The organism is Blastococcus sp. URHD0036 (assembly GCF_000701365.1).
Lineage (GTDB): Bacteria > Actinomycetota > Actinomycetes > Mycobacteriales > Geodermatophilaceae > Trujillonella.
This window is the reverse complement of sequence record NZ_JNIK01000011.1, coordinates 283,354-394,025: the sequence shown is the minus strand read 5'-3', so window position 1 is coordinate 394,025 and position 110,672 is coordinate 283,354. Positions and strand designations below refer to the sequence as shown.

Genomic DNA, 110,672 nt, shown 5'->3' with positions numbered 1-110,672 from the left:
CCGCGGACGACGCCGCGCGGGGTCTCCAGCTGCTCCAGCGCCCCCGTGGCGAGGTCGTAGCGGTAGACGTCGCTGCGGGCGGCGTGGTCGTGGCCGACCAGCAGCGCCGAGCCGTCGGGGTACCAGCCCGCGGTCACGTCGCCGGGCAGGTCCAGCACGATCTCGGTCTCAGTGTCGGCCTCGACGTCCCAGACCAGCAGCTCCTCGCGGCCGCGCCGTTCGTGCCCCACCAGCAGGCGGCGGTCGCCGGTCAGCGGCGCGAACTCCAGGGCGTGCAGCCCGCGGCCGTCGCCGTCCCACTTCTCCGCGACGACCGCGGGGGTCTCGAGCGTGGTGTCCCCGGTCCGCAGCACGCGCAGCGCCGGGTACCGCGGGTCGCCGTGCTCGGAGTGCGAGATCACCAGCAGGTCCTCGTCGTACGTCAGCGCGTCGACCGAGGCGGGGTCGGCGTGCCGGTAGACCACCCGCGGGGAGCCACCGACCGGGGCCAGCCACAGCTCGCTGCCGTCGTCGGTGGAGCGGCCCACCGCCACCACGGTGTCGCCGATCTCGAGCCCGGCGGGATAGGCCGGGCCGACCTCCGGGACCGCCACGCGGTCCTCGCCACCGGTGAAGGGCTGCACCATCCAGACGCCGAACTCGTCGCCGTCGGTGTCGGCGAACCACCAGATGGTCTCGCCGTCGGGGGAGAGGGTGCCGATCAGCGTGCCGTTGGGCCGGTCGGTGGCCTGCCGGTGGACGTCGGTCGTGCGGTCCCAGGCGTACTGCTCGACGACGCCGCTGACGTCGGAGGAGTAGAGGTTGCGGTGCGGGGCCTCCAGCGCCCAGTCGGGCAGGCTGACCCGCGGGGCGCGGAACCGGGCCTGCCAGCGGGCGGTGACCTCCGGGGAGAGGGCGGACGACGGAGCAGAGGCGGTCACCCGCTCATCTTCCCCCGGCACCGGCTCCCGTCTCCGCGCCGGTCCCGGAGGCCGCGAGGTCGGCGGCGGCGTCCCGGACGTCGCCGATGAGCAGCTCCAGCACGTCCTCCAGGGCCACGACGCCGGCCGGGCCGTCCAGGGGGCCCACCACGCCCAGGTGCGCGCCCTGGGTCCGCATCTCGGCGAGGACGTCGGGCAGCGGGGTCCCCGGCGCCAGCGGCACCAGGGGGACGACGGCGTCGTCGGGCATCGGCCGGTCGCGCGCCTCGCCCTCGACGCCGAGGGCGTCCTTGACGTGCACGAAGCCGGCCAGGGCGCCGTCCTCGCTCCGCACCGGGTAGCGGCTGAAGCCGTGTTCGGCGACGGTCGCCTCGAGCTGCCGGGGCGTCGTCGTCCGCGGCACGGTCACCACCGACGGCATCGGCATCAGCACGTCCTCGACCGCGTGCTGCTCGAAGGTGAGCGCGCCGGTGGCCAGCTCGCCCACCTCGTCGCCGAGCCGGCCCTCCCGCCGCGACTGGGCGATCATCGAGCGGATCTCGGTCTCGTCGAAGCTGGCCGCGACCTCGTCGGTGGGTTGCACGCCGAACAGCCGCACGAAGCCGTTCGCCGTCGTGTTGAAGAACCAGATGACCGGCGTGAGCAGCCGGGCGAACGCGGCCAGCGGCGGTCCGAGCGCCAGGGCGGCGCGGTCGGGCCCGGCGATGGTGATGTTCTTGGGCACCATCTCGCCGAGCACCATGTGCAGGACCGTGACCAGCGACAGTGCGATGACCAGCGCGATCGGGTGCAGCAGCTGCTCCGGCACGCCGAGCGCCTCCATCGGCGCCTCGATCAGGTGCGCGACCGCGGGCTCGCCGACGGCGCCCAGCCCCAGCGAGCAGAGCGTGATGCCGAGCTGGGCGGCGGCCATCATCTTCGAGACGTTGCGCAGCGCGGCCAGCGCCTTCACCGCTCGTGCCGAACCCGCCTCCGCGCGGGGCTCCAGCTGGTCGGCCCGCACCGAGACCAGCGCGAACTCGGCGGCCACGAAGAAGGCGTTGCCCAGCAGGAGGGCGACCAGGACCAGCAGGGCGACGGCGTCGCTCATGCCGCCACCTCCTGCCCGGCCGGCTGTGCCGATGGCTCGGACGGGGGCTCGGGAAGCCGTTCGGCGCGCACCCGGGCCACCCGCCGTCCGTCCAGCGTCTCGACGGTCAGGCAGGCGCCGGGCACGCTCACCTGGTCGCCGACCTCCGGGAGGTGCTGGAGGCGCTCGGTGAGGAAGCCGGCCAGGGTCTCGTACCGGCCTTCGGGGACGGCGATGCCGGTCCGGTCCAGCACCTCGTCCGGTCGTAGCAGGCCCGAGAGCAGCCAGGAGTCGCCGTCGACGCGGCGGGCGGTGCGCAGCGGCTGGTCGGTCTCGTCGGTGATCTCCCCGACGAGCTCCTCCACGATGTCCTCCAGGGTCACCAGACCGTGCGTGGCGCCCCACTCGTCGACGACCAGGGCGACCTGCAGCCCCTGCTCGCGGAGGAGGTCCAGGAGCCGCTCCAGCTGCAGCGACGAGGGGACCGCCAGCAGCGGGGCGGCCAGCTCGCCCGCCGTCCGCCGGTCCCGCTCGGCCTCGGGGACGGCGACGGCGTGCTTCACGTGCACGATGCCCGTCACCTCGTCCAGGTCGGAGCCGTACACCGGGAAGCGCGAGTTCCCGGACTCGGTCGCGGCGCGGATGACGTCGGCGGCGGTCGCGGCGGAGCCGACGGTCCACAGCCGGGTCCGGGGGGTCATCACGTCGGTCGCGTACTTCTGCCGCAGCTCCAGCGACCGGGTGAGCAGGCGGGCGGCGACGGGGGAGAGGTCGCCCTCCGCCGCCGACCGGCGGGCCACCGCGGCCAGCTCGTCGGCGCCGCGGGCGGAGTCGAGCTCCTCCTTGGGCTCGAAGCCCAGCCGCCGGACGACGGCGTTGGCCAGCCGCTGCAGCGCGGTGACGATCCACCCGGTCGCCCGGGTGAACATCCGCATCCCCGGGGCGACGAACGAGGCCACCGCCAGCGGGTTGGCGATCGCGAGGTTCTTCGGGCCGAGCTCCCCGAGCCACATCTGCAGGGCGGTCGCCAGCGCGATGGCGATCCCGTAGGACACCCCGGCCACCGCGCCCTCGGGGAGTCCGATCGCCTCCAGGGGGCCGTGCAGCAGCTCGCCGAGGGCCGGCTCGGCCAGGAAACCGACCACCAGCGTGGTGATCGTGATGCCGAGCTGGGCGGCCGACAGCTGGGTGGAGAGGCTCCGCAGCGCCGTCGCCACGCCGCGGGCGCCGGGGTCGCCGGCCTCGGCTGCCTCCTCCACCCGGCCGCGGTCGACCGTGGTGAGGGAGAACTCGGCGGCGACGAAGAACCCGGTGAGCACGGTCAACAGCACCGCGGCGAGGAGGAGCAACAACTCGGTCATCAGGTGCTCCCGTGCCCGATCGCGCGGGCCGCCAACCCGAGGCCGGTCCGAGAACGAGTCAGGGGCCGCCTTCCGGCGGCCCCTGAGCTGGTCGGGGTGACAGGATTTGAACCTGCGGCCTCGTCGTCCCGAACGACGCGCGCTACCAAGCTGCGCCACACCCCGGCCGTGCGTCGACCACTCTACCGCCCCGCCGGGCGCGGTCCGGCGGCGGGCTCAGGCCGGTCGGGCGGTGAGCGTCAGCAGGGTCGCCTCCGGCGGGCAGGCGAACCGGACGGGCGCGTACGGGCTGGTGCCCAGGCCCGCGGAGACGTGCAGGTACGTGCCGGTGGGCCGGTCCGCGGTCGGCTCGGTCCAGCGGCTCACCCAGCGCACCCGGCCGCGGTCCAGGCCGCAGTTGGTCACCAGCGCGCCGTAGCCCGGGACGCGCAGCTGCCCGCCGTGGGTGTGGCCGGAGAGCAGCAGGTCGTAGCCGTCGGCGGCGAACCGGTCGAGCACCCGCGGCTCGGGGGCGTGGACCACCCCGATGCGCAGGTCGGCCGTGGGGTCGGCCGGCCCGGACACCGCCTCGTAGCGGTCCCGCTTCAGGTGTGGGTCGTCGAGCCCGGCGAACACGATGCGCCGTCCGTCGACGGTCAGCTCGCCGCGGGAGTTGGTCAGGTCCAGCCAGCCGCGGCCGGTGAACGCGTCGCGCATGTCCCGCCAGGGCAGCGGGTCGCCGTGCACCCGCTTGTGCTTCTTCTTGAAGTACTTGAGGGGGTTCTTGGGCCTGGGCGCGTAGTAGTCGTTGGACGACGTCACGAACGCGCCGGGGACGTCGAGCAGCCCGTCGAGCGCGCGCAGCGTGGGCGGGACGGCGTCCTGCCCCGCGAGGTTGTCGCCGGTGTCGACGACCAGGTGCGGCCGCAGCCCGGTCAGCCCGGCCAGCCACGCCTGCTTCGAGTGCTGGCCGGCCGTCATGTGGATGTCGGAGACGTGCAGCAGCCGCAGGGGCGCCGAGCCGGGGGCGAGCACCGGGACGTCGAAGCGCCGCAGCGTCCAGCGGGTCCGCTCGTAGAGGCCGGCGTAGCCGAGCGTGGCCGCTCCGGAGGCGAGCGCCAGGGCGGGGGCGGCGGTGTACCAGCGCATGTCCAGCCAGGGTACGGGCCCGCCGGACCCGGGCGGAGTGCGCGGAGCCGGGGCGGGCCGTGTCACGCTGGACACGTGTCCGACCTGAAGCCCCGCCTCCGTGCCGACCTGACGACCGCCATGAAGGCCCGCGACGAGCTGCGCACGGCCACGCTGCGGATGGTGCTCGCCGCCATCAGCGCCGAGGAGGTCTCCGGCAAGGAGGCCCGGGAGCTCTCCGACGACGAGGTGCAGGCCGTGCTCCGCCGCGAGGCGAAGAAGCGGCGGGAGGCGGCCGAGGCCTTCGGCGGCGCCGGGCGCACCCAGCAGGCGGAGCGGGAGCGGGCCGAGGAGGGCGTGCTGGCCGACTACCTGCCCGCGCAGCTGGAGGACGCCGACCTGGCGGCGATCGTCGCGGACGTCGTCACCTCGACCGGTGCCTCCGGGATGAAGGACATGGGCCGGGTCATGGGCGCCGCGACGGCCGCCGTCGCCGGCCGGGCCGAGGGCTCACGCGTGGCCGCGGAGGTCCGCCGCCAGCTCGGTTGAGCCGGCCGGCTCAGCCGCCGGGGGTGGGTGGGACGGTGCCGGGGTCGGTGGCGCCGGGCGCGGTGGCACCGGGCGCGGTGGCACCGGGCGCGGTGGTGCCCGGTGCTGGACCGGGGCCGGGACCGCCGCCGCCGCCGTTCCCCCCGCCGCCGTTGCCGTTGCCGCCACCGCCCGGTCCAGGCGGCGACGGTGACGCCGGCGGGGCGGTCTGCGGCGCGGGTGCGGGTTCCGGGGCGGGCGCGACGTAGTCCGAGCCGTTGCTGACCTGGATGGTCACGACCTGGTCCTGGATCGCACGGCCGCCGGCCGGCGGGTTGGTGCCGACGACGGTGCCCTCGGGCCGGTTGCTGTCGACCGACGCCGTCTCGAACCGCAGCCCGGCCGCGCTCATGGCCTGCTGGCAGCCGCTCACCGTCGAGCAGCCCGGCACCGCACGCGTGTTGCCGTTCTGCACCACCGGGTCCGCCGGCGGGAAGGGGACCATCTGCTGGCCGGTGAGGATGGGCGCCATCGCGTCGTGCCAGATCGTGGCGCCCTTGCCGCCACCGAACCCGCCGACGTTCTGGTTCTGCTTCGGGTTGAGCACCATGACGCTCGCCGTGTACTGGGGCGTGTAGCCGACGAACGCCACCGAGAAGTTGCTCTGCGAGGTGCCGGTCTTGCCGGCGATCTGGTGCCCGGGGATGAACGCGCGGGAGGCGGTCTGACCCGGGTTCCCGGGCTCGACGTCCCGGCGCAGCATCTGGTTGAGCGTGGTGGCCACGCCCGGCGGGATGGCCTGGGCGGCGCAGGTGTCGCCCTTGACCACCGGCTCGCCGTCGTCACCGAGCAGCGGGTCCCCGTTGCGGTCGAGGATGGCGGTGACCGGGGTGGGGTCGCACCGGGTGCCGTTCGCGGCGAGGGTGGAGTACGCCGACGCCAGGTCCAGCGGGCTGGTGGCCTCGGCGCCGAGGGTGAACGACCCGCGGTTCTCCGCGATGATGTCGTCACCCGACGTCGTGGTGAAGTGCATGCCCATCCGCTCGGCCATCCGGACCGGGCCCTCGACGTTGCCCAGCGCGTCCTCGAGCGCGAGGAAGTAGGTGTTGGAGGACATGTAGAGCGCCTGCTCCATGTCCAGCGTCGCCGGGTAGTTGCCCGCGTTGCGCACGCAGTACATCCCGTTGGTGTTCCGGCCCTCGCACGGTCCGCGGTACACCCGGGAGACGTAGGGGTCGCCGGTCGTCTGCGTGAAGAACTGCGAGAACCCGCGCTCCAGGGCGGCGGCGGCGGTGAAGACCTTGTACGTCGATCCGGCGCCCTGGCTGGCGGCGGTGTTCAGCACGACCGACTCGCACTCGGGCCGGTTGGCGTCGCAGCCGAACACGCGGTTCACGCTCATCGCGAGGACGTGCCCGGTGCCGGGCTCGACGTTGGTGTACATCGCGGCCAGCGGGTCGCCCATCGGCAGGGTGTTGAGCACCGCCTGGTCGCCGGCGGCCTGCATGTCCGGCCGCAGGGTCGTCTGGATGGTCAGCCCACCGCTGCGGATCTGCTGGTCGGTGAGCCCCAGCGTGCCGCTCAGGTACTGCTCGAGGTAGGCGCAGAAGAAGCCGCCGATCGCGGCGTCGACGCAGTTGTTGGGCGGGGACTGGCCCTGCACCACCTCCACCGGGGTGCCGACGATCGCGTCGTGGTCGGCCTGCTCGATGTACTCCTGGTCGAGCATCCGGCTGAGGACCTCGTCCCGGCGCTCCACCGCGGCCTCGGGGTGGTTGACCGGGTCGTCGTTCGTGGGGCTCTGCACCAGTCCGGCCAGCATCGCGGCCTGGGGCAGCGTCAGGTCGATCGCGTTGACGCTGAAGTACCTCTGGGCGGCGGCCTGGATGCCGTAGGCGCCCTCCCCGAAGTACACGATGTTCAGGTAGCGGGTGAGGATCTCGTCCTTGCTGTAGGTCTCCTCGAGAGCCAGCGCCAGCCGCGCCTCGCGGAGCTTGCGCGACACACCGGCCGCGCCGTCCTGCTCGCGGGCCGCCTCGATCTCCTCCGTGCTGTCGGCGGTCTCGATCAGCGTCTGCTTGACCAGCTGCTGGGTGATCGTCGAGCCACCCTCTTCGACCTCACCGGCGGCGACGTTCGTGACCAGCGCGCGCAGGGTGCCCTGCACGTCGAGGCCGTTGTGCCGGTAGAAGCGCGAGTCCTCGATGGCGACCAGTGCGTCCTTCATGACCGGCGCGATCTGGTCCCCGGTCACCACGGTGCGGTTGTTGTCGTAGAACATCGTGATGAGGGAGCCGTCGGCGGCCAGCACCCGGCTGTTGCCCGCGGGCGTGGCGTCGGTGAGCTCCACGGGGAGGGCGTCCAGCAGGGACGCGGAGTTCCGCGCCACCAGGCCGGTGCCGCCCACGAAGGGCAGCATCACGCCGGCGACCAGGGCGCCGGCCAGGACGATGGTCCCCGCGAGCTTCGCCAGGGTGGCGGAGCGGGAGGGGGCAGCTGTAGTCGACATCGCCGACGAATGTACGGTGCCGCGCCGCCCCGGCGGCCGGTTCAGGCGCGGCGCGCTGGCAGCACCCGGGTCCGCGGCACCCCGGTCGGCGTGTCGCCGTCGGGGCCGGTCAGCTCCTCGGCCATGACCCGCAGCCCGTCGAGGTCGTGCACGTCCCCGGCGGCCGCGGGGACGGCCCGGACGGCCACCTCCGGGTGGGCGCTGGTGAACCGGTCGGCCAGCCGCTGCTCGCGGGTCGCCAGCTGCATCCGCTCGGCGTGCACCCGTAGCGCCCCGGCGGCCAGCTCCGCGCCGTCGCCACCGGCCTCGGCGACCTCCTCGGCCGCGGCCTCGGCACGGGTCGCGCTCAGCACCGTGCTCGCCGGCGGGTGGGTGCGGTTGAGCACGAGCCCGGCCAGCGGCATGCCCTCGGCCGACAGCCGGTCGACGAAGTAGGAGGCCTCCCGCAGCGCGTCGGGCTCCGGGGTGGCGACGACGACGAAGTACGTGCCCGGCCGGCGCAGCAGCTCGTAGGTGGCGGTGGCGCGCTCGCGGAAGCCCCCGAACATCGTGTCCAGCGCCGAGACGAACGCGGAGATGTCGCGCAGCAGCTGCCCGCCGAGGATCTTGCTGATGATCCGGCTGAACACCATGAAGCCCGCGCCGACGATCCGGATCCCCGCCCGGCCGCCGGCCCGCGCTGGGGCGGTGAGCAGCCGGATCATCGTGCCGTCGAGGAAGCGGCCCATCCGGTTGGGGGCGTCGAGGAAGTCCAGCGCCGACCGCGACGGCGGGGTGTCGACGACGATGAGGTCCCACCGGTCGGTGGCCCGCAGCTGGCCGAGCTTCTCCATCGCCATGTACTCCTGCGTCCCGGCGAAGGACGACGACAGTGACTGGTAGAAGGGGTTGGCCAGGATCTGCTCGGCCCGCTCGGGCGTCGAGTGCGCGGCGACGACGTCGTCGAACGTCCGCTTCATGTCCAGCATCATCGCGTGGAGCTCGCCGTCGGCCCCCGGGACCTCGACCTCCCGCGGCTCGTTGTCCAGCTCCTCCAGACCGAGGGACTGGGCCAGCCGCCGCGCCGGGTCGATGGTGAGGACGACGACGGTGCGGCCGGCCTCCGCGGCGGCCAGCGCGAGCGCCGCCGACGTCGTCGTCTTGCCCACACCGCCGGCGCCGCAGCAGACGAGGATCCGGGTCTCCCGGTCCTCGATCAGCCCGGCGAGGTCCAGCGGCAGCGCCGAACGGAGCGGCCCGGTCACGCCGCCACCCCGGCCGTCAGGTGCTCCTCGAGCCGGTCGGCCAGCTCGTACAAGCACGACAGGTCGATCGGCCCGGTCAGCATCGGCAGCTCCACGGTCGGGCGCCCCATCTCCGCGACCTGACTGCGCAGCGCGTCCTGGGCGGCCCACCGGCGGGCGTGCTCCACGGCCTCGGCGGCCAGGGCGTCGGCCAGGGTGGCGCCGTCGGGCAGGTGCGCGGCGGCCAGCGCCGGGGCGAGGTCGGCTCCGGTGAGGCGGCCGGCCGCGGCGGCGGCGAGGTCCGCGGCGGGGAGCACGGGCTCGGTGGCCATGTTCACGACCACCGAGCCGACCGGCAGTCCCGCCGCGCTGAGGTCGGTGATCGCGTCCGCGGTCTCCTGCACGGGCATGTCCTCGAGCAGCGTCACCAGGTGTACGGCGGTCTGCGGGGACTTCAGCACGGCCATGACGCCGTCGCTCTGCGTCTTGATCGGCCCGGAACGGGCCAGCCCGGCCATCTCGCCGGTGACGCCGAGGAACCGGGTGATCCGGCCGGTGGGCGGGGCGTCGACGACGACGGCGTCGTAGACCAGGTGCCCCTCCTTACGGCGGGTCACGGCCTCCTTGATCTTCCCGGTGAGCAGCACGTCGCGCAGGCCCGGCGCGATGGTCGTCGCGAAGTCGATCGCGCCCATCTTGCGCAGCGCCCGGCCGGCCCGCCGGAGGTTGTAGAACAGCTCGAGGTACTCGAGCAGGGCCTCCTCGACGTCGATCGCCAGCGCCTTGACCTCGCCGCCGCCCCGGGCCACGGCCACCCGGCGCTCCTCGTAGGGCAGGGGCGGGGTGTCGAACAGCTGGGCGATGCCCTGCCGGCCCTCGGTCTCGATCAGCAGCACGTGACCGCCGTCGGCGGCCAGCGCCAGGGCCAGCGCGGCGGCCACGGTCGTCTTCCCGGTCCCGCCCTTGCCGGACACCACGTGGCAGCGCACGGGGGAGGGAAGGGTGCTCACCGTCGCCAGCGTAGGAGCAGGACGCCGTCCCGGCCCGTGCAGGCGGTCGGCCGTCCGGGCCTGCGCTAGCGTCGCTCCCCATGAGCGAAGCGGCCCGGCAGCGGTGGGAGTACGCCACGATCCCCCTGCTGATCCACAACACCAAGGCGATCCTCGACTCCTGGGGGGTCGACGGCTGGGAGCTGGTCACCGTGCTCCCCGGGCCCGGCGGCGCCGAACAGCTCGTCGCGTACCTCAAGCGCCCGGCGAGCTGACGCCGCCGTGACCGCACCCGCGACCCAGAGCTGGACCGCACGCCTGGCGGAGCTGGGCATCCGGCTGCCGCCGGTCGCCGCGCCCGTCGCCTCCTACGTGCCGGCCGTCCGCACCGGCCAGCTGGTGTTCACCTCCGGCCAGCTGCCGTTCGTCGACGGCGGACTGCGGCGCACCGGCAAGGTCGGCGGGTCGGTCGACGTCGAGGACGCCGCGCACGACGCCAAGGTGTGCGCCCTCAACGCGCTGGCCGCCATCGACGACCTCGTCGGCCTGGACTCGATCGCGCGGATCGTGCGGATCGTGGGCTACGTGGCCAGCGCCGAGGGGTTCACCGGCCAGCCGCGGGTCGTGAACGGCGCCAGCGAGCTGCTCGGCAAGGTGTTCGGGCCGGCCGGGCAGCACGCCCGCAGCGCCGTCGGCGTCGCCGAGCTGCCCCTCGGGGCACCGGTCGAGGTCGAGCTGATGGTCGAACTGCGGTGACCGGGGGGGCGGGGGAGGACCTGCCGCCCGCGACGCCGAAGGCGGCCGCCACGGTCCTCCTCGTGCGCGACGGCGCCGCCGGCCTCGAGGTCTACCTCCTCCGCCGCACCAGGGGGATGCCCTTCGCCGGGGGGATGACCGCCTATCCCGGCGGCGGCGTCGACCCCCGCGACGGCGACACCGCGGTCGCCTGGGCCGGTCCGTCACCGGCCGAGTGGGGAGCCGCCTTCGGCTGCGACGAGCGGGTGGCGCGGGAACTGGTCTGCGCCGCCGTCCGGGAGACCTTCGAGGAGTCCGGCGTCCTCCTGGCCGGGCCGGCGGGCACGGACGCCGTCGTCCCGGACGTCACCGGGGACGACTGGGAGGAGGCCCGGCAGGCCCTGCTGCGCCGCGACCTCTCCCTCGCCGAGATGCTCACCGCCCGCGGGCTGGAGCTGCGCTCGGACCTGCTGCGCCCCTACGCGCACTGGATCGCACCGGAGTCCGAGCCGCGTCGCTACGACACGAGGTTCTTCGTGGCCGCCGTCCCGGTCGGGCAGGAGGCACGGCACGTCTCCGGCGAGGCCGACCAGGCCGGCTGGATGACACCGGCCGCCGCGCTGGCCGAGGCGTCGTCGGGACTGCGGCCGATGCTGCCGCCCACCCTGCACACGCTGGGGCAGCTCGGCCGCTACACCGACGTGGCCGACGTGCTCGCGCACACGCCGCCCGAGCCGATCCACCCGATCACGCCGCGGTTCGAGAAGGACGCCGAAGCCCGCTGGGCCGTGCTCCCCGACGGCACCCGCCTGCGATTGGCCATGCCGCTTCCTTCGTGATCCTCCGGATCACACGGCGGCCAGGAGCCGTCCCCGACCTGCGCTGAGCCCCACGCGGCGTCCCGATCGGGAACCCTCCGGGCCCCGCGATCGGTCCGCCGAGAAGAGACTGCTCTACCGCGCGCGGCGGCGCAGGCGGTCCTCGTCGAGGACGACGACCGACTTGCCCTGCAGCTGGATCCAGCCGCGGTGCACGAAGTCGGCCAGGGCCTTGTTCACGGTCTCGCGGGAGGCGCCGACCAGCTGGGCCAGCTCCTCCTGCGTGAGGTCGTGCTTGACCCGGAGGCCGTCGCTCTCGCGGCTGCCGAACCGGTCGGCCATCTGCAGCAGTGCCTTGGCCACGCGGCCGGGGACGTCGGTGAAGATCAGGTCCGCGACGGAGTCGTTGGTGCGGCGCAGCCGGCGGGCCAGCACCTGGAGCAGCTTCTCGCCGATCTCCGGGTGGCTCTCGATCCACGGGCGCAGCACGGCCTGGGGCATCCGGGCCAGCTTCACGTCGGTGACGGCCGTGGCCGTCGCCGTCCGCGGGCCCGGGTCGAAGACCGACAGCTCGCCGAACTGGTCCGACGGACCCATGACGGCGAGCACGTTCTCCCGGCCGTCGGGCGACCGGCGGGACAGCTTGATCTTGCCCGTCATGACGATGTACAGGCTGTCACCGGGCTCGCCCTCGTTGAAGACGACCCGGCCACGCGGCAGCGTGATCGTCTCCAGCCGGCTGATGACCGGGGTGACGGCCTCCTCCGACAGGCCCTGGAAGAGCCCGGACTGGGCCAGCACCTCGTCCACTACGCGTCCTCTCGACCGATCCCTCGGCACACACGGTGTTCCGCATCGGCGACGGCCGGGATTGCCGGTGGTCGTCGATCTCGGGTCGAGTCTAGGGGAGCTGTGCCGGTGGTCACCCGATCGGTGGGGAGGCCCCCACCCCGGACGGGGGAGGAACGGGTCGGTCAGACGAGTGGTGGAGTGGCGCGCTTCACGCGCCGGCGCTGCCGCCAGCGGCCCATGGCCCGCCCGACACCGGAGTTGGTGAGCGTCTCGACCTCGCCGACCGAGGCCGTGTCGACGAAGTCGGCGACCTCGCGCTGGCTGGTCGGCCGGCGCAGCGGCTCCTCCACGCGCTCCATCACCAGCAGGAAGGCGATCAGCAGCGGGGGGAACAGGATGACGACGAGGGCGACCACCCGTACCTCCTCCTCCGGTTGCTGGGACGGCGGCGTGGATCCTGCCTGCGCGTTCCCGGTCACCCCCGTGTCGGGCCTCCGTGCCCGGGGCGGTGCCACCCGCGATGGTCTCACGACGAACCCGTCGGTGACGCCGCCTACCCTCGATCGCGTGTCCACGCCGGCCTACGCGCGCCCCGTCCCACCCCGTTCCGCGCCGGCGCGGCGCACGGCCGCCCGCGGGGGTGTGCCGTTCGACCCGGAGGAGTCCCCGCTCGCCCGCACCCGCCGGGCCCGGCGGATGGCCCGGGAGCTCGCCGTCATCCATCCCGACGCGCACTGCGAGCTGGACTTCACCAACGCCTTCGAGCTGCTGGTGGCCACCGTCCTGTCGGCGCAGACCACCGACAAGATGGTCAACAAGGTGACCCCGCGGCTGTTCGCGCGCTACCCCGACGCCGTGGCCCTGGCCGGCGCCGACCGCGCCGAGGTCGAGGAGATCCTCAAGCCGACCGGCTTCTTCCGGGCCAAGACGAACTCGGCCATCGGGCTGGCGCAGGCGCTGGTCGAGCGGTTCGACGGCGAGGCGCCCGGCCGGATGCGCGACCTGGTCACCCTCCCCGGGGTGGGCCGCAAGACCGCCAACGTCGTCCTCGGCAACGCCTTCGACGTGCCCGGCCTGACCGTCGACACCCACTTCGGCCGGCTGGTGCGCCGCTTCGGCTGGACCGCGGAGGAGGACCCGGTCAAGGTCGAGGCCGAGATCGCCGAGCTGATCCCCAAGCGCGAGTGGACGATGTTCAGCCACCGCGTGATCTTCCACGGCCGGCGGGTCTGCCACGCCAAGAAGGCCGCCTGCGGCGCCTGCGGGCTTGCGCAGTGGTGCCCCTCGTTCGGGATCGGCCCCACCGACCCCGAGGTGGCCGCGAAGCTGGTCAAGACCCCGGCCGCCTCGGACACCGAGTGAGGCGGGCTCTCGCGGCGGCCGGTCTGCTCCTGGTCGCCGTCCTCTCCGGCTGCACCGCGGACGCCGACGACGACGGCGACCCCGCGCCGTCGTCCGGGTTCAGTGCCGACACCACGCTCGACCCCTGCCCCGAGCAGCCCGATCGGCCGGCCGAGGGCGCGGAGACCCTGCCGGACGTCGCGTTCGACTGTCCGGGCGGCGGCACCCTCGACCTGGGCCGCGCCCCCGGCGTCCCGACCGTCGTCAACCTGTGGGGCAGCTGGTGCGGCCCCTGCCGCGAGGAGCTCCCGCTGGTCCAGGAGCTCTCGGACCTGGCCGGGGACCAGGTGCACGTGATCGGGCTGATCAGCCGCGACACCCCGTCGCGGGCCGAGTCGTTCGCCGAGGACGCCGGGGCGACCTTCCCGACCGCCTTCGACGGCGACGGCGAACTGCTGGCCCAGCTCGGCCTCGCGGCGCTGCCGTTCACCTACTTCCTCGACGCCGACGGTGGCGTCGCCTACGTCGAGGTGGGGCAGGTGCAGTCCCTCGAGGAGCTCACCGGGCTGGTCGCCGAGCACCTCGGGGTGCAGCTGTGAGCGGCACCGACGACCTGCCCGAGTTCCTCCGGCGGCTGATGGCCTCGGCCGCCGAGCTGCCGCTGCGGCACCGGATGCAGGAGCGGACCGAGACGGCGCGCCGGTCCGCCGTCCTCGTCCTGTTCGGCGAGGGTCCGGACGGCCCCGACGTGCTGCTCATCGAGAAGTCCGCGCACCTGCGCACGCACGCCGGCCAGCCGGCGTTCCCCGGCGGCGGTGCGGATCCGGGCGACGACTACCCGGTCGGGACGGCGCTGCGGGAGGCGCAGGAGGAGGCGGGGGTCGACCCGGCCGGCGTGCGGGTGCTCGGCACGCTGCCGGAGCTGTTCCTCGGCCCCTCGGACAACCTCGTCGTCCCGGTCGTGGCCTGGTGGGAGAAGCCGTCGGAGGTGATCGTGGCCGACCCGCAGGAGGTCGCCCGGGTGGCGCGCGTCCCGCTGGCCGAGCTCACCGATCCCGCCAACCGCTACCGGCTCAAGCACCCGGCCGGCTTCCTCGGCCCGGCGTTCGCGGTCGCGGACATGGAGGTCTGGGGCTTCACCGCCGGCGTGCTCGAAGCGGTGCTGGAGGCGGCCGGCCTCGCCCGGCCGTGGGACACCTCCGACGTCCGCCCGATCGACCCCGAGAAGATCCGGCCCGGCCGGGTGCCCGGCTCGGTCGACCAGGGGGGCACCGAGGACGCCGCCGCGCCGACGGTCGCCGATCCCGGGCAGGCGGGCGGTCCGGCGCGTACGGTTCCCGGGCGATGAGCGGGACGAGGACCTCCGTACCCCCCACCACTCGTAGGTTCGCGGCGGGGCCCGGCACGAGGGTCGCCGCGGTCGCTGCCGCAGTGGTGCTGCTGGCCGGCTGCGGGAGCGACGACGGCGGCGGGGGAGACGCGTCGGAGTCGGCCGACCCCTCCCTCGGCACGGTGACCCTGGGGGCCGACGGCGTCCAGGAGGTCACCATCCAGACGCCGGACGACTACGTCTTCGTGCCCGACACCTTCACGGTGGCGCCGGGCCGGGTGCGGCTCACCGTCGACAGCACCGCCGACCAGATGGTGCACAACTTCCGCTTCACACCCGGCGACGGGCCCGCGGAGATCGACGAGGAGATCCCCGTGCTCCAGCCGGGGGAGAGCGAGACCATCGAGTTCGAGGTGACGGCGGTCGGCGACTACGGCTTCGACTGCAGCTTCCACCTCCAGCTCGGGCAGGTCGGCACCATGACGGTCGCGGGGTGACCTGAGGCCGTGTCCCTCGTCGACGTCGTCGTCATCGTCCTCGCGCTGGCCTTCGCCTTCTCCGGCTTCCGGCAGGGGCTGCTGGTGTCGGCGGCGTCGTTCCTGGGCTTCTTCGGCGGCGCGGTCGTCGGGGCGCAGCTGTCCGGTGCCGTGGCCGACAGCGTCGACGCCTCACCGGTCGCGCGGGTGTTCGCCGCGCTCGTCGTCGTCCTCGCCGGTGCGCTGCTCGGGCAGCTGCTGGCCGGGGCGATCGGGCGGGCCGTGCGCAGCCGCGTGACCTGGGAGCCGGCCAAGGTCGTCGACTCGGTGGCGGGTGCGGCGCTGTCGGCGGTCGCGGTGCTGCTCGTGGCCTGGATGGTGGCGACCCCCCTGGCGACCGCCCCGTTCCCCGAGGTGGCCAGCCAGGTGCGGCAGTCGGCCCTCGTGCGCGCGGTCGACGCGAGCGTCCCGGACGGCGTGCGGTCGGTCTACGACCAGCTGCGGGAGGCCATCGAGCGGCGCGGGCTGCCCGACGTCCTGGATCCGCTGACCCCCACCGAGGTCCGCGACGTCCCGGCGCCGGACCCGGCCCTGCGGGACAGCCCGGTGGTCGCCAGCGTCCAGGGATCGGTCGTGCAGATCCGCGGGGTGGCGCCCTCCTGCTCCCGCCAGATCGACGGCTCCGGCTTCGTCTACGCCCCGGAACGCGTGATGACCAACGCCCACGTGCTCGCCGGGGTGAGCGACCCCGTGGTGACCGCCGAGGGCGAGGAGTACGAGGCCGTGCCGGTGTACGTGGACCCGGAGGTCGATGTCGCCGTGCTCTACGTGCCCGACCTGCCGCAGGTGCCGCTGGTCTTCACCGCCGAGCCGGTCGACTTCGGCGCCGACGCGATCATCATGGGCTACCCCGGCGGCGGTGGGCTGTTCGTCGGCCCGGCGCGGGTGCGCGACCGCGGGGACATCAGCGGCCCCGACTTCCGGGACCAGCAGACCGTGACCCGCGACGTCTACGCCCTGTTCGGCGAGGTCCGCGCGGGCAACTCCGGCGGGCCGCTGTTCGACAGCAACGGCCAGGTGCTCGGCGTGGTGTTCGCCTCGGCCATCACCGACCCGACGACCGGCTACGCGCTGACGGCGCCGCAGGTGTCGCAGGCCGCGACCACCGGCCAGACCGCCACCGCGTCCGTGGACACCGGCCCCTGCGAATGACGGGCAGAACTGCACTTCTGCACCGTGCAGAAGTGCAGTTCCGCACGGAGGTGGTTCAGTTCCTGGCCCACCGGGTGATCGCGTCGGTCACCGCGCCGGGCGCCTCCTCCTGCGGGAAGTGGCCGACCCCGGGCAGCGTGGCGAACTCGTAGGCGCCGGCCACGTAGCGCCCCGAGCCGGCCGCGGTGGTGGGCAGGACGCACGCGTCGGCGCCACCGTGCAGCTGGAGGGTGGGCGCGGTGATCGGCGCCGCCATCCGCCGCGCGTACCGCAACCCGTCGGGGCGCAGCTGGGAGCGGCCGGCCCACCGGAAGTACTCCATCGAGCCGTAGGCGGCCTGCGGGATGCGGGCGGCCGAGCGGTACCGGTCGACGGCCTCGGCGAAGTCGGGGGTCTGCGCCCACTCCGTCCCCGACCAGGCGCGCATCAGGTCCGCCACCGGGTCGTCGTCGGCGCGGGTGAGCCGTCGCTCCGGCAGCCGCGGGAGCTGGGCGCCCAGGAAGTAGCGGAACGCCCGGCGCTGCGCGGGATCGGCCATCCCGGCGCGCAGCCGCCGGGGATGGGCCATGGAGAGGACGACGAGACGGCGGACGCTGCGCGGGTGCAGCGCCGCGACGGTCCAGGCGACGAGCGCGCCCCAGTCGTGACCGACGAGGACGGCGTCCTTCTCCCCGAGGGCGCGGATCAGCGCGGCCACGTCGGCGGCGGCGGTCGGCAGGTCGTAACCGCGGGGCGGCTTGTCGCTGGCCCCGTATCCCCGCAGGTCCGGGGCGACGGCGTGCAGCCCGGCGCCGGCCAGCGCGGGCAGCTGGGCCCGCCAGGTCCACCAGAACTGCGGGAAGCCGTGCAGGAGCACCACCAGCGGCCCCTCGCCGGCCTCGGCGACGTGGAGCTGCAGACCGTTGGCCGACAGCGCCCGGTGCGACCAGGGGCCAGGGAGCAGGACGCTGGTGGCGTCGGGCGCCTCGGCTGCCGGAGACGTCACCGGGGAGGCGTCAGACCAGGTAGGTGTCGGGGTCGCGGCGGGTGACCTGGCCGCCGGGGGCCACGACCGGGAGGTCGCGGCGGCGCTGGCCGGGCGCCTCGCGGTGCATGACGTCGGGGAGCTCGCGCAGCGACTCCAGGGTCCGCTCGGGCTTCTCGATCTTCTTGATGAAGCGCCGGCCCAGCAGCGCGGCGACGCCCGCGACGACCAGCAGGAACACCCACACGATGAGGTAGGAGAGCCACCGCGGCAGGCCGAGTGCGGTGAGCGCCTCGGCGATCGCGATGAAGAGGAAGAAGAAGGAGAACCCCGCGACGACGCCGGCGGCACCGAAGGCCCCCGCGCCGATGCCGGCCTTCTTCGCCGACTTCCCGACCTCGGCCTTGGCGAGCTCGATCTCGTTGCGGATGAGCGTCGAGACGTCGGCCATCGCGCTCTGGACCAGGGTCCCGATCGACGGGTCGACGGTGCCGGTGGGCCGACTCGGGGGCGGGGTCGTGGATGCGCTGTGGGCCACGAGTGGCTCCTCCTCGGTCGGGCGGCGGCCCGCTGGCCACCACGTCTGTCATCGGTGATCGTGCCGGATCGCCGTCCCGTCCGCGTCCCGGTGTCCCCCGGACGGAGTGTGGGAGCGCAGGTTTCCTGCGCTCCCACACTCCGGACTAGTCCTCGGAGGGGGCCGCCGGGAGCTTGTCCTTGATCAGGTTCATGACCGACGAGTCGGTGAGCGTGGTGACGTCGCCCAGCTCCCGGTTCTCGGCCACGTCGCGCAGCAGGCGGCGCATGATCTTCCCCGACCGGGTCTTGGGCAGCTCCTGCACGACCATGATCTGCCGGGGCTTGGCGATCGGGCCGATGTCGCGGCCGACGTGGGTACGCAGCGTCTGCACCAGCTCGTCGCCGGAGTCGGTGCCGCTCTCGCGGAGGATCACGAACGCGACGATGCCCTGGCCGGTGGTCGGGTCGCTGGCGCCCACCACCGCTGCCTCGGCGACGGCGGGGTGGCCGACCAGCGAGGACTCCACCTCGGTCGTGGAGATGCGGTGGCCGGAGACGTTCATGACGTCGTCCACGCGGCCGAGTAACCAGATGTCGCCGTCGGCGTCCTTCTTGGCGCCGTCGCCGGCGAAGTAGACCTCCTTGCCGAACCGCGACCAGTAGGTGTCGACGTAGCGGTCGTCGTCGCCCCAGATGGTGCGCAGCATCGACGGCCAGGGCGCGGTGAGTACGAGCAGGCCGGTGGTGTCGTCGCCGAGCTCGTTGCCCTCGTCGTCGACGATCTTCGCGCTGATGCCGGGGAACGGCGTCTGCGCCGAGCCGGGCTTGAGGTCGGTGACCCCGGGCAGCGGCGTGATCATGTGCGCGCCGGTCTCGGTCTGCCACCAGGTGTCCACGATCGGGCAGCGGCCGCCGCCGATGTGCTCGTGGTACCAGAGCCAGGCCTCGGGGTTGATCGGCTCGCCCACCGAGCCGAGGACGCGCAGCGAGGAGAGGTCGAAGCCGGCCGGGATGTCCTCGCCCCACTTCATGAACGTCCGGATCACCGTCGGCGCGGTGTAGAGGATGGTCACGCCGTACTTGGCGATCAGCTCGAACCAGCGGCCGCGGTGCGGGGTCTCCGGCGTCCCCTCGTACATGACGCTCGTGGCCCGGTTGGCCAGCGGCCCGTAGACGATGTAGCTGTGGCCGGTCACCCAGCCGACGTCGGCCGCCGTCCAGTAGACGTCGTCGTCGGGCTTGAGGTCGAAGGTCGCCCAGTGCGTGTAGGCGACCTGGGTGAGGTAGCCGCCGCTGGTGTGCAGGATCCCCTTGGGCTTCGCCGTCGTCCCCGACGTGTACATGATGTAGAGCGGGTGCTCGGCGTCGAAGGACTCGCAGCTGTGCTCGGTGGACTGGCGCTCGACGACGTCGTCCCACCAGAGGTCGCGGCCCTCGGTCCACTCGACGTCCTGGCCGGTGCGCTTCACCACGAGGACGTTGCGGACGCCGGGGCTGCGGCCCACCGCGTCGTCGACGGCCGGCTTGAGCGCGCTGGGCGCCCCCCGGCGGTAGCCGCCGTCGGCGGTGATCACGAGGACGGCGCCGGCGTCGTCGAGCCGGCTGGCGAGGGCGTCGGCGGAGAAGCCGCCGAACACCACCATGTGCACGGCGCCGATGCGGGCGCAGGCCAGCATCGCGATGACCGTCTCCGGGATCATCGGCATGTAGATCGCGACCCGGTCGCCGGCGGCCACCCCGAGCTCCAGCAGGGCGTTGGCGGCCTTGCACACCTCGTCCTGCAGCTGGGCGTAGGTGATCGTGCGGGTGTCGCCCGGCTCGCCCTCCCAGTGGTAGGCGACCTGGTCGCCGTGCCCGTCCTCGACGTGCCGGTCGACGCAGTTGTAGGCGACGTTGAGCGTGCCGCCGACGAACCACTTCGCGAAGGGCGGGTTGCTCCAGTCGAGCACCTCGTCCCACTCCCGGGTCCAGGTCAGCCGGCGCGCCTGGGTCTCCCAGAACGCCAGCCGGTCGCGCTCGGCCTCGGCGTGGACGTCCGGCCCCACGTTGGCGTGCGCGGCCAGCTCCGCCGGGACCGGGAAGCGACGGCCCTCCACCTCGGTCGACTCGGTCATCGATCCCTCCAGCTCTGCGCGGCTCGACGTGCTCTGGAGCACACCGTATGGCTCCGCGCCGCCCGCTGCGACGGTGCTGCCCCGGGCCCGGTCAGACTGGGCGCGTGACGGACGGCGGGCAGGCGGCGGTGGCCGCGCGGGTGCCCGGCGCCGGTGCTCTCGGCCTGGTCGCGCCGCCGGTCGGCAGCGTCGTCCCCGGGCCGCTGCTGGCCGACCCGGGGTGGACGGCGGAGCGGGTCGCCGAGCTCGGGCAGCGGTACCGCAGCGACGACCGGCGGGTGCTCGCGACGGTGTGGTGGTACTCCCTGTCGTCCGTCCTCGTGACGCCGCCGCTGGCGGGCCTCGCCACCGGCGTCCCCCTGTCGCCCCGGCTGCCGGACCTGTCGCTGACCCTGCTGGCCGGCGGCACCCCGGTCGCCGCGGTGTCGGGTGCGCCGTGGGGCGACGTCGCGGCGGAGCTGCGCGAGACGCTCGAGGCCGTGATCGGGGCGGTCGCCGAAGCGGGGGCGGTGCGGCCGGCGCCGCTGTGGGCGATCGCCACCGACTCGATCGCCAACCGGCTGCTGGCGCTGGGGCGGGCGCTGGGGGACGTCGGGGCCGTGACCGCCCTGGCCGGCCCGCTCGCGGCGGCGGTCGGTGCACCGCTGCCCGCACCCCGCTACGTCGACGTCGGCCCGCGGGCGGTGCGGTTCACCCAGCGCGCCTCGTGCTGCCTGCTGTACCGGCTGCCGCACGAGCCGACCTGCACCTCCTGCCCCCGCCGGACGCCCTTCGAGCGCCAGGTCCTCCTCGAGGACACCGCCGAGCGCATCGGGTGATGTGGAGTGCCAGAGCGCAGGAAACCTGCGCTCGCGCACTCCACATCAGGGCAGGAAGAGCATCGAGTCGCCGTACTCGTGCCACAGGTAGCGCTCGGCGACGGCCTCCTCGTACGCCTGCCGCACGAGGTCCCCGCCGGCGACCGCCTCGAGCAGCTGCAGGTGCGAGGCCTCGGGCGCGTGCAGACCCGTCACCAGGCCGGTCACCACCCGGGCGGGCCGCTCCGGACCCAGCACGAGGCGCGTCCACCCGACCACCGGCCGGGTGACGCCGTCCTCCCCGGTCGCCGACTCCAGCGCCCGGGTGACCGTGGTGCCGACGGCGACCACCCGCCCGCCGGCCCGCGCGGTGGCGGTGACCAGCCGCGCGGTGACCTCCGGGACGGCGAACCGCTCGGGCGCGGGCGGCTCGTGCAGCTCCGGGCTGGACACCCCGGCGTGCAGGACGACGGGCACGACCGGCACCCCGCGCGCCATGAGCCGCACCAGCAGCCGGTCGGTGAACGGCCTCCCGGCGCTGGCGTTCTCCGCGCTGCCCGGCTCGGTGGCGTACACGTTCTGGGTGTCGGCGAGCCGGACCGGCCCGCGGAGGTATCCGTAGGTGATCGGCCGGCCGTGCAGGGCGAGGACCGTGCGGGCCGACACCGGGGGCTCGGGCCGGGCCCGCCACAGCCGCGAACCGCGACCGGCGTCCGGGTGTCCGGAGACCAGCCGCAGGGCCCGCCCGTCGGGGAGTTGCACGGTGCTGTCCGGTTCGGCGCCGAGGTCCGGGCCGTCGTTGTCCGGACGGCGCAGCTCCACGACCCAGTCGCCGTCGTCCAGCGTGGTCGAGACGTGCAGCGGCACGAGCACGCCGTCCCGCCGCCGGACGTCGAGCCGGGCCGGCAGCGTCGCCGAGGTGTTGACGACGACCAGGTCGCCCGGGGAGAGCAGGTCGGGCAGGTCGCGGAACGCGGAGTGCGTGATGCCGGCGGGCCGCACGGTCATCAGCCGGACGCCGTCGCGGGTCAGACCGCGGCGCTCCGGCGGTGCGGTCGCCTCGCTCCCGGGCGGGAGGGTGAACGTCGCGGTCATCGGGCCACCGCCACGAGGTCGGCGGCGCGGTACCGGCCGGACGGGAGGTCGTCGTCCAGCAGGCGGAGCAGGGCCGGGACCACGGTCTCCGGCCCCGGCAGCCCGTCGTCCTCCGGCGCGGCGGCACGGTGCATGTCGGTGGCCATGTCGCCCGGGTCGACGGCGTACACGCGCAGCGCCGGCTCCTCCACCGCCAGGACGGCGGAGAGGTGGTCCAGCGCGGCCTTGCTGGCGCCGTAGCCGCCCCAGCCGGGGTAGGGCTCGACCGCGGCGTCGCTGCTCACGTCCAGCACCCGGCCGCGGGCGGTGCGGAGTGCCGGCAGCACCGCCTGGACCAGTGCCAGCGGCGCGACGGTGTTGACCGCGAGCACCCGCTCCAGCGCGGCCGGGGGCAGGTCGGCGAGGCGGGGGAGCGGGGTGGGCCCGAGGTCGGAGGCGTTGTTGACCACGGCGTCGAGCCGGGAGGGGACGGCGGCGGCGAGGGCGGCGCGGTGGTCCGGGTCGGCGACGTTCCCGGGCACGGCGGTGACCAGGTCGGGACGGGGCAGCGCGGCGACGGCGGCGGCCAGCCGGTCGGGGTCCCGGCCGTCGAGGACGAGGTGCCATCCCCGGGCGTTCAGGGCGGTGGCGAGGGCGGCACCGAGGCCGCGCGAGGCGCCGGTGACGAGAGCGGTGCGGATCTCCATGCCGCGTACCGTCTTGCCTCAAGTCCACTCGAGGTCAAGAGGATGGCGCCGTGGAGCTCATGGCGATCGGCGAGGTCGCGGCACGGTCGGGGGTCGCGGTGTCCGCGCTGCGCTACTACGAGGCGGAGGGACTGGTCAGCTGCGAGCGGACGGCCGGGGGTGCGCGCCGGTTCCCGCGGTCGGTGCTGCGCCGGCTGGCGTTCATCCGGGCGGCGCAGAACGTGGGGCTCTCGCTCCCGGAGATCCGCGAGGCGCTGGCGACCCTGCCGGAGGGCCGCACCCCGACGGCGCGGGACTGGGCCCGGCTGTCGCACACCTGGCGGGCCCGCCTCGACGAGCAGATCGCCGCGCTCACCCAGCTGCGCGACGGGCTGGCGGCGTGCATCGGCTGCGGCTGCCTGTCGTTGTCCCGGTGCGCGCTGTCGAACGCGGGGGACGTCGCCGCCGCGTACGGGCCGGGCGCCCGCTGGCTCTCCCCGGCGCTGCGCCGCATACCGCCCACCTCGAACGCGGGGGACGCGGCCGGGCGCGCGGGGTAGGAGGATCCCCTCGGACGGGGAGGGGAGACCTGATGGCACTGATGCCCGCGGCCTTCATCGGGCACGGCAACCCGATGAACGCCCTGGAGAGCAACCGGTACACCGAGGCCTGGCGAGCCTTCGGCGCATCGGTGCCCCGCCCCCGGGCGGTCCTCGTGGTCTCCGCGCACTGGTACGTGCACGCCACGGCCGTGACCGCGATGCCCCGGCCGCGCACGATCCACGACTTCTTCGGCTTCCCCCGTGAGCTGTTCCAGGTCGACTACCCGGCTCCCGGCCTGCCCGGGCTGGTCGAGGAGATCGCCGACGTCGTCCGGCCGACCTGGGTGGGGGCCGACCTCGACAGCTGGGGCATCGACCACGGCGCCTGGTCGGTGCTGCGGCACGCCTTCCCCGACGCCGACGTGCCGGTCGTCCAGCTGTCGATCAACGCGCTCAAGCCGGCCGACTACCACCTCCAGCTCGGGGCGGCCCTGGCGCCGTTGCGCGAGGACGGCGTGCTCGTGCTGGGCAGCGGCAACGTGGTGCACAACCTCGGCGGGGTGAGCCGGGCGATGCCCGACGCCGGCTTCGACTGGGCGCAGCGCTTCGACGAGGCGGCGCGCGAGCTCATGCTCACCGACCCGGCGGCCGTGGGCCGGCTCGACGGGCACCGCGACCACTCCCTCGCCGTCCCGACGCCGGACCACTTCCTGCCGCTGCTGTACGTGGCCGGGGTGGCGGGGGCGACGGGGGCGAAGGCCGAGGTGCTGGTCGACGGCTACGCCTACGGCTCGCTGTCGATGACCTCGTTCACGGTCGGCGCTACCGTCCCCGACGCCGGCGGGACCGGGGTCGCGGCCAGACTGCCGGAGGACCCGCCGCCCGACGGCGCCAACATCTGACGACCCGGAGGCCGGCATGGCGGACGACGAGCTGCAGCTGCGCGACCCGCGCCCCGGCTCCCCGGAGCTGTCGAACTGGGGCGTCTTCGGCGACGACGACCAGATCGGCACGCTGAACTTCCTGACCCGCGCGGCGGTGCTCCGGGGCGTGGCCGCGGTGCGGCTCGGGGACCGCTACCCGCTGTCGCTACCGGTCGACCAGCCCCGGCTACCCGGGAGCGGGGCCTGGGCGTTCAAGCCGGAGGCGCCGCCGTACCGGAAGCCGGCCCACCGCATCAACGACGCCCGGTACGGCCTCGTCGGCAACGACGACTCCCTCACCATCGCCACGCAGGGCTCCTCGCAGTGGGACGCGCTGATCCACAGCGGCGCCGACGAGGACGGCGTCGACGGCGTCTTCTACAACGGCGTGCCGCGCTCGGCGGTCGACGCGGACGGGTTCGCCCACCGCAACGGCATCGACCAGGTCGCCCGCGTCGGCATCGTCGGCCGCGGGGTGCTCCTCGACGTCGCCCGCATGGTGGCCGGCGGGGCGGCCGACCCGCTGCCACCCGGGTACGTGATCACGCCGGAGGAGACCGAGGCCTGCGCCCGGCACCAGGGCGTGGTCGTCGAGAGCGGGGAGGTCGTCTGCTTCCGCACCGGCTGGGCGGAGGCCTACCTGGCCGCCGACGACGCCCGCCGCGGCGCGCTGCTCGCCGGCCGGGACGCGGCCGGCAACCCGGGACAGGCCGGTATCAGCCCCGACCACGCGGCGATGGCACACGCCCAGCGCTGGGCCGCGGTCGTCGCCGACAACGCCGCGGTCGAGGCGGTGCCGCTGGCCCAGCCGCCGGCGCACGTGCGGATGATGCGCGACCTCGGTCTCACGTTCGGCGAGCTGTTCCAGCTCGGGGACCTGGCCACCGCCTGCGCGGCCGACCGGCGGTGGGAGTTCCTCTTCGTGGCGGCGCCGCTGTGGATCCCCGGCGGGATGGGCTCCCCGGCGAACGCCGTCGCGATCCGCTGAGTCAGCCGAACTTCTCCCCGAGCTCCTCGAGGAAGGCGTCGGCCAGCCGCGAGAACCGGTCGGCGGTCATCTCGATCCGCTCCCCGGGCTGCAGGCCCAGCACCGACCGCTCCGGCGCGTAGCGGATGACCTTGGTCGTGGTGAACCGGCCGTCGCCCTCGACCAGGGCGGCGACGATGAGCTCGACCTCGTTGAGGGGCGTGCCGTCCTTGCCCGCCACCGCGCGGATCCGGTGCACGAAGCGCCGGTCCAGGGCGAGCAGGGCGTCGGTGAAGACGACGTCCTCCAGCCCGGCCGGCGACCCGGCGTCGGCGAAGTCCCGCAGGACGCGGTCCGCGGCCTCGCGGGCACGGCGGATCTCGTCGGGGGCGAAGTCCTTGCGTCCCAGCACGGCGTTCCTCCTGCTCTCGGCGGCGGGGGCACCGTAGCGCCGGGCTCCGCCGTCAACCGGCGCGCACGGCCCGGACCAGGAGACTCAGGCCCTCGCGGCGCAGCTCGAAGCGGCCGGTCGCCTGGACGAGTTCGCTGAGCCGGCGGTGGCCGTGTGCCCGCGGGTCGAGACCGCCGGAGGCGCGGAGCCGGTGACCCACGGTGCTGAGCGGGGCCCAGCCGTCGTCCCGGCGGGTCGCCTCGACCGCGGCCAGCACCCGGGTCACCAGCCGCGCGTGCCCGCGCGCGCCCTGCACCACGGTGAAGCGGGTGCACGCCGCGACGAACGGAGCGGGCGCCTTGGCCTCCCCGAAACCGTGCACCCGGGCGCCGCCGGCGACGAGTCGCAGCACGAGCGGGGTGAAGTCCGCGTCGCTGGAGACGAGCGCGAAGGCGTCGACGGCGCGGGCGTGGAAGAGGTCCATCGCGTCGACGACGATGGCCATGTCCACTGCGTTCTTGCCGCTGCTGCAGGGGGACTGCTGCACCGCCTGCACCCCGAGCGGACGCATCGCCGCCGTCCACGGGGCCAGCTGTGGCGTCGTCCAGTCGCCGTAGGCCCGGCGCACGACCAGCGAGCCGTGCACCGACGCCTCGGGAACGATCCGGCCGAGCGCGGCAGCGGGCGCGTTCTCGGCGTCCACGAGCAGCGCGATCCGCGTCCCACCGGTGCCCATCGGGCGACCGTCGCGGGCGTCCGTCCCGGGCGCAACGGTGCGGACGCCCGGACGGGTGGGTGTCCCGCCCGAGGTCACGAGGTCGGGTGCCGTGCGGTCGAGCCGGTCACCGCGGGTGACGGCAGGTGTCAGCCGGAGGCGCCCAGCGCGACGACCTCGCCGACCACCCAGACCGCCGGCGGCATGATCGCCTCGTCGGCCAGCGTCCGCCCCAGCCCGGCGAGGGTGGTGCGGACGACCCGCTGCCCGGGGGTGGAGCCGTCGGCGACGACGGCGACCGGGGTCTCCGGCGACCGGCCGTGCTCGACCAGGGCGGCGGCGATCTGCGGCGCGGTGTCGACGCCCATGAGGACGACGAGCGTGCCGCGCAGTCGGCCGAGCGCGGCCCAGTCGACCAGCGAGGCGGGGTGCCCCGGCGGGACGTGCCCGGAGACGACGACGAACTCGTGGGTCAGCCCGCGATGGGTGACCGGGATGCCGGCGAGCGCCGGGACGCCGATCGCCGAGGTGACGCCGGGCACGACCTCGACCGGGACGCCGGCGGCGACGCAGGCCTCGACCTCCTCCATGCCGCGGCCGAAGACGAACGGGTCGCCGCCCTTGAGCCGCACCACCCGCTTGCCGGCCAGCGCCCGGTCCACGAGCAGCTGGTTGATCTGCTCCTGCGCCATGTACCGGCCGCGGGGGAGCTTGGAGGCGTCGATGACCTCCACGTCGGGCGGGAGCGAGGCCAGCAGTGACTGCGGGGCCAGGTGGTCGGCGACCACGACGTCGGCCTGGGCCACCGCGTGCTGGCCGCGGACGGTGATCAGCTCCGGGTCGCCGGGGCCGCCGCCGACGAGGACGACGGTGCCGGCCGGGCTCGCGTCCGTGGCGCGGCCGGCGGTGTCGCGGATGCTCCCGTCGGCCAGGCCGGCGAGGACCGAGTCCCGGACGCCGACGGCCCGCTGCGGGTCGCCACCGCCGTGCACGCCGATGACCAGGTCGCCGTGGCGGCCGACGGCCGGTGTCCACACGCTCGAGGCCGCGCGGTCGTCGGCCCGGGCGCAGAAGACCCGCGCCGCCTCCGCCTCGGCCGCCACCGCCGCGTTGACCTCGCGGTCGTCGGTGGCCGCCACGGCGTACCAGGCGCCGGCCAGGTCACCGGGCTCGTACCGGCGCGGCAGCCAGGTGACCGAGCCGGGGGCCACCAGTGCCTCCAGCGCCGGCGTCACCTCCGGGCTGACGAGGGTGACCTCCGCGCGGGCCTCCAGCAGGCCGGCCACCCGGCGGTGGGCGACCTGGCCGCCGCCGACGACGACGACCTTGCGGCCGAGCAGCCGCAGGCCGATGGGATAGACGACCCCGGTGCTGGGGTCGACGGGTGTCTCGGGCATCAGCTCTTCTCCGTGACCCCGGCGGAGTCGAACGTCGCGACGTCCTGGAGCGCCCGCGCGGCGCTGGCGACCAGCGGCAGCGACAGCAGCGCGCCGGTGCCCTCGCCCAGCCGCAGGTCCAGTCCCAGCAGGGGCCGCATGCCGAGCGCCTGCAGCGCCAGGGCGTGCCCGGGCTCGGCGGAGCTGTGTCCGGCGAGCGCGTACTCCAGGGCGGTGGGGCACAGGGCGGCGGCGACGAGGGCCGCGGCGCCGGCGATGACGCCGTCGAGCAGCACGGGCAGCCGGGCGGCGGCGGCGCCGATCACGAAGCCGGCGATCGCGGCGTGCTCGAGCCCGCCGACCTCGGCGAGGGTGGCCAGCGCCTGCTCGGGGGTCGCCGGGCGGCCGGGCAGCCGGCCGACCGCGCGCTCGACGACGGCGACCTTGCGGGCCAGCGTGGGGTCGTCCACGCCGGTGCCCCGCCCGGTCGCCGCGGCCGCCGGGGCGCCGGTGAACGCGCAGACCAGGGCCGCCGACGCGGTGGTGTTCGCGATGCCCATGTCGCCGGTGACCAGGCAGGCGTGGTCGGCGGCCAGCGCGGTGGCGACCTCGATGCCGGCCTCGACCGCGCGGCGGGCCTCGTCGAGCGACATGGCCGGGCCGACGGCGAGGTCGGCGGTGCCGGAGCGGATCGCGGAGCGGATGAGGCGGTCGGTCTGCTCGACGGCGTAGGGCGTCGCCACCCCGACGTCCACCACGACGACGTCGGCACCGAGCTGCGCGGCGAAGGCGTTCACCACCGCACCGCCTGCCAGGAAGTTCGCGACCATCTGCGCCGTGACCTCCTGCGGCCAGGGGGTGACCCCCTGGGCGTGCACGCCGTGGTCGGCGGCGAAGACGGCGACGGCGGCCGGCACCGGCAGGGGCGCGGGGCAGGCGCCCGCGATGCCGGCCAGCTGCGCGGCGACGTCCTCGAGCACGCCGAGCGAGCCCGGGGGCTTGGTCATGCGGTCCAGCCGCTCGCGGGCGGCGCGCTCGGCGCCGGCGTCGCGGGGGGCGACGGCGGCGATCGTCTCGCCCAGCAGCGTGCCGGCGAACGGGGTCGGGTCGGTGCTCAGCGGATCTCCTCCAGGGCAGGGGGTGCGGTCCGCGTCGTCGAGGACGACCCAAGGATCGCAGCGAGGTCGGTGGCGAACGCACGGGAGGTCCCCGCATCGCGGACGGCGACCCGCAGGTGGTCGCCGTCCAGACCGGGGAAGGTGTCGCCGCGGCGGACCGCCCAGCCGTGGGCGCGCAGCTCGGCGCGGACCCGGGGCCCGTGCGGCACCCGCAGCAGGACGAACGACGACCGGGGCTCGCCGACCACCTCCACCCCGTCGGGCAGGGCGGCCAGCAGCGCCGCCCGGTGCCCGGTCAGCTCGGCGGCGGCTGCGGCGGACTCGGCGCGTGCGGCGGGCGTCGTGCAGGCGGTCAGCGCAGCCAGCGCGGGGGTGGAGACGGGCCAGTGGGGCTGGGCGGCGGCGAGCGCGGCGACGAGGTCGGGCGCCCCGAGTGCGTAGCCGACCCGCAGCCCGGCCAGCCCCCACGTCTTGGTGAGGCTGCGGACGACGAGCAGGCCCGGGAGGTCGCGCCGGCCGGCCAGGGACTCCGGCTCGCCGGGCACGGTGTCGGCGAACGCCTCGTCCACCAGGAGCACCCGCCCGGGGCGGGCCAGCGCGGCCACCGCCTCGGCGGGGTGCAGCACCGACGTCGGGTTGGTCGGGTTGCCCAGCACCACGAGGTCGGCGGCGGCCGGGACGGCGGCGGGGAGCAGCCGGTAGCCCGGCGCGTCCAGCACGAGCCGCTCGACCGGGTGCCCGGCCGCGCGCAGGGCTGCCTCCGGCTCGGTGAACGACGGGTGGACGACGACGGCGCGGCGGGGCCGCAGTGCCCGCGCGACCAGCACGAACACCTCCGCGGCGCCCGCGGCGAGCAGCACCTCCTCCGGCGGCCGGTCGTGCGCGGCGGCGACGGCGGCGCGCGCCGGGCCGGCGTCGGGATAGGCGGCGGCGTCGTCCAGCGACCGGTGCAGCACCGCGCGCAGCCACTCCGGCGGGGTGCCCGCGCGGACGTTGACGGCGAGGTCGACGAGCCCCGGGGCGAGCTCGGCGTCCCCGTGGTGGTGGAGGTCCGTCATGACGCGACCGCCACCGCCACGGTCACCCGCCCGTGCACCGTCCGGCCGACGAGCAGCGTGCCGCCGCCGAGGAGGGCCGCGGCCTCGGCCACCGACGGCGTGCCGACCGCCGCGGCGACCCTTGCCGACGGCTCCGGCACCCCGACGGCGGCCAGGTCGGCGGCCGGGTACCCGGTCAGCGGCCAGCCGCGGCGCGCGGCCGCCGTCGCGATCCCCGGCTCGGCCGCCCGGACGTCGAGGGTGACCAGCCGGACGTCGGCGGCGTCCGCGGGGAGAACGGCGTCGATGGCGGCCAGCACCTCGTCGGCGGAGACGCCGGACCGGGCGCCGATGCCGACCCTCACGTGACGACCCCGGGCCGGTCGGGCAGCGCGGCGAGCAGGGCGGCGACGTCGCGGGGGAGCGCACCGTCGGCCAGCAGGCCGATCTCCTGAAGCCGCGCACCGACGGTCAGCGCCCACGGCCGGTCGAGGCGGGCGCGGGCGAGCAGGTCGTCGTCGCCGAGCATCGTCGCCGGGTCGCCCTGCACGACCCGCCGGTCGACGACGACGGCGACCTCGTCGGCCCAGCGCAGCGCCAGGTCGACGTCGTGGGTGCTCATGACGACCGTGGTCCCGGACGCCTCGAGCCGGGTCAGTGCGGCGAGGGCCTCGGCGACCGCGGAGGGGTCCAGGCCCGCTGTCGGCTCGTCGAGCAGCAGCACGCAGGGGCGCATGGCGACCGCACCGGCGATCGCGACCCGCTTGCGCTCGCCGTAGGAGAGCTGGTGGGTGGGGCGGGCGGCGAGACCGTCGACGGCGAGCAGTCGCAGCGCCTCGGCGACCCGCTCGCGGACGGCGTCGTCGTCCAGGCCCAGGTTGAGCGGGCCGAACGAGACGTCCTGCGCGACCGAGGCGCTGAACAGCTGGTCGTCGGGGTCCTGGAGGACCAGCTGCACTTCCTGCCGGTGGGCGCGCAGCCCGCGGCGGCTGTGCCGGAGCAACTGGTCGTCGACGGCGACGGATCCCGCGGCCGGCTCCAGGGCGCCGGAGAGGCAGCGGAGCAGCGTCGTCTTCCCCGAGCCGTTCGCGCCCAGGATCGCCAATCGCCGGCCGGCGGGGACGCTGACCGAGGCGCCGTCGAGCACCCGGCGGCCACGCTCGTAGCCGACGACGAGCCCGTCGGCGGCCAGGGACCGGTGGCTCATGCGACGGCCAGCGACGCGGAGACGATGCCGGCCAGGGCCAGCACCGAGCAGGCGAGGAACAGCCGGGACGACGGCAGCACCTCGGGCAGCACCCGCAGGCCGGTCTCGAGCCCCCGCCCGGCCAGGCCCTCCTGCATCCGGCGGGCGCGGTCCCAGGACCGGGTGAGGACGGCGGCCGCGAGCACCCCGGAGGAGCGGTAGGAGCGGCGGACCGACGAGTAGCCCATCCGGGCGGTCTGCGCCTCGCGGATGGTGTTCAGGCTCTGCAGCAGCACGAACAGCAGCCGGTAGGTCACCGACGCGACCTCCACGACGGCCGCCGGCACCCGCAACCGGCGCAGCGCGGGCAGCAGGTCGGCCATCGGGGTCGTGGTGGCCAGCAGGAGGACCGCGGCGCTCCCGGCCAGGGCGTGCCCGACCAGCGACCCGGCGCGCGCTGCGGCGTCGGGCGCCCAGCCGAGGCCGCCGTCGACCGTGACCACCGTCGTGAGCGCGCTGACGGCGACGAATGTCAGCGGCCAGCGCACCGCCCGGCCGAACGTCGCGGCAGGCACCCGCGCCGGTCCGAGCGCCAGCACGACGGCGACGGCGCCCACCAGCACGCTGCCCGGCCAGGCGGGGAGGACGAGCGCGCAGACGACCAGTCCGACGCAGAGCAGCAGCTTGTCGCCGGGGGAGCGGTGCCGCCAGGCGCTGGCCCAGGCGGCGTCGTCGACGGCGAGGCCCGTCACGGCTGCTCGGCGGGTTCCGGTGCGGGCGTGCTGGACCGGCGGCCGCGCAGTCTCCCGATGACGTAGCCGAGGACGCCGCCGCCGAGGGCCGCCTGGAGGGCGAACAGGCCGGACTCCACCGACGGCGACAGGGGCGGCAGCACCGAGGTGAACCACGGCTCGTACCCCGGATCGCTCTCCTGGATGGCGGTCACGGCCTGGTTGTCGGTGCCGGTGAAGTCCGAGGACCCGCCGTCCATCAGCAGTGGCACGGCGAACAGCGCCACCACCGCGAGGACGAGCAGCACGGTGACCAGCCTGCGGCGGCTCATCGGACCTCCTCCTGCGCCGGGGCGGGGGGCAGCAGGCCCAGCCGCTCCAGCTCGGGCCGGGCGTTCGTGGTGAGCACCCGGAACAGCAGGACGCCGAGCAGTCCCTCGCCGACCGCCAGCGGGATCTGGGTGACCGCGAAGACGCCGAGGAACTTGACCGCGGCGCCGGCGAACCCGCTGTCGGCGTCGGGGAAGGCGAGCGCCAGCTGCAGGGCGGTCGTGACGTAGGTGGCGAGGTCGGCGACGAGCATCGCGACGAACACCCCCGGCAGGAGGCCGCCGCCGAGCGACCGGGTCAGCCGGTAGGCGCCGTAGCCGGCCCAGGGCCCGACGATCGCCATCGAGAAGGCGTTGGCCCCGAGAGTGGTGAGCCCGCCGTGCGCCAGCAGCAGCGCCTGGAAGAGCAGCACCACCGTGCCCAGCAGCGCCATCACCGGTGGTCGGAACAGCACCGCCCCGGCGCCGGTCCCGGTCGGGTGGCTCGAGCTGCCGGTGACCGACGGCAGCTTGATCGCGCTCAGCACGAAGGTGAACGCGCCCGCCGCGCCGAGCAGCAGCGTGTTCTCCGGGTGCTCGCGCACCTCCTTGACCACGGCACGGGCGCCGTGGACGACGAAGGGGGCGGCGGCGACGGTCCAGCCCACGGCGTGCAGCGGCGGGAGGAACCCCTCAGCGATGTGCATGCTGCTCCGATCGGTCGGCCGCGGCGCAGGCGGCGACGAAGCGGGCGGCGAGCTGCGGGCTGCCGGCCCAGTGCAGGTGCAGGTAGGAGGCGTGCACCGAGCCGGTCGCGAACCCCTCGGCGGTCGCGCCGGCCGGGCCGGACCACTGCCAGGCGGGCATCGCCCCGGCACCGGGGGTGGCCGTCGTCCGGTGGAACTCGTGCCCGCGCACGCGGGTGCCGGCGGCGGCCAGCACCGAGTCGGCGGGGGCGACGGCGGCGCGGTAGCCCAGCGTCAGCCTCGGCGCCATCGCCGTCGTCACGTCGAGGACGCCGCACATCGGGTGCCCGTCCAGCTCGCCGGCCAGGTAGAGCAGGCCGGCGCACTCGGCGGCGACCGGCCCGCCGCGGGCGGCGAGCGCGGCGACCTCGGCGCGCAGCGACGCGTTGGCCGACAGCTCGGCGGCGTACACCTCGGGGAAGCCGCCGCCGACGACGAGCCCGGCCGTGCCCGCGGGCAGGTGCTCGTCGCGGAGCGGGTCGACGGTCACGACCTCGGCACCCGCGGCCGCGAGCAGCTCGGCGTTCTCCGCGTAGCCGAAGGTGAAGGCCGGGCCGCCGGCGACCGCGATCCGGGGCCGGCCGGGCACGACGCCGACCTCGGCCGCCGGGTCCCACGGGACCGCGTCCAGGTCGGGCGCGGTGCGGGCCAGCGCGAGGACGGCGTCCAGGTCCACCCCGGCCGCGACGACCTCGCCGAGCCGGCGCACGGTGTCGACCGCCTCACCGGACCGCTCGGCGGCCGGCACCAGGCCTAGGTGCCGGGACGGCGTCCCGACGGCGTCGGTGCGGGGGACCGCGCCGAGCACCGGCACCCCGGAGGCGTCCAGCGCCTCGCGGAGGATCGCCTCGTGCCGCGGGCTGCCGACCCGGTTGAGCACCACCCCGCCCAGGCGGACGGTCGGGTCGAAGGTGGCGAAGCCGTGCACCAGCGCCGCGACGCTCTGCGCCTGCGCGCTCGCGTCGACGACGAGCACCACCGGCGCCCGCAGCAGTCCCGCGACGTACGCGGTCGAGCCGAAGCCGGGGGCGACGTGCGGGTGGCTGGCGCCGTCGAACAGGCCCATGACGCCCTCGACCACCGCGACGTCGGCGCCGCGGGAGCCGTGCAGGAACAGCGGCGCGATCCGCTCCTCGCCGACGAGCCACGGGTCGAGGTTGCGCCCGGGGCGGCCGGCGGCGAGGCCCGCGTACCCGGGGTCGATGTAGTCGGGGCCGACCTTGTGCGGCGAGACGGTCAGCCCGCGGGCGGTGAGGGCGGCGACGAGCCCGGTCGTGATCGACGTCTTGCCGGCTCCGCTGGTCGGGGCGGCGACGACGATGCGCGGCGCGGTCACCACTCGATCCCCCGCTGGCCCTTCTGGCCGGCGTCCATCGGGTGCTTGACCTTGGTCATCTGCACGACCAGGTCCGCGGCCTCGACCAGCGCCGGGTGCGCGTCCCGACCGGTGATCACCACGTGCTGGGTGCCCGGCCGGTTCGTGAGCGTCTCGACCACGTCGTCGACGTCCACCCAGCCCCACTTCATGGGGTAGGTGAACTCGTCCAGCACGTAGAACCGGTGCGCCTCCGCGGCGAGGTCGCGCTTGATCTGCGCCCAGCCCTCGGCGGCATCGGCGGCGTGGTCGACGTCGCTGCCCTGCCGTCGCGACCACGACCAGCCCGAGCCCATCTTGTGCCAGACGACCGGACCGCCCTCGCCGGTCTCCTCGTGCACCCGGCCGAGCACGCTCAGCGCGGTCTCCTCGCCGACGCGCCACTTGGCGCTCTTCACGAACTGGTAGACCGCGACCGACCAGCCCTGGTTCCAGGCGCGCATCGCCATGCCGAACGCGGCGGTGGACTTGCCCTTCATCTCGCCGGTGTGGACGACGAGCAGCGGCCGGTTGCGGCGCTGGCGCGTGCTCAGCCCGTCGTTCGGGACGACCTCGACCTGTCCCTTCGGCATCAGGCGGCCTCTCGCAGGCTGCGGACCGTGCCGGCCAGGGTCTCGGCCGCGAGCTCCTCCAGCCGCAGGGTCTGCGCGCCCAGGTGCACGCCCAGCTGCGCGGCCAGGCCCAGCCGGACCGGCCCGGACTCGCAGTCGACGACCACGCTCGCCGTCCCGGTGGCGGCCAGCAGCCCCGCGGTCCGGTGTGACTGGCCGACCGCGTCGGAGCCGCGGGCCCCGGTCGCCCGGCCGTCGGTGACGACGACGAGCAGCGCCCGCCGCTGCGGCTCGCGGATCCGCTCCACCCGGAGCACCTCGTGTGCGCGCAGCAGCCCGGCCGCGAGCGGGGTGCGGCCGCCCGTGGGCAGCTCCCGAAGCCGTGCGGCGGCGGCCTCGACCGACCAGGTGGGCGGCAGCGCGAGCTCGGCGTCCCCGCCGCGGAAGGTGATCAGGCCGACCTTGTCCCGCCGCTGGTAGGCGTCGAGCAGCAGGGAGAGGACGGCGCCCTTGACCGCGCCCATCCGTGCCTTCGACCCCATCGAGCCGCTGGCGTCGACGACGAACAGCACGAGGTTGCCCTCCCGGCCCTCCAGCGTGGCCTGCCGCAGGTCCTCCCGGGCGACGCGCAGACCGGGGCCGGTGCGGCCGCGGGCCCGCTGGTGCGGTGCGGCGGCGAGCACCGTGTCGACCAGGTGCAGGCGGGTGACCGGGCCGGCGGGGCGGGTGGAGCCGACGACCCGGCCGCGCTCGGACCGCGCCCGCGACCGGCGGCCGGCCGCACCTGCGCCGATGCCGGGCACCTCCAGCCGGCGGGTGCGGAACGGGTCCGCAGCCTCCACCGCCGCCCGCTCCGGCGCGGGCGCGGAGGTCGCGCTCTCCCCGCTCTCGCCATGCCCAGGCATAGGAGGCTTTCCCTGCGTCTCGCCGGTCGATCCGGGGGTGTTGCTTCCTATGCCTGCGTCGTCCGGCGGGGGGGTGCCTCCGGGTGGCGGGCCGCCGTCCTCGGGAGGCGGGCCGTCGCCGTCGGGCTCGGGATCCGGCTCCTCGGGGCGGGCGTCGTCGAGCGCCTGCTCGAGCGTCTCCTCGTCCAGCCCGGGGGCGTCGAAGGGGTTGCGGCGGCGGCGGTGCGGCAGGGCCAGCCGGGCGGCGACGCGGACGTCGTCCTCGGTCACCGCGTCCCGCCCGCTCCACGCGGCGTGCGCGATCGCGGCCCGGGCGGTCACCAGGTCGGCGCGCAGCCCGTCGACGTCGAACGCGGCGCAGACCGAGGTCACCTGGCGCAGCGCGTCGTCGCCGAGGACGACGTGCGGCAGCCGCGCCCGGGCGGAGGCGATCCGCTCCGCGAGCCCGGCCTCCTCCTCGGCCCACGTCGCGGCGAACCCGGCCGGGTCGGCGTCGGCGGCGAACCGGCGGCGGACCACCTCGGCGCGCTCGGCCGGGTCGCGCGGGGCGGCGACCTCGACCGTGAGGCCGAACCGGTCGAGCAGCTGCGGCCGGAGCTCGCCCTCCTCGGGGTTCATCGTCCCGACCAGCAGGAACCGGGCGGCGTGCCGGACGGAGACGCCCTCTCGCTCGACGTAGGCGGTGCCCATCGCCGCGGCGTCCAGCAGCAGGTCGACCAGGTGGTCGTGCAGCAGGTTGACCTCGTCGACGTAGAGCACGCCCCGGTTCGCGGCGGCCAGCAGGCCCGGCTCGAACGCCTTGACGCCCTCCGTCAGCGCCCGCTCCAGGTCCAGCGAGCCGACGACGCGGTCCTCCGACGCCCCCACCGGGAGCTCCACCAGCCGGGCCGGCCGCGTGCCCGCCGGGGCACCGGGGTCGTGCGGGCCGTCGGGACAGCCGGGGTCGGGCGCGGCCGGGTCGCAGCCGAAGCGGCAGCCGGTGACGACGGCGACCGGCGGCAGGACGGCGGTCAGTGCGCGGACGGCGGTCGACTTCGCCGTCCCCTTCTCACCGCGGACCAGCACCCCGCCGATCGCGGGGGAGACGGCGTTCAGCAGCAGCGCCAGGCGCATGTCGGCCATGCCGACGACGGCGGAGAACGGATAGGTCATGCGATGGGACCGGCGAGCACGGCACTCGTCCTCTCCCCGGGTGTCCACGCCCGGAGGTGGCAGGGACGACGGCGAGAGTCTCCTGGCTCCCGGATCGACGCCCGGCCCCAGCCTTCCCGCTCCGGAGAGCAGTGGCATGCATGGGGTCGGACTCCCCGGTCACAGTGGCGGGACCGCGCCGGAATCTCACCGGGCTTCCTCCACTGCCGTCGCGTGTGGCGCGGCCATCACACCACGGGAAGGGGGCGCGCCGACAGCCGGTCGCGACTTGACGAGATGGAAAGTGACCAGGCACTCTTTCCGACATGGAAAGCAACGATATCGACCGGGCCGAGGCCGCCGCCCAGCTCGCTGCGCTGCGGGCCGACCGGGTGGCGCTGGCCGACCGCGTGCGGGCGCCGTGGTGGTACGACGTCGCGCTGGGGCTGCTGCTGTTCGCCTTCCTGTCCTCCTACGCCTTCGACTCGCTGTGGGTCACCTTCCCGGCGCTGGTCCTGTTCGGCGCCGGGCTGGGCGCCCTCGTCGCGGCCTACAAGCGGATCACCGGCATCTGGGTGAGCGTCACCGGGCCGGCGATGACGGCCTGGGGCGGCTTCGTCCTGCTGGTCCTGGTGCCGGCGTTCGTGCTGGCCGAGGGCTTCGACCAGCACTGGGTCATGGTCGTCGCCGGCGCGGTGCTCGGCACCGCCGTGGTCCTGTTCGGCCGGCACTGGAGCCGCCGCTACGACGCGGAGTTGCGGAGCGGGCTGTGAGCGTGAGTCCCGCGGGCACGACCCCGCTGTTCGACGCGGTCATCCACCCGCCGCCCCGGCTGCAGATCTGCGGGCTGCTCGCGGCGGTCGACACGATGGAGTTCGCCACCGTCCGCGACACCGTCGGGGTGAGCGACTCCGTCCTCTCCAAACACGTCAAGCAACTGGAGGAGGCCGGGTACGTCAAGGCCTCGAAGGCGACCATCGCCTCCCGGCAGCGGACCAGTCTCGCCCTCACCAAGGACGGCCGGCGGGCCTTCGACGCCCACGTCGCCGAGCTGCGGCGGATCACCGGGGCCTGACGAGGGCAGGAACCCCGGCCGAGGAGACTGAGCGCGATGAGCGGGCGGCGGCGGTGGGCTGACGTCGCCTCGGTCGTCGCCGCGGCGGGAGTCGCCGGCGTGGTCCTCGCCGCCCTCGGCCTCCCCTCGGCGGCGCTGTTCGGCGGCCTGCTCGCCGGGCTGGTCCGGGGACTGGCCGGCTCCCGGCGGCTGGCCTTCCCGCGGCCGGCGGTCCTGGCGGCGCAGGCGACGCTCGGGGTGTCGATCGGCTCGCTGGTCGACGTCGACACCCTCGCCGCGCTGGGCGAGGACTGGCTGCCGGTCCTGCTCGTGGTGCTCGGCACCCTGGCGCTGAGCCTCGTGGCCGGACTGCTGCTGCGGCTGCAGCCGGGCATCAGCCCCGTCACCGGCGCGTTCGCGATGATCGCCGGGGGTGCCTCCGGGATCACCGCGATGGCCCGGGACCTCGGCGCCGACGACCGGATGGTCGCCGTCCTCCAGTACCTGCGGGTGCTGCTCATCGTCCTGCTCATGCCGGTCGCGGCGACGGCGGTCTACGGCGCCTCGCCCGGCTCCGGCGGCGGACCGGCGGACGACGCCGCTCCGGGGTGGCCGCTCGGGCTGCTGTTCACCGCGGGGTGCGCGGTCGCCGGCGTGCTGCTGGCGCGGCTGCTGCACGTGCCAGTCCCCGCGCTGCTCGGCCCGCTCGTGGTCGCCGCGGCGCTGGACCTCTCGGGCCTGTCCGGCGGCGCGGAGGTGCCGGCGCTTCTGGGCGCGGCCGCCTTCGTCGTCATCGGGCTGAACGTCGGCCTGAACTTCGACCGGGCGAGCCTGCGCACGATCGGCCGGGCGCTGCCCCTGGCGCTCGCCGTGATCGCCGGCGTGATCGCGGCCAGCGCCGGGCTGGGCGTCGTCCTGGCGGCGGTCACGGGGGCGAGCCAGCTCGACGCGTACCTCGCCACCACGCCCGGCGGGCTCTACGCCGTCCTCGCGACGGCGACCGACGGCGGCGCGGACGCCACCTTCGTGCTCGCCGTCCAGGTGCTGCGGCTGTTCGTGATGCTCGGGACGGCGCCGCTCCTGGCCCGCTGGTTGCGCCGAGCCGCCTGAGCGTTTCGCGCGCGAGACGGCCCGACCCGTCGGCCCCTCGTGCACAGGAGAACTCCCGGAAGACGGTCTTCCGTCGTCCGGCACGCCTACCCTCGACCGGGTGTCCGACGCGACGAGGGGGAGCGAGCTGTCCGAGCAGGTGGAGTCCGACGACACGGTGCTGCTGTTCGTCGGCGGCCCGCTCGACGGCCGCGTCGAGGTGCGCCCGGCGCGGCACGGTGACCCGCTGCCCACGGTGACCCACGTGCACCTGCACGACGGACCCAAGGTGGTCAGCCGCTACGACCTGCAGGAACTCCCCGGCGCGGCGGGGGTCTACCACCTGCGCACGCCGGCCCGCCGCCGGGACCGCGACGAGGCGGCCGGCTGACCTACCACCCCTGGGTGCGGCGCGCGGCGGCGACGACGTCGTCGAACAGCGTCCGGTCGAGCGCGGCGCCCTCGCGGCGCACCTTCGCCGGCTCGAGCACCAGCAGGCGGTCCAGCCGCACCTCGCTGGGCCGCCGCGACGAGTCCCATGCACCCGTGCCCACGTCCATCCAGGACCGCCCGTGGCGCGCCTCGTCGGCGGCATCCCGGTCGTGGTCCTTGCTGGTCAGCATCAGGCCGAGCAGGTCGCGGCCGCGGCGGCCGATCACGAGCACCGGACGGTCCTTGCCGCGGCCGTCGCCCTCGTCGTAGGGCACCCAGGCCCAGACGACCTCGCCGGGATCGGGGTGGCCGTCGGCGCGCGGCCGGTACTCCAGGTCGGCGTCGGCCGGGCCGTCCGTGGGCGCCGGTCTCGCGGCTGCCGGTCGGGCCCGCGGCGGTGCGGCGGCCGGCCGGCCGGCGGTGCGCGCAGCGGCGCCGAGCGAGGAGCGGAGGAGTGCGGCCAGCCGCCGTACGGGAGACGCCATGCGGGCACGGTACGGAGCCCCCGCAGCGGCGGTCGCGGCGCCGGAGGACGGCACCGTGCCGATCGTCCTGGACGGCCCAGGTGTCACTCGTGACACATCGGCACCAAATGGTCACGGATTGGGTTCGGTACGCCGATAGGGGGGCACCATGTGTCTCGGACGGTCCGGGGGGCCCGTTCCGAGAGGAGAGGCCCATGACCTCGGCCGAGCCCGTGCCGTCCCACGTCCTGCACCCGCGCGAGGTGAAGGCCAGCGTGCTGGCGGCCTTCCAGCTCGTCGAGGATGCGCGCTATCTCGGCACGGAGCGCAAGCGCCGGCGCAGCCGCAGTCGGGCCGCGGCCGAGCGCACCGTCGCCTCCCGCCGGCTCGCCCGGGACATCCTGGCCGGCTGAGCCCTCAGGCGACGCAGAACTCGTTGCCCTCGGGATCGGCGAGCGTGGCCCACACCAGCGGGCCCTGCCCGGCCCGCCAGAGTTCCCGGGCGCCCATGGCCAGCAGGCGGGCGACCTCGGCCTCCCGCTTCTCGGCCCCGACGTGCAGGTCCAGGTGCACGCGGTTCTTGACCGTCTTCTCCTCGGTCGACCGCTGGAAGAGCACCCGCGGCCGGCCCGGGTCGGGAGAACGCAGCGCCGCCCCCAGGGTCCACACCAGCACGCCGCGGTGGGTGGTCGTGTCGTCCTCCGACGCGTGCCCCTCCGCGACCATCCGCCGGATGAAGTCCTCGTCGCTGGGCTCGACCCCCCAGCCCAGCGCCTCGGCCCACCAGTCGGCCAGGACGTGCGGGTCGGTCGCGTCGATCGTCACCTGGAACTCGGTAGCCATGCCGGGACGCTAGGACACGGCACCGACAGGACGAGGACCGTCGGCGCCGCTCACGTCGGGCGCTGCAGCCCCTCCCACGACCAGCGCGGCATGGGTGCGTCTGTGGGCACCACGGCGTCGACCGGCGACACGGCGAGCACGTCGTCGACGGCCCAGGTCATGTACGCGGCGAGGGCGGCCCGGAACGCCGGGTCGGCGGGGAGCCCGGCGTCGTCGGCCGCGGCCACGAAGCAGGCGAGGAACCGCCTCCCCAGGTCGTCGATGTCGCCGTTGTGCGCGTGCATCAGCAGGACGGCGGGCTGGTCGATCCCGGCCGTGGACGCCGCCGGCGGACCGCCGAGCACCTCGCCCCAGTAGGCCGCCAGCCGCTCGACGTGCTCGGCGTGCACCCCGTGCGAGAAGGGGTGGTTCAGCTCGGGGTCGGCCAGGCACCGGTCATGGTGCGCCCGCGCCAGTGCGAGGAGGGCCGACGCACCACCGGCGAACTCGTACAGGGAGGGTCGTGCCTCCTGCTGGGCCATGACGGCGGAGGGTGCTCCGGCCCCGCCGCCCGGTCAACCGGGCGCTCTCAGAGCTCGGGCAGCAGGCCCGCCCGCAGGACGTCGTCCGGGGGCAGCGGTGCCGGCAGGTCGCAGTGGTCGCGGAAGACCGTGCCGATGGCCGGGAAGTCGCCCCGGTCCCCCCAGCTGTCCGGAGCCCACATCCCGGAGCGGATCAGCGACTTCGCGCACTGGAAGTAGGCCCGCTGCACGTCCACGACCAGCACCGACAGCGGCGGCTTGCCGAACTCGGTGAGGTCGAGGTCGAGGTCGTCGGGGCCGACGATGGTCGCCGTCCCGTAGACCCGCAGCACCTCCTCGATCCGCGGCACGAGGAACATCAGCGCGACCCTCGGGTTGGCGGCGATGTTGCGCAGACTGTCGATCCGGTTGTTGCCCGGGCGGTCGGGCAGCACCAGCCGGTGCTCGTCGAGGACCTTGACGAAGCCGCGCTCGCCACCGCGGGGCGAGACGTCGGGCCAGCCCTCGGCGTCGGCGGTGGCCAGGGTCGCCCACGGGGAGATCTCGATGAACGCCCGGCAGTGGTCGTCGACCCGGTCGATCACCTTGTCCAGGGGGATCCGGTTCGGCGCGCGGTAGACGGCCAGTGCTCCCGGCGTCGGTTCGGTCACGCCCTCGACGGTAGCGGGAGCCGCCGACGGCTCAGCGCGGTGCGGCCCCGGGCGGCAGCAGCGACAGGTCCGCGGGGGGCCCCGACTCGATCAGCCGCCAGAGGGCGTCGGTGTCGGCGTGTTCGGCGACCAGGTCGCCCAGCGCGTCCAGCCGGGCCTCGCGGAGCGCGGCGAACGACGTGGTGGGCGCGGGCACGAAGCGCCGTCCGGCCGCCCGGGCGACCTCGGTGAGGAAGGCCCGCCGGAACTCGTCGTCCTCCAGCGTGCCGTGCCAGGTGGTGCCCCACACGGACCCGGCCCGGGCGCCGTCGAGGAAGCGCTCGGCGGAGTCGTCGACCGCGACCACCCCGTGGTGGATCTCGTAGCCGCGCACCGGCCGGCCGAACGCCGTCCCCACCGGGCGGCCCAGCGTCTTCTCCCGGGCGAAGACCACGTCCGTCGGCAGCAGGCCGAGCCCAGCCACGGCACCGGCCCGCGACTCGACCTCGTCGGTGATCGTCCGCGCCAGCATCTGGTTCCCCCCGCAGATGCCCAGGACCGGACGCCCCTCGGCGGCGCGCCGGGCGACCGCCTCGGCCAGCCCGGACTCCCGCAGCCAGCCCAGGTCGGCGACGGTCGAGCGCGTCCCGGGCAGCACGACCAGGTCGGCGTCGGCCAGTTCCTCGGGCCGGGTCGCGTAGCGCACCAGGACGCCGGGCTCGGCGGCCAGCGCGTCGAGGTCGGTGAAGTTCGACAGCCGGGGGAGCCGGGCCACCGAGACGCGCAGCACGTCCGCCCCGTGCGGCGGTCCGGCCGAGGAGACGCCGGTGGGCACGCCGAGGGAGTCCTCCACGTCGAGCGCGGCGCCCGGCAGCCAGGGCAGCACCCCCAGCGTGGGCCGGCCGGTGAGGCGGGCCAGCTCGTCGAGCCCGGGGGACAGCAGCCGGACGTCGCCCCGGAACTTGTTGACCAGGAACCCGGCGACCAGTCGCTGGTCGGCCGGCGGCATGAGCGCGACCGTGCCGTAGAGGGCGGCGAACACCCCGCCCCGGTCGATGTCGCCGACGACCACGACCGGCAGCTGGGCCGCCGTGGCCAGCCCCATGTTGGCGATGTCGTCGGCGCGGAGGTTGATCTCGGTGGGCGAGCCGGCGCCCTCGCACACGACGACGTCGAACCGCGACCGCAGGTGGGCCAGCGACGCCAGCACCTGCTCCAGCAGGGCCGCCTTCATCGGCCGGTAGGACAGCGCGGTCACGTCGGCGACCGGCCGGCCGAGGACGACGACCTGCGAGGAGTCCTCGCCGCCGGGCTTGAGCAGCACCGGGTTCATGTGCGCCTCGGGCTCGACCCGGGCCGCCGCGGCCTGCATCACCTGGGCGCGGCCGATCTCGGCGCCGTCGGCGGTGACCATGGAGTTGTTGCTCATGTTCTGCGCCTTGAACGGCGCCACGGACACGCCCTGGCGGGCCAGCCAGCGGCAGATGCCCGCGGTCACGACCGACTTGCCGGCGTCGGAGGTCGTGCCGGCGACGAGGAGGGCGCCGCCGGCGGCGCCGCGCCCGGATGCGGCGCCGCTCACGCGACCTCGCGCGGCTCGCCCCAGCCGGCCTTCTCCTGGCCGGACAGCTCGGCGATCGCCTCCATGATCCGGTCGGTGACCTCGCGGCGGGCCCGACCGTTGCGGGCCGCTCCCTGGTGCTCGGGGAAGGTCAGCGGCGGGCCGAAGGTGACCGTCACGCGGTGCGGCCGCGGCCAGGTGGCGCCGACCGGCTGGACCCGGTCGGTCCCCGACACCGCCACCGGGACGACGGGGCAGCCGGCGGTCAGCGCGAGCCAGGCGACGCCGGTCTTGCCGCGGGCCAGCCGGCCGTCGCGGGAGCGGGTGCCCTCGGGGTAGATGCCGAAGGCGTCGCCGTCGTGCAGCACGCCCAGGGCGGTGTCGAGCGCGGCCTGGGCGGCGCGGGAGGTCTCCCGCTCGACCGGCAGGGCGCCGAGCGCGGAGAACAGGGTGCGGGTGAACCACCCGCCGACCCCCGGCGTCGTGAAGTACTCGGCCTTGGCCAGGTAGCGGACCCGGCGCGGCGCCGACAGCGGGATGACCATGCTGTCGATGAAGGAGAGGTGGTTGCTGGCCAGGATCACCGGGCCGGTGGCCGGCACGTTCTCCTGCCCGGTGACGCGGGTGCGGAGGACCGCGCGGGACAGCGGTCGCAGCACGAACCTCGCGACTCCGTAGAGCACGCCGCGCCCCCCGCTCCGTCGTGCCCCGGCGCGGTCGGTACCGGCCGCGGGCACCCGGCATCCTGCCGGGTGCTCCTTCCGCCCCCGACGCCAGGTCGGGCGCGGACGGTCAGCGGCGGGGCGGGCAGACGTCGCGGATGGCGTCCTGGACGTCGGCCGGCAGCGCCGAGCGACCGCAGGCCGAGTCGGTGATCGCCACCGCGAGCTCGCGCACCTTGCGGTGGGTCGTGCTCGAGATGTGCGTGAGCACGTCGAAGGCGACCTGCTCGGTGCAGCCGGTCAGGAGCATGAGGATGCCCTTGGCCTGCTCGATGACCGCGCGGCTGGCCATCGCGGTCCGCATCTGGGCGACCTCGAGTTCGAGGTCGTGCACGCGGTCGGCCGCCGGTGGGAGAGGTGCCGCCGACAGGGGTGGCGACGGCGGCGCCGCCGGGACGTCCGCCATCCGGCGCCGGGTGGGAGAGGGGGCAGGGATCGTGGTCATGGCGAACTCCACGGGGGCTCCGCCGACTGTCCGGCGGCGATCCGCTCGGCCGTGGTTTCGACCTGCGCACTCGTGGCCGGCCCGAGGGGGCGCAGCCGCACCCTGACTTTAGTTCCTGCCCGACCGGCGCGCACCCGAGACCCCCCGGTCTCACACCACGCTGAGTGCCCGGGCGCCCGTCCGCCGGTCGGCGCCGCCGCGGACCGCCTCCTCGGCCTGGACGAGCAGCTCCACCGCGCGGTACAGCTGGTCGGCCGGCCGGGTGAACGGCAGCCGCAGGTGGTCGTCGAAGGCGTGCCCGGTGCCGAACGCCCGGCCCTCCGCCAGCAGCAGCCCGAGCGGAGCCGCCGCGGCGACCAGGGCGGCCGAGCTCAGCCCAGGTGGGAGCGTGCACCACAGCGACAGTCCGCCGGCCGGCCGCGGGACCGTCCACGTGGGCAGCTGCCGGGCGAGCTCGGCGCGCAGCAGGTCCCGGCGCTCGCGCAGCGTCGCGCGGCGCCCCTGGAGGACGGCGTCCAGGTCCCGGACGAGGGTCACGGCGGCCAGCTGGTCGACCACGCCCACCGACAGCTGGCGCCGCCGCAGGACCTCGCCCAGCTGGGCGACGAGCGCCGCGTCCGCCCGCACCCAGCCGATCCGGAGGCCACCCCACACCGACTTGGACAGCCCGCCGACGGTCACCGTGGCCGCGTCCGGCAGGCCCGCGGCGAACGGGGGGAGCGGGCCCTCGTCGAGGTACAGCTCGGAGCTCACCTCGTCGACGACGGTGAGGACTCCCTGCTGCCACAGCGTCGCCGCCAGCCGCCGCCGTCCGGCCGCGGTCACCCGGGCACCGGTCGGGTTCGAGAAGTCGGGCATCAGGAACGCCAGCCGCGGGCTGCTCTGCCGCGCCGCCAGCTGGGCCGCGCCGATGAGGGCGTCGGGGTCGGCGGCGTCCACCGGCACGGGCAGGCACCGCCCGCCGTGCTGCTCGACCGCGCCGAGGATCCCCGGGTACGTCGGGTGCTCGACCAGGACCCGGTCGCCCGGCTGCAGCAGCGCGGCCAGGACGACGTCGGTGGCGTCCCCGGTGCCGGCGGTGACCAGCACCTGGTCGGGGTCGGTGGGCAGCCCGCGGGCGGTGTACCGGTCGGCCAGCGCCTGGCGGAGCTCGGGCAGGCCGTCGCCGGAGTAGCCGTGGCCGGCGGCGAACGCGGGGAGCGCCACCAGGGCCTCCCGGTAGGCGCCGGTCATCTCCGGGGCCGCTTCCAGCGCGGCGTGGGCGAGGTCGAGCACCCGCGGGTCGGTGCTGTGCACGCCCCAGGCCGGGCCCAGCGCGGTGCCGCCGGGCAGCTCGGTCACGGTCCCCGAGCCGTGCCGGGTGGTGGCGTGACCGGACTCGCGCAGCTCGCGGTAGGCCGACGCGACGGTGACGCGGGAGAGTCCGAGGGCGGCGGCGAGCTCGCGCTCCGCGGGCAGCCGGCCGCCCGCGGCGAGGCGTCCGGTGGAGAGCAGTTCCTGGACCCGCCGGGCGAGAGCGAGGTACCGCGGTCCGGGTGCGTTCTCCAGCGATCCGACCAGACTGGCCAGCTCCTGGGCCGGAGTGGACTGCTCGATGGCGGGTGGCATGCAGGCCACCATGCCGCAGTGGACTCGAAAAGACCAGTCCACTCGGTGCCACGCTGCTCCCATGACTCTCGGTGGTGTCCTCGTCCTGTTCCTCCTCCTCGCCCTCGGCGCCCTCGCCGTCACCACGCTGGTGGTGGCGGTGCGCGGCGGCCGTGGCCCGGCCGATCCGCCGGCCAGCCACGCCCGGGTCGACCTGTCCGGGTTCCCGGTCCCGCCCGCGCCCCGCGGCGTCCTCGCCCGGGTGCCGGCCGGGGCTCGCGCCGCGGCTCGCGCCGAGGGGCCCACTGAGGGGCGCGCCGCGGGGCGCACGCCGGCCCGCGACCTGTCGTCGGCGCCGGTCGGCCGCGTCGGGGTGCGTTCCGCTTGAGGTCGGGCCCCGGACTGCCGATGAGGCCTTGAGGTGGAGTGGTCGCTCCACCGCTCGCGTGCCCGCGTCCGGAGGAGGGGTCGGTGGCCCACGGCAGCGCACGGCCCGAGGGGAGACGCTGGGTCCTCCTCCTGTACGTCGTCGTGCTCGCGGGTCTCATCTGGCTCTACGGCGCCGACCCGGTCCTGGGGGTCATCGCCGGGGCGCTGAACGTGGTCTTCGGCATCTACTTCTGCCGGCACCTCGCCTTCGCCGTCGCCGCCGCCCGCTGGGCCGAGCGTGACCTCCTCGCCGCCGACGTCGGCCTGGAGGGCTACACCCCGAAGGTCGCCGTCTTCGTCGGCTGCAAGAACGAGGAGCTCGTCGTCGACGGGATGGTCACGGCGCTGCTGGCCCTGGACTACCCCGCCGACCGGCTGACCCTCGTCGTCGTGGACGACGGCTCCGACGACGCGACCGGCGCCAAGCTCGACGCCTGGGCTGCGGTCGAGCCGCGGCTCCGGGTGCTGCACCGGGCGGTCGGCTCCGGCGGTGGCAAGTCCGGTGCCCTGAACGACGCCCTGACCCTGGTCGAGGCCGAGGTCGTGCTCGTCTTCGACGCCGACCACGAGCCCGAGCCGACGGCCCTGCGCCGGCTGGTGCGGCACTTCCGCGACCCCTCGGTGGGCGCGGTCATGGGCCGCTGCGTGATCCGCAACGGCCAGGACTCGCACATGGCCGGCACCGTCTTCGTCGACTACCTGTCCGGCTACCTGGTCAACGAGTACGGCCGCCAGGCCCTGTTCGAGCTGCCCGCCTACGGCGGCGCCAACTGCGCGGTGCGGATGTCGACCCTGCGTTCGCTCGGCGGCTGGAACCCCGAGACCGTCACCGAGGACACCGACCTCACCCTGCGCATCGTCATGGCCGGCCAGCGGGTGCGCTACGACGTCTCGGCGATCGACTACGAGGAGGCGGTCGTCACCGCCCAGCGCTTCTGGAAGCAGCGCTACCGCTGGGCCCGCGGCCACCAGAAGTGCCTGCGCGACTACTGGCGCCCGCTGATGCGCTCGAGGCACCTGTCGCTGCTCGAGAAGTTCGAGACGACGCTGTTCCTGCTCGTCTACCACGTGCCCGTCTTCGCCGGCCTCGGCGTGCTGCTCACCGTGCTGCGGGCCTTCGGCATCGGGGACCTGCCGGCCGTGGCGGTGCTGCCGCTGTCGATGCTGCTGTTCGTCGGCCCGCTGGCCGAGCTGTGCGTCGGCCTGCTCATCGGCCGGGTCGAGCGCCGGTCGGCGTGGCGGCTGCTGGGCTTCCTGCCCGCGTTCGCCCTCTCCATCTGGATCACCAGCCGCGCGTACGTCGACGGCATGCTCGGTCGCCCCTACACGTGGGTGAAGACCACCCGTTCCGGTGCCACCTCGACCGTCCTGGCGCCGACCCCGCTCGCCCGCGCCCTGGAGCCGGCCCCGGTGGCGCCGGCCGCCCCGGGCCGGCCGCGCAGCTTCGCCGCCGCCGGACCCGCCCCCGAGGAGAGGGGGAGCCGGTGACCACCGTCGTCGCGCCGCCGCCGGCCCGCCGCCCCGGTCTCATCCGGCGGGGGAGCGGTCGCCGGCTGCTGCCCGTCGCCGGCGACCTGGTGCTCGCCGCGGCGATCTGCCTGCTCGGTTTCCGCTACCTGTCGCAGCCGATGCAGGAGCTGGAGGCCCGCGGCCTGGCCCAGGTCATGTCCTGGATCTATCCCGGGCGGGCGTCGGACGTGCTGCCCGGGCACGTGCTGCTGTTCCCCGAGGGGGGCGCGGTCATCGACGCCGTGGTGACGGCGTCGTGCTCGTCGATCCTCTCCGTGCTCGGTCTCACGGCCCTGACCGCCGTCGTGCTGCGCAGCCGCAAGCTGCACGCCCTCTGGGGCCTGGTCGTCGCGATCTCCGCGCTGCTGGTGCTCAACCACCTGCGGCTGCTGCTGTCGGCCCTGGCCGGGATGTGGTGGGGCGACGCCGCCCTCGTGCTGTTCCACGACTGGGTCGGCACGCTCTGGAACCTCGTGGCCACACTCGCCGGCTTCCTGCTCATGGTCTGGCTGACGCTCCCGTCGCGGGAGCGCGCCGAGCAGGACGTCGACGGCCGGCACACCGCCCAGCGTCCCGACAGCTGGGCCCGGCCGGGCCTCGGCTACCGCGTCGTCCTGGAGGAGCCCGCCGCCGGGACGTCGACGCGCCGCCGCACGACCCTGACCGGGCTCCTGCACCGCTACGTCTTCCCGGGCTGGCTGTCGCGCCGGCTGGCCGCGCGGCGGGAGAGCGGGCGGATCGACTACCGCATCGGCCACCTCCCGACCGAGGCCCGCATCGCGCGCGTCCGGGAGCTCGTCGGCGACGGACTGGGCGCGCACACCGCCTCGCTGGTCGCGGTGGCCACCTACGACGAGGACCCGCTGGTCCTGGACTGCCTGGCCCTGGCCATCGCCGCCCGGCAGTGGGAGCCGATCACCTCGCACCGGGTGGCCTCCCTGCGGCTGTGGGCCCGCGGCTGGCTGCTGGCCCGCGACCCCCAGGACGACGACGAGCCGGCCACCGACGAGACCGACGGCGCCGGGCTGACCGACGAGACCACCCGGATCGCGGCCGTCGCCCGGATGGCCGTCCCACCCTCCCCGCCGCCTCCTCCGGTGGGACGCCACAGCCGTCCTCCCCAGCGGCAGCTCAGCTTCGCCCGTCCGGTCCACCCGCCCCACCCCGAGGAGATGCCCCGGTGACCTCCACCCTCGACGCGCGGCCGTATGCCGCCGGTGGTCCCGCCGCGCCGGGCGCGGCCGTCCTCGTCACCGGGGCCGGCGGCCCCGCCGGGGTCGCGGTGATCCGCCGGCTGACGGCCCTCGGCCACCGGGTGGTCGCCGCCGACGCGGACCCGCGGGCGACCGGCTGCCTGCTGGCCGACGTCGGCGTGATGGTCCCGCGCGCGGACCACCCGCACTTCATCGACGCGCTCATCGGCGTCGCCACGGTGCACGGCGTCGACGCCCTCGTGCCCACGGTGGCCGAGGAGCTGCCCGCGCTCACCGCGGGGGCCGACCGGCTGGCCGCCGCCGGGATCGCCACCTGGTTGTCCGACCCGGTGAGCGTGGAGATCTGCTGTGACAAGTCCGCCTTCGCCCGGTCGATGCGGCTGGCCGGGGTGCCGCACCCCGCCACGACGGACAACCCGGCCGGCCTGGTCGAGGTCCCGGGGCCGTGGATCGTCAAGCCGCGGGCCGGCCGGGGGAGCCGCGGCCTGCAGCTGCTGGACCGGCGGTCGGCCGTGGTCGAGGCGCTGCGCACCGACGGGTCCCTGATCGCCCAGACCCGGCTGGCCGGGCGGGAGTTCACCGCCGACGCGCTGGTCGCCCGCACCGGCGACCTGCTCACCGTCGTCCCGCGGTGGCGGGAGGAGACCAAGGCCGGCATCTCGGTGAAGGGCACGACGTTCGACTCGATCGCCGTGACCGACGTCGTCGCCGGGGCCCTGGAGGCCGTCGGCCTGACCGGGCCGGCCAACGTGCAGGGCTTCGTGGCCGCCGACGGGACGGCGACGGTCGTGGAGATCAACCCCCGGTTCTCCGGCGGTCTCCCGCTGACCCTCGCCGCCGGGGCGGACGTCGTCAGCGCCTACCTCACCGGCATCCGCGAGCCCGAGCGGCAGCCGCAGCAGCTCTGGTTCACCCCCGGGGTGAGCATGCGGCGCTACTTCGCCGAGGTCTTCACCGCCGAGGACGGCAGCCCCGTGGCCGACCCCTCCGCCGCGCTCGGGGTGCGCGCATGAGCCGCACCCGTTCCGTCCTCGTCCCCTTCGGCACCCGCCCGGAGGTGGTCAAGCTCGCTCCCGTCGTGGCCGCGCTGACCGACGCCGGTCACCGCGTCGACGTCGTCGACACCGGGCAGCACACCGACCCGGCGCTGGCCGGGGAGCTGCAGCAGACCCTCGGCCTCACCCCGACGCACCGCTTCGCGCTGCCCACCGACTCGCCCGCGAGCCGGCTCGGTGCGCTGTACGCCGACGCCGCCCGCGCGGTCGCCGACTTCCGTCCGGACGTCGTCCTCGCGCTCGGCGACACCAACACCGTGCCGGCGTACGCGCTGGCGGCCCGGGGCGCCGGCGTCCCCTTCGCCCACCTCGAGGCCGGGCTGCGCAGCCTCAACCCGCGCAGCGTCGAGGAGGTCAACCGCCGGGTGGCCGCCGCGGTCGCCGCACTCCACCTGGCCCCGACCCGCCGCGCCGCGGCCTTCCTCGCCGCCGAGGGGGTGCCTGCCGAGCGGGTGTTCGTGGTGGGCAACCCCGTCGTCGACACCCTCGTCGCGCGCGGCGTGCAGGCCGTGCCGCTCGCCGAGCGCCGCGGGGTCCTCGTCACCGCGCACCGGCCGACCAACGTCGACGACCCGGTGCGGCTCAAGCGCCTGGTCGGCATCATCCGGTCGCTGGCCGAGCAGGTCGGACCGGTGACCTTCCCGGTGCACCCGCGGACCGCGGGCCGTCTCGCCGCCACCGGCCTGGACGCCGGGCTCGAGCACCCGGACATCGCGCTCACCGGGCCCGTCGGCTACGACGAGCTGCTGGCCGCCCTGGCCTCGGCCCGGATCGCCGTCACCGACTCCGGTGGCATCCAGGAGGAGGCCGCCTACCTCGGCGTGCCGGTCGTCGTGCTGCGCGGCTCGACGCCACGCTGGGAGGGCGTCGAGGCCGGCACCACGACGCTGGCGAGCCTGGCCGACGACTCCGCCGCCGACGCCGTCCTTGCCGCCGCCGCCCGGCACACCACCCCGGCCGAGCAGGCGCGGGCGGCGTCGCTGCCCTGCCCGTACGGCGACGGCACCACCGGTCCGCAGGTCGCCGCGATCCTCGCCGACGAGGCCACCGACGCCCTGCTGGCCATCGAGGAGCCCGACTTCACCGACGGGCGGCTGCCCTGGTGACGGGGCTCCCGCCGCTGGCCGTCGTCGTCGACCTCGACGACACGCTCTACCCGCAGGCCGACTACCTGGCCGGCGCCGCTGCCGCCGTCGGCGTCGCAGCGACCGGCCTCGGCGTCGACGGCGTCCGCGTGCACGCCGCGCTCGTCCGCGAGCTGGCCGCCGGGTCCGATGCCGGCGGCACCATCGACCGGGCGCTGCTGGCGGCCGGGGTCCCGGCCGGCGACCTGCCGGCCCTGGTGCCGCCGCTGGTGGCCGCCTTCACCGGGCACGAGCCCGACTCCCTGGCGCCCTACGCGGGCGTGCCGGAGGCGCTGGCGGCGCTGGCCGCCGTCGCCCCGCTGGGCTGCCTGACCGACGGCAACCCGGTGATCCAGGACGCGAAGGTGGCCGCCACCGGCCTGCGGCCGCTGCTCGGGCCGGTCCTGGTGACCGACACGCTGGGCGGCCGGGCCGCGCGCAAGCCGTCCCCGGTCGGCCTGGTCGCGCTCGCGGACGCCCTCGGGGTCCCCGCGGAGCGGCTGCTGGTCATCGGCGACCGCCCGGGCAAGGACGTCGCGGTGGCCGCCGCGGTGGGCGCCCGGGCGATCCGGATCCGGCAGGGCGAGTACGCACACGCCCCCGACGAGCCGGCGGCCGAGGCGGTCGTCGACTCGTTCCCCGCCGCCGCCGCGCTCGCCCTCGACCTGCTCACCGGGGCCGTCACCCCCGCCTGAGCGGTCCCGCCCGGACGGGTGAGCTGCCGGCGCCCGCCCCTCCAGTCGCCCGCACGAGCGTCCGATGCCACCCCGGTGGAGCGATCGACCGCTCCCAGAGGTGGAGGACGAGGTCATGGTGGGGATCCCTGCGGCGATCGGCCGGCGCATCGGCACGCGACTCGCGCGGCTGACGGTGATCGGGGCGATCGCGGCGGTCGCGCTGGTCGTCACTCCCGGGACGGCGTCCGCCGCCGGGAGCATCACGCCGATCTTCGACTGCTACCGCGACAACGGCGACGGCACCTACTGGGCCGTGCTCGGCTACACGAACAGCGCGACGCGGCCGACGATCCCGCTCGGAGCGCAGAACCAGATGTTCCCCGCGGCGCTGAACGGCGGGCAGCCCACGACCTTCGAGACCGGGACCGTGCACGGCGCCTTCGCCGTCCGGGTCTCGCTGGACCAGGTCTTCAACCAGAACGCCCGCTGGGTCCTCGACGGCCGGACGCTGCAGTACTCCTCCGCGGTGACCTACGGGACGGTGTGCCCGGCCTCGACGCAGCTGCCCGCCACCGGCAACGGCTGGGGACCGGCGATGGCCTCGGGCGCGGCTGGCCTGGCCGGTTCGGGCGTCTTGCTGCTCGAGGTGTGGCGCCGCCGGCGGCGGACCCGCGGAGCCCCCTCCGACGCGGTCGCCTGACCGGCCGCTCCCTCGATGGGGTGATCCGCGGCCGCAGACCCTCCAGTCCGGGGCCGGATCGTCCGATGCCACCCGGGTGGAGCGGGAAGGCCGCTCCGGAGCACCCGAGGGACGACGCCATGGCAGGCACCAGCACGAAGACCGGCTCGCGCATCCGCGCGCGATTCGCACGGATCGCCGCGATCGGGGTGATCGCGGCACTGGCCACGATCTTCACGCCCGGCACCGCCTCGGCTGCCGGCGAGGTCACGCCGATCGTCGACTGCTACCGCGACAACGGCGACGGCACGTTCTGGGTGGTCCTCGGCTACCAGGGCCCGGCTGCCGGCCAGAAGAAGTTCGAGTACGGCACCACGAACCAGGTGTACCCGACCCGCCTGCAGGGGCAGCAGCCCAAGACGTTCTACTCCGGCACCGTGCACGGTGCCTGGACCGTGAAGCTCACCTACGCCGAGATCTTCCAGCAGAACGCCCGCTGGGTCCTCAACGGCACGACCCTCCAGTACTCGTACTACGTGCAGTACGCGACGGTCTGCCCGCCCACCACCCAGCTCCCGGCCGACGGCAACGGCACGGGGACCGCGGTGGGCCTGGGCGCGGCCGGCGTCGTCGGCGCGGCGATGCTCTACCGCTTCCGCCGCCGGATGGCGCGGCTCTCCGGCGGCGCGCCGTCGGTCGACGCGGCGGCCTGACCGGCATGCGCAGCGTCCTCGCCATCGGGGCCCATCCCGATGACGTCGAGCTGGGGTGCGGCGCCACGCTGCTCGCCCACGCCGCGGCGGGGGACAGCGTGACCATGCTGGTCATGACCGGGGGCGAGAACGGTCCCGGCGACCCGGCGCAGGTCACCGGTCGCCGGCTCGAGCAGGAGGCCGCCGCGCGCAGCCTCGGTGCCCGCCTGGTCTGGGGTGGCATGCGCGACTGCATGCTGACCGCCGACGCCGGCACGGTCGCCCTCATCGAGGGCGTGCTCGAGGAGACCGGTGCCGACGTCGTCTACGTGCACGCGCCCGACGACAGCCACCAGGACCACCGCGCCATCGCCTCGGCGACGCAGGGCGCGGCCCGGCGGCTGTCGCGGGTGCTGCACTACCAGAGCCCGTCGACGCTGTCGTTCAGCCCGACCGTCTACGTCGACGTGACCGCGCACCTCACCGGCAAGCTGCACGCCCTCGGCGCGCACGCCTCGCAGGTGGACCTGTCGGCGATGGTCGAGCCAGATGCCGTCGTCGCCTCGGCACGGCACTGGGGCGCGCAGGCGCGGATCGGTTACGCGGAGGCGTTCGCGCCGACGCGGATGGTCATGGACCTCGCGCCCGTGCCGCGGCGGCGGGCCGAGGACGTCGTCCCGGCCTCGCACCGTCTCGTCCCGGCTCCGCGTCTGGTCGGCTGAGCGCTCATCCACCACCCGGCCCGGGTCTCCCCCTCAGGGGGGAGGCCCGGGCCGTTTCGTTGGAGGCACCCCGCGCAGATGCCGATGGAGGTGCATCGGGCGGCGCGTGTCGCCCCGGAGCGGAGGACACCGGCCATGGACGGCGGGTACACCGGGATCGCGGGACGCAGCGTGCTGGCCATCGGCGCGCACCCCGACGACATCGAGCTCGGCTGCGGCGGCACGCTCCTGGCGCACGTGGCGGCGGGTGACACCGTGACGATGCTCGTGGTGACCGGCGGTGAGAACGGGCCCGGCGACGGTGCTCGCGGGGCCGGCCGGCGCGCGGAGCAGGAACGGGCCGCCGAGATGATCGGGGCGCGCCTGGTCTGGGGCGGACTGCGCGACTGCGAGGTCGTCCCGGACTCCGACACGGTCCGCCTGATCGAGCGCGTGCTGCGCATGAGCCGCGCCGACCTCGTCTACGTGCACGCGCCCGACGACAGCCACCAGGACCACCGCGCCGTCGCCTCGGCGACGCAGGGTGCGGCCCGCCGGCTGCCCCGGGTGCTGCACTACCAGAGCCCGTCGACGCTGTCGTTCACGCCGACCGTCTACGCCGACGTGACCGCCCACCTGTCCGGCAAGATCGCCGCCCTGGCCGCGCACGCCACGCAGGTGGAGAAGTCCGCGATGGTCGAGCCCGACGCGGTCGTCGCCTCCGCCCGGCACTGGGGCGCGCAGGCGCGGATCGGCTACGCGGAGGCGTTCCAGCCCACCCGGCTGGTGCTCGACCTGGCCCCGGTGCAGGGCGGTACGTCCGCCACGGTGCCCGCCGCCTGGCAGCTCACGCCGTCGGTGCCGGTCGACCTGTTCTGACGGATCTCGCGGCCTGACGGATGGCCCCACGAGGCAGGTGGATCGGCCGGAGCCCGGGGGTAGGGGCTCGGCATGAGCGAACCCACCAACGGCCAGGACGTCGAGCGCGGAGGCATGGACGAGGAGAGCGGCGTGCCGCTCACCGACACCGAGATCGAGACCTCGAAGAAGCCCGAGGACCGCGACAGCGACGTCTGACCGCCCAGCCCGCACATGCGCATGCCGCCCACCCGCTGACCTCTCGGTCGCGGGTGGGCGGTGGTGTGTGCGGGGTCAAGCGAGGAGCGGTGTCCCGACGATGATCTCGGTGCCGTCGGGGCGGTAGGTGCGCCATCGTCGTCCGGGTGGGGCGGTGTCGTCGCGTTCGATGCGGTAGCCGTGGTGGACCTTGCCGTGGTGGCGTTCGCAGAGCAGGGCGGAGTTGCCGACCGAGGTTCGGCCGCCGTTCATCCACTCGATGATGTGGTGGACGTCGCAGTACCAGCGGGGTGCTTCGCAGCCGGCGAACACGCACTTCTTGTCCCGCAGTTCGACGGCCTTGCGGATGTGGGCGGGGACGACGCGGTGGTCGCGGCCGACGTCGATGGGCAGCCCGTCGGGGTCCAGCACGATCCGGGTGATCGTGGAGTCGCACGCGGCCCAGCGGGCGCGGGCGGCGGAGATCGTGGCGCCGAGACCGGTGGTGGCGGCGCCATGCCCGGTGGCGGGGTCGACGAGGTCGTCGATGCCGATGGTGACGATCACGTGCGGCTTGACGGTGCGCAGCACCGGGAGCTGCCCGGAGGCGAGGGCGTTGTCAGCGAGTTGCACGAGGGCGTCCCCGTCGCGCTGGGCGCGGCTGCGGGTGTCGCCGGCGCAGCGGCTGGCGGCAGAGGTGGATTCCAGGGCGGTGGCCAGCTTCTGCCCGCCGACGGGGTCGAGGGTGCCGTGCACGGTCCAGGTGCCGTCGGGGTGCTGGACCATCGTGAAGGCCCGCTCCTCGGTGGGGTCGGGTTCGGGGCCGTCGGGGTCGAGCTTGGCCAGGTAGTCGGTGACGGCGATGCGCAGGTCGCGGTGGGTGCCGTGGGTGGCGACGAGCAGCAGCGCGGCCTCGACCGAGGCCAGGTCGATGCCCTGGGCGGCGGCCTTGTCCCGGTTCCTGGGTTCGGTGATCGCCGCGATCACCTCGACGGAGTCGGCGTCCAGTTCTCCGTCGGTGAACAGGCCCTCGGTGAGCGGCAGGTGGTCCAGCGCCCGGCCCTGGCCGACGAGCCGCCCGGCGGTCGGGGCCGCCATCCGCAGGTGCCCGCGCAGCCAGGACTGCATCGTCTTCGCGCCGTCGTGCTCGCACGCGGCCCGGACATCGGCACGACGGACGGCACGGGTCAGCGCGGCGGTGATCCGGTTCCGCGCCACGGCCAGCTCCCGCACGTGGTCCAGCAGCGGCCCGTCGGAGAGCTCGTCCAGGTCCACGCCGGACAGGGCGTCCAGTGCCGACTGCAGCTCACCCATGACCCCTCCTGACCGCTTCGAATGTGTGTTCGATTCTAGCGGATCGGAGGGGGTTCGACACCACCTTTCCCCAGGTCAGCGGCTTGTCCACAGATCCGCGCAAGTACTTGCGTCCAACAGTGACAGTCGGGCTCGCGGCGGCGATGTGTGCCTGACGGCGAGTGCCAGGACAGGCCCGGAGTCACGCACCAGACCGCGCTCCCAGCTGCCGCGACATCCGTCTGATCCGGTAGCCGACCACGGCCGTGTTGACGACGAGCATCGCCAGCCAGAGGAGCCGCCAGTGGCCCGGGTTCTGCACTGCCGCGATGACCAGCAGTGCTGTCGAGAGGAGCAACCACCCGATCTCCCCTGCCAGCGGCAGTCGATCTCCCCGTCGGGTCATGCACCGAGAGTGGCCGAGGCGGAGTGGCGTTGCACAGGGGTGTCACCCAGCGGGGCTCCCGCGGTCGTCCGCTGACGACCGAGCCGCCCTACGCTCGGCTGCGTGCACCAGCCGACCAGCAGTCGCGGTGCCCGAGCGCTCGTGAGTCGTCTTCCTCGGGGAGCTTGCTGGGCACTGCTCGCGCTCGTCTGCCTGTACGCGCTGCTCGTCGTGCTGCAGTTCGTGGTCTCGGGCGCCGCCGCCGGCTTCGTGCTGCTGGCCTGCGGACTGGCAACTGTGCCCGCGGCATGGCTCGGCGCACGCCTGGGCAGGCGGTACGGCGCCACGCCGGACCGGTAGCTGGTAGCGGCTAGAGGCTGCGGATCAGGTCGCCCAGGTGCTGGCTCTCCCAGAGGTGCAGCAGCTTCGTCGTCATGTGCAGCTGGATCCGGGCGTTCTCGTGGTCGACCAGGCGCGGGTCGTGGTTGCTCTCCAGCGACTCGAGGTCCGGGACCTCGCGGGTGAGCGCGATCGGTGCACCCATCGAGTGCGGGAGGCCCGACGCCGCCATCACGAGGATGTGCAGCCGCAGCTCGTCGAGGTCCAGCCGCGGGCCACCGGCCGCCGCGTACTCCTCGATGAACACGGTCAGCAACTGGTCGAGGTGCTCGTCCCAGAGGAAGGGCTCCGCGCCGCTGATCGCGCCGGTGATCGACTGGGCCACGCTGAGCTGCCCGGCGTTCGCCCAGTCCAGGAAGCCGGCCTCCAGCCGGCCCTCCGCATCGCGCTGGAACCAGCAGTTGTCGATGTTGGCGTTCCAGTGCGCGAACGCGATGAGGTCCGGGTTGCCGTGCAGCAGGGCCGTGACCCGCTCACCCGCGCCGAGCACGACGGGGATGTCGGTCAGGAACCGCTCGCGGAAGGCCACGTCCCGCGCATGGGCGGGGAAGAGCTGCGGGTACCGGTCGACGAAGTCGAACAGCCGCTCCGCCCACTGCACGACCTTGGCTCCCGGCACCTGGGCCCTGGCCATGGCCTTGGCCGTCGCGGCGCCCGCCGCGGGGTCGTACGGGAACTCCCGGTCGAACTCCGGGGACAACCGGCCGGCCCGGTGCGCTCCCGACAACCTCGCCAGACCGCGCAGGATCGCCTCGTAGTGGCCCACCTGGTCCGGCACGACGTAGTCCAGGCACTTGGGGTGGTGCGGCTCCACGCCGTCGCGGCCGTAGGGGATGCACTCCGTGACGATCAACCCGGTGTGGGTCTCGGGGTCGACGTCGGCGAACAGCACGAGCGGCACCGGCACCGGGAAGTCCGGCGACCGGGACAGGACGGCGAAGGCGACCTCGGAGGCCAGCTGGTGCCGGCCGCTGTCCCACAGCTCGTTGTCGAAGTTCCGCGAGAACTTGACGAAGAGCTCCTCCGGCAGGCCCGGCCCGGGCTTCTCGTAGGCCACCGTGAGCAGCAGCTTCTTGCCCGTGCCGCCCGCCTCGAACCCCTGCGACGCGACGATCCGGCTCACCGAGTTGTCTCCGGAGAGCGCACCGGAGGACCGGAACGCCTCGGTCAGGAACGCCGTCCCCCCGGAGAGCAGCGCCTCGGCGTCGGCGGGCACGTGCAGGCCGCTGACCGCCCCCGGAGCCCAGCGGTCGCTGTCGGAGGCCGTTCCGCTGCTCGTCGTCACGTGCTCCTTCTACCCGGTCGGAGCAGACGGGACAGCACCGCGACCCCGGCGGCCGCTGTCCACACCGCCCGCGACAGCCGCACGGCCCGGGGGATGTCACCGGCGAGCGGGGGCCGGCCGTCGCCGAGCGCCGGGCGCACCTCCACCCGGCTGCCGTAGACGTTGCGGCCGCCCAGCCGCAGCCCGAGTGCCCCGGCCAGCGACGCTTCGCACCGTCCCGAGTTGGGGCTCGGGTGCTCCGCGCCGTCGCGCCACCAGGTCCGCAATGCACCGCCCGGCGACGCACCGGTCAGGGGGGCGACCGCCACGGTGAGCGCGGCGGTCAGCCGCGCCGGCAGCCAGTTGGCGACGTCGTCCGCGCGCGCCGCGGCCCAGCCGAACCGCGCGTACCGCGCCGACCGGTGACCGACCATCGCGTCGAGGGTGTTCACGGCCCGGTAGGCGGCCAGCCCCGGCAGTCCGGCCACCGCACCCCAGAACAGCGGGGCCACCGCGGCGTCGCAAGCGTTCTCGGCGACCGACTCCACCGTGGCGCGGGCGAGTTCGCCGGCGTCCAGGCCCGAGGGGTCGCGCCCGGCCAGCGACGGCAGCTGCGCGCGGGCCGCGGCCAGGTCGCCCTCGACCAGTGGGACGTACACGCCCCGCGCGGCCCGGCCCAGCGAGGTGCCGCCAAGTACGGCCCAGGTGACCGCGGCGGTGGTCAGTGCGCGGATCACGTGCCGGTCGCGGGTGGACCGGTCCAGGGCGATCCCCGCCGCGCCCGCCGTCCCGACGAGGACGGCGGCGTATCCGGCGCCGGCCATCCGGGAGTCCCGGTACGTCAGCCGCTCCAGCGCGGCCGCCGCGGTGCCGAAGCCGGCCACCGGGTGCAGCCGCCGCGGGTCGGCCAGCAGCAGGTCGGCGGCGGCGCCCAGCGCCAGCCCGGCCGCCGTCGCCAGGTCCCGGTCGCCGCGCACGCCGCCCATCGTGTCAACCGCCGTCCCTAGGATCGCGGGCATGCGCCTGCCCGGCCGTTACGACGGCGTCGCCCGCCCGATCGTCACGTACGGCAGCAACCCCGTCCTGCACCGCCCGTGCGCGCCGGTCACCGAGTTCGGCCGCGACCTGCGCCGACTGGTGCTCGACATGTTCGCCAGCATGGAGGCCGCCGACGGCGTGGGCCTGGCCGCCAACCAGATCGGCGTCGACGCGCGGATCTTCGTGATCGACTGCCCGGACGCCGCCGGGGAGGACGTCGTCGGCTACGTGGTGAACCCGGTGCTGACGGTCCTCGACCCGGTGGACGACGAGCCGGCCGAGGAGGTCACCGAGGAGGGCTGCCTCTCCGTGCCCGGGCCCTACGCGGAGCTGCCGCGGGCGTTCCGGGCCCGGGTCGACGGCGTCGACACGAACGGCGACCCGGTGAGCATCGAGGCGACCGGGATGGCGGCCCGCTGTCTGCAGCACGAGGTCGACCACCTCGACGGCACCGTCTACGTCGACCGGCTGCCGGAGGAGCTGCGCGAGCGGCTGCTCGCCGAGTCCCGCCAGGGAGCGCAGTGACCGACACCCCGGTCGTCGTCGTCGGCATCGGCGCCGACGGCTGGGACGGCCTGGCCCCCACCTCGCGCGCCGAGGTGGAGCGGGCCGAGGTGCTGCTGGGCAGCCGGCGGCAGCTGGCGCTCGTCCCGGAGTCGGTCGCGGCCGAGCGGGTGCCGTGGCCGTCGCCGCTGAGCGAGAGCCTGCCCGGGCTGCTCGAGGAGCACGCCGGGCGGGCCGTCGTCGTCCTGGCCAGCGGCGACCCGATGCTGTCCGGCATCGGCACCACGCTCACCCGCCTGCTCGGGGCCGGGCGGGTCCGCGTGCTGCCGGCGCCGTCGTCGGTCTCCCTGGCCTGCGCCCGGCTGGGCTGGGCGGTCGAGGAGACCTGCGTGGTGACCCTCGTCGGTCGGCCGGTGGAGCTCCTGCACCCGCACGTGCACCCCGGCGCCCGGCTGCTGGTGCTCGGCTCGGACGGCGGGACCCCCGCCCAGGTGGCCCGGCTGCTGGCCGACCGCGGGTACGGGCAGAGCGTCGTCACGGTGCTCGGCGGTCTCGGCGGACCCGAGGAGAGCGTGCGCACCGGCACGGCGGCCGGCTGGTCGGAGCCGGCGCCGGCGCTCGTGGTGACCGCGGTCGAGTGCCGGGCCGACCGCGGCACGATGCCGCTGCCGATCACGCCGGGCCTGCCCGACCACGCCTACGAGTCCGACGGCCAGCTGACCAAGTCCGAGGTCCGCGCGGTCACGCTGTCGCGCCTGGCCGCCGTGCCGGGCCAGCTGCTGTGGGACGTCGGCGCCGGCTCGGGGTCGATCGGCATCGAGTGGATGCGGGCCCACCCCACCAGCCGTGCGGTCGCGGTGGAGGACGACGAGGAGCGCGCGGCGCGGATCGCCCGCAACGCCGGCCGGCTCGGGGTGCCCTACCTGCGGGTCGTGCACGGCTCCGCGCCCGAGGTCCTCGCCCGGCTCCCCACCCCGGACGCCGTCTTCGTCGGCGGAGGGGTCACGGTGCCCGGGCTGCTCGCCGCGTGCTGGGAGGCGCTGCCGCCCGGCGGCCGGCTGGTGGTCAACGCGGTGACCCTGGAGAGCGAGGCGTGGGTGGCCCGCTGGCACACCGAGGTCGGCGGCCGGCTGACCCGGCTGCAGGTGTCGCACGCCGACCCGGTGGGCGGTTTCACCGCGATGCGGCCCGCGCTGCCGGTGACGATCTGGAGCGTGACGCGGTGACCGTGCACTTCATCGGCGCCGGCCCGGGCGCCGCCGACCTCGTCACCCTGCGCGCCGCCCGCCTGATCGCCTCGGCGCCGGTCTGCCTCTACGCCGGTGCCCTGGTGCCGCGCGAGCTGCTCGACACCGCGCCGGCCGGCGCCCGGCTGGTCGACACCGCCGACCTGGACCTCGACCAGATCACCGCCGAGCTGGTCGCCGCGCACGAGGCCGGTCTCGACGTCGCCCGGCTGCACTCCGGCGACCCGTCGGTCTACAGCGCCATGGCCGAGCAGATGCGCCGGCTCGACGCGGCCGGGGTGCCGTACGACGTCGTCCCCGGCGTCCCGGCGTTCGCCGCCGCGGCCGCGGCGCTGAAGCGGGAGCTGACCGTGCCGGGGGTGGCGCAGACCGTCGTCCTCACCCGGACGTCGGCCCGGTCGACGCCGATGCCGCCGGGGGAGACCCTCGCCGCGTACGCCGCGACCGGGGCCACGCTGGTGCTGCATCTGGCCGTGCAGCGGCTGGACGAGCTGGCGCCGGAGCTGGCCGGGCACTACGGCGCGGACTGCCCCGCCGCCGTCGTCGCCTACGCGAGCCGGGACGACGAGGTGGTGCTCCGCGGCACCCTCGCCGACATCGCCGCCCAGGTCGCCGACGCCGGGATCAGGCGGACGGCGATCGTGGTCGTGGGTCGCGCGCTGACCGCCGAGCAGTTCCGCGACAGCCACCTCTACTCGACGACCCGCCCACGCTGATGCGGAGTGCGACAGCGCAGGAAAGCTGCACTCTCACACTCCGTTCAGCCGGCGCGGCCGACGATCGTGCCGGCGCGGTCGATCACCACGACGTCGACCTCGACCGGGGCGCCGCGGAGCACGCCGAGGGAGGTCTCCCGGGCGCCCGCCGCCACCAGGTCGCCCAGCGGGAACCCCGCGGCCGCGCACTGCTGGAGCGCGTCCAGCGCGGAGTTCGCGCCGCGCACGCCCGCCACCAGCCCGGGTGTGCCCCCCGCGTCGCGCACCAGCCCGGCCAGCGCCTCGAACGACACCTGCGAGCGGGCCGAGTGCAGGTCCAGATGACCCTCGGCGAGCTTGGCCAGCTTCCCGATGCCGCCGGCCACGGTCAGCCGCGGCACCGGGTGCCGGCGCAGGTACTTGAGCACCGCGCCGGCGAAGTCGCCCATGTCGAGCAGCGCGTCCTCGGGCAGGCCGTGCAGCTCCTGCGCCACCCGCTCGCTGGTGGACCCGGTGCAGCCGGCGACGTGGGTGCGGCCGGCCGCGCGGGCGACGTCGATGCCGCGCCGGATCGAGTCGATCCACGACGAGCACGAGTACGGGACGACGACGCCGGTCGTGCCGAGGATCGACAGCCCGCCGAGGATGCCCAGCCGCGGGTTCCAGGTGCGGCGGGCCAGCTCCTCGCCGTCCGCCACCGACACCTCGACGACGACGTCACCCGTGCCGCCGTGCCGCGCGGCGACCGCGGCCACGTGCTCGGAGATGAACTGCCGCGGCATCGGGTTGATCGCCGGCTCGCCCACCGCGAGCGGCAGCCCCGGCTTGGTGACCGTGCCGACGCCCGACCCGGCGCGGAACACCACCCCGCTGCCCGGCTCGCCGAGCAGGACCCGCGAGGAGACCAGGGCGCCGTGCGTGACGTCGGGGTCGTCGCCGGCGTCCTTGACGATGCCCACGGTCGCCTCGGCGCCGGGCACCAGCGCCTCGCGGGCCAGCGCGAACGAGGGGTGCTTGTCGTTCGGCAGGTCGATCTGCACCGGGTCGGGGAACTCGCCGGTGAGCAGTGCGGTGTAGGCGGCGGTGGCCGCGGCGGTCGCGCACGCGCCCGTCGTCCAGCCGTGCCGCAGCCCGCTGCCCTCCCTGCTCACGGGTCCAGCATGCCTGGACCTCGCCCGTGAGCGGACAGGGGCGTGAGCATCGCAGCGAGGGACGAGCGAGGAGCGGAGCGCCCCGCGGGAGCGAACCATGACAGGGCCCGGCCGCGTGCTGGTCCTCGGCGGCACCGGCGAGGCGCGGCGGCTGGCCACCGCGCTGGTCGAGTCCGGCGTCGACGTCCTGAGCTCGCTGGCCGGGCGGGTCGCCGACCCGGTGCTGCCGCCGGGCCGGGTGCGGGTCGGCGGATTCGGCGGCGTCGAGGGGCTGGCGGAGGCGCTGGCCGAGGTCGACGTCGTCGTCGACGCCACCCACCCGTTCGCGGCCGGGATGACGGGCAACGCCGCGGCGGCCTGCGCGGCCACGGGCACTCCGCTGCTGCGGCTGCAGCGCCCCGGCTGGACGGCGGGGCCCGGCGACGACTGGAGCTGGGTGTCCGACCTGGACGAGGCGGCGGCCGCGGTGGCCGGCCGGCGCTCGGTCTTCCTCACCACCGGCCGGCAGGGGCTCGCCGCGTTCGCCGGGCTGACCGGCGCGGTGCTGGTGCGCTCGGTCGACCCGCCGGAGGTGCCGGTGCCGGCCCGCACCACCGTCGTCCTCGCCCGCGGCCCGTTCACCGTCGAGGAGGAGACGGCGATCATGCGCGAGCACGCGGTCGACGTGCTGGTCACCAAGGACAGCGGCGGCGCGATGACGGCGGCCAAGCTCACCGCGGCCCGGGCGCTCGGCGTGCCGGTGGTGCTGGTCCGGCGACCACCCCTGCCGGCCGGCGTCCCGGTGGCCCCGACCGTCGAGAAAGCGCTGGACTGGCTGGCGGAGAATCGACAGACGTGGAACCCCTGACCGAGCCCCAGATCCGGCGGTCGTTCGTCAACTGCTCCAAGGGCGAGGCCAACGCGGTCACCCTGCCCCGCGACCTCGACCAGCTGCCGTGGGCGGACCTCGAGCTGCTCGGCTGGCGCGACGCGAAGGCACCGCTGCGCGGCTACCTCGTCGTCCCCGGCGAGGGCCGGCCGGTGGGCATCTCGCTGCGCGCCGCGGACACGAAGATGTCCGGCCGGACGGCGGCCATGTGCCTGCTCTGCCAGACCGCCCAGCCCGGCGATGCGATCTCGCTGTTCACCGCCCGCCGGGTCGGTGAGGCCGGCCGCAACGGCAACACCGTCGGCACCTACATCTGCGCCGACCTGGGCTGCGCCCAGCGGGTGCGCACGGAGATCCCGCAGTGGCTGCGGGAGCGCGACCCGGACGAGGTCGTGGCCGAGCGGACGGCGGAGCTGCGCCGTCGGGTGCACGGCTTCCTCGAGTCGGTGCAGCAGCGCTGAACGGGCGGCTGGTGCTGTTCGACCTGGACGGCACCCTCGTCGACTCCACGCCGGGCATCTGGGCCTCGGTGCGGGTGGCCGCGGCGGACCTCGGCCTCCCGGAGCCGAACCCGGCGCAGCTGCGCGACATGGTGGGCCCGCCCCTGCAGGACGGGTTCGCGCTGGTCCTCGGCGTCCCGGCCGGCGACGTGCCGCGGGCCGTCGCCGCCTACCGCGCGCACTACTCCGCGGGCGCCCTCCTCGACGTGACCGTCTACGACGGCGTGCCCGAGCTCCTGGCGGAGTTGCGCGAGGAGGGCGCGGTGCTCGCCGTCGCCACGAGCAAGCCGGAGCCGTTCGCCGTGCGGGTGCTCGAGCACACCGGGCTGGCCGGCTGCTTCGCCTCCGTGCACGGCGCGACCCTCGACGGCGCCGTCCGGCACAAGGCGCAGGTGGTGGCCGCCGCGCTCGCGGCACATCCCGAGGGGCGGCGGCCGGTGCTGGTGGGCGACCGGGAGCACGACGTCCTCGGTGCCGCGGCGCACGGGCTGCCGTGCATCGGTGCGGGCTGGGGACCGGCGCCGGACGAGCTGCGCGCGGCCGGTGCGGCGGCCGTGGCCGGCACCCCGGCCGAGGTCAGGAGCCTGCTCGCCGACGTGTGACGGGCAACCGGACCGGGCACGAGGAAGTGCATGACCGAGACCGCGCCGCCGCTGACCGCCCTCGCCCTGATCTGCACCCTCTCGCCGTCCCCGAAGCCGTCGAGCAGCGAGAAGATGGCCCGCGAGGTGCTCGACGCGCTGGCGGAGCACGGCGTGACCGGCGACGTCGTCCGCGTCGTGGACCACGACGTGAAGCCGGGCGTCGAAGTGGACATGGGCGAGGGCGACGCCTGGCCGGCGATCCGCGAGCGGATGATGGCCGCCGACATCCTCGTGGTGGCCACGCCCACGTGGGTCGGGCACATGAGCAGCGTCGCCCAGCGGGTGCTGGAGCGGCTGGACGGCGAGCTGTCCGAGACCGACGACTCGGGCCGGCCGCTGGTGACGGGCAAGGTCGCCGTCACCGCCGTGGTCGGGAACGAGGACGGCGCGCACAAGATCACCGCCGACCTCATGCAGGGCCTCAACGACATCGGCTTCACGATCCCGGCGCAGGGCGGGACGTACTGGAACGACGAGGCGATGGGCAGCCGCGACTACCTCGACCTCGACGAGACCCCGGAGGCGGTTGCCTCCACGACGTCGACGCTGGCGGAGAACGCCGCCTCCCTGGCGCGGGCGCTGAAGGCCACGCCCTACCCGGGACGCTGAGCGCTCAGGCGGCGACTGGCTGCGCGGGCTCCACGACGTCGGCGCCGGCGAGCCGGACGCTGCGCCGGTTGCGCCGCACGCCCACGACGGCGAGCAGGGCCAGGACGACGCAGACGGCGGCGTAGACCTCGGCCACCGTCTCCAGCCCCACGGACGTCGCGGCGGTGCCGGCGACGATCGCCGGGACGCTGAAGCTGAGGTAGCCGACCACGAACGACGCCGAGAGCAGTCCGGCGCGGTCGGCGGGGGCGACCCCGGCGGTCGTGGTGGAGATCGCGCCGAGGACGGCGAGTCCGAAGCCGAGGCCGGAGACGACCGCCGAGACGAACAGGACGGTGACCGACCCGGTCACCAGGGCGGCGATCGTGGCGAGCACCCCGGCGGCGAAGACCGAGGCGCCGCCGACCATCGCCCGCTGCGGCTCCACGGTCCGGCCGAGCACGGCACCGAGGGCGGCCGAGCCCTGCATCGCCAGCACGAGCAGGCTTCCGACGAGGTGGTCCTCGAGGCCGAAGACCGTCGCCGCCAGCGAGGGGCCGAGGGAGAGGTAGAGCCCGCCGAGCGCCCAGGCGGCGACGAGGACCGGCAGGGCCAGCAGGAACGCCGGCCGCTGCGGGCGCGGCACCCGCACGGCGGGGCGCAGCGAGGCCAGGGCGCCGGGCGCGCGCGGCGAGGTCTCGGGGAGCAGCAGCACGGTGGCGGCGGCGAGCACGAGGGCGACGGCCAGCACGGTGAACACCCAGTCGGTGGGCTCGGCGACGTACTCGACGACCAGCCCCGCGCCGACCGCGCCGATGGACAGCCCGAGCCCCGGGGCGGCGCTGTTGACCAGGGGTCCGAGCGGTCGCTCCGGCCGCTGGGTGTCCAGCAGCAGCGCGCCGAGGGTCCCGGTGAGCGCACCCATCGAGACGCCCTGCACGACCCGCGCGGCCAGCAGCCAGCCGACGCCGTCCGCGGCCAGGAAGACGACCATCGCCGACGCCATGAGCAGCAGCCCGCCCGCGAGGACGGGGCGGCGGCCGACGTGGTCGGACAGCCCGCCGACGACCAGCAGCGCCACCAGCAGGGCGAACGCGTAGATGCCGAAGACGACGGTCAGCGTGCCCGGGCCGAAGTCGAAGCGCTCGGAGTAGACGCGGTACAGCGGCGTCGGCACCCCCGAGGCGGCCAGGGCGAGCAGCAGCAGACCCGTCGCCGTCCAGAACGCGGGGGTGCGCGAGAGCGTCGGGGAGGGCACGAAGCTTCGCAAGGCGAACGACCTCATCGGCATTCCCGCCCCCGGCGCGTCGCCCGGCGTGCGCCCGGAGGTCTTCTCCCGACCACCGGCACCGGACATGCTCTCCGGCATGTCGACACCGTTGTCCACACCGCTCAGCCGGCGCGCCGTCCTGCAGGGTGGCCTGGCGGCCGCCGCGATGACCTTCCTGGGGGGTTGCACCTCCGACGACGCCCGCGAGCGGGTGGACTCGGCGGCCCGGTCGGACGCCTTCGCCTTCGGGGTGGCCAGCGGCGACCCGACCGGCACGGCGGTGCTGCTGTGGACGCGGGTCACGCCCACCGAGGAGGCGACCCCGGGCAGCGGCCTCGGTCCCGACGTCTCCGTGGACTGGGAGGTCGCCGCCGACGAGGAGTTCTCCGACATCATCGCCTCGGGCAGCACCCGCACCGACAAGTCCCGGGACCACACGGTGAAGGTGGTCGTCGAGGACCTGGAGCCCTACACGCGGTACTTCTACCGGTTCCGGTGGGAGGGGGCGACGTCACCGGTCGGGCGGACCCAGACCGCCCCGGACGAACCCGGGACGACGCACGCGCTGCGCCTGGCCTTCGTGTCGTGCAGCAACTACACGGGCGGGTACTTCACCGCCTACCGCGGCGTCGCCGCGCGCGGCGACCTGGACCTCGTCCTGCACCTCGGTGACTACGTCTACGAGTACGGCAACGGTCCGGCCGAGGGCGGGGCCTCCGGCACCGGGGAGCGCTACGGACCACCGGAACTCGCCGGGGTGCGCGACACCCAGCCGCCGGAGGAGGTCCTGTCGCTCCAGGACTACCGGCTGCGTCACGCGTTCTACAAGACCGACCCCGACCTGCAGTCGGCGCACGCGCGCTTCCCGTGGATCACGATCCTCGACGACCACGAGGTGGCCAACGACAGCTACGCCACCGGCGCCGAGAACCACGAGACCCAGGACGACCCGGACACCGACTACACCGCGCCCGGCTCCCCGCCCGGCATCCGCCCCGAGGGCGACTACCTCGCCCGCAAGGCGGCCGCCTACCAGGCGTACCTGGAGTGGATGCCGATCCGGGAGCCCGAGAGCTGGCAGCCCGAGCCCCACCAGGGCACCCAGTTCTTCCGCCGGTTCCGGTTCGGGGACCTCGCCGAGCTGTCGGTGATCGAGACCCGGCAGAACCGCAGCCAGCAGGTGCCCGCGGCGGTGGACGGCGGCCCGAACCCGGCCTTGGCCGACCCGGCCCGGCACCTCCCCGAGCCCGAGCAGATGGCCTGGCTGACCAGCGGTCTCACCGAGAGCCGGACCGACTGGCACCTGGTCGGCAACCAGACCGTGTTCGCCCGGGTGAACTCGCCGTTCGCGGCGGGCACGGTGTTCAGCACCGACCAGTGGGACGGCTACCAGGCCGACCAGCAGACGCTGCTGGAGGCGATGGCCGGCACGCAGTCCGACCCGGTCGTCCTGACCGGCGACATCCACTCGTCGTGGGCCATCGACCTGCCCCGTGACCTCGCCGCCTACCCGTCCGACGGCAACAGCGTGGGCGTCGAGTTCGTCTGCCCGGCGGTGACCAGTGACGGGTTCAAGGAGGTCCTCGGTTCGGTGCAGGCGGCGACCGACGCCATCGCCCAGGGGCGGGCCGCCAACCCCTGGGTGCGGTACATCGACGGCATCGGGCACGGGTTCGCCGTCCTCGACGTCACGCCGGAGCGCGTGCAGACGGACTTCTGGTTCATCCTCAGCGACGGCGACAAGGGGCTGACCACCGACCCGCGGCTGGACCCGGACGCGACCGTGGGGTTCGAGGCCGCCTTCGAGTCGGTCAAGGGGTCGCGGCGGGTGACCCCCGCGGCCGGAACACTCGGCCCGCGCAGTGACGAGCCGCGTCAGGCCGGGTAGGTCCGCGGGGTGTAGACCGCGCCGCCCGGGCCGACCCGGGTGCGCGAGGAGCCGACCAGCACCAGGCAGCGCATGTCGACGGTGTCGGGGTCGAGGTCGCCGAGGGTCGTGACCCGCACGCTCTCCTCCGGCCCGCCGACGTCCCGGCCGACCACGACCACCGTCTCGGCGTCGCGCACGTCCAGCAGGGCCTTCTGCGCCTCCCCGAGCTGGTGCGGGCGCGCCTTGGACCGCGGGTTGTAGAGCGCCAGCACGAGGTCGGCCTGCGCCGCGTGCCGCAGCCGGTCGAGGACGACGTCCCACGGCTTGAGCACGTCGGACAGGCTGATGACGGCGAAGTCGTGGCCCAGCGGCGCGCCCACCCGGGAGGCCACCGCCTGCGCGGCGGTCAGCCCGGGGAGCACGCGGACGGCGACGCCCGCGAACTCCGGCCGGTCGGCCACCTCGAGCACCGCCGCTGCCATCGCGAAGACGCCGGGGTCGCCGCTGGAGACCACGGCCACCCGCCGGCCGGACCGCGCGAGCTCAAGGGCGTGCGCGGCCCGCTCCGCCTCGACCCGGTTGTCGCTCGGGTGCCGGGTCTGCCGCGGGTTGACCTCCACCCGGTCCAGGTAGGGGCCGTAGCCGATGAGGTCGTCGGCGGCGGCCAGCGCGGCAGCGGCCTCCGGCGTCGTCCACGAGCGCTGCCCGGGGCCGAGGCCCACCACGACGACCTCGCCGGTGCGCGGCCGGTCCTCGTCGTACTGCTCGGGGCCGGGAGTGGGCTCGGTCAGCGGGCTGGGCAGCAGCGCGAGCGAGAAGTAGGGGACCGTGTCGGGGTCGACCTCGGCCAGCGGCATGGTGCGCTGGCGCTCGGTGGTCGCCCGCTCGACGTACAGCGCCCGGTCCAGCACGCCGGCGGCCTCGAACGCGTCGCGCACCGACCGGAAGGTGCGGCCCAGCTTCATCACCGCGGCCGAGTCGGTCGTCGCCAGCCACTCGGCGAGCTCCTCGGTGGGCAGCGTGCCGGGGAGCACGGTCAGCACCTCGTCGCGCTCGACCAGCGGCCGGCCGACGGCCGCGGCGGCACCGCTCACGCTGGTCACGCCGGGCACGACCTCGGTGCGGTACCGGTGGGCCAGCCGCTTGTGCATGTGCATGTACGAGCCGTAGAAGAGCGGGTCACCCTCGGCGAGGACGACGACGTCGCGGCCGGCGTCCAGGTGCGCGGCCAGGCGAGCGGCGGCGGCCTCGTAGAACTCGTCGATCGCGCCCTGGTAGCCGCCGGGGTGGTCGGTCGTCTCGGTGGTCACCGGGTAGACCAGCAGCTCCTCGACCTGGCCCTGGCGCAGGTACGGCGCCGCGAGCGCGCGGGCCACCGAGCGGCCGTGCTGGGCGGCGTGGAAGGCGACGACGTCGGCCGCGCCGATCAGCCGCGCGGCCTTGACCGTCACCAGCTCGGGGTCGCCGGGGCCGAGCCCCACGCCGTAGAGACGCCCGGTCACTCCTGATCACTCGCGATCGCGTTGACCGCGGCGACGGCCATGGCGCTGCCGCCGCGCCGGCCGCGCACCACCAGGTGCTCGAGGTCCGTGGCGGCCAGCGCGTCCTTGGACTCGGCGGCGCCGATGAAGCCGACCGGGATGCCCAGGACGGCGGCCGGCCGCGGCGCACCGGCCGCGAGCATCTCGAGCAGGTGGAAGAGCGCCGTCGGGGCGTTGCCGATGGCCACGACTGCGCCGTCGAGCCGGTCGCGCCACAGCTCCAGCGCGGCCGCGCTCCGGGTGGTGCCGAGGTCGGCGGCGAGGCCGGGGGTCCGCGGGTCGTCCAGCGTGCACACCACGTCGTTGCCGGCCGGCAGCCGCCGGCGGGTGATGCCGGAGGCGACCATCTTCGCGTCGCAGAGCACCGGGGCGCCGGCGTCCAGGGCGGCGCGGGCCCGGGAGACGACGGCGGGGGAGAAGGCGACGTCGGGCACCAGGTCCACCTGCCCGCAGGCGTGGATCATCCGCACGACGACCCGGGCGACGTCGTCGGGCAGGCCGGCCAGGTCGGCCTCGGCGCGGATGGTGGCGAACGACTGCCGGTAGATCTCGGCGCCGTCCTTCTCGTAGGCGTACATCGGCCAGGAGGCTACGTGGCGCGGGTGCAGCGCCCGCCGGAGCGGGTAGCGGACGGGGCATGGCCCTTCCCCGCGTCCTCGTCCTCGTCCTCGCCGGCGGAAAGGGCAACCGCCTCGAGCTGCTGACCGAGACCCGAGCCAAGCCCGCCGTCCCGTTCGCCGGCGTCTACCGGCTGATCGACTTCCCGCTGTCCAACTGCGAGCACTCGCAGATCGCCGACGTGTGGGTGTCGGTCCAGTTCCAGCCGCAGTCGGTGTCCGAGCACCTGGCCAACGGCCGACCCTGGGACCTGGACCGCACCACCGGCGGGCTGATGATGCTGCCGCCGTTCCAGGGCAGCGAGCGCGGCGGCTGGACCGAGGGCACCGCCGACGGCCTGTGGCGGCAGACCGAGCTGATCCGCGGGTCCGCCCCGGATGCGCTCGTCGTCGTCAGCTCCGACGCGGTCTACAAGCTGGACTACCGCGACGTCGTCGACGCGCATCTCGGGTCCGGCGCGGAGGTCACGATGGTCACGACCGAGGTCGCCGCCGACGACGCCGCGCGCTACGGCATCGTGCGGGTCGGCGACGACGGGCAGGTCACCGACTACGCCTACAAGCCCGACGAGCCGGCGACGACGACCGCGACCAACGAGGTGTTCGTGTTCACCCCCGGGCCGACGCTCGACCGGCTGGAGGCGCTCGCCGACGAGGTGGGGGAGGACGGCCTCGAGGACCTCGGCTCGCACCTGCTCCCCGCGCAGACCCGGGACGGCGCCGCCCGCGCGTTCCGGTTCGACGGCTACTGGCGCGACGTCGGCACCGTGACGTCGTACTGGGAGGCCCACCAGGACTTCCTCGCCGAGGAGCCACCCATCGACCTCGACGAGCGGTCGTGGCCGGTGCACACCCGCGGTGGCCGGCACAGCGCCGCCCGGGTGCTGGACGACGGGCGGATCGAGAACAGCCTGCTGTCCGGTGGGACCCGGGTGTCCGGCGACGTCCGCGGGTCGGTGCTCTCGCCCGGCGTCATCGTGGAGAAGGGCGCCACGGTGGTGGACTCGGTGCTGCTGCCCGGCGTCCGGGTGCGGGCGGGGGCGCGGGTGACGCGGGCCGTCGTCGACGACACCGTGGACATCGGGAGCGGGGCCTCGGTCGGCGGCGAGGGCGAGATCACGCTGCTCGGCCGGGGTGTGCGGGTCGACGACGGCGCCGAGATCCCGGCCGGCGCCCGCTTCCCCGACCCCGACCGGGAGTAGTCCCGCGCTCGCTCGTGCTCTGCCCACTGGGGGTGGGCAGAGCACGAGCGTCCGCAGGTGTGCCCTGGGCTCAGCCGGCGGACGTGCCGATCGCGTAGCCGCTGCCGGTCGCGACGACGTCCACGACCTCGCCGCGGGGACGGCCGCAGCGGCGTCCGCACCCGGCCCAGTGCTGGCGGGCGCCGTCGGCGGGCAGCGTGGCGGTGGCGACGGCGTGCGTGGCGTCGGCCCGCACGTCGGCGAGCGACTTCGCGCACCCGGGCCGGCCGGCGCACGCGGTGACCAGCAGCCACGGGCTCTCCGGGTCGAGCACCAGGCCGGCGGCGGTCAGCGCGGAGGCGGCGGCGCCGTCCGGCAGGTCGGGGACGGCGACCGCACGGTTCGGCGTGACCTGCAGGGTCCCGGCCGAGGTGTCGGCGAGGAGCTCCGCCTGGTACGTCGTCAGCCGGCCGAGCGGGACGACCGCCACGAGCGCCGTCCGGCCGTCGAGCTGGCGGACCACCCCAGCGGCCGACGAGACCTCGGCGCGCGGGAGTCCCTGCACCTTCGCGCGCGAGACGCTCATCGAGGTCGCCACCCGCTCCACGACGCGGGCGGGGCCGTCGTCCAGCTCGGCGAGGCGCCAGGCGGTGCTCTCCTGGGCGGTGCGCTCGGCGAGGAAGGCGCGGGTGGCGGCGAGGACCAGGTCGACCGCGTCTGCCGGGGTGCACCGGAGTCCGCTGTCGGCGCCGGCCAGGGTGAGCGCGACCGTGCCGGCGTCGAGCGCGACCAGCCCGACGTCCCCACCGAGACCGGCGACGTCGCCGCGGCCGTCGTCGAGCGTGGCGAGGTAGCGGCCGGGCAGCCCGGCGAGGGCCGGGTCGGCGCAGAGTCCGTCGTCGAGCGCGGCGACCCACGGGGTGACGTCGAGGGCGCCGCCGGCCACCCGGCCCGACAGCGTGCTGGCCAGCACGTTGCGGATCCGCTCGTGCGTCTCGCTGGGCAGCAGGCCGGCCGCGGCCAGCCGGTCGCCGAGCTCCACCTCGGCGCCGTCGGCGAGGCCGCGCAGCTGCAGGTTGCCGCGGCTGGTCAGCTCCAGCGCGCCGTCCCCCAGCTCCCGGGCGGCCCCCGCGACCACGCGCAGCTGACCGGCGGACAGCAGCCCGCCGGGGACCCGCACGCGGGCGAGCCCGCCGTCGGCGGCCGCGTGGGTCTGCAGGGCGCCCGGGCAGGCGTCGGCGCGGTCGCGGATCGGGGTGCTCATGACGGCAGCGAGGCTACGTGCCCGGACGCCCCGCGCTCACCGGTCGAACGACATCCAGACCCGGCGCCGGTCGACCCGCGAGGTGACCTGGGCCATCGCCTCGACCCGCCGCTGCTGGTCGGGGGTGGCGAGGTGCTGGACGACGGCGACCTCGGCGTCGCGCATCGCCCGCTCCGCCTCGTACTCCGCGGGCGTGGACGGCGACTCGTCGACCGGCTCCGGGTCGTCGTCGCGGTCGCGTGCGTACGGGCTGTCGGCCGGCAGGTTCCCGCTGACCCGCCCGTAGGCGCCGAGCAGCAGCAGGACCAGCCCGGCGACGACGGAGAAGACGACGTTCGCGAAGCGGAAGGCCAAGATGTTCCAGTCGGTCTCCAGCACCGCGAGGTTGGCCAGCGCGGAGAGCAGGAAGAGCGAGCCGACGACCATCATCACGGTCGAGGCGACCCGCGGTCCGCGCAGTGCGGCGGCGACGAGCACGGCGGCGGTGACCAGGGAGATCGTGGACAGCAGGCCGTTGGAGCTCAGCCCCAGCACGCGGTCGCCGTCGGTGGAGAAGAAGTCGAGCCCGTTCAGGAAGCCCAGGACACCGAAGACGGTGATGGCCGCGGCGACGACCAGGGCGCCGGCGCGGTGCACGACCGGCACGCGCTCGCCGGGGGAGAGGGCGTGCGCGCCGGATCGGTGGGTCCAGGCGGGGCGGGAGAGATGCAGGGTCATGGCGGCCTCCTCGCAGAGGTTCGGCGGACACCTGCTCTTCGCCGCCGCCGCACGAGACGGATGCGCACCATCCGGACGTGCACGACCGGCCCGGGAATAGCCGACGGGCGTCTGCGTTCAGCGGGCGTGACCACCCAGCAGTTCGAGACCGACCTCCACTCCGAGTACCTGCGTGCCGACCTGTTCCTCTCCATGGGACAGCCCACCGAGGCCGCGCGGATCCTGGTCCCGGTGGTCGAGGCCGAGCCGGCCAACGAGGCCGCGCTCGAGCTCCTCGCCCGCAGCTACTTCGGCTCCGCGCAGCTCAACCGTGCCGAGGAGACGCTCGGCCGGCTCGTGGAGCTGGCGCCGTCCAACGCGTGGGCCCGCCGCGCGCTGGCCCGCACGCTGGAGCGGCAGAGCCGGCAGGACGAGGCCGCCGCCCACCACCGGCTGGCCGACGCTCTCGGCGCCGCCCGCTGACGTCCTCCTCCCCGGGGCGGAATGGCGGTTCTGCACCGTGCAGAACCGCCATTCCGCACAGATGGGCAAGAACGGTCGTTGACCTCCAGTGCACTGGAGCTCCTACGGTCGGCGGGTGAGCATGGAGATGTCGGCCTGGTCGGCCATGTCGAACGCGATGCACGGCCGCACCGAGCGGCGTCCCTTCTCGTGGGCGACCGTGCGGCGGGTGCGCGAGTTCGCCCGTCCGCACCGGCGCCGGATCGCCGCCTTCGTCGGGGTGGGTGTCGTCGAGGCCGTGCTGACGGTGGCGACCCCGTTGCTCGCCGGCATGGTCGTCAACGAGATCGTCGAGGGCAGCGACGTGTCGGTGGTCGTCCGGCTCGCGGTGCTCATCGCCGTCATCGCCGTCGCCGGGACGGCGCTGTCGCTGGTGGGCCGGTACCTCTCGGCCAGCCTCGGCGAGGGGCTGATCCTCGACCTGCGCACCGCCGTCTTCGACCACGTGCAGCGGATGCCGGTCGCGTTCTTCACCCGGACCCGCACCGGCGCGCTGGTCTCCCGGCTCAACAACGACGTCATCGGGGCGCAGCGGGCGTTCAGCGACACCCTCGCCGGCGTCGTCAGCAACACCGTGACCCTCGTGCTGACCGGCGCGGTCATGCTCACGCTGTCGTGGCAGGTGACGGTGCTGTCGCTGCTGCTCCTGCCGGCCTTCCTGTTCCCGGCCCGCCGGATCGGCGCCCGGCTGGCCGACCTCGGCCGCGCCGCGGCCGACCACAACGCGGCCATGACCGACCAGACGACCGAGCGGTTCTCCGCGCCCGGCGCGACGCTGATCAAGCTGTTCGGCCGGCCGGACCGGGAGTCCGCGGAGTACGCCTCGCGGGCGGGCCGGGTGCGCGACATCGGCGTGCGGACGGCGATGGTGCAGTGGGCGTTCGTGAGCGCGCTGATGCTCGTGTCGGCGCTCGCCCTGGCGCTGGTCTACGGGCTCGGCGGGTTCTACGCGCTGCGCGGCTCGCTGGACGCCGGTTCCGTGGTCGCCCTCGCGCTGCTGCTCACCCGCCTCTACGCCCCGCTCACCGCGCTGGCCAGTGCCCGCGTCGACGTCTCCTCGGCCATGGTCAGCTTCGAGCGGGTCTTCGAGGTCCTCGACCTCGTGCCGCTGGTGCGCGAGCGGCCCGACCCCCTCGACGTGCCCGACGGCCCGGTGTCGGTGGAGTTCGACGGCGTCACCTTCGGCTACCCGTCCGCGGACAAGGTGTCGCTGGCCTCGCTGGAGGACGTCGCCCAGCTGGACTCGCGTGGCGGGGTCGACGTCCTGCACGACGTGTCCTTCACCGTGCAGCCCGGCCAGGTCGTGGCGATCGTCGGCTCGTCCGGCGCGGGCAAGTCGACCATCGCCTCGCTGCTCCCACGGCTCTACGACGTCGACTCCGGCGCCGTCCGGCTGGGCGGGGTCGACGTCCGGGACCTGTCGTTCGCCGCGATCCGCCGGACCCTGGGGCTGGTCACCCAGGACGGGCACCTGTTCCACGAGTCGCTGCGGTCCAACCTGCTGCTGGCCGCCCCCGACGCGACGGACGACGACCTGTGGGCCGCCCTGACCCGGGCCCGGCTGGCCGACCTGGTGGCCGCGCTGCCCGACGGGCTGGACACGGTGGTCGGCGAGCGCGGGTACCGGCTCTCCGGCGGCGAGCGGCAGCGGCTGACCATCGCCCGCCTGCTGCTCGCCCGCCCCCGGGTGGTGCTCCTCGACGAGGCCACCGCCCACCTGGACTCCACCTCGGAGGCCGCGGTGCAGGCCGCGCTGGACGAGGCCCTCGACGGCCGGACGGCGATCGTCATCGCGCACCGGCTCTCCACGGTGCGCGCCGCCGGCTGCATCCTCGTGCTGGAGGCGGGGCGGATCGTCGAGCGCGGGACGCACGCGGACCTCCTCGCCGCCGGTGGCCGCTACGCCGAGCTGTACCGGACGCAGTTCGCCGAGCCCGAGGAGCCGGTCCTGGCGGTCACGGCCGGCTGAGTTCCAGCAGCTGGCGGGCGCCGCGCTGGAACTCGTAGTCGGTGCCCCGCACGCGGACCCGGACGCCGTCGGCGCCCAGGGCTGCCGAGAGCCGGTCGACCAGGTCGGGCACGGCCCGTCCGGCCTGGTCGACCAGCGGGTAGACCAGCACCCGGCCGCGGCTGACCCGCACGAGCTCGCGCAGCGCCGCCTCGTGGGCCGCCGTGTCGATGCGGTCGGCGTAGGTGAACAGCAGGTGCGAGGAGAGCACGAGGTCGAAGCTGTCGTCGGCGAAGGGCAGGTGCGGCAGGGCCGCTGCCACGTAGCCGTCCGGCCGGGCGAGCAGGTCGGTGGCGAACAGGCCCGCTGCCTCCGCTCGCACGCGGGCGTGCTCCTCCGGTCCGCCGGCGTAGGCGGACCAGACGTAGCGGGACGCGTGCGCCCGTGTCCACGCGCTGCCCCGCTCGAGCTCCTCGCGCAGCCGTGCGAGGAGTTCCTCGGGCGCGGTGGCGTACACCGGGTCCGCCGCGACGGCCCGCACGCCGATCCCCCGCGCCACCGCGGTGAACCCGGCTCCGCCGCCGGGGCAGTCCAGCACCCGGCCGGCCAGGTCGTCGTCGGTGAGCCCGAACATGGCCCGGTACTCGTCGAACGAGCGGCAGCTCACCAGGTACTCGCCGATGTCGGAGGCGCCCGGCGCGAGGGGATCGCTCACCCGCTCATGGTGGCGGACCGGGTAACCGGGTTCAGCCGACCGGGGACAACCGGACGAGGGAGATCCGGCGGGAGACCGTGGACTGGTAGTCGTCGTAGGTCGGGCACTTGGCCATGAGGGCGTCCCAGAGCCGCTGCCGGTCGGCCTCGGACACCTGACTGGCGAGCACCTCGGTGCGCCGTCCGCCGATCTCCACCGCGCCGCGGGGGTCGGCCTGGAGGTTCAGCCACCACTGCGGCTCGGAGTCGATGCCGCCGTTGGACGCGGCCACGACGTAGTCCTCCCCGTCGCGGACGAAGAGCGCCGGCGTGGTGTACGTCCGCCCCGACGTCCGCCCGGTGTGGGACAGCAGCAGCAGGTCCCCGCCGCGGAAGGTACGGACCAGCCGCCCGCCGGATCGGCGCGCCAGCGTGACGTGCACCTTCGCGGCGTACTTGGTGACGACGGTGAGCGCGCGGTCCTTCCTCGTGGGGGTGCTCGTCGCGGTCACCGGGCACCACCGAAGACGCGGGCGTCGCGGCGGGCGTTGCGGCGGCCCATCGCACGGGCGACGGCCAGGAGCACCGGACCGGCGTCCGGCATGCGCCGCAGGTCCTCGTCGGACAGGCCGTCGGCGACCCATCCGGCGACCGCGGGGACCTCGAACGCCGTGTAGTCCTTCTGGAAGACCTCCCGGTCCAGCCGGTCCCAGTCCTCCTGGACGAGGTGCCGCTGCACCAGGGCCATGCCGTCGCGCTCCTCGCGCTCGAGGTGGGCCAGGAGCGCGTCGCGCAGCCGGACGGCGGTGTCGGTCACCCGGTCCCGGTCCGCCGCGTCGCCGCTGCCGCCGGCGAGGGCGCGCAGACCGGCGTCGAGCGAGGTCAGCAGCGGGTCGATGCCGGCGTGGTCGGCCTGGAGGGCGTCCAGGACGGCGGTGTCCGCGCCCTTCTCCGCGAGCAGGGGCCACATCGCCCGGTCCTCTCCGGAGTGGTGCTTGTGCAGGATCGTGGTGAAGAAGGTGAACCGCCGGGCGATCCGGGCCCAGCGCCGCCGGTCGGTCGCGGCCACGGTCGGCACGACGGCGGCGAAGGCGTGGACGTCGCGGCGGAAGGCGTGGTGCATCAGGTACATCGGCGCGATGTCGACGGGGCCCTCGGGCGCGGCGGCCTGCCCGGGGAGCATCACCTGGGGGACGGTCGTCGGGATGGTGGCGGTCATGGGGATCACCTCATTGGTTGGAGTAGCACTGCAACGAATAGCGGCACGGTAGAGTGAACCCATGACCGAGCGCAAGAGGATCTACAACTCCCCGCTGCGGGCCGAGCAGGCGCAGCGCACGCGCGCGGCGGTGCTCGACGCGGCGGCCCGCTGCTTCCTGGAGCGGGGCTATGCGGCGACGACCATGAAGGACGTCGCGGCGGCGGCCGGGGTCTCGGTGCAGACGGTCTTCGGGCAGGGCAGCAAGGCGTCGCTGCTCCTGGCCTGTGTCGACCGGGCGGTCGTCGGCGACGACGAGGAGACGCCGCTCGCCCAGCGCGCGGCGTTCGTCGCCCCGGTCGAGGCGACGGACCGCGCGGGGAAGCTGGCCGCCGTGCGCGAGCTGGTGGTGCGGTTCGTCCGGCAGACGGTGCCGATGATCGAGGTCTTCGCCGCAGCTGCTGCGGGGGACCCGGACATCGCGGAGGTCTGGGCGGAGTACGAGCGCCGGCGCCTGGCCGACCAGCGGCTGCTCATCGGCTCGTTCGAGCCGTGGCTCCGGGAGGGACTCGACGCCGACCGGGCGACGGAGATCGCCTGGGCGCTGTTCACCCACGAGCCCATCACGAACCTCGTGCGGGTCCGTGGCTGGAGCGTCGAGGAGTACGCGGACTTCCTGGTCGACGCGGTCGACCGGCTGCTGCTGGCCTGACTGTCGGTGGCCGGCGGGAGACTGCGCGGGTGACCACCCTGAGGGAGCTGACCGCCGCCGTCCGGGCGTCCTGGTCGCGGGAGACCTGCGACGACGTCGATCTCGCCGACTGGACACCGGGCAACCCGGCGCGCGGTCAGTGCGGGGTCACCGCGCTCACGGTGCAGGACGTGCTCGGCGGGGACCTGCTGCTCGCCGAGGTGGTGCGCCCCGACGGCTCCCGGCAGGGGGTGCACTGGTGGAACCGCCTGCCCGACGGGCGGGAGGTGGACCTGACCCGCGAGCAGTTCGCACCCGACGAGGTGGTGCAGGCGCCGCGGGTGGTGGACCGTCCTCCGGGCCCACCGCGTCGGGGGGCCGAGCAGTACGCCCGGTTCCGAACGGCGGTCGACGCGGCGATGAGTCCTGCCGGGTCCGGCGGTCCTACCGGCGGACCCGACCTCGAGGAGAACCCCTGATGCGCCGCGTCACCTACTCGCTCAGCACCTCGCTCGACGGCTTCGTCGTCGGCCCCGACGGGGGCTTCGACTTCGGCGGTCCCGACGAGGGGGTCTTCCGCCTGGCCACCGACGAGGTCCGGGGGGCCGGCGTGCACCTGCTGGGCCGGCGGCTCTACGAGTCGATGCTCTACTGGGAGCCCGATCGGGCGCCGGCCCTCGATGCCCTGCAGCAGGAGTTCGCCGACCTCTGGCGGGAGCTGCCCAAGGTGGTGTTCTCCCGCTCGCTGTCGGCGGTGGAGGGCAACGCCCGGCTGGCCACCGGGAGCCTGGCGGAGGAGATCGAGCGGCTGCGGGCCGAGCCCGGCGACGGCGACATCGCCGTCGGCGGGGCGACCCTCGCCGCCCAGGCCGCCGATCTGGACCTGATCGACGAGTACCGGGTCCGGGTCTACCCGGTGCTGGTCGGCGGTGGCCTCCCGTACTTCTCCCGGAACGAGCGCCGCGTGGAACTCGATCTCGTCGAGACCCGCAGCTTCGACTCAGGCGTGGTCTTCCACCGCCACCGCGTGCGGCGGCCCTAGACCCCCGCGGGGGCCAGCGCCTCGAGCGTGGCCCGGTCGAGGAAGGCGAGCTGGGCCCGCTTCTCGCCCAGGTCCACCTGCGGGCCCAGGTCGAATCCGGTCCGGCGGACGCGGTCGCCCGCCCGCTCGTTGCCGGCGTCGGGCTCCACCACCACCCGCTGCACCGACGGGTCCAGCAGCACGACCGCGCCCAGCGCGGCCACCAGGCGCTCGGTGAAGCCCGGCTCGGGAGCGCTCGCCGGCGCCAGGAGCAGGTGGATGCCGAGGTCGCCCGGCTGCACCTCGTAGACCTCCGAGACCGGGTCCTCGCCCGGCTGGTAGGTCTGCAGCAGCGCCACCGGGGCGCCGTCGACCGACACGAGGTAGGCGTGGTGGGTGTCGAGCGAGTCGACGAACGCGTAGATGTCGCGGACCTGCTCGACGGTGTGGCCGGTCATGCCCCAGAACCGGGCGCGCTCCTCGCGCACCCAGGAGTGCACCAGGGGGGCGTCGCCGGCGGGGTCGAGCCGGCGCACCTGCATCGTGCGGCCGTCTCCGAACGGGGAGGTGCCCTCGGCGAGGCGGGCGTCGGTCACGGGATCTCCTGACGGGTGGGGGGAACGGGGACGAAGGAGTCGCCGGCCCACAGCGGGGTCTGGTCCTCCGCGTGCGGGCCGGGAGCGCCGTCGGCACCCAGCGGCACCACCCACCGGCTGCGGCCGCGGTCGGCGAGGTCCCAGACGTAGCGGGCGACCGATCCGCGCAGGCAGAGGTCGGTGAGCCCGGGCAGCGACACGGTGGCCCGCACGCAGTCGGTGTCGCCGGGCAGCGGGGTGCCGTCGGCGGGCCGGACGGCGGCGTCCTGCCAGGGCGTGCCGTCGAGGGAGTGCACGGTGTGCAGCCGGTGGGTCGCGCCCCACGCCGGCGCGGGGTCGCTCGCGGCGTCGGCCAGCGCGTCACGGACGAGCGCGACCACGTCGACGCCCAGGCCGGGGAGGACGTCGAGCAGCCGCTCCAGCGACGTCCCGACCCGCTCGGCGGGGGACAGCCACGGCGCCAGGACCCCGGGGACACCGGCCGGCCGGTGCAGCGGCGCGAGCACCGTGAGCCCCAGGACCCGGCGCACCAGCCCCGAGCGCCAGGCGGCGAACGCACCGGCGCCGATGCTGTCGGCGTCCATCCGGCCGTCCCAGGCCAGGACCTCGGCCCGCAGGTCGGCGGCGGCGGTGCCGGCCGCGGGCCCGTCGGTGCGGGCGAGGAGATCCAGCAGACCGGCGGCGGGGGTGGCGGTGTCGAGCAGGACGGCGACGAGCTCGTCGGGGGTGAGCCCGGTGCGGTCGCCGACGAGGGCGCGGATGCGGGCCGCGCGGTGCGGCCGGGCGAAGGCGGTGCCGTACGGCGCGGTGTCGGGCCGCTCGTCGTTCGCGGTCACCGCGACGCCGTCCCAGGGCGCGTCGTCGGTCACGCGCAGACCGGCCGGGAGATCGACGGTGCCCCGCCAGGCCGACGCGGGCTCCCAGGCCGGCACCGGGTGCCAGCGGTTGGCCTCGGCGCGGTCGGGCACCCGGCCGGCGACCAGCTGGCGCACGTCGCCGGTGGTGTCGGCGATCAGGTAGCTGTTCACCGGCTCCACCCACGAGGCCAGCGCCGCTTCGACGTCGGCCGCGCTGCGCGCCCGCAGCAGCAGCGGCAGCGCCTCGAAGCCCTGGGCGGCGTCGACCCGGTTCGGCGCGCGCAGGCTCAGCGCCTCGCGCTCCCCGCCGTCGGTCTCCCAGGAGGGGACGACGACCGGGCCGCGCGCGGTCTCGAGGATCTCCACGTACACCGGCTCGGCGTCGCGGACGGCCAGCTCCACCGTCGCGACCTCGACAGGTTCCTCGCCGTCGGGTCCGAGGGCCAGCACCCGGTCGCCGTCGCGGCGCAGACGCTCGCGGTAGAGGTCCTGGTGGTCGGCCATCGCGTTGGTGACCGCCCAGGCGACCGTGCCGGTGTGCCCGAAGTGGGCGACGCCGGGCACGCCGGGGAAGGCCAGCCCGACGACGTCGATCGTGCTGCCTCCCGCCCCAGCCGCCCCGTCCACGACCAGGTGCACCTGCTGGTAGATGCCCGGCCGCTCCAGCAGCCGGTGCGGGTCGCCGGCCACGAGCGGCAGCCCGGACGCCGTCCGGGAGCCGGTGACCGCGACCGCGTTGCTGCCGTCGGGCGGGCACAGGCCCAGCGCCCCGGCCAGCTCGCGGCCGAGCCCCGGGCCGAAGGACCGCAGCAGGTGCCCGCGCCACACCTTGGAGCCGAGAGAGCCGAACAGGACGTGGTGGACCGAGAAGATGCCCAGCGGCGTCCAGGGCCGCCACTCACCGAGCCCGCCGCCCGGGAACCCCAGGGCTTGCAGCTCCGGGGAGCGGGCCGCGCCCTCGGCCAGCCCGTCGCGCACCCCCTCGACGTAGGCGGTGACCCACCGCTGCGTCTCCGGGTCGAGGGCGTCGAAGCAGCGGCGCGCGGTGTCGTCGAGCCGGGCGCGGGCGGCGAAGGAGTCCCACTCGATCTCGCTGGCGCCGACGTGTGCGGCCAGGGTCGCCTCGCTGCGCCACCGCTCCACCTCGAGCTGCCACGCGCGGTCGATCGCGGTGACCCGGCCCTGGGCCCACGCGAGGTCGTCGATCGACCCCGCCCGGATCGTCGGGATCCCCCAGTCGTCCCGGGGCACCTCGTGGAGCCTCTCGCGCGCGACGTGCTCGGTCACCGGGGCGGCCCGTACGGCGCGACCGGGTTGGCGAGCGTCCCGGCGTACTGCAGCGAGGACGCCTGGTCGGCGAGGTCGACCATCTGCAGGGTGTTGCGCAGCTGCAGCCGGTTCAGGCAGGAGTGCGCGAACTCAGGCGTGAACAGGTCGAACCGCCGGTGCAGCTCGGGGTGCGCCTCGCGGTGGTCCAGCAGGCACTCGGCGACGACGCCCCAGACCTCGTCGGCCGGGAGCAGGCCGTCGGTGTCCAGCACCGTGGCCAGGTAGCGCAGGAACCCGTCGAAGACGTCGGTGAACACCGACAGCAGCCGCACGTCGTCGGGCAGGTCGACGCGGACCCGCTCGACGTCGGCGGGCAGCGGCCGGTCCCCGAAGACGGCGACCTCCTCGCCGATGTCCTTCATGAGGACACGGTGCGGCACCGAGTTCCGCAGCACCAGGATCACGTTCTCGCCGTGCGGCATGAACGCGAGGTCGTGGGCGAGCAGGCAGTGCAGCACCGGGCGGAGGTAGGCGTCGAGGTAGCTGCGCAGCCACACCCGCGGGTCGAGGCCGGAGTCGGCGATGAGCCCGCCGACCAGCGACCGCCCGTCGGCGTCGCGGTGCAGCAGCGCGGCCATCGTCATCGCCCGCTCGTCCGCGGCGAGCCCCGGCACCGGGCTCTCCCGCCACAGCGCGGCGACCATCTTCTGGAACGGCGACCGGACGCCCCGGGCGGCCATCCGGTGGTAGGCGTCGCCGGTGTAGCCGATCGAGGCCAGCTCCCGCAGGATCGCGAACCCGCCGAGGTCCGGGTCGCCGGTGACCACCCCGGCGACCCAGTCGTTGATCGCCGGTGCCGCGCGCATGTAGGCGGGCGAGAGCCCACGCAGGAAGCCCATGTTCTGGATCGCCAGGGCGACCTTCACATAGTGCCGGTCGGGGCGGTCGAGGTCGAAGAACGTCCGGATCGACTGCTGGGCCTGGTAGCGGTCCTCGCTGTGCCCGAGCGGCACCAGGTCGCGGCGGCCGAGGTCCGCGGCGAAGGTGACCGCCAGCCGGTGCTCCCACTGCCAGGGGTGCACCGGCAGGTAGCGGTAGTCGGCCGGGTCCAGCCCGAGCGCCCGCAGCCGCCCGGCGAAGGTGTCCAGCAGCTCCTCGCCGAGCTGGCCCGCGTACAGCTCCCGCTCGTCGACACCGGCGCCGCAGGCCAGGTGGGTGAGCGCGCGCCGGGCCGCCACCCAGACCAGCCGCACCGGCGTCCCGGCCTCGGGGGCGTAGGCGGCGGAGTCGGTCAGGCCGAAGCCGATCCGGCCGTTGTTGGCGACGAACGCGGGGTGGCCCTCGGTCATCGACCGCTCGACCGTCTGCAGGTCGGCGCGGGCCAGCTCGCGGGCGTCGGCGCGGCGGGAGTGCAGCTTCCACGCGGCTCCGGCGAGCGTGGCACTGACCTCCTCGAGGTAGGTGCCGAGGAGGGAGTCGGGGATGCCCAGGTCGGCCTGCAGCTCGTCGATGAGCGCGAGGGCGTCGAGGGGTGCGTCGGCGCCGTCCACGGTGCGGGTCACCGAGGCGGGGTCGACGTCCCAGTGCTCCAGCGGCAGCACCCGGGCGGCGAACCGGTAGACGGTGCCCGGCGCGGGGGTCAGCGACCACCGGGTGCGGCCGAGGGCGTCGGACTCGCCGTCGGCCGGCACCGGCGTGATCAGCCGCTCGTGCGCGAACTCCGACAGCGCCTTGGTGACGACGTGCCGGTGCGCCCGGCCCATCGCCCCGGGCTCCAGGTGCTCGGCTCCGAGGCCCGCACGTTCCACCACGGCGGTCACGACAGCACCCCCGCGAGCTCGCTGCCCGCGAAGGCCCGGGCGGTGCAGGTGCTCAGCATCGCCGTCTTGTGCCCGAGGTCGAGCGGGCCGTGCTCGACGAACCCGGCCGCCCGGTTCTTCGCCCGGATCGCGCCGTTGCCGGCGTCGGGCTCGACGACCACCCGGCGCGCGCCGGGCAGGTCCAGGCAGAAGCGGACGACGGCGGCCATGACGGCCGAGGTGAGGCCCGGCGTGGGGTCCCCGGCGGGCGGTGCGACCAGCACGTGCATCCCGACGTCGCCGGGCTCGGCCGGCCACGCCCCGGCGAGCTCCCGCAGGCGCGGGTCGTAGGTCTCGGCGAGGAACGCCGGGACGCCGTCCACCCGGCCGAGCCACGCGTCGTGGTCCGGATCGGTGACGATCGCGGCGTAGGCGGCCCGCACGTCGGCGGGGGAGGCGCCCTGCATCAGCCAGTACGCCGAGCGCGGGTGCGTGACCCAGGCGTGGAGCAGGTCGAGGTCGCGGTCGAGGTCCAATGGCTCCAGCGAGAGCGCCCCGACCCGGGTGCGCACGGACCAGGGCAGGACGGCGGTCATCGCGCTGCCCCCACCGAGGAGAGGATCTCGCTCCCGGCGAGGCCGAACTCCTGGTAGGCGATGTGCTCCTCGACCGGGTAGACCTCGCGCCCGCAGATCGCGTTGAGGATCACCGAGTTGCGGTAGGCGCCCATGCCGAGGTCCGGCGCGATGAGGCTGTGGGTGTGCTCCTCGGCGTTCTGCACGAACACCTCCCGGCCGGCGACGTCGACCGAGTGGTCGAGGGCCACGTCGTAGCGGCCGCGGGCGTCCCACCGGATGCGGTCGCGGACCGGCTCGAGGAACTCGGGCACCCGCGCGCGGTAGCCGGTCGCGAGCACCAGCGCCCGCGTCGTCCGGGTGCCGGTGCGGTCGGACTCGGCGTGGTGCAGCCGCAGGGAGTACTCGCGGCGGCCGGCGTCCCACTCGGCGCCGGACACGTCGACGCCGGTCAGCAGCGCCGTCGGGACCTCGCCACGACGTCCGGTCCGGTACAGCGTGTCGTAGACGGCGTCGACGAGGTCGCCGCTGATGCCCTTGTAGAGGTGCCGCTGCTCGCGGGCGAGGGCGTCGCGCCGGGCCATCGGCAGGCCGTGGTGGTAGCGGGCGTACTCGGGCGAGGTCATCTCCAGCGTGAGCTTGGTGACCTCCATGGGGAAGAACCGCGGCGAGCGGGTCACCCAGTCGACGCGGTAGCCGAGCCGGTCGGCGTCGGTCAGCAGGTCCAGGTAGACCTCCGCCGCGCTCTGCCCGCTGCCGACGACGGTGACGTGCCCCAGCGTCTGCAGCTCCTCCTTGTGCGGGAGGTACTCCGCGGCGTGCCAGGCCGGGCCGGGCAGGTCGCGCAGCGGCTCGGGCAGCCAGGGCGCCGTCCCCACGCCGAGGACCAGTCGGCGGCCCAGGTGCACCTCGACCTCGCCGGTGCGCATATCGCGCGCGGACACCCGGTAGACGTCGCCGTCGTGCTCGACCCGCTCCACGCGGCGCCCCCACCGCAGGCCCGGCACGCGCTCGGCGACCCAGCGGCAGTAGGCGTCGTACTCCGCGCGCAGCGGGTGGAAGTCCTCGCGGATGTAGAAGGGGTACAGCCGGCCGGTCGCCTTGAGGTACGCCAGGTAGGAGTACGGCGAGGTCGGGTCGGCCATGGTGACCAGGTCGGCGAGGAACGGCACCTGCAGGGTGGTGCCCTCGATGAGCATCCCGGGGTGCCAGGAGAACTCCTCGTGCTCGTCGAGGAAGAGCCCGTCGACCTCCGGCACGGGCGCGCTCAGCGCGGCGAGGCCGAGGTTGAACGGCCCGATGCCGACGCCGACGAGGTCGTGGACGGTCACGCCAGCACCTCCTCGCGGGCGCGCACCGGGGTCGCGGGGATCCCCAGGAGGTCGTCGCCGGCCTCGCGGACCAGGTCGACGACGGTGCGGACGTCGGCGCGGGTGCTGCCCGGGTTCAGCAGCGTGAACTTCAGCCACGGGCGCCCGTCGACGACGGTGCGGGCGACGATCGCCTCGCCCTCCTCGAAGAGCCGCTCGCGGATGCCGGCGACCAGCCGGTCGGCGGCGGCCGGGTCCAGCCGACCGTCCGGGCCGACCGGGCGGTAGCGGAAGAGGACCGTGCTCAGCGTCGGCGCGCTGTGCACCTCGAACCGCGGGTCGGCTCCGAGGTCGGCGTGCACCTGCGTGGCCAGGTCCAGGCAGGTGTCGAAGGCGTCGCCGATGGCGTCGGCACCCATGGCGCGCAGGGTCACCCACAGCTTGAGCGCATCGAAGCGGCGGGTGGTCTGCAGGCTGCGGTCGACCTGGTTGGGCGCCCGCTCGCCGCGCGGGTTCAGGTAGGCGGCGTGGTGGGTGACGTGCCGCAGGGTGGCGCCGTCGCGCACCAGCACCGCGGAGCAGGCGACCGGCTGGAAGAAGCCCTTGTGGAAGTCGACCGTCACCGAGTCGGCGCGCTCGATCCCGTCCAGCAGGTGCCTCCGGCGGCGGGACACCAGCAGGGCGCCCCCGTAGGCGGCGTCGACGTGCAGCCACGCGCCGTGCTCGGCGCACACGTCGGCGACCGCGGCGAGGGGGTCGATCCGGCCGAGGTCGGTGGTGCCGGCGGTGGCGACCACCGCCATGACGACGTCGCCGGCGGCCCGGACGCCGGCCGCTGCCTCGCGCAGCGCGGCCGGGTCCATCCGGTGGTCCGCGTCGGTGGGCACGAGGACGACGGCGTCGGCGCCCAGCCCGAGCAGGCGGGCGGACTTCGAGACGCTGAAGTGGGACTGGCCGCTGGCGAGGATCCGCAGCCGCGCGCCCGCGGGGAGCGGACTGGGCAGCCTTGTCAGCGTCTCGTCGCGGGCCAGCAGCAGCGCCTGCAGGTTCGACTGGGTGCCGCCGCTGGTGAACACGCCGTCCGCGGCGGGGCCGAGACCGGCCCGGCCGGCGGTCCACGCGACGAGCCGACGCTCCATGAGGGTGGCGGTGGTCGACTGGTCGTAGGTGTCGACCGAGGTGTTGACGGCGGAGGCGAGGAGGTCCGCGGCCAGCGCGGGGATCGCGACCGGGCAGTTCAGGTGGGCGACGTAGCCGGCCTCGTGGAACCACACCGCGTGCTCGAGGTAGAGCCGGGACGTCTCCTTGATCGCGGAGAACGTGTCACCGAGCGGGGCGTCGAGGTCGACGCTCCCGACGAGCTCCTCGAGGTCGTGCTGGGGAACGCCCGACCGGGGGCGGCGGATCACCCGGACGCGGTCGGCGAGGGTGCCGAGCGTGGCGGTCACGACGGCGGCGTAGTGGTCGACCGTCGCTCCCGAGAACAGGTGCGTCGTGGGCGTGTGCTCCGTCACTTAGGTTCCCCTCATGCAGGTAAGCCTCACCTAACTGCGGCGGGACACTACACAGCCGCGGGCGAGGGGGACCAGGGGGTGCGCGGGTAGCGTCGCCCGGGTGTTCGCGCTGCTCTCCACCAGTGACACCGACCTGCTCTCCGCCCGCGCCAGTGGCGCGGAGTGGCGACTGGGCAACCCGGTCCGGCTCGGCGACGAGGGGGTCGCGGCGCTCGTCGAGGGTGCCGAGCTCGTCGTCGTCCGGATCCTCGGCGTCCGGCGGCAGTATGAGGAGATGCTCGCGCCACTGCTGGCGGGGCCGGCGCCGGTCGTCGTCCTCGGCGGGGAGCAGGTGCCCGACGCGGAGCTGATGGAGCTCTCGACCGTGCCGATGGGCGTGGCCACCGAGGCGCACGGCTACCTCGCGCAGGGCGGTCCGGACAACCTGGTGCAGCTGCACCGCTTCCTCTCCGACACCGTGCTGCTGACCGGCGAGGGCTTCGAGCCGCCGTCGGTCGCGCCGGACTGGGGGGTGCTGGAGCGGTCGTCGTCCGCCGTCGGTCCGAAGATCGCCGTCCTCTACTACCGCGCACACCACCTGTCCGGGAACACCGGCTTCGTCGAGGACCTCTGCACCGCCATCGAGGCCGCCGGCGGCTCCGCCCTGCCGGTGTTCACCGCCAGCCTCCGGTCGATCGACGAGGGGCTGCTGGAGACGCTGCGTGGCGTCGACGCGATGGTCGTGACGGTGCTCGCGGCCGGCGGCGCCCGCCCGGCCACCGCGCAGGCCGGCGGGGACGACGGCGCCTGGGACGTCGGCCAGCTGGCCTCGCTCGACGTCCCGGTGATCCAGGGGCTGTGCCTCACCCGCTCGCGCGCCGACTGGCTGGCCGACGACGACGGGCTCTCCCCGCTCGACGTCGGCAACCAGGTCGCGATCCCCGAGTTCGACGGCCGGATCATCAGCGTGCCGTTCTCGTTCAAGGAGACCGACGAGGACGGCCTGACCACCTACGTCGCCGACCCCGAGCGGGCCGCGCGGGTCGCCGGCACCGCCGTCGCGCACGCCCGGCTGCGGCACACCGCGCCGGCCGACCGGCGGATCGTCGTGATGCTGTCTGCCTACCCGACCAAGCACGCCCGGATCGGCAACGCGGTCGGCCTGGACACCCCGGCGTCGGTGGTCCGGCTGCTGGCCGCGATGTCCGGTGCGGGCTACGACATCGGCCCGTTCGACGGGCCCGGCGCGCTGCCCGGCGTGGCCGACCTGGACGGCGACGCGCTGGTGCACGCGCTGATCGCCGCGGGTGGCCAGGACGCGGACTGGCTCACCGACGAGCAGCTCTCGGGCCAGGCGGTGCGGATCCCGGCCGAGAGGTACCAGGCGTTCTTCGACACCCTGCCGCAGGACCTGCGCGACGCGATGGTCCAGCACTGGGGGCAGCCGCCGGGCTCGCTGTTCGTGGACTCTTCCGACCCCGCCCGCCCACACATCGTGTTCGCCGCCCTGCGCGCCGGCAACGTCGTCGTCATGGTCCAGCCGCCGCGCGGCTTCGGCGAGAACCCCATCGCGATCTACCACGACCCCGACCTGCCGCCCAGCCACCACTACCTCGCCGCGTACTGGTGGCTGCGGTCGGAGTTCGGCGCGCACGCGCTGGTGCACGTCGGCAAGCACGGGAACATGGAGTGGCTGCCGGGCAAGACCGTCGGGCTGTCGGCCTCGTGCGCCCCGGACGCCGCGATCGGCGACCTGCCGCTGGTCTACCCGTTCCTCGTGAACGACCCGGGCGAGGGCTCGCAGGCCAAGCGCCGCGCGCACGCCACCCTGGTCGACCACATGGTGCCGCCGATGGCGCGCGCGGAGACCTACGGCGACATCGCCCGGCTGGAGCAGTTGCTCGACGAGCACGCCAACGTCGCGGCGATGGACCCGGCGAAGCTCCCGGCCGTCCGCGCGCAGATCTGGACGCTGCTGCAGGCTGCGAAGCTCGACTCCGACCTGGGGCTCAACGAGCGGCCCGAGGACGACCACTTCGACGAGATGATCCTGCACGTCGACGGGTGGCTCTGCGAGATCAAGGACTCCCAGATCCGCGACGGCCTGCACGTGCTCGGCTCGCCGCCCGAGGGTGACGACCGGGTCGGCCTGGTGCTGGCCATGCTGCGGGCGCGGCAGATCTGGGGCGGCTCGGTCGCGCTGCCCGGGCTGCGGGAGGCGCTCGGGCTGACCGAGGACGGCACCGCGGGCCTGCGGCCGACCGACGCCGTCGAGGAGCTGGCGCACGGGCTGGTGTCGGGGATGGAGGCGGCCGGGTGGACCCGCGACGCTGTGCCCTCCGTCATCCGCTCGGTCCTGGACCGGGACGACGAGGCAGTTGCCGCGGTGCTGCAGTTCGCCGTCGACGAGGTCGTGCCGCGGCTGGCCCGCACCACCGACGAGATGGACGCCACACTGCACGCCCTCGACGGCGGCTACGTGCCGGCCGGTCCCTCGGGCTCGCCGCTGCGCGGGCTGGTCAACGTGCTGCCGACCGGCCGGAACTTCTACTCCGTCGACCCCCGCGCGGTGCCTTCGCGACTGGCGTGGGAGACCGGCCAGGCGATGGCCGAGTCGCTGGTCGCCCGCTACCTCGCCGACACCGGGGAGTACCCGCGGTCGGTCGGGCTGTCGGTGTGGGGGACGTCGGCCATGCGCACCTCCGGGGACGACGTCGCCGAGGTGCTCGCGCTGCTCGGCGTCCGCCCGGTGTGGGACGACGCCTCCCGCCGGGTGACCGGCCTGGAGCCGATCCCGCTCGACGAGCTCGGCCGCCCCCGCATCGACGTCACGGTGCGGATCAGCGGCTTCTTCCGGGATGCGTTCCCGCACGTGGTGACGATGCTCGACGACGCGGTGACGCTGGTCGCGGGGCTGGCCTCGGAGTCGGATGCCGAGAACCACGTGAAGGCCCACGTCGAGGCCGACGTCGCCCAGCACGGCGACCGCCGGCGGGCGACCACGCGGGTGTTCGGCTCCAAGCCGGGCGCCTACGGCGCCGGGCTGCTGCCGCTGATCGACAGCCGGAACTGGCGCGGGGACGCCGACCTCGCCGAGGTCTACGCGGTGTGGGGCGGCTACGCCTACGGCCGCGGGCTGGACGGCGTGCAGGCGCGGCCGGACATGGAGGCGGCGTACCGGCGGATCGCGGTGGCGGCCAAGAACGTCGACACCCGCGAGCACGACATCGCCGACTCCGACGACTACTTCCAGTACCACGGCGGGATGGTCGCCACGGTGCGCGCGCTGACCGGGACCGCGCCGCGCGCCTACATCGGCGACTCGACCCGGCCGGAGTCGGTGCGGACGCGCTCGCTGGGGGAGGAGACCGCCCGCGTCTTCCGGGCCCGCGTGGTCAACCCGAAGTGGCTGGCGGCCATGCGCCGGCACGGCTACAAGGGCGCGTTCGAGCTGGCCGCCACGGTCGACTACCTGTTCGGCTACGACGCCACGACCGGCGTCGTCGACGACTGGATGTACGAGAAGCTCACCCAGACGTACGTGCTCGACCCCGAGCAGCGGGAGTTCTTCGAGAAGTCCAACCCCTGGGCGCTGCACGGCATCGCCGAGCGGCTCCTGGAGGCCGTCGACCGCGGCATGTGGGCCGAGCCCGACCCGGCGCTGCTGGCCGAGCTCCGGCAGGCATACCTCGACACCGAGGGTGACCTCGAGGGCGGCGAGACGCCTGCTCAGCAGGGCGCGCCCGCCTGAGCCGATGTGGCTCAGCGTGACGCCACGCCGGTTCCGGCCGGGTCCATGCGTGGCCGTGCGTGACGGTGGGCACCCATGAGGCCATGAGCATCCTGAACCGACTGATGGGCACTGCAGAGTCGACGGCGAAGGGCGCTGCGCGCGGAGCCGCCCGTGGCGGCCGCGTCACGGCGCGCCCTGCACGGGGCACGGGCCGGTCGACCGGTACGACCACCGGCCGCCGGATGGGCCGGGGCCGCGCCACGGCACCGGCGTCCGCCGGCGGCATCGGCGGACTGGTGAACGGGTTGCTGCGCCGCCACTGACGGCGGGAGCCCCTAGGGCTGGGTGAGGGTGGCGGCGACCAGGAGCACGACGGTCGCCGCCACCTCGCCCATCGCCCCCATCACGTCCCCGTTCACCCCGCCGAGCCGGGCACTCGCACGGACGCGTAGGAGTTCCGCCGCCAGCAGCCCCGCGGCGGCCGCCACCGGGAGCTGCCAGGCGCTGTCCGCACCGCGGACCAGCCAGGCCGCGCCGCCGGCGAGGACGAGGGTCGCCGCGATGCACCCGGTCAGCCAGGGCAGCGACACCGTGCCGGCCACCGACCGGCCGAGTGACGACCCCTCGGCCGTGGGTACGCCGGGCAGTCCGGTGCGGGTCATCGCGAGGCGGGCGACCACGGCCGCCGTCCAGACGGCGAGCCAGCCGCCGTCCCCGCTCAGCAGAGCCGCGCCCGTCGCGACCTGCAGCAGCAGCGTGAGCACGAGGGTGAGCACCCCGAACGGCCCGACGTCCCCCTGCCTCATCACCTGCAGCGCGCGCTCGCGGCCGCGCAGCGGGCCGAGTCCGTCGGCGGTGTCGGCCAGCCCGTCCAGGTGCAGCCCGCGGGTGAGCGCGGCCAGCAGGGCGACGGCGAGCACCGCGCCGGTCAGCGGCGAGACCAGGTGCGCGCCGGCCGTGCCGATCCCGGCCGCGAGCCCGCCGAGCACCAGGCCGACCAGCGGCGCCCAGGGGAGCACGCCGCGGGTGGACGTGGCGGCCAGCGCCGGTACCCGCAGCACGGTCAGCAGGGCGGCGGACTCCAGCAGCCCGGCCCAGCGCGGGCGGGGCGCGGTCACCGCAGCCGCTGGGGCAGCCCGGCGACGACGAACCACACCTCGTCGGCGGTGCCGGCCAGGCGCTGGTTCACCGCGCCGAGGGTGTCGCGGAACAGGCGTCCCGACCGGGTCTCGGGCACCACGCCGAGCCCGACCTCGTCGCTGACCGCCACGACGTGCGCCGGCGTCATCGCCCAGGCGTTCACCAGGGCGTCGCAGCGGCCGGCCAGCCGCTCGGCCGCGTCCGGCTCGTCGCGCCAGACGCCGGTCTCGTCCATCAGCGCGGCGATCCAGGTCGTGATGCTGTCGACGAGCACGGTGCCGCCGCGCAGGAGGTCGCTGGGCGCGGTGGTCTCCAGCGTCGTCCAGGACGCCGGACGCCGGGCACGGTGCGCGTCGATCCGTGCCGCCCACTCGGCGTCGCCGGGCACGGGGGCCGACGCGGCCAGGTAGACCACGTCGTCGCGGTCGGCGACCAGCGACTCCGCGTGCGCGGACTTGCCCGACCGGGAGCCGCCGAGCACCAGCACCCGGCTCACCGGCAGATCTCCAGCCGCGTGACGGTGCCGTTGTGCGGGGTGACCGCCGGCATCGCGTCCGGACCGAGACCGCCGGCGACGGCCTGCGCCGCCCGGATCGTGTCGCCGTGCGTGACCAGCGCGACCACGTCGGCCGGTCGCTCGGCGCAGAGGTGGTCCAGGAAGGCGGCGACCCGGCCGTGCAGCTCGGCGAGGCTCTCGCCGCCCTCGGCCGCCCAGTGCGGATCGGTCCAGTCGACGACGTCCCACAGCTCCCGCGACGGCCGCCCCTCGAGGACGCCGTACCCCTGCTCGCGCAGCGCCGGCGTCGTGCTCACCGCGAGGCCCGTCGTGCGCGCGCAGTGCTCGGCGGTCTGGCGGGCCCGGAGCAGGTCGCTGGAGAGGAGCGCGCCGGGCTGCGATCCGGCCAGCTCCCGGGCGGCGCTCTCGGCCTGGGCATGCCCCAGGTCGGTGAGCGGGATGTCGGCGGTCTGGCCCTGCAGCCGCCCGGCGGCGTTCCACTCGCTCTGCCCGTGACGGACCAGGAGGAGGGTGAGCGGGCGCGACATGGCGTGCGGAGCCTAGGACGCCGGTACGCCGCGGCCGGTCGGGGGGCCGGGTGCGGGCCCGGGCGGCGGGGGAGGGGTGCGGCCCTCGTACCGTCGTCGTCGTGACCATCCCCCTCCGTCCCGGGGCCCCCGCGGCCGCGCCGCGCTCCTCCGCGCCCGATCCGCTGGCACCCCTGCTGGAGCTGCCGGGGGTCCGCGATGCCGCGGAGGCGGCGCGGGAGGCGATCGACCGGCTGCTGCGTCACCGGCTCATGCGCAACCGGTCGGCGGAGGTCAGCGCCGAGTCGGCGCTGCGCGGTGCCCGGGCCTCGGCCGCCCTGGAGGGGGTCGACGTCCCGCTGGCCGAGCTCCGGGCCGGTCAGGTCGAGGACCCGGTGGTGCAGGGGGCGCTGCGTGCCTCCCTGGCACTGGGGTCGCTCGTGGAGACGTGGTCGCGCGCACCGGGACAGGTGCTCGCCCGGCTGCACGTGCTCGCCGCCGCGGACCTCACCGACCGGGACCACCTGGGCCGGCCCGGACCGCACACAGGCCAGCGGCTGACCTCGCTGTTCACCGTGGTCACCGGCACCAGCACCGTGCCCGCCGTCCTCGTGGCCGGCCTCGTGCACGGCGAGCTGGCCGCGCTCGCGCCCTTCGGCACCGCCGACGGCGTCGTCGCGCGGGCTGCCGGTCGGCTGACCGGGATCGACCGCGGCCTGGACCCCAAGGCCGTCTCGGTCCCCGAGGTGGGCTTCGCCGAGCTGGGCCGGGAGGCCTACGCCGCCGCGCTCGCCGGTTACGCCTCCGGCGGGCCGGACGGGGTCGCCGGGTGGCTGGTGCACTGCTGTCGGGCCACCGAGCACGGCGCCGTCGAGGGACTGGCCGTCGCGGAGGCCATCCTGCGCGGCTGAACGTCGCACCCCGGTCAGTGCGGGGCGAGCACGAGCCCGGCCGTCGCGACCCCGACCACCGCGACCAGCGTGCCGGCCGCCGCGGCCAGCCACGCGCCGGTGACCGCGCCGGCGGCGATCCCGGCTCCCAGCGCCAGCCACGGCCCCGACCTCGAGACGACCAGCCCGACGCGGGCACGCGCCGTCGTCCGGCGCCGCCCGCGCGGGTGTGCGCCCGTGCGTGCGGTCTGCCCGAACAGCGCGGCGGCGGCGGCCGCGGCCAGCACCGCCGTCCAGGCGAGCGGGACCGTCAGCACGGTCGCGAGGATGCCCCCGCGCGCCGGGCAGCTGGCGGTGCCCCGCCGGGAGCGCGAGGAGCCGGGAGCTCAGGCCCGGCGGCGCCGGCGGCCGGTCAGCGGAGCGGGGGTCGTCGGCGGACCCGCGGCCTCGCGCAGGGCCCGGCGCCGGGCGTACCAGGCCAGACCCACCACGGCCGCGCCCACGCCCACCGCCGCGCCCGTGACGACCGGCGCGGTCGGGACGGCGAACCGGGACCGCATCGACACCGGGCGGGTGAACTCCAGGACCGGCCAGCCGCGTTCCACCGCGGCCTTCCGCAGGCCCCGGTCGGGGTTGACGGCGGTCGGGTGCCCGACCACCGACAGCATCGGCAGGTCGGTGATGGAGTCGCTGTAGGCGTAGCAGTCCGCGAGGTCGTACCCGCTCTCGGCGGCGACCTCCGCCATCGCGGCGGCCTTGTTCTCCGCGTAGGCGTAGAAGTCGATCTCGCCGGTGTAGCGGCCGTCGACGGTCACCATGCGGGTCGCGACCACCCGGTCGGCACCCAGCATCTCGCCGATCGGCTCCACCATCTCCGCGCCGCTGCTGGAGACGATGACGATCTCGCGGCCGGCGGCCCGGTGCGCCTCGATCAGGTCGGCTGCCTCGGCGTAGACCAGCGGGTCGACGATCTCGTGCAGCGTCTCCCGGACGATCTCGTGCACCGTCGCGACGTCCCAGCCGGTGCACATGCGGGTGATCTGCGAGCGCATCCGCTCCATCTGCCCGGCGTCGGCGCCGGCGAGGGAGAACACGAACTGGGCGTAGGCGCCCTTCAGCACGGTCCGGCGGTTGATCAGCCCGCCCTCGAAGAACGGACGCCCGAAGGCGAGGGTGCTGGACTTGGCGATGATCGTCTTGTCCAGGTCGAAGAACGCCGCTGCGCGGGTCACGGTTCACGACTGTAAGGGCAGCCCGCGGGTGTGACCGGTGCCATCTCCGTGTCCACACCCGTTCGGGTAATCCACAGATCCCACGACCCCCTCGCGTCCCCGGCGGCCCGGTCCTGTGCTGGCCGGGTGCCCTCCGCCACCCCCATCCCCCTGCTCGTGAGCACCGACGACGAGCTGCTCGACGACACCCTCCGGCTGCTGGCCGCCGCCGGCGCCGAACCGGAGGTCGCCACCGGGGGGCCGGCGCTGCGGCGGGCCCACCGCCAGGCCCCGCTGGTCCTCCTGGGCGCCGACGCGCTCCAGTCGCGCGAGGTCCGGGCCCTCCCGCGGCGGCCCGGCGTCGTGGTGGTGGCGCGCGCGGAGCTGCCGCCCGCCGGCTGGGCCGCCGCGGTGGAGCTGGGAGCCGAGCGGGTGGCGGTGCTGCCGGCCGACGAGGCGTGGGTGCTGCAGCGGGCTGGTGCAGCGCTGCGCGAGCCGGTCGAGCGCGGCCGGCTCGTCGTGGTCGGCGGCGCCTGCGGGGGCGCGGGCGCCAGCACGCTCGCCACGGCGGTGGCCCTCGTCGCGGCGGGCAGCGGCACGGGTGCCCTCCTGGTCGACGGCGATCCCTGGGGTGGCGGGCTGGACCTGCTGCTGGGTGCCGAGGCCGTCGAGGGCCTGCGCTGGCCCGATCTCGACGGACTGCGCGGCCGGGTCTCGGGCGAGGCGGTGATGGCGGCGCTGCCGACCGTGCGCGGCGTGGGGGTCCTCGCCGCCTCCCGGTCCGCGGCGGCGGGGCCCTCCCCGGAGGCGGCGGTGGCGGTGCTGGAGGCCGGTCGCGCGGGTGGGTGGCCGGTGGTCCTCGACCTGCCCCGCGGGCCGGTCGTCCCGGACGCCGGGGTGGGAGCAGCGGCGCTGGCGGACGCCGACCTGGCGGTGCTCGTGGTGCCGGCCCGCATCCGTGCGGCCTGCGCGGCGCGGGTGCTCGTGGACGGCGGGGAGGGGGCGCCGTGGAGCGCGGCCCGGCTGGTCGTGCGACGGGTCCCCGGTGGGCTGGCCCCCGACGAGGTGGCCGACGTCGTGGGCCGGCCCGTGCTCGCCGAGTTCGCCCACGACCGGTCGGCGGTCGTGCGCAGTGAACGGGGCGAGCCGCCACCGGTCGGCGCGCGTACCCCGTCCGGAGCCGCCGCCCGTGCGCTGCTCGCCGCACTCCCCGCCGTGGTCGGTGCGCCGTGACGGGCGCGCCCCTCGTCGAGCGGGTCCGGGCCCGGCTCGCCACCGGTCCCGAGGCGCCCACTCGTTCCGCGGTGGCTGCGTTGGTCCGGGAGGAGGCCGGCAGCCTGGCCGGCGACACGACGGTCCTCTCCGCCGTCCGCGCCGCGGTGGACGAGCTCGCCGGCGCGGGCCCGCTCGAGGAGTTGCTGAGCGACCCCGACACCAGCGACGTCCTCGTCAACGGCCCTGACGACGTGTGGGTCGACCGTGGCCGGGGCCTGGAACGCGTCCACCTCCGGTTCCCCGACGACGACGCCGTGCGGCGGCTGGCGGTCCGGCTGGCCGCCGCGGCCGGTCGCCGGCTCGACGACGCGGCGCCCTGGGTGGACGCCGTGCTGCCGGACGGCACGCGGCTGCACGCCGTCCTCTTCCCCGTCTCCACCCGGGGCACCTGCCTGTCGCTACGCGTGCTGCGCCGCTGCTCCCTCGGCCTCGGCGACCTCGCCGACCGCGGCGCGCTGCCGGGGGAGGCCGCCGATCTCCTGCGGTCGGTCGTCGCGGCCCGGTCGGCCTTCCTCGTCACCGGCGGCACCGGCTCGGGGAAGACGACGCTGCTGTCGGCCCTGCTCGGGCTGGTCGCGCCGACCGAGCGGATCGTGGTGTGCGAGGACGCACCGGAGCTGGCGCCCGCGCATCCGCACGTGGTCGGCCTGGTCACCCGGGCACCCAACGTCGAGGGCGTCGGGGCGGTGGAGCTGCGGGACCTGGTCCGCCAGGCCCTGCGGATGCGGCCCGACCGGCTGGTCGTCGGCGAGGTCCGGGGAGCGGAGGTCACCGATCTGCTGGCGGCGCTGAACACCGGCCACGACGGTGGCTGCGGCACGCTGCACGCCAACCGGCCCGCGGAGGTGCCGACCCGCCTGGAGGCGCTCGGTGTGGCGGCCGGCCTGGACCGGGTCGCGGTGCACAGCCAGGCCGCCGCCGCGATCGCCGTCGTCGTCCACCTGCGGCGTCGTGCCGGGGTGCGCCGCGTCGAGGAGCTCGGGGTGCTCCGCCGGGCCGGGGAGCTGGTCGTCGTCGAGCCGGCCTGGCGGTCCGACGGTGCCGTCTGCCCCGGCCGTGACCGGCTCGATGCGCTCCTCGGCGGCGGGGGAGCGCGGTGATCGCACCCGCCGTCGGCCCGGTGCTGCTGCTCCTGGCCGGCGCGCTGGCGGTCTGGCCGGTCCGGCGTGCTGCGGGCCGCCTGTCTGCTCTCCCGGGTCCGCCGTCGTGGGCGGGACGGCTGCCGGTGCCCGCGACGGCGGGCGTGCTGGTGGGAGGCGCGGTCATGCTGGCGAGCACCCCCCTGGTCGCCGGGCTGGCCGCGGCGGGTGCGGCTGCCGCGCTGACGGCGTGGCGGCGGGCGCGCCGCGCGGACGCCGAGGAGGAACGGGTCGCCGCGCTCACCGAGGCGCTGAGCGCCCTCGCCGCGGAGCTGCGCAGCGGGCGGCCGCTGGAGGAGGCCGCGGCTGCCGCCGGCGCGGCGTGCGGCGACCGTGCCGGGGCCGAGGCGGTGGTCCGTGCGGTCCGGGCACCGGCGTCCTTCCCCGTGCCCGCGGCCGATGCGGGGGCCTGGGACGCCGCGGTGGCCCGCGTGGCGGCCGCCGTCCGGCTGAGCGTCCGCACGGGCTGCTCGCTGGCCGCCGTGGTCGGCGCCGTCGAGGACGACCTCCGGGCCCGCCGGCGGCACCGGCTGGAGCTGCGGTCCGCACTCGCCGGTCCCCGGGCCAGCGCCGCGCTGCTCGCCGGACTGCCGGTGCTCGCGCTGCTCATGGGGAGCGGGATCGGCGCCGACCCCTGGCGGGTGCTGACGACGACCGGCACCGGACAGGTCCTGCTGGTCCTCGGGACGGCGCTGGAGGCGGCCGGGCTGGCGTGGTCGGCCCGACTGGTCGCGCGGGTGGCGCCGTGAGCACGGCCGGATCCCTGCCGGTGCTCCTGGCCTCCGGCGCGGCGGCGCTGCTGGTGTGGTCGAGCCCGGCCGGCCGGACGCGGGCTCGCGCCCTCACGCGTGCACGGGCACCCGCCCGGCCGGACGACACCGGCGGCCGCCCGGCGGGCCGGGGCCGGCGGGCGCTGCTGCCGGCCGCGGCGGGCCTGGCCACCCTGCTCCTCGTCGGTGGTGCCGGCGGCGCGCTGGCCGCCGCCCTGGTCGCGGTGGGGGTGGATCGGGGGCTCCGCCGGTCCGGCGACGGGGACTCCCGCCGCATCCGCGCAGCGACGGAGGACGAGCTCCCCGTGGCGTGCGACCTCCTGGCCGTCTGCCTGGCCGCTGGGCTGCCCGTCGGCAGCTCGCTGGCCGCCGTCGCGGGTGCGCTGCACGGTCCGCTGGGCGCGGAACTCGCGGCTGTCGCCGGTCGCTCCCGGCTGGGCTCGGGGGCCCGCGAGGCGTGGGCGGGGGTGTCCCCGCCCGTCGCCGGGCTCGGGCGGGTCGTGGCGCGCGCCGGCGAGTCCGGCTCCGCGGTCGTCGGAGCGCTGCGGGCGCTGGCCGCGGACTCCCGCGCCGCCCTGCGGACGCGCACGGAGGTCCGGGTGCGGACGGCCGGGATCTGGGTGCTGGCTCCGCTCGGCGCCTGCTTCCTCCCGGCCTTCGTCTGCCTCGGCATCGCGCCGGTGGTGCTCGGCATCGCCGCGGAGGTCCTGCCGTGAACGGAGCCCGTCCACAGGCGGGGCGGCTCTCCACAGAGTGCCCGGCCCGGCGGATCCGGACCCGGATCGCCGGGAGGGTCCGGTGCGAGGGCCCCGACGGAGGGCTCCCGATCGAGGAGGACCCATGGACGGAACGCACGAGGACACCGGGCCGGCGGCGACCGGAGCGGCAGCGCGGGTGGTGCGCCGCTCGGCGCTGCGGCGGCTCTGGGGCCGCCTGACCGCGGAGCCCGAGGCGGGGATGAGCACCGCGGAGTACGCGGTGGGCACGATCGCCGCCTGCGCCTTCGCGGCCGTGCTCTACAAGGTGGTGACCGGCGGGTCGATCGTCACCGCGCTGACCGACCTGGTCGCGTCCGCGCTGGCGACCCTCTCCTGACCGTGCGCGCGCTGTGCCGGGCGGTCCGCCGCCGGCTCCGGAGCGAGGCCGGGATGGTCACCGCCGAGACGGCGGTCGTGCTGCCGGTGCTGCTCCTCGTGCTGGCCGCGGCCGTCTCCGCCGTCGTGGTCGTGGGCGCGCACCTGCGGTGCCTGGACGCGGCCCGCGAGGGCGCGCGGGCGGCTGCCCGGGGGGACGCGCCGGCCGCGGTGCGTGCCGTCACCGACCGCGCGGCGCCCGACGGGGCCACGACCGCGGTCGAGGTCGACGGCGACCGGGTGCGGGTCACCGTGTCGGTCCTGGTCCCGCCGCTGGGGCCGGTGCCCCTGACCGTCCGGGTCAGCGCCAGCGCGGTGGCGGAGCTGGAGCCGGGCGTGCTCCCGGCCGGCGCGGGATGAGCCGGCGCGGGATGAGCGGGCGCGCGGGCGCTCTCCGGGGGGAGCGCGGGTCCGCCACGGTGTGGGTCGTCGCGCTGGGCGGCGTGCTGGCCGCGGTCGGGATGGCCGCCGTCCTGGTGGGGGTCGCGGTCACGGCCCGGCACCGGGCGACGGCCGCGGCCGACCTCGCCGCCCTCGCCGGCGCCGGGCGAGCGGTGGTCGGCGATCCCGGCGCCTGCGCGGTCGCGGCCGAGGTCGCGTCGGCCAACGGGGCGTCGCTGCGCAGCTGCACGGTCGGCGGCGGCGCGGTCGTGGCGGTCACCGTGGAGGTGACGGTGGAGCTGGGCCCGCTGGGCAGCCGCTCCACCCTCGCGCGGGCCCGCGCCGGTCCGGTCGCGCCTGACGTCGGCTCGTCAGAAGACGAGGTCGTCCTCGCGGGCGCCGGCGCCGGTCCCCTCGGTCGTCGGCTCGTCCGGCGGGTCGCCGTCCCCGGTTCCGTCCGTCTCCATCCGGTCGTCGGCGGCGGCCAGCTCGTCGAGGACGACGTCGAGCACGCGGACCGCGCCGGCCTTGTCCAGCGGGTCGTTGCCGTTGCCGCACTTGGGCGACTGCACGCACGAGGGGCAGCCGCTCTCGCACTCGCAACTGGCGATGGTGGCGCGGGTCGCCTGCAGCCACCGCCGCAGGACGGCGAACCCCCGCTCGGCGAAACCGGCGCCCCCCGGATGGCCGTCGTAGACGAAGATCGTCGCCTGCCCGGTGTCCGGGTGGACGGCCGTGGAGAGGCCGCCCAGGTCCCAGCGGTCGCAGGTGGCCAGCAGCGGCAGGATGCCGATCGCCGCGTGCTCGGCGGCGTGCAGGGCGCCGGGCAGCGTGGCGTCGTCGATCTCGGCATGGGCGATGGCCCGCTCGTCCAGCGTCAGCCACACCGCGCGGGTGCGCAGTTGCCGCGCCGGCAGGTCGAGGGCGAACTCGGCGAGGACCTCGCCGGTGCCCTGCCGCCGGCGCTGGTAGGCCACCACCTGGTTCACCACGTCGACGACGCCGGTGTGCGCGGTGACCGTGCGCAGCCGGCGCGAGCGGTCGACGTCCACGACGGACAGGTCGGTCACGTCGCGCGCCACGGTCGTCCACTCCGGCGACTCCGGGTGCACGACCGCGCAGGCGTCCTCGACGTCGAGCTCGTCCACGACGAACGTCTCGCCGCGGTGCACGTACAGCGCGCCGGTGTGCACGGTCGAGTGGGCGGCCCCGCCGTCCACGGTGCCGAGGAGCCGTCCCGTCGACCCCTCGATGATCGACACCGGTGCGGCGCCGTCGCCGCGGATGTCGACGTCCGGCCGTCCCTTCCCGGCCCAGTACCAGCCGGTGGGGCGTCGCCGCAGCAGCCCCTCCTCGACCAGCTCCGCGATCCGGGCCTCGGCGACCGGGCCGCCGAAGTCGGCCAGGTCCTCGGGGACCAGGGGCAGCTCCGCCGCCGCGCAGCACAGCTGGGGACCCAGGACGTAGGGGTTGCTCGGATCGGTCACCGTCGCCTCGACCGGCCGGCCGAAGACGGCGCGGGGGTGGTGGGCGAGGTAGTGGTCCAGCGGGTCGTCCCGGGCGACGAAGACGACCAGCGACTCGCGCTGGGCTCGTCCCGCCCGGCCGGCCTGCTGCCACAGCGACGCGAGCGTGCCCGGATAGCCGGCCAGCACGACGGCGTCCAGCCCGGCGATGTCGATGCCGAGTTCGAGGGCGTTGGTCGTGGCCACCCCGAGGAGTTCTCCGGAGGAGAGCGCCCGTTCGAGCTCGCGGCGCTCCTCGGGCAGGTAGCCGCCGCGGTAGGAGTCCACCCGTGCGGCGAGGTCCGCTCGGCCCCGCTCGACCAGGACGCGCCGGGCCTGGTCCGCGACGGACTCGGCGCTGCGCCGCGAGCGGACGAACGCCAGGGTGCGGGCCTGCCGTTCCACGAGGTCGGCGAGGAGCGACGCGGCGTCGTTGGCGGCCGACCGGCGCAGCGGCGCACCGTGCTCGCCCAGGCGCTCCGTCAGCGGCGGCTCCCACAGCGCGAAGGTGGCACCCGGCCGGGGGGAGCCGTCCTCGGTCACCGCGACGACCGGGCTGCCGACCAGCCGGCCGGCCGCTCCGGCGGGGTCGCTCACGGTCGCGGAGGCGAGCACGAACACCGGCTCGGCGCCGTACCGGCGGCAGATCCGGCGCAGCCGGCGGAGCACGTGCCCGACGTGCGAGCCGAAGACCCCGCGGTAGGCGTGGCACTCGTCGACGACGACGTAGGCGACGCGGCGCAGCGTCGAGGACCACTTCTGGTGGGCCGGGAGCACGCCGCGGTGCAGCATGTCCGGGTTCGTCACGATCCACCGCGAGTGCCGGCGCACCCAGTCGCGCTCCTCCATGGGGGTGTCGCCGTCGTAGGCGGCCGGCCGGACCGACGGGTCTGCCAGAGCAGCGACCGACGCGAGCTGGTCCCTCGCCAGGGCCTTGGTCGGCGCGAGGTACAGCACGCAGGCGCGGTCGTCCTCGGCCAGCCGGCTCAGCGCGGGCAGCTGGTAGGCCAGCGACTTCCCCGAGGCGGTCCCGGTCGCCACCACCACCGACGTGCCCGCGTGTGCCAGTTCCGCGGCCTCGACCTGGTGCCGGTACGGAGCCGGCACCCCCTGCTCCTCCAGTCGGCGGCGCAGGTCCGGTGCCACCCACTCCGGCCACGGCAGCGTCCGGCTGTCCCGGACGGGCAGCCGGTGGACGTGGGTGACCGGCTGTTCGTCCTCCGGCGTGGCCGCCAGGAGGTCGTCGAGCAGCTCGGCGCCGGGCAGCACCCCGGCGGCCTGGTCCCGCCCCGCGGAGCCGGGGTCCGTGCCGGGAGGGGGAGCCGACAGGACCGGGTGGAGCGTCACCACCCCACCACTGTCACACCTGCCGGCAACCCGCGGCGTCCCCTGGCCCGTCGCACGGGGAGTAACGGTCTCACTGCGGGACTACCGGAAACGCCTGTGATCTGGCTTACACTCGCGCGGCGTCCGGCCCGGCGAGTCCCGCCGGCGGACGAGACCTCCGCCGTCCGGGGCGTGTGTGTCCCGGCAGTCGCTGACCGCTGGGAGGAACCACATGCCGGAATCCGCTCTGTCCGGCGGGGACGTGGCGATCGTCGTCGTCGTCCTCGCCATCTCCCTCGCCGCCCTCGCCTTCGCCGCCTATCTGGTCCGAGCGGTCATGGCCGCCGACCAGGGCACGACGACCATGCGCGACATCGCCCGAGCCGTCCAGGAAGGTGCCGCGGCCTACCTGCGCAGACAGTTCCGCACCCTCGGGGCGTTCGCCGTCGTCGTCTTCCTGGTGCTGCTCGTGCTCCCCGTCTCCGAGGGCGGCTGGGGCACCCGGGTCGGCCGGGCGGTCTTCTTCCTCGTCGGCGCCCTGTTCTCGGCGGCCGTCGGGTTCATCGGGATGACGCTGGCCACCCGTGGCAACGTCCGGGTGGCTGCCGCGGCCCGCGGCGGGGGGTACGTGCCCTCCTTCCGGATCGCCTACCGCACCGGCGGCGTCGTCGGGATGATCACGATCGGTCTCGGCCTGTTCGGCGCCTCGCTCGCGCTGCTGTTCTTCGACGAGACCGCGCCCGTGGTGCTGGAGGGCTTCGGCTTCGGCGGTGCCCTGCTGGCGATGTTCATGCGCGTCGGCGGCGGCATCTTCACCAAGGCCGCCGACGTCGGTGCCGACCTGGTCGGCAAGGTCGAGGCGGGCATCCCCGAGGACGACCCCCGGAACGCCGCGACGATCGCGGACAACGTGGGCGACAACGTCGGCGACTGCGCCGGCATGGCCGCGGACCTCTTCGAGTCCTACGCCGTCACGCTCGTCGCCGCGCTGATCCTCGGCCAGGTCTTCCTCGGCGCCGACGGCATGGTCTTCCCGCTGGTGGTGGCCGCGATCGGCGTGATCGCCTCCGTCGCCGGCATCCTGATGAGCAACCCCGGCACCAACGACTCCAGCGGCATGGCGCCGATCAACCGCGGGTTCTTCTCCTCGGCCGTCGTCTCGCTGGTCCTCGTGGCCGCGGCCTCCTTCACCGTGCTGCCCAGCGTCGCCGACCTCGAGGACACCGTCGTCAGCCCGCAGGTGCTCGGCTTCCTCTCCGTCCTGGTCGGCATCGTCCTGGCCGCGGCCATCCAGCAGCTCACCGGCTACTTCACCGAGACCTCGCGCAAGCCGGTCAAGGACGTCGGCCGCAGCTCGCTCACCGGCCCGGCGACGGTGATCCTCTCCGGGATCTCGCTCGGCCTGGAGAGCGCCGTGTACGCGGCCCTGCTCATCGGCGGCGCCGTCTACCTGGCCTTCCTCATCGGCGGTGGCGCGGCGCTCTACGCCGTCGCGCTCGCCGGCTGCGGGCTGCTCACCACGGCGGGCGTCATCGTGTCGATGGACACCTTCGGCCCGGTGAGCGACAACGCGCAGGGCATCGCCGAGATGTCCGGCGACATCGACGAGGCGGGGGCCCGCGTGCTCACCGACCTCGACGCCGTCGGCAACACCACCAAGGCCATCACCAAGGGCATCGCCATCGCGACCGCCGTCCTCGCGGCGACGGCGCTGTTCGGCTCCTACAACGCCCAGATCGGCGTGGCGCTCGACGAGGCGGGCGCCACCCTGAGCGACGCCTTCAGCCTGGTGAAGCCGAACAACATCGTCGGCGTGATCCTCGGCGCCTCGGTCGTCTTCCTGTTCAGCGGGCTGCTGATCAGCGCGGTCTCCCGCGCGGCGGGGCGCGTCGTCTTCGAGGTGCGTGAGCAGTTCCGCACCCACCCCGGGATCATGGACTACAGCGAGCGGCCCGATTACAGCCGCGTCGTCGACATCTGCACCAAGGACTCGCTGCGCGAGCTGGCCACCCCGGGGCTGATGGCGGTGCTGGCGCCGGTGGCCGTCGGGTTCGGCCTCGGCATCGGCCCGCTGGCCGCCTACCTGGTGGGGGCCATCGCCGCCGGCACGCTCATGGCGGTCTTCCTCGCCAACTCCGGCGGCGCCTGGGACAACGCCAAGAAGATGGTGGAGGACGGCGCCCACGGCGGGAAGGGCAGCGAGGCCCACGCCGCGACGGTCATCGGCGACACGGTCGGCGACCCGTTCAAGGACACCGCCGGGCCGGCCATCAACCCGCTGATCAAGGTGATGAACCTCGTGGCGCTCATCATCGCCCCGGGGGTCGTCAGCCTGTCGCTGGGCGAGGACGAGAACACCGCCGTCCGTGTGCTGATCGCGCTGGCCGCGACCGCGGTGATCGTCGCGTCGATCGTCGTCTCCAAGCGCCGCTCGGTCGTGGTGGGCGGCGCCAGCACCGAGACGTCCGGTGAGGAGCTGACCGCGACCGTCCCGTGAGTGCACGCCCCGGACCCTGCGGCGGCGGGGGACGCCGCAGGGCCGGGGCGCAGCAATTGTGGACGGCGGCCACCGGTGTGGACGGAGGGCGGCCCCGGGTCGGTGCCGATCCCTAACGTGCCGCGGCGCCGGTCCACTCGGGCCGGCTCCGCAGTCCGGGAGGTCGCCCTCGTGTCCGACAGCATCGCCGTCCAGCTCGACAGCCTCGAGGCGTTGGCCGACGAGCTCCTCCTGCTCGGCCTCGAGTTGGCGGGGGAGGCCGAGCTCTGCCGATCGGCGACGCACACGCTCACCACAGCCGTCGACGGCGAGCTGGGCACCCGGGCCGGCGAGCTGGGCTCCGCGTGGGCGCGGCTGGTCGAGCTCCTCGGCCAGGACGCGGTCACGGTGGGCCGGGGCCTGCACGAGGCGGTGCACTCCTACCGGGAGCTGGAGGCCGCGCTCTCCGACCGCAACCTGTACGCCGCGGCCGGGGTCCCGGTCCCGTGACCTCCGGGCTGTCGGCCGTCGCGGCCTGGGACACCCGGCTGCTCGGCAACGCCGTCACCACACTGCGCTCCGTCGGCGACCGGCTGGCCTCGTGGCGGGCGCGGGTGGAGCAGGTGGGCCGCGCCCTGCAGGCCGCGGAGTGCTGGTCGGGTGAGGCCGGTCAGGCGGCCGCGGGCACCCTGGTCCGGCTCTCGACCGTCGGAACCGAGGTCGGCGCCGCCCTGGACCGGTCGCTGGTCCACGCCGACGTGGTGGTGCTGCTCGCCGCCCGCGCCGCCGACGAGGCCGGCGCCGCCCGGGCGGCAGCCGCCGCGGTCCCGGTCGCCCTGGACGAGCAGGGTGTGCTCGGTCCGCTGCCGCCGGTCCCCCTGGAGGCGGGGCTGGACCCGGCGACCGCTCTCGCGCACCAGTACGCCCGGATCGGCGAGCAGGCGGTCGCCGCGGCGCAGGCAGCGGAGGTCGCGACCGCGGCGCGCGGCTGGGCGCACCAGGCCGCCGAGCAGGCCGGCGAGGCGCTCGCGGCCCTGGCGGTCGTGGGCGTGTTCGGCGGGGTGCCCCCTGCCACCTTCGCGGACCTGAGCGCCGTCGTCGGCGCGCCTCCTCTCGCGCCGGTCAGACCGCCGGTGACCCCGCCGGCGGTGGCCGGCTGGTGGGCGGCGATGTCGGAGGAGCACCGACTGCGGTGGATCGAGACCGAGCCCGGCCTCATCGGGGTCCTCGACGGCGTCCCGGCCTGGGCACGCGACCGGGCGAACCGGCTGCTGCTCGACGAGATCCTGCCGGGGGACCCCGGCTTCGCCGTGGCGACGGCGACGGCGAACGAGATCCGCGTGCGGGAGGAGGCCGGAGAGGTGGTGCAGCTCCTCCAGTTCGCGCCCGAGCACGAGCTGGTGGCCCTCTCGCTGGGCGATCTCGACACCGCCGACGCGATCGGGATCGTGGTCCCCGGCGTCGGCAACGACCCGATCGGCGAGCTGGACGACGTCGCCGACGACGCGGACGCCGTGGCCCGTGCCGCGGGAACCGCGGCGCCCGGGCTGGCGGTCGCGACGGTGGCCTACCTGGGCTACCGGCCCCCCGTGAACCCGCCGCAGGGGCTCGAACGTGAGCCGGCCAGGATCGGAGGAGCGGCGCTGGACAGGGCGCTCGACGGCATCGCCGCCACCCGTGCCGCGGACCCGGCCCGCGTGACGGTGGTCGCGCACAGCTACGGGACCGTGGTGACCGACGAGGCGGCCGACCGGCCGGGCGACCTGGCCGCCGACGCCGTGGTGCTGATGGGCAGTCCCGGGGTCGACAACGACCGCGCCGGGTTCGAGGTCGACGAGATCTACGAGGCGTCGGGTGGCTCCGACCCGGTGACCTGGCGGGAGCTGCACGGCGGCCAGACGTGGGACCCCGACACCGGCCTGGACGCCGTCACGCTGCCCACGGAGTGGGACATGGGCCACGGTGACTACTACGACCCCGACCGCCCGACGCTCGCCGCGATCGGCGAGGTGGTGGCCGGCACCCACGACGGGTGAGGGCGGGAACACGGGGGGCGTGCCGCCCATTGGAGCGGGTGTCGGCGCGCCCACGCTCGGTCGCCACTCCATGCCGCAGCGGGGTCGTGGCCTACCGTGGCCCTCGCCGAGGGTGGGACGTGCATTCCGGCGTCCCCCGGCGTGCCGACGCCGGAGCCCGCAGCCAGAGCACCACCGACAGGAGCACCGTGGCCCCCACGAAGACCGCGAACACCGGCACCGACCCCGCCAGCGAGACCGCCGGCGGGACGAGCACGCCTGCCCGCCGTCGCACGGCCGCGGCCGGTGGTCGTCCGCTGGTCATCGTGGAGTCGCCGACCAAGGCGAACAAGATCGCGGATTACCTGGGTGCCGGCTACATCGTCGAGGCCAGCGTCGGGCACATCCGCGACCTGCCGCGCAACGCCGCCGACGTCCCCGCCGAGCACAAGGGCGCCTCCTGGGCGCGGCTCGGCGTCGACGTCGACAACGGGTTCGAGCCGCTCTACGTGGTGAGCCCCGACCGCAAGCAGCAGGTCAGCCGGCTCAAGCAGCTGGTGAAGGAGGCGAGCGAGGTCTACCTCGCCACCGATGAGGACCGCGAGGGCGAGGCCATCGCGTGGCACCTGGTCGACACGCTCAAGCCGCGGGTGCCGGTCCGCCGCATGGTGTTCCACGAGATCACCCCCGAGGCCATCGCCCGCGCCGTCGCCAACCCGCGGGAGCTGGACACCGCGCTGGTCGACGCGCAGGAGACCCGCCGGATCCTCGACCGTCTCTACGGCTACGAGGTCAGCCCCGTGCTGTGGAAGAAGGTCCTGCCCAAGCTCTCGGCCGGCCGCGTGCAGTCGGTGGCCACCCGCATCGTCGTCGAGCGGGAGCGCGAGCGGATGGCCTTCCACGCCGCCGACTACTGGTCGCTCGAGGGCACCTTCGCCGTCCCGGGCAAGACCTCCGGCGCCGACGAGGGCGAGCCCACCACGCTGCGCGCCAAGCTCGTCAGCGTCGACGACAGCCGGGTCGCCACCGGCCGTGACTTCGACCCCGCGACCGGCCGGGTCACCGGCGAGGTCGTGCACCTGGACGAGGCCGGCGCCCGGGGCCTGGCCGCCCGGCTCGAGGGCCGGCAGGTCACCGTGAGCCGGGTCGACGAGAAGCCCTACCGGCGCCGTCCGTACGCCCCGTTCACCACCTCGACCCTGCAGATGGAGGCCGGCCGCAAGCTGGGCTGGTCGTCCGCGCAGGTCATGCGGGTGGCCCAGCGGCTGTACGAGAACGGTCACATCACCTACATGCGCACCGACTCGACGAACCTGTCGAACGAGGCGATCAACGCCGCACGCACGCAGGCCCGCGAGCTCTACGGCGACGCGTACGTGCCGGCCGAGGCGCGGCGCTACGCCAAGAAGGCGAAGGGTGCCCAGGAGGCGCACGAGGCCATCCGCCCCGCCGGGGACAGCTTCCGCACCCCCGGCCAGCTCTCCGCCGAGCTCGGGCGTGACGAGTTCCGCCTGTACGAGCTCGTCTGGCAGCGGACCGTCGCCTCGCAGATGGCCGACGCCGTGGGCCAGACGGTGAGCATCCGGCTGGCCGGTCGCAGCGCCACCGACGAGGCCGTCGAGTTCACCGCCAGCGGGCGCACGATCACCTTCCCCGGCTTCCTGCGCGCCTACGTCGAGTCCCGCGACGAGGGCAGCGCGGGCGGCGACGACGACCAGGGCAGCGACGACGCCGAGCGCCGGCTGCCCCGCGTCGAGCGCGGCCAGCAGCTGGACACCCGGCAGCTGGACGCCAAGGGGCACACCACCAGCCCGCCGTCCCGCTACACCGAGCCGAGCCTCGTGGCCCGGCTGGAGGAGCTGGGCATCGGCCGCCCGTCGACCTACGCCTCGATCATGCAGACGATCCAGGACCGCGGGTACGTCTGGAAGAAGGGCGCCGCGCTGGTCCCCTCCTTCGTCGCCTTCGCCGTCGTGAACCTGCTCGAGCAGCACTTCGCCCAGCTGGTCGACTACGACTTCACCGCCTCCCTGGAGGAGGAGCTCGACGAGATCGCCGGCGGCAACCTGCAGCGCGTCACCTGGCTGACCGAGTTCTACTTCGGCGGCGAGGGCGGGCACGCCGGCGCGATCGCCCAGGCCGGCGGCCTGAAGCAGGTCATCGGCCAGCGGCTGGAGGAGATCGACGCCCGGGGCGTGAACTCCATCCCGCTGCGGGCCACCGGTCCCGGCGGGGAGCCCGTCGTCGTCCGCGTCGGCCGCTACGGCCCCTACCTGCAGGCCGGTGAGGACGGCGGCCGGATGAGCATCCCCGAGGACCTCGCGCCCGACGAGCTCACGCAGGAGAAGGTCGTCGAGCTGCTCGAGGCGCCCTCGAGCGACCGCGAGCTCGGCACCGACCCGGAGTCCGGCCACCCCGTCGTCGTGAAGGCCGGCCGCTACGGGCCCTACGTCACGACCGTGGTGCCCGAGGGCAGCAAGGAGGGCCCGCGCACCGGGAGCCTGTTCTCCTCGATGTCCCCGGAGACGGTCACCCTCGAGGACGCGCTCAAGCTGCTCAGCCTCCCGCGCACCGTCGGGGTCGCCCCGGACGGCGAGGAGATCCAGGCCCTCAACGGCC

General features: G+C 75.4%; 117 protein-coding genes, 1 tRNA gene, 1 pseudogene and 1 riboswitch (2 of these 120 only partly in view). Of the genes and pseudogenes, 58 read left to right on the top strand and 61 right to left on the bottom strand.

The window, feature by feature from the left end:
* The 5 genes from N555_RS0108955 to N555_RS0108935 form a co-directional block, all read right to left on the bottom strand.
* Window positions 1-920 carry the 5' portion of a S9 family peptidase gene (locus N555_RS0108955; protein WP_029431155.1) on the bottom strand. Its footprint begins 889 nt before the window's first position, so 920 of the gene's 1,809 nt are visible here — the first part of the coding sequence; it begins with the start codon at window positions 918-920; its stop codon lies beyond the left edge, outside the window.
* Window positions 921-924: 4 nt separating this feature from the next.
* Window positions 925-2,010: a hemolysin family protein gene (locus N555_RS0108950; protein WP_029431154.1), complete on the bottom strand. Its 1,086-nt coding sequence runs from the start codon at window positions 2,008-2,010 to the stop codon at window positions 925-927.
* Entirely contained in the window at window positions 2,007-3,350 is a 1,344-nt protein-coding gene (locus N555_RS0108945; RefSeq protein WP_051683861.1) for a hemolysin family protein, read from the bottom strand. The genes N555_RS0108950 and N555_RS0108945 overlap by 4 nt, the downstream gene beginning before the upstream one ends.
* An 88-nt stretch (window positions 3,351-3,438) precedes the next feature.
* Window positions 3,439-3,515, bottom strand: a tRNA-Pro gene (locus N555_RS0108940).
* Between the two features lie 51 nt (window positions 3,516-3,566).
* Entirely contained in the window at window positions 3,567-4,478 is a 912-nt protein-coding gene (locus N555_RS0108935; RefSeq protein ID WP_029431152.1) for a metallophosphoesterase, read from the bottom strand.
* Window positions 4,479-4,553: 75 nt separating this feature from the next.
* Here N555_RS0108935 and N555_RS0108930 point away from each other — a divergent pair, with 75 nt between their 5' ends.
* Entirely contained in the window at window positions 4,554-5,006 is a 453-nt protein-coding gene (locus tag N555_RS0108930; protein WP_029431151.1) for a GatB/YqeY domain-containing protein, read from the top strand.
* A gap of 10 nt (window positions 5,007-5,016) precedes the next feature.
* Here the strand turns inward: N555_RS0108930 and N555_RS0108925 are convergent, their stop codons facing one another.
* The 3 genes from N555_RS0108925 to N555_RS0108915 are packed head-to-tail and all read right to left on the bottom strand — an operon-like array spanning window position 5,017 to window position 9,727.
* Complete coding sequence (locus tag N555_RS0108925; protein ID WP_156036274.1) at window positions 5,017-7,494, bottom strand: transglycosylase domain-containing protein; 2,478 nt, start codon at window positions 7,492-7,494, stop codon at window positions 5,017-5,019.
* Between the two features lie 41 nt (window positions 7,495-7,535).
* Complete coding sequence (locus N555_RS0108920) at window positions 7,536-8,738, bottom strand: ArsA family ATPase (protein WP_029431149.1); 1,203 nt, start codon at window positions 8,736-8,738, stop codon at window positions 7,536-7,538.
* A complete protein-coding gene (locus N555_RS0108915; RefSeq protein ID WP_029431148.1) occupies window positions 8,735-9,727 on the bottom strand; it encodes an ArsA-related P-loop ATPase in 993 nt (330 codons plus the stop codon). Before N555_RS0108915 ends, N555_RS0108920 begins: the two co-directional genes overlap by 4 nt.
* Before the next feature lie 80 nt (window positions 9,728-9,807).
* Here N555_RS0108915 and N555_RS28235 point away from each other — a divergent pair, with 80 nt between their 5' ends.
* Genes N555_RS28235 through N555_RS0108900 form a run of 3 tightly spaced genes read left to right on the top strand, consistent with a single transcriptional unit; the run spans window position 9,808 to window position 11,280 of the window.
* The gene (locus N555_RS28235) at window positions 9,808-9,981 is read left to right on the top strand and encodes a DUF4177 domain-containing protein (protein WP_197028935.1); all 174 of its coding nucleotides are present in this window, start codon (window positions 9,808-9,810) and stop codon (window positions 9,979-9,981) included.
* 7 nt (window positions 9,982-9,988) lie between these two features.
* Window positions 9,989-10,462: a RidA family protein gene (locus N555_RS0108905; RefSeq protein WP_029431147.1), complete on the top strand. Its 474-nt coding sequence runs from the start codon at window positions 9,989-9,991 to the stop codon at window positions 10,460-10,462.
* Window positions 10,459-11,280: an NUDIX hydrolase gene (locus tag N555_RS0108900; RefSeq protein ID WP_231502666.1), complete on the top strand. Its 822-nt coding sequence runs from the start codon at window positions 10,459-10,461 to the stop codon at window positions 11,278-11,280. Before N555_RS0108905 ends, N555_RS0108900 begins: the two co-directional genes overlap by 4 nt.
* 114 nt (window positions 11,281-11,394) lie before the next feature.
* Here N555_RS0108900 and N555_RS0108895 read toward each other — a convergent pair whose 3' ends face one another.
* A complete protein-coding gene (locus tag N555_RS0108895; RefSeq protein ID WP_029431145.1) occupies window positions 11,395-12,069 on the bottom strand; it encodes a Crp/Fnr family transcriptional regulator in 675 nt (224 codons plus the stop codon).
* A gap of 164 nt (window positions 12,070-12,233) precedes the next feature.
* Entirely contained in the window at window positions 12,234-12,467 is a 234-nt protein-coding gene (locus N555_RS0108890) for a hypothetical protein (RefSeq protein ID WP_029431144.1), read from the bottom strand.
* A gap of 151 nt (window positions 12,468-12,618) precedes the next feature.
* Here N555_RS0108890 and nth point away from each other — a divergent pair, with 151 nt between their 5' ends.
* From nth to N555_RS0108865, 5 genes are read left to right on the top strand one after another with little or no spacing between them, the layout of a single operon-like run.
* Entirely contained in the window at window positions 12,619-13,413 is a 795-nt protein-coding gene (nth, locus tag N555_RS0108885; RefSeq protein WP_231502665.1) for an endonuclease III, read from the top strand.
* Window positions 13,410-13,991: a TlpA family protein disulfide reductase gene (locus tag N555_RS0108880; protein ID WP_029431142.1), complete on the top strand. Its 582-nt coding sequence runs from the start codon at window positions 13,410-13,412 to the stop codon at window positions 13,989-13,991. The genes nth and N555_RS0108880 overlap by 4 nt, the downstream gene beginning before the upstream one ends.
* Window positions 13,988-14,740, top strand: coding sequence for an NUDIX hydrolase (locus N555_RS0108875; protein WP_029431141.1), 753 nt, complete (start codon window positions 13,988-13,990; stop codon window positions 14,738-14,740). The genes N555_RS0108880 and N555_RS0108875 overlap by 4 nt, the downstream gene beginning before the upstream one ends.
* Window positions 14,737-15,219, top strand: a complete 483-nt coding sequence (locus tag N555_RS0108870) for a plastocyanin/azurin family copper-binding protein (protein WP_081866080.1) — start codon at window positions 14,737-14,739, stop codon at window positions 15,217-15,219. Before N555_RS0108875 ends, N555_RS0108870 begins: the two co-directional genes overlap by 4 nt.
* A gap of 9 nt (window positions 15,220-15,228) precedes the next feature.
* On the top strand, window positions 15,229-16,410 hold the full coding sequence (locus N555_RS0108865) for a MarP family serine protease (protein ID WP_029431139.1): 1,182 nt from the start codon (window positions 15,229-15,231) through the stop codon (window positions 16,408-16,410).
* 55 nt (window positions 16,411-16,465) lie between these two features.
* Here N555_RS0108865 and N555_RS0108860 read toward each other — a convergent pair whose 3' ends face one another.
* The 3 genes from N555_RS0108860 to acs form a co-directional block, all read right to left on the bottom strand.
* Window positions 16,466-17,395: an alpha/beta fold hydrolase gene (locus N555_RS0108860; protein ID WP_029431138.1), complete on the bottom strand. Its 930-nt coding sequence runs from the start codon at window positions 17,393-17,395 to the stop codon at window positions 16,466-16,468.
* Between the two features lie 10 nt (window positions 17,396-17,405).
* On the bottom strand, window positions 17,406-17,912 hold the full coding sequence (locus N555_RS0108855; RefSeq protein WP_034509415.1) for a phage holin family protein: 507 nt from the start codon (window positions 17,910-17,912) through the stop codon (window positions 17,406-17,408).
* 145 nt (window positions 17,913-18,057) lie between these two features.
* Window positions 18,058-20,007, bottom strand: a complete 1,950-nt coding sequence (gene acs, locus N555_RS0108850; protein WP_029431136.1) for an acetate--CoA ligase — start codon at window positions 20,005-20,007, stop codon at window positions 18,058-18,060.
* A gap of 104 nt (window positions 20,008-20,111) precedes the next feature.
* On the opposite strand from acs, the gene N555_RS0108845 reads away from it, so the two are divergent.
* Window positions 20,112-20,825 (top strand): (2Fe-2S)-binding protein, encoded by a 714-nt coding sequence (locus N555_RS0108845; RefSeq protein ID WP_029431135.1) that lies wholly within the window; start codon window positions 20,112-20,114, stop codon window positions 20,823-20,825.
* 45 nt (window positions 20,826-20,870) lie between these two features.
* On the opposite strand, the gene N555_RS0108840 is transcribed toward N555_RS0108845, so the two are convergent.
* The gene (locus N555_RS0108840; protein ID WP_029431134.1) at window positions 20,871-21,899 is read right to left on the bottom strand and encodes an S-adenosylmethionine:tRNA ribosyltransferase-isomerase; all 1,029 of its coding nucleotides are present in this window, start codon (window positions 21,897-21,899) and stop codon (window positions 20,871-20,873) included.
* Window positions 21,896-22,585: an SDR family NAD(P)-dependent oxidoreductase gene (locus tag N555_RS0108835; protein WP_029431133.1), complete on the bottom strand. Its 690-nt coding sequence runs from the start codon at window positions 22,583-22,585 to the stop codon at window positions 21,896-21,898. The genes N555_RS0108840 and N555_RS0108835 overlap by 4 nt, the downstream gene beginning before the upstream one ends.
* Before the next feature lie 59 nt (window positions 22,586-22,644).
* Here N555_RS0108835 and soxR point away from each other — a divergent pair, with 59 nt between their 5' ends.
* Genes soxR through N555_RS0108820 form a run of 3 tightly spaced genes read left to right on the top strand, consistent with a single transcriptional unit; the run spans window position 22,645 to window position 25,017 of the window.
* Entirely contained in the window at window positions 22,645-23,124 is a 480-nt protein-coding gene (gene soxR, locus N555_RS0108830) for a redox-sensitive transcriptional activator SoxR (RefSeq protein ID WP_029431132.1), read from the top strand.
* Between the two features lie 32 nt (window positions 23,125-23,156).
* Window positions 23,157-24,008, top strand: coding sequence for a 4,5-DOPA-extradiol-dioxygenase (gene ygiD / locus N555_RS0108825; RefSeq protein ID WP_029431131.1), 852 nt, complete (start codon window positions 23,157-23,159; stop codon window positions 24,006-24,008).
* 16 nt (window positions 24,009-24,024) lie between these two features.
* Complete coding sequence (locus N555_RS0108820; RefSeq protein WP_029431130.1) at window positions 24,025-25,017, top strand: cyclase family protein; 993 nt, start codon at window positions 24,025-24,027, stop codon at window positions 25,015-25,017.
* A gap of 1 nt (window position 25,018) precedes the next feature.
* Here N555_RS0108820 and N555_RS0108815 read toward each other — a convergent pair whose 3' ends face one another.
* The 13 genes from N555_RS0108815 to N555_RS0108755 all read right to left on the bottom strand — a co-directional run bounded on the left by N555_RS0108815 (window position 25,019) and on the right by N555_RS0108755 (window position 36,587).
* On the bottom strand, window positions 25,019-25,408 hold the full coding sequence (locus N555_RS0108815) for a hypothetical protein (protein WP_029431129.1): 390 nt from the start codon (window positions 25,406-25,408) through the stop codon (window positions 25,019-25,021).
* A 52-nt stretch (window positions 25,409-25,460) separates the two neighbouring features.
* Window positions 25,461-26,123: an NYN domain-containing protein gene (locus N555_RS0108810; RefSeq protein ID WP_029431128.1), complete on the bottom strand. Its 663-nt coding sequence runs from the start codon at window positions 26,121-26,123 to the stop codon at window positions 25,461-25,463.
* Window positions 26,124-26,251: 128 nt separating this feature from the next.
* Complete coding sequence (gene cobA, locus N555_RS0108805) at window positions 26,252-27,499, bottom strand: uroporphyrinogen-III C-methyltransferase (RefSeq protein ID WP_051683860.1); 1,248 nt, start codon at window positions 27,497-27,499, stop codon at window positions 26,252-26,254.
* Window positions 27,499-28,548 (bottom strand): nicotinate-nucleotide--dimethylbenzimidazole phosphoribosyltransferase, encoded by a 1,050-nt coding sequence (cobT, locus tag N555_RS0108800; protein WP_231502678.1) that lies wholly within the window; start codon window positions 28,546-28,548, stop codon window positions 27,499-27,501. The genes cobA and cobT overlap by 1 nt, the downstream gene beginning before the upstream one ends.
* A 44-nt stretch (window positions 28,549-28,592) precedes the next feature.
* Window positions 28,593-29,654 carry an Rv2231c family pyridoxal phosphate-dependent protein CobC gene (gene cobC, locus N555_RS0108795; protein ID WP_051683859.1) on the bottom strand — a complete coding sequence of 354 codons (1,062 nt, stop codon included), beginning with the start codon at window positions 29,652-29,654 and terminating at the stop codon, window positions 28,593-28,595.
* Window positions 29,651-29,998, bottom strand: coding sequence for a cobalamin biosynthesis protein (locus N555_RS0108790; RefSeq protein ID WP_034509406.1), 348 nt, complete (start codon window positions 29,996-29,998; stop codon window positions 29,651-29,653). The genes cobC and N555_RS0108790 overlap by 4 nt, the downstream gene beginning before the upstream one ends.
* Window positions 29,995-30,840, bottom strand: a complete 846-nt coding sequence (locus N555_RS0108785; RefSeq protein ID WP_029431124.1) for an energy-coupling factor ABC transporter ATP-binding protein — start codon at window positions 30,838-30,840, stop codon at window positions 29,995-29,997. Before N555_RS0108785 ends, N555_RS0108790 begins: the two co-directional genes overlap by 4 nt.
* Entirely contained in the window at window positions 30,837-31,571 is a 735-nt protein-coding gene (gene cbiQ, locus N555_RS0108780) for a cobalt ECF transporter T component CbiQ (RefSeq protein ID WP_029431123.1), read from the bottom strand. The genes N555_RS0108785 and cbiQ overlap by 4 nt, the downstream gene beginning before the upstream one ends.
* Window positions 31,568-31,882, bottom strand: coding sequence for an energy-coupling factor ABC transporter substrate-binding protein (locus N555_RS0108775; RefSeq protein ID WP_029431122.1), 315 nt, complete (start codon window positions 31,880-31,882; stop codon window positions 31,568-31,570). The genes cbiQ and N555_RS0108775 overlap by 4 nt, the downstream gene beginning before the upstream one ends.
* The gene (locus N555_RS0108770) at window positions 31,879-32,565 is read right to left on the bottom strand and encodes an energy-coupling factor ABC transporter permease (RefSeq protein ID WP_029431121.1); all 687 of its coding nucleotides are present in this window, start codon (window positions 32,563-32,565) and stop codon (window positions 31,879-31,881) included. Before N555_RS0108770 ends, N555_RS0108775 begins: the two co-directional genes overlap by 4 nt.
* Complete coding sequence (locus N555_RS0108765; RefSeq protein WP_029431120.1) at window positions 32,552-33,940, bottom strand: cobyrinate a,c-diamide synthase; 1,389 nt, start codon at window positions 33,938-33,940, stop codon at window positions 32,552-32,554. The genes N555_RS0108770 and N555_RS0108765 overlap by 14 nt, the downstream gene beginning before the upstream one ends.
* Window positions 33,937-34,551, bottom strand: a complete 615-nt coding sequence (gene cobO, locus N555_RS0108760; protein WP_029431119.1) for a cob(I)yrinic acid a,c-diamide adenosyltransferase — start codon at window positions 34,549-34,551, stop codon at window positions 33,937-33,939. The genes N555_RS0108765 and cobO overlap by 4 nt, the downstream gene beginning before the upstream one ends.
* The gene (locus N555_RS0108755; protein ID WP_029431118.1) at window positions 34,551-36,587 is read right to left on the bottom strand and encodes a putative cobaltochelatase; all 2,037 of its coding nucleotides are present in this window, start codon (window positions 36,585-36,587) and stop codon (window positions 34,551-34,553) included. The genes cobO and N555_RS0108755 overlap by 1 nt, the downstream gene beginning before the upstream one ends.
* A gap of 75 nt (window positions 36,588-36,662) precedes the next feature.
* Window positions 36,663-36,788: riboswitch (cobalamin riboswitch) on the bottom strand.
* A 104-nt stretch (window positions 36,789-36,892) separates the two neighbouring features.
* On the opposite strand from N555_RS0108755, the gene N555_RS26735 reads away from it, so the two are divergent.
* The 4 genes from N555_RS26735 to N555_RS0108735 all read left to right on the top strand — a co-directional run bounded on the left by N555_RS26735 (window position 36,893) and on the right by N555_RS0108735 (window position 39,100).
* The gene (locus N555_RS26735; RefSeq protein ID WP_051683858.1) at window positions 36,893-37,339 is read left to right on the top strand and encodes a hypothetical protein; all 447 of its coding nucleotides are present in this window, start codon (window positions 36,893-36,895) and stop codon (window positions 37,337-37,339) included.
* The gene (locus tag N555_RS0108745) at window positions 37,336-37,641 is read left to right on the top strand and encodes a transcriptional regulator (protein WP_231502664.1); all 306 of its coding nucleotides are present in this window, start codon (window positions 37,336-37,338) and stop codon (window positions 37,639-37,641) included. The genes N555_RS26735 and N555_RS0108745 overlap by 4 nt, the downstream gene beginning before the upstream one ends.
* A 36-nt stretch (window positions 37,642-37,677) precedes the next feature.
* Window positions 37,678-38,730, top strand: coding sequence for an AbrB family transcriptional regulator (locus tag N555_RS0108740; RefSeq protein ID WP_029431115.1), 1,053 nt, complete (start codon window positions 37,678-37,680; stop codon window positions 38,728-38,730).
* Between the two features lie 100 nt (window positions 38,731-38,830).
* Window positions 38,831-39,100 (top strand): hypothetical protein, encoded by a 270-nt coding sequence (locus N555_RS0108735; protein ID WP_081866079.1) that lies wholly within the window; start codon window positions 38,831-38,833, stop codon window positions 39,098-39,100.
* Window position 39,101: 1 nt separating this feature from the next.
* On the opposite strand, the gene N555_RS25775 is transcribed toward N555_RS0108735, so the two are convergent.
* Window positions 39,102-39,626: a type II toxin-antitoxin system PemK/MazF family toxin gene (locus tag N555_RS25775; RefSeq protein WP_081866105.1), complete on the bottom strand. Its 525-nt coding sequence runs from the start codon at window positions 39,624-39,626 to the stop codon at window positions 39,102-39,104.
* A 194-nt stretch (window positions 39,627-39,820) separates the two neighbouring features.
* On the opposite strand from N555_RS25775, the gene N555_RS0108725 reads away from it, so the two are divergent.
* Entirely contained in the window at window positions 39,821-40,018 is a 198-nt protein-coding gene (locus N555_RS0108725) for a hypothetical protein (RefSeq protein WP_029431112.1), read from the top strand.
* A gap of 4 nt (window positions 40,019-40,022) precedes the next feature.
* Here N555_RS0108725 and N555_RS0108720 read toward each other — a convergent pair whose 3' ends face one another.
* From N555_RS0108720 to N555_RS0108690, 7 genes are all read right to left on the bottom strand, one after another.
* Window positions 40,023-40,448, bottom strand: a complete 426-nt coding sequence (locus N555_RS0108720; protein ID WP_029431111.1) for a VOC family protein — start codon at window positions 40,446-40,448, stop codon at window positions 40,023-40,025.
* 50 nt (window positions 40,449-40,498) lie between these two features.
* A complete protein-coding gene (locus N555_RS0108715) occupies window positions 40,499-40,969 on the bottom strand; it encodes a globin domain-containing protein (RefSeq protein WP_029431110.1) in 471 nt (156 codons plus the stop codon).
* Between the two features lie 47 nt (window positions 40,970-41,016).
* A complete protein-coding gene (locus N555_RS0108710; protein WP_029431109.1) occupies window positions 41,017-41,619 on the bottom strand; it encodes an MSMEG_1061 family FMN-dependent PPOX-type flavoprotein in 603 nt (200 codons plus the stop codon).
* 31 nt (window positions 41,620-41,650) lie between these two features.
* On the bottom strand, window positions 41,651-43,180 hold the full coding sequence (locus tag N555_RS0108705; RefSeq protein WP_029431108.1) for a cobyric acid synthase: 1,530 nt from the start codon (window positions 43,178-43,180) through the stop codon (window positions 41,651-41,653).
* Window positions 43,177-43,818: a lysophospholipid acyltransferase family protein gene (locus N555_RS0108700; protein ID WP_231502663.1), complete on the bottom strand. Its 642-nt coding sequence runs from the start codon at window positions 43,816-43,818 to the stop codon at window positions 43,177-43,179. The genes N555_RS0108705 and N555_RS0108700 overlap by 4 nt, the downstream gene beginning before the upstream one ends.
* Before the next feature lie 133 nt (window positions 43,819-43,951).
* Window positions 43,952-44,326, bottom strand: coding sequence for an ANTAR domain-containing protein (locus tag N555_RS26730; RefSeq protein ID WP_156036272.1), 375 nt, complete (start codon window positions 44,324-44,326; stop codon window positions 43,952-43,954).
* 150 nt (window positions 44,327-44,476) lie between these two features.
* On the bottom strand, window positions 44,477-45,934 hold the full coding sequence (locus N555_RS0108690; RefSeq protein ID WP_034509558.1) for a MocR-like transcription factor YczR: 1,458 nt from the start codon (window positions 45,932-45,934) through the stop codon (window positions 44,477-44,479).
* A 61-nt stretch (window positions 45,935-45,995) separates the two neighbouring features.
* Between N555_RS0108690 and N555_RS0108685 the strand changes: the two genes are divergently transcribed.
* From N555_RS0108685 to N555_RS28945, 11 genes are all read left to right on the top strand, one after another.
* Window positions 45,996-46,301, top strand: coding sequence for a hypothetical protein (locus tag N555_RS0108685; RefSeq protein ID WP_029431104.1), 306 nt, complete (start codon window positions 45,996-45,998; stop codon window positions 46,299-46,301).
* Window positions 46,302-46,384: 83 nt separating this feature from the next.
* A complete protein-coding gene (locus N555_RS26725) occupies window positions 46,385-47,830 on the top strand; it encodes a glycosyltransferase family 2 protein (protein ID WP_081866078.1) in 1,446 nt (481 codons plus the stop codon).
* Window positions 47,827-49,035: an exosortase/archaeosortase family protein gene (locus tag N555_RS0108675; protein ID WP_029431102.1), complete on the top strand. Its 1,209-nt coding sequence runs from the start codon at window positions 47,827-47,829 to the stop codon at window positions 49,033-49,035. Before N555_RS26725 ends, N555_RS0108675 begins: the two co-directional genes overlap by 4 nt.
* Complete coding sequence (locus N555_RS0108670) at window positions 49,032-50,078, top strand: ATP-grasp domain-containing protein (RefSeq protein WP_051683856.1); 1,047 nt, start codon at window positions 49,032-49,034, stop codon at window positions 50,076-50,078. The genes N555_RS0108675 and N555_RS0108670 overlap by 4 nt, the downstream gene beginning before the upstream one ends.
* Complete coding sequence (wecB, locus tag N555_RS0108665) at window positions 50,075-51,226, top strand: non-hydrolyzing UDP-N-acetylglucosamine 2-epimerase (protein ID WP_029431100.1); 1,152 nt, start codon at window positions 50,075-50,077, stop codon at window positions 51,224-51,226. The genes N555_RS0108670 and wecB overlap by 4 nt, the downstream gene beginning before the upstream one ends.
* Entirely contained in the window at window positions 51,223-51,939 is a 717-nt protein-coding gene (locus N555_RS0108660; protein WP_029431099.1) for an HAD family hydrolase, read from the top strand. The genes wecB and N555_RS0108660 overlap by 4 nt, the downstream gene beginning before the upstream one ends.
* Window positions 51,940-52,054: 115 nt before the next feature.
* Window positions 52,055-52,621: a hypothetical protein gene (locus tag N555_RS0108655; protein ID WP_156036266.1), complete on the top strand. Its 567-nt coding sequence runs from the start codon at window positions 52,055-52,057 to the stop codon at window positions 52,619-52,621.
* A 119-nt stretch (window positions 52,622-52,740) separates the two neighbouring features.
* Entirely contained in the window at window positions 52,741-53,313 is a 573-nt protein-coding gene (locus tag N555_RS0108650) for a hypothetical protein (RefSeq protein ID WP_029431097.1), read from the top strand.
* Between the two features lie 5 nt (window positions 53,314-53,318).
* A complete protein-coding gene (locus tag N555_RS0108645) occupies window positions 53,319-54,014 on the top strand; it encodes a PIG-L deacetylase family protein (RefSeq protein ID WP_029431096.1) in 696 nt (231 codons plus the stop codon).
* A 135-nt stretch (window positions 54,015-54,149) separates the two neighbouring features.
* Entirely contained in the window at window positions 54,150-54,872 is a 723-nt protein-coding gene (locus tag N555_RS0108640) for a PIG-L deacetylase family protein (protein WP_081866076.1), read from the top strand.
* A 72-nt stretch (window positions 54,873-54,944) separates the two neighbouring features.
* Window positions 54,945-55,070, top strand: a complete 126-nt coding sequence (locus tag N555_RS28945; RefSeq protein ID WP_255347346.1) for a hypothetical protein — start codon at window positions 54,945-54,947, stop codon at window positions 55,068-55,070.
* 75 nt (window positions 55,071-55,145) lie between these two features.
* Here the strand turns inward: N555_RS28945 and N555_RS0108630 are convergent, their stop codons facing one another.
* Window positions 55,146-56,363, bottom strand: coding sequence for an HNH endonuclease signature motif containing protein (locus N555_RS0108630; protein WP_029431094.1), 1,218 nt, complete (start codon window positions 56,361-56,363; stop codon window positions 55,146-55,148).
* Window positions 56,364-56,544: 181 nt separating this feature from the next.
* The gene (locus tag N555_RS27850; RefSeq protein ID WP_156036264.1) at window positions 56,545-56,748 is read right to left on the bottom strand and encodes a hypothetical protein; all 204 of its coding nucleotides are present in this window, start codon (window positions 56,746-56,748) and stop codon (window positions 56,545-56,547) included.
* Between the two features lie 102 nt (window positions 56,749-56,850).
* Between N555_RS27850 and N555_RS0108620 the strand changes: the two genes are divergently transcribed.
* Window positions 56,851-57,087 (top strand): hypothetical protein, encoded by a 237-nt coding sequence (locus N555_RS0108620; protein ID WP_029431093.1) that lies wholly within the window; start codon window positions 56,851-56,853, stop codon window positions 57,085-57,087.
* Window positions 57,088-57,097: 10 nt separating this feature from the next.
* Here the strand turns inward: N555_RS0108620 and N555_RS0108615 are convergent, their stop codons facing one another.
* Both N555_RS0108615 and N555_RS0108610 read right to left on the bottom strand, forming a co-directional pair.
* The gene (locus N555_RS0108615) at window positions 57,098-58,411 is read right to left on the bottom strand and encodes a hypothetical protein (protein ID WP_051683855.1); all 1,314 of its coding nucleotides are present in this window, start codon (window positions 58,409-58,411) and stop codon (window positions 57,098-57,100) included.
* On the bottom strand, window positions 58,408-59,367 hold the full coding sequence (locus N555_RS0108610) for a cobalamin biosynthesis protein (RefSeq protein ID WP_231502662.1): 960 nt from the start codon (window positions 59,365-59,367) through the stop codon (window positions 58,408-58,410). The genes N555_RS0108615 and N555_RS0108610 overlap by 4 nt, the downstream gene beginning before the upstream one ends.
* 40 nt (window positions 59,368-59,407) lie before the next feature.
* Here N555_RS0108610 and def point away from each other — a divergent pair, with 40 nt between their 5' ends.
* The 3 genes from def to cobM are packed head-to-tail and all read left to right on the top strand — an operon-like array spanning window position 59,408 to window position 61,895.
* Window positions 59,408-59,953 (top strand): peptide deformylase, encoded by a 546-nt coding sequence (gene def, locus N555_RS0108605; protein ID WP_029431090.1) that lies wholly within the window; start codon window positions 59,408-59,410, stop codon window positions 59,951-59,953.
* On the top strand, window positions 59,950-61,158 hold the full coding sequence (locus tag N555_RS0108600; RefSeq protein ID WP_029431089.1) for a bifunctional cobalt-precorrin-7 (C(5))-methyltransferase/cobalt-precorrin-6B (C(15))-methyltransferase: 1,209 nt from the start codon (window positions 59,950-59,952) through the stop codon (window positions 61,156-61,158). The genes def and N555_RS0108600 overlap by 4 nt, the downstream gene beginning before the upstream one ends.
* A complete protein-coding gene (cobM, locus tag N555_RS0108595) occupies window positions 61,155-61,895 on the top strand; it encodes a precorrin-4 C(11)-methyltransferase (RefSeq protein ID WP_029431088.1) in 741 nt (246 codons plus the stop codon). Before N555_RS0108600 ends, cobM begins: the two co-directional genes overlap by 4 nt.
* 44 nt (window positions 61,896-61,939) lie before the next feature.
* Here the strand turns inward: cobM and N555_RS0108590 are convergent, their stop codons facing one another.
* Window positions 61,940-63,025, bottom strand: coding sequence for a cobalt-precorrin-5B (C(1))-methyltransferase (locus N555_RS0108590; protein WP_029431087.1), 1,086 nt, complete (start codon window positions 63,023-63,025; stop codon window positions 61,940-61,942).
* Window positions 63,026-63,122: 97 nt separating this feature from the next.
* Between N555_RS0108590 and N555_RS0108585 the strand changes: the two genes are divergently transcribed.
* Genes N555_RS0108585 through N555_RS0108570 form a run of 4 tightly spaced genes read left to right on the top strand, consistent with a single transcriptional unit; the run spans window position 63,123 to window position 65,646 of the window.
* Window positions 63,123-63,872 carry a cobalt-precorrin-6A reductase gene (locus N555_RS0108585; protein WP_034509396.1) on the top strand — a complete coding sequence of 250 codons (750 nt, stop codon included), beginning with the start codon at window positions 63,123-63,125 and terminating at the stop codon, window positions 63,870-63,872.
* Window positions 63,860-64,354 carry an FBP domain-containing protein gene (locus N555_RS0108580; RefSeq protein WP_029431085.1) on the top strand — a complete coding sequence of 165 codons (495 nt, stop codon included), beginning with the start codon at window positions 63,860-63,862 and terminating at the stop codon, window positions 64,352-64,354. The genes N555_RS0108585 and N555_RS0108580 overlap by 13 nt, the downstream gene beginning before the upstream one ends.
* An 11-nt stretch (window positions 64,355-64,365) precedes the next feature.
* Window positions 64,366-64,995, top strand: coding sequence for an HAD hydrolase-like protein (locus tag N555_RS0108575; protein ID WP_231502661.1), 630 nt, complete (start codon window positions 64,366-64,368; stop codon window positions 64,993-64,995).
* A 30-nt stretch (window positions 64,996-65,025) separates the two neighbouring features.
* Entirely contained in the window at window positions 65,026-65,646 is a 621-nt protein-coding gene (locus N555_RS0108570) for a flavodoxin family protein (RefSeq protein WP_029431083.1), read from the top strand.
* A 4-nt stretch (window positions 65,647-65,650) separates the two neighbouring features.
* Here the strand turns inward: N555_RS0108570 and N555_RS0108565 are convergent, their stop codons facing one another.
* Complete coding sequence (locus N555_RS0108565) at window positions 65,651-66,910, bottom strand: MFS transporter (RefSeq protein WP_231502660.1); 1,260 nt, start codon at window positions 66,908-66,910, stop codon at window positions 65,651-65,653.
* Window positions 66,911-66,992: 82 nt separating this feature from the next.
* On the opposite strand from N555_RS0108565, the gene N555_RS0108560 reads away from it, so the two are divergent.
* Window positions 66,993-68,783, top strand: coding sequence for an alkaline phosphatase D family protein (locus N555_RS0108560; protein ID WP_029431081.1), 1,791 nt, complete (start codon window positions 66,993-66,995; stop codon window positions 68,781-68,783).
* Here the strand turns inward: N555_RS0108560 and N555_RS0108555 are convergent.
* Both N555_RS0108555 and N555_RS0108550 read right to left on the bottom strand, forming a co-directional pair.
* Entirely contained in the window at window positions 68,771-70,267 is a 1,497-nt protein-coding gene (locus N555_RS0108555) for a precorrin-2 C(20)-methyltransferase (RefSeq protein WP_029431080.1), read from the bottom strand. The two genes, N555_RS0108560 and N555_RS0108555, sit on opposite strands and share 13 nt — an antisense overlap.
* A complete protein-coding gene (locus N555_RS0108550; protein WP_029431079.1) occupies window positions 70,264-70,884 on the bottom strand; it encodes a precorrin-8X methylmutase in 621 nt (206 codons plus the stop codon). Before N555_RS0108550 ends, N555_RS0108555 begins: the two co-directional genes overlap by 4 nt.
* 59 nt (window positions 70,885-70,943) lie before the next feature.
* Between N555_RS0108550 and N555_RS0108545 the strand changes: the two genes are divergently transcribed.
* Window positions 70,944-72,125: a glucose-1-phosphate adenylyltransferase family protein gene (locus tag N555_RS0108545; protein WP_029431078.1), complete on the top strand. Its 1,182-nt coding sequence runs from the start codon at window positions 70,944-70,946 to the stop codon at window positions 72,123-72,125.
* Window positions 72,126-72,195: 70 nt separating this feature from the next.
* Here N555_RS0108545 and N555_RS0108540 read toward each other — a convergent pair whose 3' ends face one another.
* Both N555_RS0108540 and N555_RS0108535 read right to left on the bottom strand, forming a co-directional pair.
* Window positions 72,196-73,368, bottom strand: a complete 1,173-nt coding sequence (locus N555_RS0108540; protein ID WP_029431077.1) for a nitrite/sulfite reductase — start codon at window positions 73,366-73,368, stop codon at window positions 72,196-72,198.
* A 36-nt stretch (window positions 73,369-73,404) separates the two neighbouring features.
* Entirely contained in the window at window positions 73,405-74,085 is a 681-nt protein-coding gene (locus tag N555_RS0108535; RefSeq protein WP_029431076.1) for a DUF4383 domain-containing protein, read from the bottom strand.
* A gap of 126 nt (window positions 74,086-74,211) precedes the next feature.
* Here N555_RS0108535 and N555_RS0108530 point away from each other — a divergent pair, with 126 nt between their 5' ends.
* Window positions 74,212-74,547 (top strand): tetratricopeptide repeat protein, encoded by a 336-nt coding sequence (locus N555_RS0108530; RefSeq protein ID WP_231502659.1) that lies wholly within the window; start codon window positions 74,212-74,214, stop codon window positions 74,545-74,547.
* Between the two features lie 121 nt (window positions 74,548-74,668).
* Window positions 74,669-76,555, top strand: coding sequence for an ABC transporter ATP-binding protein (locus tag N555_RS0108525; RefSeq protein ID WP_197028950.1), 1,887 nt, complete (start codon window positions 74,669-74,671; stop codon window positions 76,553-76,555).
* Here N555_RS0108525 and N555_RS0108520 read toward each other — a convergent pair.
* The 3 genes from N555_RS0108520 to N555_RS0108510 are packed head-to-tail and all read right to left on the bottom strand — an operon-like array spanning window position 76,542 to window position 78,446.
* Window positions 76,542-77,249 carry a class I SAM-dependent methyltransferase gene (locus tag N555_RS0108520; protein WP_231502658.1) on the bottom strand — a complete coding sequence of 236 codons (708 nt, stop codon included), beginning with the start codon at window positions 77,247-77,249 and terminating at the stop codon, window positions 76,542-76,544. The two genes, N555_RS0108525 and N555_RS0108520, sit on opposite strands and share 14 nt — an antisense overlap.
* Window positions 77,250-77,280: 31 nt before the next feature.
* Window positions 77,281-77,739, bottom strand: coding sequence for a nitroreductase/quinone reductase family protein (locus N555_RS0108515; protein ID WP_051683853.1), 459 nt, complete (start codon window positions 77,737-77,739; stop codon window positions 77,281-77,283).
* Entirely contained in the window at window positions 77,736-78,446 is a 711-nt protein-coding gene (locus tag N555_RS0108510) for a hemerythrin domain-containing protein (protein WP_051683852.1), read from the bottom strand. Before N555_RS0108510 ends, N555_RS0108515 begins: the two co-directional genes overlap by 4 nt.
* Window positions 78,447-78,507: 61 nt before the next feature.
* On the opposite strand from N555_RS0108510, the gene N555_RS0108505 reads away from it, so the two are divergent.
* The 3 genes from N555_RS0108505 to N555_RS0108495 are packed head-to-tail and all read left to right on the top strand — an operon-like array spanning window position 78,508 to window position 80,158.
* Window positions 78,508-79,137 carry a TetR/AcrR family transcriptional regulator gene (locus N555_RS0108505; protein WP_051683851.1) on the top strand — a complete coding sequence of 210 codons (630 nt, stop codon included), beginning with the start codon at window positions 78,508-78,510 and terminating at the stop codon, window positions 79,135-79,137.
* A gap of 29 nt (window positions 79,138-79,166) precedes the next feature.
* Window positions 79,167-79,595: a YunG family protein gene (locus N555_RS0108500; protein WP_051683850.1), complete on the top strand. Its 429-nt coding sequence runs from the start codon at window positions 79,167-79,169 to the stop codon at window positions 79,593-79,595.
* Complete coding sequence (locus N555_RS0108495) at window positions 79,595-80,158, top strand: dihydrofolate reductase family protein (protein WP_029431068.1); 564 nt, start codon at window positions 79,595-79,597, stop codon at window positions 80,156-80,158. The genes N555_RS0108500 and N555_RS0108495 overlap by 1 nt, the downstream gene beginning before the upstream one ends.
* Here N555_RS0108495 and N555_RS0108490 read toward each other — a convergent pair.
* Genes N555_RS0108490 through N555_RS0108465 form a run of 6 tightly spaced genes read right to left on the bottom strand, consistent with a single transcriptional unit; the run spans window position 80,155 to window position 88,057 of the window.
* Window positions 80,155-80,733 (bottom strand): GNAT family N-acetyltransferase, encoded by a 579-nt coding sequence (locus N555_RS0108490; RefSeq protein WP_197028934.1) that lies wholly within the window; start codon window positions 80,731-80,733, stop codon window positions 80,155-80,157. The two genes, N555_RS0108495 and N555_RS0108490, sit on opposite strands and share 4 nt — an antisense overlap.
* Window positions 80,730-82,877: a penicillin acylase family protein gene (locus tag N555_RS0108485; RefSeq protein WP_156036260.1), complete on the bottom strand. Its 2,148-nt coding sequence runs from the start codon at window positions 82,875-82,877 to the stop codon at window positions 80,730-80,732. The genes N555_RS0108490 and N555_RS0108485 overlap by 4 nt, the downstream gene beginning before the upstream one ends.
* Window positions 82,874-84,679, bottom strand: coding sequence for an IucA/IucC family protein (locus tag N555_RS25760; RefSeq protein WP_029431065.1), 1,806 nt, complete (start codon window positions 84,677-84,679; stop codon window positions 82,874-82,876). The genes N555_RS0108485 and N555_RS25760 overlap by 4 nt, the downstream gene beginning before the upstream one ends.
* Window positions 84,676-85,254: a GNAT family N-acetyltransferase gene (locus N555_RS27845; RefSeq protein ID WP_051683849.1), complete on the bottom strand. Its 579-nt coding sequence runs from the start codon at window positions 85,252-85,254 to the stop codon at window positions 84,676-84,678. Before N555_RS27845 ends, N555_RS25760 begins: the two co-directional genes overlap by 4 nt.
* A complete protein-coding gene (locus tag N555_RS0108470) occupies window positions 85,251-86,564 on the bottom strand; it encodes a lysine N(6)-hydroxylase/L-ornithine N(5)-oxygenase family protein (RefSeq protein ID WP_029431063.1) in 1,314 nt (437 codons plus the stop codon). The genes N555_RS27845 and N555_RS0108470 overlap by 4 nt, the downstream gene beginning before the upstream one ends.
* Entirely contained in the window at window positions 86,561-88,057 is a 1,497-nt protein-coding gene (locus N555_RS0108465; protein WP_034509389.1) for a pyridoxal phosphate-dependent decarboxylase family protein, read from the bottom strand. Before N555_RS0108465 ends, N555_RS0108470 begins: the two co-directional genes overlap by 4 nt.
* Window positions 88,058-88,157: 100 nt before the next feature.
* Between N555_RS0108465 and cobN the strand changes: the two genes are divergently transcribed.
* Window positions 88,158-91,787, top strand: a complete 3,630-nt coding sequence (gene cobN / locus N555_RS0108460) for a cobaltochelatase subunit CobN (RefSeq protein ID WP_029431061.1) — start codon at window positions 88,158-88,160, stop codon at window positions 91,785-91,787.
* 83 nt (window positions 91,788-91,870) lie between these two features.
* Window positions 91,871-92,092, top strand: a complete 222-nt coding sequence (locus N555_RS27390; protein ID WP_081866072.1) for a hypothetical protein — start codon at window positions 91,871-91,873, stop codon at window positions 92,090-92,092.
* A gap of 12 nt (window positions 92,093-92,104) precedes the next feature.
* Here N555_RS27390 and N555_RS0108455 read toward each other — a convergent pair whose 3' ends face one another.
* Genes N555_RS0108455 through N555_RS0108445 form a run of 3 tightly spaced genes read right to left on the bottom strand, consistent with a single transcriptional unit; the run spans window position 92,105 to window position 93,953 of the window.
* A complete protein-coding gene (locus N555_RS0108455) occupies window positions 92,105-92,887 on the bottom strand; it encodes an adenosylcobinamide-GDP ribazoletransferase (protein ID WP_051683848.1) in 783 nt (260 codons plus the stop codon).
* On the bottom strand, window positions 92,884-93,405 hold the full coding sequence (gene cobU / locus N555_RS0108450; protein ID WP_029431059.1) for a bifunctional adenosylcobinamide kinase/adenosylcobinamide-phosphate guanylyltransferase: 522 nt from the start codon (window positions 93,403-93,405) through the stop codon (window positions 92,884-92,886). The genes N555_RS0108455 and cobU overlap by 4 nt, the downstream gene beginning before the upstream one ends.
* Entirely contained in the window at window positions 93,402-93,953 is a 552-nt protein-coding gene (locus N555_RS0108445) for a histidine phosphatase family protein (protein ID WP_034509383.1), read from the bottom strand. The genes cobU and N555_RS0108445 overlap by 4 nt, the downstream gene beginning before the upstream one ends.
* 101 nt (window positions 93,954-94,054) lie before the next feature.
* Here N555_RS0108445 and N555_RS0108440 point away from each other — a divergent pair, with 101 nt between their 5' ends.
* Window positions 94,055-94,843 (top strand): Fic family protein, encoded by a 789-nt coding sequence (locus tag N555_RS0108440; protein ID WP_029431057.1) that lies wholly within the window; start codon window positions 94,055-94,057, stop codon window positions 94,841-94,843.
* Window positions 94,844-94,857: 14 nt separating this feature from the next.
* On the opposite strand, the gene N555_RS0108435 is transcribed toward N555_RS0108440, so the two are convergent.
* Both N555_RS0108435 and N555_RS0108430 read right to left on the bottom strand, forming a co-directional pair.
* Window positions 94,858-95,139, bottom strand: coding sequence for a hypothetical protein (locus N555_RS0108435; protein WP_029431056.1), 282 nt, complete (start codon window positions 95,137-95,139; stop codon window positions 94,858-94,860).
* A gap of 69 nt (window positions 95,140-95,208) precedes the next feature.
* Window positions 95,209-96,054 (bottom strand): HAD family hydrolase, encoded by an 846-nt coding sequence (locus N555_RS0108430; protein ID WP_029431055.1) that lies wholly within the window; start codon window positions 96,052-96,054, stop codon window positions 95,209-95,211.
* Window positions 96,055-96,180: 126 nt separating this feature from the next.
* Here N555_RS0108430 and ssd point away from each other — a divergent pair, with 126 nt between their 5' ends.
* The 7 genes and pseudogenes from ssd to N555_RS29080 form a co-directional block, all read left to right on the top strand.
* Entirely contained in the window at window positions 96,181-97,266 is a 1,086-nt protein-coding gene (gene ssd / locus N555_RS0108425; protein ID WP_029431054.1) for a septum site-determining protein Ssd, read from the top strand.
* Window positions 97,263-98,408: a TadA family conjugal transfer-associated ATPase gene (locus N555_RS0108420; protein ID WP_029431053.1), complete on the top strand. Its 1,146-nt coding sequence runs from the start codon at window positions 97,263-97,265 to the stop codon at window positions 98,406-98,408. The genes ssd and N555_RS0108420 overlap by 4 nt, the downstream gene beginning before the upstream one ends.
* Complete coding sequence (locus N555_RS0108415; RefSeq protein ID WP_231502657.1) at window positions 98,405-99,196, top strand: type II secretion system F family protein; 792 nt, start codon at window positions 98,405-98,407, stop codon at window positions 99,194-99,196. The genes N555_RS0108420 and N555_RS0108415 overlap by 4 nt, the downstream gene beginning before the upstream one ends.
* A complete protein-coding gene (locus N555_RS0108410) occupies window positions 99,193-99,933 on the top strand; it encodes a type II secretion system F family protein (RefSeq protein ID WP_029431051.1) in 741 nt (246 codons plus the stop codon). The genes N555_RS0108415 and N555_RS0108410 overlap by 4 nt, the downstream gene beginning before the upstream one ends.
* A 124-nt stretch (window positions 99,934-100,057) precedes the next feature.
* On the top strand, window positions 100,058-100,312 hold the full coding sequence (locus tag N555_RS0108405) for a DUF4244 domain-containing protein (protein ID WP_081866071.1): 255 nt from the start codon (window positions 100,058-100,060) through the stop codon (window positions 100,310-100,312).
* A 2-nt stretch (window positions 100,313-100,314) separates the two neighbouring features.
* Window positions 100,315-100,710, top strand: a complete 396-nt coding sequence (locus tag N555_RS0108400) for a TadE family type IV pilus minor pilin (protein WP_231502656.1) — start codon at window positions 100,315-100,317, stop codon at window positions 100,708-100,710.
* Window positions 100,707-101,069: pseudogene (locus tag N555_RS29080) on the top strand (Rv3654c family TadE-like protein); the annotation flags it as partial. The gene N555_RS0108400 and the pseudogene N555_RS29080, both read left to right, overlap by 4 nt.
* Window positions 101,070-101,102: 33 nt before the next feature.
* On the opposite strand, the gene N555_RS0108395 reads toward N555_RS29080, so the two are convergent.
* Window positions 101,103-103,583, bottom strand: a complete 2,481-nt coding sequence (locus N555_RS0108395) for a DEAD/DEAH box helicase (protein WP_231502655.1) — start codon at window positions 103,581-103,583, stop codon at window positions 101,103-101,105.
* A 211-nt stretch (window positions 103,584-103,794) separates the two neighbouring features.
* On the opposite strand from N555_RS0108395, the gene N555_RS0108390 reads away from it, so the two are divergent.
* The 4 genes from N555_RS0108390 to topA all read left to right on the top strand — a co-directional run.
* A complete protein-coding gene (locus N555_RS0108390; protein ID WP_029431047.1) occupies window positions 103,795-106,059 on the top strand; it encodes a sodium-translocating pyrophosphatase in 2,265 nt (754 codons plus the stop codon).
* 171 nt (window positions 106,060-106,230) lie between these two features.
* Entirely contained in the window at window positions 106,231-106,548 is a 318-nt protein-coding gene (locus tag N555_RS0108385) for a hypothetical protein (protein ID WP_029431046.1), read from the top strand.
* Entirely contained in the window at window positions 106,545-108,074 is a 1,530-nt protein-coding gene (locus N555_RS0108380) for an alpha/beta hydrolase (protein ID WP_029431045.1), read from the top strand. Before N555_RS0108385 ends, N555_RS0108380 begins: the two co-directional genes overlap by 4 nt.
* A 188-nt stretch (window positions 108,075-108,262) precedes the next feature.
* Window positions 108,263-110,672: the 5' portion of a type I DNA topoisomerase gene (topA, locus tag N555_RS0108375; protein ID WP_034509367.1), read on the top strand. The gene runs 455 nt beyond the window's last position; only the first 2,410 of its 2,865 coding nucleotides appear in the window; its start codon is at window positions 108,263-108,265; its stop codon lies beyond the right edge, outside the window.

Excerpts from the sequence above, each read along its gene's own strand:
- N555_RS0108810 (WP_029431128.1), bottom strand. The coding sequence starts at position 26,123 with ATGGGCACCGGTGGGACGCGGATCGCGCTGCTCGTGGACGCCGAGAAC.
- N555_RS28235 (WP_197028935.1), top strand. The coding sequence starts at position 9,808 with ATGAGCGAAGCGGCCCGGCAGCGGTGGGAGTACGCCACGATCCCCCTG.
- N555_RS0108505 (WP_051683851.1), top strand. The coding sequence starts at position 78,508 with ATGACCGAGCGCAAGAGGATCTACAACTCCCCGCTGCGGGCCGAGCAG.
- N555_RS0108495 (WP_029431068.1), top strand. The coding sequence starts at position 79,595 with ATGCGCCGCGTCACCTACTCGCTCAGCACCTCGCTCGACGGCTTCGTC.
- N555_RS27845 (WP_051683849.1), bottom strand. The coding sequence starts at position 85,254 with ATGACCGCCGTCCTGCCCTGGTCCGTGCGCACCCGGGTCGGGGCGCTC.
- N555_RS0108570 (WP_029431083.1), top strand. The coding sequence starts at position 65,026 with ATGACCGAGACCGCGCCGCCGCTGACCGCCCTCGCCCTGATCTGCACC.
- def (WP_029431090.1), top strand. The coding sequence starts at position 59,408 with ATGCGCCTGCCCGGCCGTTACGACGGCGTCGCCCGCCCGATCGTCACG.
- N555_RS0108565 (WP_231502660.1), bottom strand. The coding sequence starts at position 66,910 with ATGAGGTCGTTCGCCTTGCGAAGCTTCGTGCCCTCCCCGACGCTCTCG.
- N555_RS0108585 (WP_034509396.1), top strand. The coding sequence starts at position 63,123 with ATGACAGGGCCCGGCCGCGTGCTGGTCCTCGGCGGCACCGGCGAGGCG.
- N555_RS0108525 (WP_197028950.1), top strand. The coding sequence starts at position 74,669 with ATGGAGATGTCGGCCTGGTCGGCCATGTCGAACGCGATGCACGGCCGC.
- N555_RS0108640 (WP_081866076.1), top strand. The coding sequence starts at position 54,150 with ATGGACGGCGGGTACACCGGGATCGCGGGACGCAGCGTGCTGGCCATC.
- ygiD (WP_029431131.1), top strand. The coding sequence starts at position 23,157 with ATGGCACTGATGCCCGCGGCCTTCATCGGGCACGGCAACCCGATGAAC.
- cobC (WP_051683859.1), bottom strand. The coding sequence starts at position 29,654 with ATGACGGACCTCCACCACCACGGGGACGCCGAGCTCGCCCCGGGGCTC.
- N555_RS25775 (WP_081866105.1), bottom strand. The coding sequence starts at position 39,626 with ATGGCGTCTCCCGTACGGCGGCTGGCCGCACTCCTCCGCTCCTCGCTC.
- N555_RS0108770 (WP_029431121.1), bottom strand. The coding sequence starts at position 32,565 with ATGCACATCGCTGAGGGGTTCCTCCCGCCGCTGCACGCCGTGGGCTGG.
- N555_RS28945 (WP_255347346.1), top strand. The coding sequence starts at position 54,945 with ATGAGCGAACCCACCAACGGCCAGGACGTCGAGCGCGGAGGCATGGAC.
- N555_RS0108545 (WP_029431078.1), top strand. The coding sequence starts at position 70,944 with ATGGCCCTTCCCCGCGTCCTCGTCCTCGTCCTCGCCGGCGGAAAGGGC.
- N555_RS27850 (WP_156036264.1), bottom strand. The coding sequence starts at position 56,748 with ATGACCCGACGGGGAGATCGACTGCCGCTGGCAGGGGAGATCGGGTGG.
- N555_RS0108725 (WP_029431112.1), top strand. The coding sequence starts at position 39,821 with ATGACCTCGGCCGAGCCCGTGCCGTCCCACGTCCTGCACCCGCGCGAG.
- N555_RS27390 (WP_081866072.1), top strand. The coding sequence starts at position 91,871 with ATGAGCATCCTGAACCGACTGATGGGCACTGCAGAGTCGACGGCGAAG.
- N555_RS0108535 (WP_029431076.1), bottom strand. The coding sequence starts at position 74,085 with ATGACCCTGCATCTCTCCCGCCCCGCCTGGACCCACCGATCCGGCGCG.
- N555_RS0108540 (WP_029431077.1), bottom strand. The coding sequence starts at position 73,368 with ATGAGCACCCCGATCCGCGACCGCGCCGACGCCTGCCCGGGCGCCCTG.
- N555_RS0108820 (WP_029431130.1), top strand. The coding sequence starts at position 24,025 with ATGGCGGACGACGAGCTGCAGCTGCGCGACCCGCGCCCCGGCTCCCCG.
- acs (WP_029431136.1), bottom strand. The coding sequence starts at position 20,007 with ATGACCGAGTCGACCGAGGTGGAGGGCCGTCGCTTCCCGGTCCCGGCG.
- N555_RS0108560 (WP_029431081.1), top strand. The coding sequence starts at position 66,993 with ATGTCGACACCGTTGTCCACACCGCTCAGCCGGCGCGCCGTCCTGCAG.
- N555_RS0108685 (WP_029431104.1), top strand. The coding sequence starts at position 45,996 with ATGACTCTCGGTGGTGTCCTCGTCCTGTTCCTCCTCCTCGCCCTCGGC.
- N555_RS0108655 (WP_156036266.1), top strand. The coding sequence starts at position 52,055 with ATGGTGGGGATCCCTGCGGCGATCGGCCGGCGCATCGGCACGCGACTC.
- N555_RS0108755 (WP_029431118.1), bottom strand. The coding sequence starts at position 36,587 with ATGACCTATCCGTTCTCCGCCGTCGTCGGCATGGCCGACATGCGCCTG.
- N555_RS0108840 (WP_029431134.1), bottom strand. The coding sequence starts at position 21,899 with ATGACCGCGACGTTCACCCTCCCGCCCGGGAGCGAGGCGACCGCACCG.
- N555_RS0108925 (WP_156036274.1), bottom strand. The coding sequence starts at position 7,494 with ATGTCGACTACAGCTGCCCCCTCCCGCTCCGCCACCCTGGCGAAGCTC.
- N555_RS0108650 (WP_029431097.1), top strand. The coding sequence starts at position 52,741 with ATGGCAGGCACCAGCACGAAGACCGGCTCGCGCATCCGCGCGCGATTC.
- N555_RS0108630 (WP_029431094.1), bottom strand. The coding sequence starts at position 56,363 with ATGGGTGAGCTGCAGTCGGCACTGGACGCCCTGTCCGGCGTGGACCTG.
- N555_RS0108950 (WP_029431154.1), bottom strand. The coding sequence starts at position 2,010 with ATGAGCGACGCCGTCGCCCTGCTGGTCCTGGTCGCCCTCCTGCTGGGC.
- cobA (WP_051683860.1), bottom strand. The coding sequence starts at position 27,499 with ATGCCCGAGACACCCGTCGACCCCAGCACCGGGGTCGTCTATCCCATC.
- N555_RS0108405 (WP_081866071.1), top strand. The coding sequence starts at position 100,058 with ATGGACGGAACGCACGAGGACACCGGGCCGGCGGCGACCGGAGCGGCA.
- N555_RS26730 (WP_156036272.1), bottom strand. The coding sequence starts at position 44,326 with ATGACCACGATCCCTGCCCCCTCTCCCACCCGGCGCCGGATGGCGGAC.
- N555_RS0108835 (WP_029431133.1), bottom strand. The coding sequence starts at position 22,585 with ATGGAGATCCGCACCGCTCTCGTCACCGGCGCCTCGCGCGGCCTCGGT.
- cobO (WP_029431119.1), bottom strand. The coding sequence starts at position 34,551 with ATGCCGAAGGGACAGGTCGAGGTCGTCCCGAACGACGGGCTGAGCACG.
- N555_RS0108390 (WP_029431047.1), top strand. The coding sequence starts at position 103,795 with ATGCCGGAATCCGCTCTGTCCGGCGGGGACGTGGCGATCGTCGTCGTC.
- N555_RS0108935 (WP_029431152.1), bottom strand. The coding sequence starts at position 4,478 with ATGCGCTGGTACACCGCCGCCCCCGCCCTGGCGCTCGCCTCCGGAGCG.
- N555_RS0108870 (WP_081866080.1), top strand. The coding sequence starts at position 14,737 with ATGAGCGGGACGAGGACCTCCGTACCCCCCACCACTCGTAGGTTCGCG.
- N555_RS0108740 (WP_029431115.1), top strand. The coding sequence starts at position 37,678 with ATGAGCGGGCGGCGGCGGTGGGCTGACGTCGCCTCGGTCGTCGCCGCG.
- N555_RS0108510 (WP_051683852.1), bottom strand. The coding sequence starts at position 78,446 with ATGACCGCCACCATCCCGACGACCGTCCCCCAGGTGATGCTCCCCGGG.
- N555_RS26735 (WP_051683858.1), top strand. The coding sequence starts at position 36,893 with ATGGAAAGCAACGATATCGACCGGGCCGAGGCCGCCGCCCAGCTCGCT.
- N555_RS0108715 (WP_029431110.1), bottom strand. The coding sequence starts at position 40,969 with ATGGCCCAGCAGGAGGCACGACCCTCCCTGTACGAGTTCGCCGGTGGT.
- N555_RS0108720 (WP_029431111.1), bottom strand. The coding sequence starts at position 40,448 with ATGGCTACCGAGTTCCAGGTGACGATCGACGCGACCGACCCGCACGTC.
- wecB (WP_029431100.1), top strand. The coding sequence starts at position 50,075 with ATGAGCCGCACCCGTTCCGTCCTCGTCCCCTTCGGCACCCGCCCGGAG.
- N555_RS0108445 (WP_034509383.1), bottom strand. The coding sequence starts at position 93,953 with ATGTCGCGCCCGCTCACCCTCCTCCTGGTCCGTCACGGGCAGAGCGAG.
- N555_RS0108775 (WP_029431122.1), bottom strand. The coding sequence starts at position 31,882 with ATGAGCCGCCGCAGGCTGGTCACCGTGCTGCTCGTCCTCGCGGTGGTG.
- N555_RS0108785 (WP_029431124.1), bottom strand. The coding sequence starts at position 30,840 with ATGAGCCACCGGTCCCTGGCCGCCGACGGGCTCGTCGTCGGCTACGAG.
- N555_RS0108550 (WP_029431079.1), bottom strand. The coding sequence starts at position 70,884 with ATGTACGCCTACGAGAAGGACGGCGCCGAGATCTACCGGCAGTCGTTC.
- N555_RS0108945 (WP_051683861.1), bottom strand. The coding sequence starts at position 3,350 with ATGACCGAGTTGTTGCTCCTCCTCGCCGCGGTGCTGTTGACCGTGCTC.
- N555_RS0108690 (WP_034509558.1), bottom strand. The coding sequence starts at position 45,934 with ATGCCACCCGCCATCGAGCAGTCCACTCCGGCCCAGGAGCTGGCCAGT.
- soxR (WP_029431132.1), top strand. The coding sequence starts at position 22,645 with ATGGCGATCGGCGAGGTCGCGGCACGGTCGGGGGTCGCGGTGTCCGCG.
- N555_RS0108645 (WP_029431096.1), top strand. The coding sequence starts at position 53,319 with ATGCGCAGCGTCCTCGCCATCGGGGCCCATCCCGATGACGTCGAGCTG.